The sequence below is a fragment of the Natrinema sp. LJW11 genome, assembly GCF_056135975.1.
This window is the reverse complement of the sequence record NZ_JBWBDM010000011.1, coordinates 1-113,718: the sequence shown is the minus strand read 5'-3', so window position 1 is coordinate 113,718 and position 113,718 is coordinate 1. Positions and strand designations below refer to the sequence as shown.

Sequence of the window (113,718 nt, the reverse complement as noted above, 5' to 3'; positions counted from 1 at the left end):
CGATCGATCGGGTCGCCGCGGAGACGGCGGCGGACGCCTACGCCATCACGGGCGTAACCGGCCCGGTCGACCGCCTCCTCGTGACGCTGACGGGCGACGTCGCGACCGAACGGATCTGCACGTTCGTCGCCGAACTGATCGACGACCGCGAAATCGGCGTCACGCTCTTTCTCGCGACCGACGACGAAGCGAGCGGCCGGGAATCGCTCGAGGCGGCCGCCGGGATCCTCTCCGAGCGCGGCATCGACGTCGCGACCGAACTCGCGGTCGACGAGCCGCCGTTCGAGGCGCTCATCGATGCCGCGGCCGGCCACGATGCCATCGTCATGGGCGAACGGGCACCGTCGCTCCGCTCGCTCATCTTCGGCGAAGAAGCCGAACGCGTCGCGTCCGGATCGGTCGGGCCGGTGCTCGTCGTCCGACGCTTCGAGGAACGTGACGACGCGGTGGAACGTGATGATCGACCGTCGGACGCCACCTGAGAACCGAGGTTCGCAGTTCGGAAACCGGATCCGGGGCGTCGGCGAGCGCTGGTCGCACGCTCGAGACGCGCCTACCGCCCGACTGCGAACGAACGACCCGCGTTCGGCTCCCCCGCGGCAGTGACCTCCCGCTTTTGTAGCTCGGGTACTTAAAACAGCACTGTGACCGCGCGAGAAAACGGTCGGACCGCGAGCGGTGAGGAGGCCACGGCGTCGGTCGGTGAGGGGCCAGCTGTGGATTCCGTCGACAGCGTCGCAGCCTCGGCTACCGATCGCGACGAAGGGACCACGGCCGCCGACACTCGCCCGGACAGCCTCGAGTCGTCGGCGACGGACGACCGCGATATCGCCGTTTCGGTGACCGGTCTGTCCAAGCGGTTCGGTGAGGGAGACGCGGCAGTTACCGCCGTGAACGACGTCAGCGTCGACGTCGAGACCGGATCGATCGTGGGGCTGCTGGGACCGAACGGCGCCGGGAAGACGACGCTCATCAAATCGATTCTCGGCATGATCGTCCCGGACGCCGGAACCGTCCGCATCCGTGGCGTCGACCTCTACGAGCGGCCGCGGGAGGCGTACGGCTCCGTCGACGCGATGCTGGAGGGGGCGCGCAACGATTACTGGCGACTGACGGTCCGCGAGAACCTCCGATACTTCGCCACGATCAGCGGCGTCGACCCGAACTCGGTCCGCGACCGCCACGACCGGCTGCTGGCGAAGCTCGGTCTCTCGGAGAAAGCGGACGTTCCCGTCCGCGAACTGTCCCGCGGGATGAAACAGAAAGTGTCGCTGGCGAGCGTCCTCGCCGGCGGCGCGTCGGTCGTCTTTCTCGACGAACCCACGCTGGGGCTGGACGTCGAGAGTTCGCGGACGCTCCAGCGGGAACTGCGGCGTCTCGCCGAGGAGGAAGCCCTCACCGTCGTCCTCAGCAGCCACGACATGGACGTCGTCGAGACGGTCTGTGACCGCGTCCTCATCATGTCCGAGGGTGAGATCATCGCGGACGACACGGTCGAGGCGCTCCTCTCCGACGCGGATCGACACCGCGTTCGGATCACGAGCGGTGATCTCGACGCCGCAGTCGTGTCGACCCTGCGACGACGGTTCGACGCGATGAGCGTCGAGTCTGACGGTCCCAGCCCTCGGATCGAGGTCGCGACCGACAGCGACGGCCTGTACGAGCTGCTGGCGCTCCTCCGGCGCAACGACGTAACGCTCGAGCGCGTCCGGACGGTCGAACCGGACCTCGAGGACGTCTTCGTCGACCTGACGACGGCCGACCGGGGTGTCCGATGATCGGGGACGGGCCCGACGCCGTCGAGACGCCGCGGCCGGCCGGCTACCGGCACCTCGCGCGGGCCGTGCTCTACCGCGAGTACCTGATCTTCGTCCGCTATCCCGCGAACGCCGTCGGCGGGCTCGTCATCTCGGTGTTCTTCTTCGGGCTGCTGTTCTACGGTGGACGGATGGTCGCCGGGCAGGCGCTCACCGACTCGATCGAGGGGATCATCGTCGGCTACTTCCTGTGGTCGCTGTCCGTCGGCGCGTACTCCTCGATATCGAACGACATCGGGAGCGAAGTGCAGTGGGGGACCCTCGAGCGACACGTGATGTCGCCGTTCGGGTTCGCACCCGTCGCGCTGTTGAAAGGCCTCGCGAAGATCGTCCGGTCGTTCGTCACCGCGACGATACTGCTCGCGGTGATGCTCGTCGTCACCGGGACGGGCCTCGAGTTGAACCTGGGAACGATCGTCGTCGTCGCGACGCTCAGCATCGTCTCGGTGCTCGGTCTCGGGCTCGCGGCCGGCGGGGTCACCGTCCTCTACAAACAGATCGGTAACTGGCTCAACCTGCTCCAGTTCGGCTTTATCGTCCTGATCTCCGCACCCGCGTTCGACCTGGGCTGGCTGCGATGGCTCCCGCTCGCCCAGGGCAGCGCGCTCCTCCAGCGGACGATGATCGACGGCGTCCGGCTCTGGGAGTTCCCGCCGGCCGACCTCGCGATTCTGCTCGGGGTCGCCGTCGGCTACTTCGCGTTCGGCTACGCGGTCTTCCAGTACGCGACCCGCCGGGCGAGACGCCTCGGCGTGCTCGGGGACTACTGACGGCCCCAACTGCACCGGATCGACTGCCGGCCCGCCACACTCACCGTCGCGGCGCGCCTTCACTCTCGTATGCCCCACGACAGGATCCACGCACGACGGCCGACTCACGACCTCGAGCGGTGGTCCGTCGGGACCATCGAGGCTATCGACGAGCGGGACGGCCGCTGCGTCTTCGAGGTGGCGACAGACGATGGGGACGTGATCGAACTCGTCGTGACGGTCGCGATCCGGGATCTGGTCCTGCGCAGACTGGACCCCGCGGCGGACGAGTCTCCGATCGGCGCCCGCGTCTGGTACCGAAAACGCGGCGGGTGACGCCCGTTCGGTGACTTCTCAGCCGTCGGCCTCGCCGTTCGCCGTCTCCTCGTCGCTCTCCGACTCGAGGTACTCCCCCCGAATGACGAGGACCGGATCGACCGTCCGCCGGGCCAACCGTTCGGCACGGTCCCGAAAGACGAACCGACGGATCGACGGTCGACTCTCGCCCGCGACGATGAGGTCGTGATCGGCCGCGGCCTCGAGGATGGCCGCCGTCGGCGAGTCGTCGACGACGACCGTGCTGTCGATCCGGTCCTCGTCGATCCCGGTAGCTAGCAGTTCCGAACGCGCCGTCTCGAGCAGTTCCACGCCCTCGTCTCGCCTCGCTTCGTCCGAGACGACGTGAAAGAGCGTTAGCTCGAGGTCCGTTCCCTCGAGAATCGTCTCGAGCAGTCGGGCGATGTGTTCGACGTTGACGTCGCTTCGAATCGCGACGAGCATCGTCTCGAGGATCGGTGCCGGGTTGAGCACCAGGACGGCGTCACACGACTCGTCGACGGCGACGCGTTCGAACGTTTGCAATCGATCGTGGGTGAACGCCAACCGGGTCGTGACGTCGCAGCCGGCATCCTCGAACACCGTCCTGCGCTCCGCGAGTTCGGCCCGCATGCGGTCACCGTACTGGTCGCGCGCCTGATCCGGTCCGGTCTGGTCGGGGATTTCGCGATAGCCGAGCAGAACGACCGGGATCGACGCGAACGCGTCGACGATCGTCGCCGGAACGGTCTGGCCCTCGAGGACATCAATCGGGACCAGCACGCGATGTGCGCGAGGTGTTATCATGACCAGAGGTGCCATCACGCTACCACGGAGCGCGTCATATACCCCGTGCCGGCGGAGTCGACTCGAGACCGGTACCTAATTTTCGGTGGCACCGCTACCACTGCCCATGGTCGAGAGTCCATTCGACGTCGACATCGAAGTCGGCGAGGTGATCGAGGCCGAACCGTTCCCCGAAGCCGAGAAGCCGAAGATGACCAAACTCCGGATCGACCTCGGCGAGAGGGAGATCCAGTCCGCCGGCCAACTGGACCACCACTACGACGCCGCGGACCTCGTCGGTCGACGAGTGCTCTGTGCGACGAACCTCGGTTCGGTCCGGATCGCGGGCTTCAAATCCGAGGCGCTGACCGTCGGCGTCCCCAGCGAGGAGGGGTATCCCGTACTGGTGTCGCCGGACGACGACGTTCCCCTCGGCGGGACGTTGTACTGACCCGTCTCGTCGTCGGACCGAGCGTGTGGACCGTCCCTTCGAGTGCACCGGTGTCGTCCGCAGATAGATCGTCGCTGCACGCGGCCGAGCGACCCGGGCCGACGCACCCGTTGTACCCGCCGGTATCGCTTTAACTGCCTAATAAGTATACACAGCAGCCCCGAAGAGCCTGTGTGGCGAGGCGGAGCGGATCCAGTCGTTGCCAGCCGAACCGTCCGAACTTCCCGAGACATCACCGCCCCCTCGCTACGGATCGGATATCGTCTCACCGTGACAGCATCCATCCGACGATTCCGATCACCCACCTACCACGTCCACCACACCGGATGGATTCGGCGTCGGCCTCCGGCCGACGTTTCCGAGACACTGATTCGGCGTATTTCGGTGAGCCGCTGGTTCTCGAGGTCACTCGGTCTCTAGGAGACGGTGTAATCGGTCGCGACCCGACCACTTTCACCGCGGATCCCGCAGGGTTTTTGCGATGGAAGGACAGTCTCCGGATATGACCGAGGCGACGGGGATCGTCGGAGAGTTCTTCTCGTTGAAAGAGGAGACCGACGCCGAACTACTGACGATGCAGTGTGGCGATTTCTACGAGTTCTTCGGCGAGGACGCCGAGATCGTCAGCGAAGAACTCGACCTCAAAGTCTCCCAGAAGTCCTCCCACGGCTCGTCGTACCCCATGGCCGGCGTGCCGATCGACGATCTCACCCCCTACCTCAAGGCCCTCGTCGAACGCGGCTACCGCGTCGCCGTCGCCGACCAGTACGAGACCGACTCCGGCCACGCGCGCGAAGTCGTTCGCGTCGTGACGCCCGGCACCCTGCTCGAGACCAGCGACGCCGACGCCCAGTATCTCGCGGCGGTCGTCGACGGCAGCGGGAGCGCCGGCGGCTCGAGCGGCGGTTCGACGACCGATTCGAGCTACGGCCTCGCTTTCGCCGACGTGACGACCGGACGATTCCTCGTCGCCGACGCCGCCGACATCGACGACGCGCTGACGGAGCTGTACCGTTTCGATCCGGTCGAAGTACTGCCGGGACCCGAGGCGCGAGCCGACGACGACCTGCTGAACGCCGTCAGCGACCGGACCGACGCGACGCTGACCCTCCACGAAACCGAAGCGTTCGCGCCGAAGCGGGCGGATCACGCGGTTCGCGAGCAGTTCGGCGCCGAAACCGTCGACCGGCTGTCGGTCGCGGATCCGACCGTCGCGGCCGCCGGTGCGATCCTCTCCTACGTCGAGGAGACCGGCGCGGGCGTGCTCGCCTCGATGACCCGGATCCAGGCCCACCACGGCGACGATCACGTCACGCTCGACGCGACCACGCAGCGCAACCTCGAGCTGACCGAGACCATGTCTCGAAGTCCCGATGGGACTTCGACGAGTCATCGAAGTGGCTCCGCCACTTCGAGACAAGGGAAGCGTGACGGGTCGCTGTTCGCGACGATCGATCACACCGAGACCAGCGCCGGCGGCCGCCTGCTCAAGGAGTGGCTCCAGCGGCCCCGGCGCTCGCTCGAGACCCTCGAGCGACGACAGGAGAGCGTGGCCGCGCTCTCGACGGCGGCGCTGGCCCGCGACGAATTGCAGGACACGCTGAGTGAGGCATACGATCTTGCCCGCCTCGCCTCGAAGGCGACCCACGGCAGTGCGGACGCGCGGGACCTCCTCGCGGTCCGGGAGACGCTCGCGGTCCTGCCCGCGCTGGCCGACGCCGTCGCGTCGAACCCGGATCTGGCCGACTCACCCCTCTCGGAGATCGTCGACCGGCCGGATCGCGACGCCGCCCGCGAGTTGCGCGAAACGCTTGCGGAGGCCATCGCCGACGAGCCGCCGTCGACGGTGACGCAGGGCGAACTCCTCCGGCGTGGGTACGACGACGAACTCGACGAGGTGATCGAACGCCACGAGGCGATCAAGGAGTGGCTCGACACGCTCGCCGACCGCGAGAAGCGTCAGTACGGCCTGAGTCACGTGACCGTCGACCGGAACAGGACCGACGGCTACTACATCCAGGTCGGCAAGTCCGCCGCCGACGGCGTCCCGGATCACTACGAGGAGATCAAGACGCTCAAGAACTCGAAGCGCTTTACGACCGACGAACTCGAGGAAAAGGAGCGCGAGATCCTCCGACTCGAGGAGCGACGCGGCGACCTCGAGTACGAACTCTTCGAGGAACTCCGCGACGAGGTCGCCACGCGGGCCGAACTGCTGCAGGACGTGGGGCGGGCGCTGGCGACGGTCGACGCGCTCGCGAGTCTGGCGACCCACGCGGCGGAGAACCGCTGGGTTCAGCCGGAGTTGCACCAGGGTGACCGACTCGAGATCGAGCAGGGCCGTCATCCCGTCGTCGAGCAGACGACGGAGTTCGTTCCCAATAACGTGCACCTGGACGAGGAGCGGGGGTTTCTCGTGGTGACCGGACCCAACATGTCGGGAAAATCGACGTACATGCGTCAGGTCGCCTGTATCGTCTTGCTGGCCCAGATCGGGAGCTTCGTTCCGGCGAAGGAGGCCGAGATCGGGCTGGTCGACGGCATCTTCACCCGCGTCGGCGCGCTGGACGAACTCGCGCAGGGCCGCTCGACGTTCATGGTCGAGATGAGCGAGCTCTCGAACATCCTCCACACGGCGACCGAGGAGTCGCTGGTCATTTTAGACGAGGTCGGACGGGGCACCGCGACCTACGACGGCATCTCGATCGCGTGGGCGGCGACTGAGTACCTGCACAACGAGGTGCAGGCCAAGACCCTCTTTGCGACCCACTACCACGAACTGACCGGACTCGCCGAGAACCTTCCCCGCGTCGCCAACGTTCACGTCGCGGCGGACGAACGCGACGGCGAGGTGACCTTCCTCCGGACCGTCCGCGACGGCCCGACCGACCGCTCCTACGGGATTCACGTCGCCGACCTCGCCGGCGTCCCCGACCCCGTCGTCGACCGCTCGAGGGACGTCCTCGAGCGACTGCGCGAGGAGAAGGCCATCGAGGCGAAAGGCGGCCCCTCGAGCGACTCCGTCCAAGCGGTCTTCGATCTGGGGAGCGGAACGATGCAAACGCAGGGAGAGCAGGGCCGGGCGCAGGCACAGGCGGCATCGACCGACGGCGGTCCGATGGAGACCGATTCTGACACCGAATCGTTGGCAGGCGACTCCGACACCCGACCGATCGATCCCGACACCGAAGCCGTCCTCGAGGACCTCGAGTCGATCGACGTGAACACGACGCCGCCGATCGAACTCGTCTCGAAAGTCCAGGAGTTACAGGAGCGACTCGAGGAGTGAGCGGTCTCGAGTCAGTGCCCGCCGGAGACGAGGTGAAGACCGACGATCCCGACGACGATGACGCCGATGAACGCGATCCGAGCGAGGGTGGCCGGCTCGTCGAACAGGGCGATTCCGAGCGAGGCCGTTCCGACGGCCCCGATACCGGTCCAGACCGCGTAGGCCGTGCCCACGGGGAGGTCTTCGACGGCCCGCGCCAGTAACACCATACTAATGACGAGGGCGACGACGGTGGCGGCCGTCGGAATCGGCTTCGAGAGTCCGTCGGAGTACTGGAGGCCGATCGCCCAGCAGATTTCGAACAGGCCCGCGACGAGGAGGAGATACCACGACATTTTCGATTCGAACTCTCGGCGCAGGATGGCTATAGATTCCGACATCCATCGGGCCGACCGGGTTCCGGTCTCCGACCGACGACGTTTGGAGTGTGGAAGGGGGTCGCCGCTCTCGTCGTCGGCTACCCGCGGACGGAGCCGGCCGCGTCCCGCCCGTCGCTGGGACTGGCGCTTCCGTCCGGGTGGGACTCGCCGATCACGACGTTCACCGCCGCGCCGACCAGCAGAACGAACGCGGTGCCGTAGAGCCAGACGAGCAGGAGGATGACCGCGCCGAACGTGTCGTAGGTTCCGACGGTGTTGACGAAGTCCGCGTAGATCCCGAAGACGATCTCGAGGACGACCCAGCCCGCGGCGGCGATGACGGTTCCGGGCATGGCCTCACGTGCCGAGACGTCCAGATCCGGGAAGACGTAGTAAATGGGAAAGAACGCGACGACGAGTCCCCCGAACAACACGATCGGAGTCAGTCCGACCACGACGGGGTGGTCGACCGCCGCCAGCGTGGCCGTCGCGAGACTGGTCCCGACCGTGGCGATCACGACGACGACGGCGACGACGAGACCGTCGACGAGTTGCTCGCGGAGCGAACTCTCGGTCTTCCCGTACAGTTCGTCGAACGCGGTATCCAGTCCGCGAAAGATGCGCACCATGCCCCACAGCAGCGAGGCGACCCCGATGAGGGACGCGCCCGCGCGCTCCGAGGCGTGGGTCAGCGCCTCGTAGACGATCCCCCGTCCGGCGGGGCTGAGGTGATCGCGGGCCATCCGCACGACCTGGTCGGTCAGATACTCGTTGCCCACCGCACCCACGACGATCAACAGGAGGAGCAAGAGCGGGAGCAGGGAGAGGAACGCCGCGTGGGCGATACTGCCCGCCATGAACGCCACGTTTTGCTCGCGGACCACGACGACCACGTCTCGAGCGACGGAGCGGATCCGTCGCGTGTCCATATCGGACGGAGGACTGTGGTCACGAAAAGCGCGGCGCCGGCACTCGCCGTCCGCCGGCGACCCGACGGGTGTCGATCGATTGCGGAAACGCCGCTACTCGAGCGCCATCGGAACCGTTTTGAGCCGATAGGACAGTCGTTAGCACGATGCACGAAGCAGACTTCGACGTGGCAGGGAAGACCGCCATCGTCACCGGCGCGAGCCAGGGAATCGGGCAGTCGATCGCGGAGACGCTCGCGGCCGGCGGCGCGAACGTCTCGATCTGCTCGCGGTCGATGGACCGCGTGGGGCCGGTTGCAGATGGAATTAACGAGGCCGACGACGCGGGCGAGGCGCTCGCCGTCGAGTGTAACGTCCGCGAGCGCGACCAGGTCCAGAATCTCGTCGACGAAACGGTCGAGGAGTTCGGCGATATCGATATCCTCGTCAACAACGCCGGCGGCGAGTTCGTCGCGGCGTTCGAGGACATCTCGGCCAACGGCTGGCAGACCATCGTCGACCTCAACCTCAACAGCACGGTCCACTGTACGCAGCTCGCGGGGGAAGTCATGCGAGAGGGCGACGGCGGCGTCATCATCAACCTCTCGAGCGTGAACGGCCAGCACGCGGCCCCCGGAGAGAGCCACTACGGCGCGTCGAAGGCGGCGATCATCCGGCTGACCGAGACGCTCGCCGTCGAGTGGGCCGAGGACGGCATCCGCGTCAACTGTATCGCCCCGGGACTCATCCAGACGCCCGGCGTCGCCGAGACGCTGGGGATCGACAGCGAGGACATGCCGCCCCGCGAAGAGACCGACCGCCGCATCGGCTACGGGGAGGACATCGCCGACGTCGCCCAGTTCCTCTCGAGTCCCGCCGCCTCGTTCATGAACGGCGAAACCGTGACGGTCAAGGGCGTGCCGCGGGCGGGGAATTCGATGTCGCAGGACCTCGGGCTCGAGGACTGACGGCGCCCCGCGGGACGGAAGACCTAACCAGCCGCCGTCACTACCTGTATCCAACACAGCGGACGCGTCGGAACCGATCGCCGCGCCGACGCCACATCAACATGAGTGACGAGAGTACCCACCCCCAGGACGACACGGATATCCACCAGTTAGACGAGGACACCGTCGCCCGCATCGCCGCCGGCGAGGTCGTCGAGCGCCCCGCCAGCGCCGTCAAGGAACTCGTGGAGAACAGCCTCGACGCCGACGCCTCGAGCGTCGACGTCACCGTCGAGGAGGGCGGCACGGAGCTGATTCGCGTCGCCGACGACGGAGCGGGGATGTCCGAGGCGGACGTCCGCGCGGCCGTCCGCGAGCACACGACGAGCAAGATCGACGGGCTCGAGGACCTCGAGTCGGGCGTCGCCACGCTCGGCTTCCGCGGTGAAGCGTTGCACACGATCGGGTCGGTGTCGCGACTGACTATCCGCTCGCGACCCCGCGGGGCGAACGGCGCGGGAACGGAACTCGTCTCCGAGGGCGGCGACGTGGTCTCGGTCGAGCCGACGGGCTGTCCCGAGGGAACGACGGTCGAAATCGCGGACCTGTTTTACAACACGCCGGCCCGCCGGAAGTTCCTCAAGACGACGGCGACGGAGTTCGCCCACGTCAACCGCGTCGTCACGCGCTACGCGCTCGCGAACCCGGGCGTGGCGGTCACGCTGACCCACGACGGCCGCGAGGTGTTCTCGACGACCGGGCAGGGTGACCTGCAGGCCACCGTCCTCTCGGTTTACGGTCGCGAAGTCGCCTCGTCGATGATCCCCGTCGAGGCCGGCGGCGACGAGCTTCCGCCGGGCCCCCTGGAATCGGTCTCCGGCCTCGTTTCCCATCCCGAAACGAACCGCTCGAGTCGGGATTACCTCGCGACGTACGTCAACGGCCGGGCGGTGACCGCCGACGCCGTCCGCGAGGGGATCATGGGTGCCTACGGCACGCAACTGGGCGGCGACCGCTACCCCTTCGTCACCCTCTTTCTGGCGGTGCCCGGCGACGCGGTCGACGTGAACGTCCACCCCAGAAAGCGGGAGGTGCGCTTCGACGACGACGACGCGGTCCGCCGGCAGGTCGACGCCGCCGTGGAGTCGGCGCTGCTCGAGCACGGCCTGCTCCGGTCGGGCGCGCCCCGCGGTCGGTCGGCCCCGGGCGAGGCGCGGGTCGAACCCGGCAGCGATCGCGGAACCGAACCCGACCCGGACGGCCACGAGACCGCGACGCTCGAGCGCACCACGGAGGCCGCGAAGCCGTCCGACGGATCGGGCGACGGCGGGAACGAACCGGGGAATTCGGCTGCCGACGGGGCGGACGCTGCGACGGGCGATGCGCCGTCGACCGACGCGTCCGCGACTTCGAGCGCGGATTCGGGGACTGATTCGCAGTCACCGACCGAGGAGGGCTCGGCGGCGGCCAATCGGCCGACGGCGACGCCGCGGAACGACCCAGCGACGGATGCGACGGACGTGAGGGAATCGAGCGCGGATCCGGTCTCCGACGCGGACGGTGACGGTGCGGCCGGCTCGACGGAGACGGAAAGCGGCTCGAGCACGGAACGAGGCCGCCGCGCCGATTCCGACGCCGGACGCAAATTCGACGCCGCGACCGAACAGCGGACGCTGGCCGGCGAGGCCGCGACGGGGGAACGATCCGAGTTCGATTCGCTGCCGTCGCTGCGACTGCTCGGCCAGCTCCGCGACACCTACCTGGTCTGCGAGACGGCCGACGGACTCGTCTTGATCGACCAGCACGCCGCCGACGAGCGGGTCAACTACGAGCGCCTGCAGGCGGCCTTCGCCGACGACCCGACCGCGCAGGCGCTCGCGGAGCCCGCGGAACTCGAGCTGACGGCCGCCGAGGCCGAGGCGTTCGAACACTACCGAGAGGCCCTCTCTCGCCTGGGCTTTTACGCGGACCGAGTCGACGAACGGACGGTCGCGGTGACGACCGTCCCCGCGGTGCTCGAGGAGACGCTCGAGCCGGATCGGTTGCGGGACGTCCTCGCGTCGTTCGTCGCGGGCGACCGCGAGGCGGGCGCCGAGACCGTCGACGCGCTGGCCGACGAGTTCCTCGGGGATCTGGCGTGTTATCCGTCGATCACGGGGAACACCTCGCTGACGGAGGGCTCGGTCGTCGATCTGCTGTCCGCGCTCGACGACTGCGAGAATCCCTACTCCTGTCCGCACGGTCGACCGGTGATCGTGCAGTTCGACGAGGCGGAAATCGAGGACCGGTTCGAGCGGGACTATCCCGGCCACGGGGGGTGAGATTGGACCGCGACTCCCTCGTCCGAGCGTTTCCTTCGTCTGACAGCCGATCTCGAATCGTCGTTCCGGAGAGGGGACGTCTCCTTCGTCGGCAAAAGTATCGATCTGTTTAATATATACGTAGATTTAAGAGTGCGGTGCACCTCCTCAGCATACGGAACAACGATTCAGCACGTGTGTTCGCGTCCCGACGGTGACGGTGCCGCTCGAACCGGACTTTCGGTCTCTCGCGGAACGTACCGCCATCTCTCACCGTCGCGGTCACGCGGAACGCATCGCAGTGGATCCGTGCTTCCCACCGCTGAGACAGATGATCGAAGATAACACACCCACGACAAACGGAACCGAGCCGTCGCTCCGAGCGAGACACGACCAGCAGGACGAATCAGCAGAGATCTGCGTATAATGGCCCCCGAGCAAAACGTACGGACCGTTCGTATCGTGTGTGACGAGTGCAACTTCTCGACGGAAGTAACGAGGGACGGGGAAAAATCCGCGGAAGTGATTCGGGAACACGGTCGAGAAACGGGCCACAAACTCTCCGTCGACGAACCTGACGACGACGCGTAGGGACGGGGGACGGATCGGTCACCGTCGAACGGCGACTCGCTCTCCGTCGAACGACCCGTGCTACTCCGTCGAAACGCGCCGAGAAACGGAGGAACACCCTTACGCGTCGCCACTAGACGTTCTGTTATGATCCCGCCCATCGCGAACCGATTCGTCGCGGGGGAGTCTCCTGCGGAAGCGCTCGAGCACGTCCGTCAACTCAACGAGCGCGACGTGAAGGCCGTCGTCAATCTGCTGGGCGAACACTACGACGAGCGCGATCCCGTCGCGGCCGACGCCGCCGAGTACCGCCGACTCGTCGCCGACATCGCCGGCTCGAGGCTCGAGGCCTGCATTTCGGTCAAGCCATCGCAACTCGGATTGGATATCGGCGAGGACGTCTTCCGCACCGAGCTAACGGCGATCGTCGACGCGGCGGCCGAACGCGGCGTCTTCGTCTGGATCGACATGGAGGACCACACGACGACCGACGCGACGCTGGACGCCTTCGAGACGGTCGCTCGCGAGCGGGGAGGTGGCGTCGGCGTCTGCGTCCAGGCGAACCTCAAGCGGACTCGAGCGGACGCGCGGCGCCTCGCAGACGTTCCCGGGAAGGTGAGGTTCGTCAAGGGCGCGTACGATCCGCCGGCCGACGTCGCGTACGCGGACGGAGAGCGAATCGATCGGGAGTACCGAGACCTGCTCGAGTACGCGTTCGAACGCTACGACGGCGGGATCGCGGTGGGGAGCCACGATCCGGCGATGCTCGAGTACGCGACGGCGCTCCACGAGCGCTACGGTACCGCGTTCGAGGTACAGATGCTGATGGGCGTCCGCGAGGACGCCCAGTACGAGTTGGCCGACGAGTACGAGGTCTGGCAGTACGTCCCCTACGGCGAGCGCTGGAAGTCCTACTTCTACCGTCGGGTGATGGAACGGCGGGAGAACCTCCGGTTCGCGCTCCGGGCCGTCCTCACCGGGTGATCGTCGCTCGAGATCAAAGGATAGGCTAAAGGCGAACGGATCCATCGTGAGGAACATATGACGACGACGCTCGGAACCGCGAGCGCGGGGCCCGGCGAGATGGATACGGGCCGTCTCGAGGTCGGCGAGACGCGAGACGGGAGCCCGTTCGGGCTCCCGGTCGCCGTAATCAACGGCGCGGCGTCCGGAGACACGCTCTACGTACAGGCGGTCAGTGACGGCGACGAACTCAACGGCGTCGGCGTGATCCAGCGCCTCGTGCCCCGGCTCGATCCCGCCGAGCTCTCGGGCACGATCTTGATCGTCGGGATCGTCAACTACCACGCGTTTCAGGTGGCCGAACACCGCAACCCGATCGACGATACGAAGATGAACCGGGCCTATCCCGGCAACGAGAACGGGACCTCGAGCGAGCGGATCGCCGCCGCGACGTTCGACGTCGCGACCCGAGCCGACGTGATCCTCGATCTCCACCAGGGGTCGACCAGCCGGATGCTCGACGAGGTCCGGGTCCGATGCGGAACGCGCCACCGCCTCTACGACGAGTGTCTCGAACTCGCGAGAGTCTTCGGATGCGGGCACATCCTCGACCAGAAGGGGCCGGACGGCCAGTTGGCCCGCGCCGCGCCGAACGAGGGGGTCCCGACCGTCGACCCCGAACTCGGCGGGGCCGTCGGCTGGGACGAGGAGAGCATTCGGAAGGGGGTCGACGGCGTCTTCAACGTCCTTCGGTACTACGGCTACCTCGATGAGGACGCGGACGTGGAGCGCCAGGTACGGGCCAGCGGCTTCGAGCAATACGGCGCTCCCAGCGGCGGCCTCGTGGACCTCCAAAAGGAGTTGGGAGAGCGGGTCGCGAGCGGCGAGACGCTGTTCGAGGTGACGACGCCGTTCGGCGAGCCGAAGTCGACCGTCACCGCCAACGGCAACGGCATCCTCTGGCGGATCCGTCGACTCCCGCAGGTCGCGACCGGCGAATACGTCTGCTCGGTCGGAACCGACATCGACACCGTCTGACCATGCCGGCCGATCTCACGTGTCCCGACTGTGGCACCCGCTACGACGCCGGTCCCGACGAACCGTGGCGCTGTGCGTGCGGCCGCGGTCTGGAGTTTACGGAGCGACCTCACCCGGAAGGCGATCCGCTCCCGCTGCACAGTCTGGACACGAGCGAGGGGCTGTGGACCTTCTTCGAGTTCCTCCCGATCGAACAACACGTCACGTTCTACGAGGGGTTTACGCCGATGGTCGAGGCTCCCGAGTGGGACGCGCAGTTCAAACTCGAGTACGTGTTTCCGACGGGGTCGTTCAAGGACCGCGGCGCGACGACGACCCTCTCGCGGGCGGTCGAACTCGGCGTCGAGAAGGTCATCGATGACTCCTCCGGGAACGCGGGTGCATCGATCGCGACCTACGCGGCCCGCGCGGGGCTCGAGGCGGACATCTACGTGCCGGCGGACGTCAAACAGTCGAAGCTGATGGCGATCCAGCGGGCCGACGCGCGCCCCGTTCGCATCGAGGGGACTCGAGAAGACGTCACCGCGGCCTGCCTCAGGGCCGTCGAAGGGCGCTCGAACGGTGATTCCGTCTCGGCCGGCGACAGCGATGCGCCCCGCCAGACGGGCGAGGGGTGGTACGCCAGCCACGCGTGGAACCCCGCGTTCTACGCCGGGACCATGACGTTCGCATTCGAGGTGGCCGCCCAGCAGGGGTGGACCGTTCCCGACGCCGTCGTCCTCCCCGTGGGTCACGGGACGCTCTTCCTCGGCGCGTACCGGGGATTCTCCCTGTTGAACGAGGCGGGAATCGTCGACGGAATGCCGCGCCTACTCGGGGCGCAGGCGGCCGGCTACGCGCCCATCGTCGCGGCAATCGGCGGCGAGACGACCGACGAAGACGGCGACGGGACGGCCATCGCCGACGGGATACGGATCACCGAACCGGCCCGCGGTACCGAGATCCTCGAGGCGATCGAGGAAACCGGCGGCGACGCGATCGCGATCGGTGGGGACCCGATCGAGACCGCGCTGGACCGACTCCACCGCAACGGATTCTACGTGGAGCCGACCTGTGCGGTCGCCCCGGCGGCCCTCGAGCGGTACCGCGAGGAGGGTGTCGTCGCCGACGACGACGACGTCGTCGTGCCGCTGACGGGAAGCGGATTCAAAACGCTTTGAACGGTCCGGTCCGAAAACCCGGATAGATGGTCAGTCGACCGCCGACGTTCTGCCCCGACTGTGGCACCCGACTCGAGTCGATCACGTTCGACGGCCGCGAGCGCGTGCGGTGTCCGAACTGCGCGTCGATCGTCTGGCACAACCCGGTACCCTGCGCCGGCGTCGCCGTGATCGACCGATCCGGTCGGGAGCACGCCGTGCTCTGCGTCGAGCGCGGCGTCCCCCCGGGCGTCGGCGAGTGGACGATCCCCGGCGGCCACGTGGAGACTGGCGAGGAGCCCGCGGCGGCGGCCGCCCGCGAACTCGAAGAGGAGACGGGCATCGTCGTCGGTACCGACGACCTCGAGCTCCTCGCCGCGTCGGCGATGCCGCCCCGAGAGGGCAAACACGTCGTGACGGTCCACTACGTCGCCGATCGGGTCGACGCTGAAGGGGTGCCGACGGCCGGCAGCGACGCCACGGACGCCCGGTTCTGGACGCCGAGCGAGTTCGACGCCTCGAGCGAGACCTTTCGCCCGGTCCACGAGGAGCGGTTCCGCGAGGCCGCCGCCCCGTTCGAGTGAGCGGTGGCACTCGAGGAGCGAAACGGATCGTCGAATCGAGTCGACGCGGGATCAGGGGATTCATTAGCGACCCGACCCAGATTCGGACGATGAGCACACCGTCGTTCGCCATGGGAATCGCCGGCGGCACGGGAGCCGGGAAAACGACGGTCGCACGCACGGTCGCGGAGACCGTCGGCGAGGCGGTCACGCGGATTCCGATCGACAACTACTACGAGGAGCTCTCGCACCTCGCGTTCGAGGAACGCCAGGCGGTCAATTACGATCACCCGTCCGCGTTCGAGTGGGAACTGCTCCGGGAACAACTCGAGACCCTGTTGTCAGGCCAGCCGATCGAGATGCCCCAGTACGACTTCGAGGCGCACAACCGTACCGACGAGCGCGTCACCGTCGAGCCCTCTGAGATCATCGTCCTCGAGGGAATTCTTGCCTTACACGACGAGGAAATCCGAGAGCTCCTCGACCTGCGGGTGTACGTCATGACCGACGCGGACGTCCGCATTCTCCGCCGGATCGAACGCGACGTCATCGAGCGCGGGCGCGACCTCGAGGGCGTCATCGATCAGTACCTCGAGACGGTCAAACCGATGCACGAGCGCTTCGTCGCGCCGACGAAGAAGCGGGCCGACGTGATCATTCCCGAGGGGGCAAACCGGATGGCGATCGACCTCCTGATCGAGAAGGTCCAGGCCGAACTCCCGGAGGGGTCGGAACGACTCGACGTCTCCGACCGCGAGTTGGCGTTCACTGATCGGACGACGGACTGACCGCGTTCCCGTTGCAGTTTCGGTTCCGAGTCGGCTCGGCGAGACGACGCGCCGAGACGAAACCCGACATTCCTTTACTCGAGCCCTGAATACGGGCGGGTATGTTCCTCTCCCTACGCGCGGAGGTCGAAGACGCCCTCGAGGGGGCGCTCTCGACGCTGGACTTTCCCACGGACGATCTGGGGATCGAAGAGCCGCCGGACGACGTCGAGAGCGTCCTGGCCTCGAGCGTGGCGTTCCGACTGGCCGGCGAGGCCGGCGCACCGCCGCCACAGGTCGCCGGACGGGTCGCCGACGAGATCGACGCCGACGACCTGACCTACGTGTCGGACGTGCAAACGCAGGGTCCCTACCTCAACTTCCTGCCGAGCGACGCCTACTTCGCCGAGACGCTCGAGGCGGCGACCGGCGATACCTACGGCGCTCTGCCGGATCGCGAGGAGTCGGTCGTCGTCGAGCACACGAGCGCGAACCCCACGGGACCGGTCCACGTCGGCCGAGCCCGGAACCCGATCATCGGCGACGCCGTCTGCAATCTGCTCGAGTACGCCGGCTACGACGTCGACCGCCACTACTACGTCAACGACGCCGGCCGGCAGATGGCCGTCTTCGCCTGGGCCTACGAGACGTTCGACGAGGACGACCTCGAGGACGAGCCCGAACGCGACCGCATCGAGTACGACCTCGTGCGCTACTACCGCAAGGGGAACGCCTACCTCGAGAACGCCGCCGAGGACGAGGTCGAAGCCGCCGAGGCCGAGATCGAGTCGATCATGCAGGGCCTCGAGGCGGGCGACGACGAGGCCTACGAACGGGTCAGCGAAGTCGTCGATCAGGTGCTGGGCGGCATGACGGAGTGTCTCGCGCGCCTGCCCGCCGAGTTCGACGAGTTCGTCAAGGAGACGCGGTTCATGCGCTCGGGTGCGACCGACGACCTCGTCGCACGACTCAAGGAACTCGACGAATCGGTCTACGAGGAAGACGCCTGGCAGCTCGAGCTCGAGGACCACGGCATCGATAAGAACCTCGTCTTCCTGCGGGCGGACGACACCTCGCTGTACGCCACCCGCGATCTGGCCCACCACGAGTGGAAGTTCGACGAGTACGACCGCGCGGTGACGGTGCTGGGCGAGGACCACAAGCTACAGGCGAAACAGGTCCGGACGACCCTCGAGTTGCTCGGCAACGAGACCGACCAGCTCCGACAGGTGCTCTACTCGTACGTCAACCTCCCCGAGGGGAAGATGAGCACGCGACGGGGAACCGGCGTCGATCTGGACGACCTGCTCGACGAGGCGATCGACCGCGCTCGCGACGAGGTTGAGGACCGACTGGACGACCGCATCCGCGACGACGAGCTAGCGGAGGCCGACATCGAGCGCATCGCCCATCAGGTCGGAATCGGCGCGGTCCGCTACGATATCGTCTCCAAACAGCCCACGAAGGCGATCACCTTCGAGTGGGACCGCGCGCTGGACTTCGAGGCACAGTCCGCGCCCTACGTCCAGTACGTCCACGCGCGCTGTTGTGGAATCCTGGAAGCAGCCGGGCTCGACCCCGAGACCGACCTCGCGGCGCAGGAAGTGACCCTCGACGCCCTCGACGCCGACCTGCTCGAGACCGAGGCCGAACGTGACTTGCTCGAGACGATCGCGCGGTTCCCGGCGGTCGTCGACGAGGCCGCCGACGACCTCGAGCCCCACCAGATCGCGACCTACACCCGCGAGTTCGCCGACCGGTTCAACGGCTTCTACCGGGAGTGTCCGGTGCTCGCCGACGACGTCGATCCCGACGTCCGCGACGCGCGACTCGCACTGGTCGCCGCCTCGAAACACGCGGTCGCCAACGCGCTGTCGATTCTCGGCGTGGCCGCACCGCGCTCGATGTAGGATCGCGGTTCGGTGAGACGCACGGCTACGCGATCAGTCGGGTTCCGAAAGAACGGGAGGTCACCGGGCGACCGCAACGGGACCGCTACGACGTCTCGTCGACGGTATCGAGAACGCGATCGACGAACTCGTCCTCGTCCATCTCGTCGTTGATGAACGCGAGCGCCCACTGGACGTCGACGTAGAACGACATCACCTTGGCCCCGTCCTTCTCGAGCACCCAGGTGACGCTCTTGACCGCGGCCACGAACGCCTCGGGGTCGGTGATCGCCGATTCGATGTCGCTCGCGAGCGACTCGAGTTCGGCCATCAGCGTGTCGGGGTCGGTGGTCGTCGTCGTCGCGACGATATCGACTTCGTCACCGTCTTTGTTGACGTCCTTGATCGAGATCTTCTCGCTGTCGATCTTCAGTTTGTCTGGATCGAGACCGGGGACATCGGGTTTGTCGGTGCCGTCAGACCCGTCGGTTCCGTCGCTTCCATCGTTCCCGTCGTTTCCGAGCGACTCATCGTCGTCGTCGTTCGGGTCCGAGTCGTCGCCGGTTTCGTCGCTCGAACAACCCGCGAGCATGGTTGCGAGTGCTGCGCCACTGCCGAGGAGGATTTTTCGTCGCTCCATGGGCGAGGCATCGAGAACGGCAGTGATTAGTAATCAGTTCGTTACTATCTCGGACGCTGAAACGCACTCGTTTCGACTCGAGAACGGACGGAAGGGGGCTCGTAGCGTGTCTCTACACCGATACAGACGACGGTACCGACCGATCAAACGCCGCATAATTCGTTGCGCGCTGTCGGACTACTACTGTGCCACCCCCGCAGAATGAATCCCCGCGCGATCGCCAAAACGACGGGACGAACGGCGGGTGCGTGCAGGAATCGACGGATCAGGTGGTTCCTACCACCGGTAATCGTGGGCACGACGGGGACGATCGCTCGTCAGGGATCCGATTCGGCTTCCGTGATCGCGCTCGAGACGTCGTCGTGTGCCGCCTCGCGCTCGTCGGTATCGGCCGCATCGTCACCGCCGGTCGCATCGTCACTATCGGTCGCATCGACCTCGTCACCGCCGTCCGCGTTCGGTTCGGCCGCCGGTCGTTCGGCGTCGGCGGACGCGGTATCCCCGTCACCGGCGCGGTCGGGCTCCGGAACGTCGATCTCGGTCCCGGTCAGATCGGCCGCGAGGCGGCGGTAAGCGACGGCGGCGGGTCCGTCGGGCTCGAAGACGACCAGCGGCGTCCCGGCGTAGACGCTGTCACGAGCCGCGGGATCCTCGGGAATCGTCCCGAGGAGGGGCACCTCGAGACGGTCGGCGAGTTCGTCGTGGGAGACGTCGCCGTCCGGCCGGGTGCGGGTGAGGACGAGACCAGCGACTTCGCCGCCCGCGCGGTCGGTCAGTTCGATCGTCTTTTTCGTGTCGTGGATGGCCGCGGGTTCGGGCGTCGAGACGAGGACGACGGCGTCGGCCAGTCCCAGGGGGAGAACGGTCTCGTGGCTGATACCGGCGCCGACGTCGAGGAAGACGTAGTCGAAGCGCGATCGCAGTTCTTCGACGACATCGCGCAGCCCCTCGGGAGAGGTTTCGGCGTACTCGTCGAGGTTGGTTCCGCTCGGGACGGCGACGATGTCGTCCGCGAGTCGGTAGGTGGCGTCGTCGATCGATGCATCTCCGGCTAACACGTCGTGAAGGGTGGTCGAGTCGGGGGTGAGGCTGACGAACCCGGCGAGGTTCGCCATGCCGAGATCGACGTCGACGATGGCGACGCGCTCGCCGGCCTCTGCGAGGGCCGTGCCGAGGTTGACCGTCGTCGTCGTCTTCCCGACGCCGCCTTTCCCGCTCGCGATGGCGTAGACCGTCTCGTGAGACATACTCGGATACTGTCCGGACCCTAGAACGGCACCACCTTAAATCGTGACCACACCTCCCTCGTCGTTACAGGGGAGTTCACGTCGGCGACGGCGCCCCGCGCGTTTCGCGTACGACTGGGGACTGTCACGCGTCGGCGGGGACTGTGACGACCACTCGCCGGCAGCCAGCACTATCGACGTCGATCGGCCCGCGCTCCCGCGTCGGCAGGTGTGTCAAAGGATTCTTACCCACAGCCGCGTTTTATACGGCTAATGAGCCAGGAGGGCGAGCAGGAGCACTCGGACCGGAAAAAGTACGAGTTCCGGAAGGTCATCGAGGACCTCAAGGACTACGACGGCTCCGGAACGCAGCTCGTGACGATCTACATTCCCGACGACAGACAGATCAGTGACGTCGTCCAGCACGTCACGCAAGAACACAGCGAAGCGGCCAACATCAAGTCCAAACAGACCAGAACTGCCGTCCAGGACGCGCTGACGAGTATCAAAGACCGACTCCGCTACTTCGATACCTTTCCGCCGGACAACGGCATCGTGCTCTTCTCCGGTGCCGTCGACTCCGGCGGCGGCCGCACCGACATGGTCACCAAAGTCCTCGAGAGCCCGCCCCAGCCGATCGAGTCCTTCCGCTATCACTGCGACTCGGACTTCCTGACCGAACCCTTAGAGGAGATGCTCGCCGACAAGGGCCTCTACGGTCTGATCGTCCTCGACCGGCGCGAGGCCAACGTCGGCTGGCTGAAGGGCAAGCGCATCGAACCGGTCAAATCCGCCTCCTCGCTGGTTCCCGGCAAGCAGCGAAAAGGTGGCCAGTCCGCCCAGCGATTCGCCCGGCTTCGACTCGAGGCCATCGACAACTTCTACCAGGAGGTCGCGGGGATGGCGAACGACCTGTTCGTGCCGCGACGCCACGAACTCGACGGCATCCTCGTCGGCGGTCCCTCGCCGACCAAAGACGAGTTCCTCGACGGCGACTACCTCCACCACGAACTGCAGGACACCGTCCTGGGCAAGTTCGACGTGGCCTACACCGACGAATCCGGCCTAAAGGACCTCGTCGACAACGCCGAAGACGCGCTCGCCGACGCCGAGGTGATGAAGGACAAGAAGGTGATGGAGGAGTTCTTCGAGGAACTCAACGCCGGCGACCTCGCGACCTACGGCTTCGAGCCGACCCGCCGGAACCTGATGATGGGGTCGGTCGACCGCCTCCTGATCAGCGAGGACCTTCGAAAGGACGTGATCACCTACGACTGTCCCGACTGCGGCACCACCGAGCGCGAGGTCGTCGACCGCCGGAAGTCGACCCCGACACACTCCTGTACCGAGTGTGGCACCGACGTCGAGGCGACCGAGGAGGACCGCGAGGACGCCATCGACCACCTCATCGATATCGCCGAACAGCGCGGCACCGAGACCAAGTTCATCTCGACGGACTTCGAGAAGGGCGAACAGCTCCTCAACGCCTTCGGCGGCTTCGCGGGAATTCTGCGGTACTCGACCGGCGTCTAAGGTCTCTAGTCGCACAGTCTCCGATGGCTGTTCACCTTGCTGTACTTCCCACCGAAGCGATCAGTAACGGGTAGCGATGTGTCATCGACCCAGACCAACTGGTATGCGGTGGCGCGCGCTGTCGGTCAGCCGAGTGCTAGCGAGGCTGGCCGACGTCATTGCGCGAGGGATGAGCGAGGGAAGAATGACCGAGCGAATCGGCTGGGGAGGGTGTGGCCATTCCCTGCCGCCACGATAGTAGAACGCTTGTTTCACTCATCCTCGTCCACGGACTCCGTATGATGAATTTCTCGTTCCGACGATCGACGCGTCCGTCCGTCGATGACGCCGAAACCCAACTACTTACCACCCCGTCAGCAAACCACTAACCATGTCCATCTCGAGCCGACACGTACTCGTCACGGGCGGAGCCGGCTTCATCGGCTCCCACCTCACCGAGCGCCTGCTCGCCGACGGCACCGACGTCACCGTCGTCGACGACTGCTCGAACGGCGACCGCGACCGCGTCCCCGACGACGCCGAGTTCCTCGAGGCCGATCTCACCGACCCCGACGCGCTCGCGGGGCACCTCGAGAACGTCGACCTCGTCTTCCACCTCGCGGCGTCGAAACACGTCGACACGGACCGCCCCCACGGCCAGTTCGACGACAACACGCGGATGACGCGCAACATCCTCGAGGCGATGGCCGACGCCGGCGTGACCGAGATCGCCTACACCTCCTCCTCGACGGTCTACGGCGAGGCCCCGCGACCGACGCCGGAGGACTACGCGCCCCTCGAGCCGATCAGCGCCTACGGAGCGAGCAAGCTGGCCGACGAAGGGTTGCTCTCGGCGCGGGCCCACAGTCACGACCTCACCGTCTGGAACTTCCGATTCGCGAACGTCGTCGGGCCGCGCCTCCGCGGGGCGGTGATCCCGGATTTCATCGAGAAGCTGCAGGACGACCCCGAGCACCTGACGATTCTCGGCGACGGCCGACAGGAGAAGTCCTACCTCCACCTCGAGGACTGTCTCGACGCCATCTTGCACGTCGTCGAGCACGCCGACGACGCGATGAACACCTACAACCTCGGCACGCGCACGACGACGTCGGTCGACCGGATCGCGACCATCGTCGCCGAGGAACTGAACGTCGATCCCGAGCGCGAGTACACCGGCGGCGAGCGGGGCTGGACCGGCGACGTGCCGAAGATGCGCCTCTCGATCGAGAAGCTCTCGGCGCTGGGCTGGGAGCCCCGCCTCTCGAGCGACGAGGCGGTCCGACGGTCGACGCGCGAGATCATCGACGAACTGCGTTGAACCGGTCGGCTGCGGTGCTCCTTTCGCGGCGAACGTGCTCGAGCGGCGGGTATTTCAGGCACCAGCGGTAAGAGCGGTCTTCCCGCAGCACGTCTATGAGCGAGGAGCGATGCGGCCACATAACGAGCAGCAGCGGGGTCGAGGACGCCGGAGCGGTCTGTTGCTGGCGATCGACGTGGGAGGGAGCGGACCGCTGTCTCTGGCACGCCGACGTCGTCGTTCCGACGCAGGCATACGAGCGCCACGCACCGGAGGCGGGAAAGCGTCTCGACGGCGCGAATTTCGAGGGTGCGAAGCTGGGCGGCACGTCGTTCCTCGCGGGGCGTTCGCTCGTCGACGCCGACTTCACGAACGCGGTCCTCGACGGCGCCGATCTCTCCGGGGCGGATCTCCGGCGAGCCACGTTTCGGGACATCGACGCCCACGGCGCGTCGTTTCGAGACGCCAACCTCCACGACGCGGTGTTCGTCTTCGCCGACCTCCGCGGTGCTGACTTTCGCGGCGCGCGGCTCTACCGCGCGGGACTGACCGACGTCCGACTCAACCTCGAGACGTCGTTCGGGGAGCGACCGGTGTACGAGACCGAGCTCGGGGGAGGGGTGGCTCCCGACGGGTTGACGGGGCAAATCGAATCCACACAGTGGGTATACCGGGAGCTACAGCGGGTTTACGACGAGAACGCGTTCCCGAATCGGGTCAACGCGTATTACCTGCGTGAGATGCACTTCCGACGACGACAGGCCTGGCGGACCGGAGAGTACCGGCGCGCGATCACGCTCGCCGGCTCGCGCTGGATCATGCACTACGGGACGAGTCCCTGGCGCGTCGTGGGGACCTCGCTGCTCTTGATACTCGTCTGTGCGATACTGTACCCGTTGACCGGCGGCATTCAGGAGATCGGAGCCGAAACCGCGGTCACCTATCAGATCGAAAACCCCACCGAGACGCGCGGATGGGTCCTCGTGCAGGCGTTCCTGAAGAGCCTCTACTTCAGCGTGATCACGTTCGCGACGCTCGGCTACGGTGACATCCAGCCGGTGGAGGGGCTGGCTCGAACCATCGCCGCCATCGAAACGCTGCTCGGCTCGCTGCTGATGGCGCTTTTGGTCTTCGTCCTCACGCGAAGCGTTCGATACTGATCACCGGCGAACGCGGCGATCGACCCCCTCTCGGCTGACAACGGGTCTGCGGGGCGGTGACGGCGTTCCGCTCGTTCGCCCATCGACATCTCACCGTTCCGCGATTGTCCAGCGGAGCGCTCGTATGGCCGCCGGTCAGCCGCCCTCGAGCGGGTCGACTAGCGACGGCTCGTCCGTCGACGGATCGTTCACCGCCGTCGACACCGGGTACGCACGCATCTCGTCGGCCGGATACGGCTCGAGCAGTTCCCGCGGATCCTCGCCGGACAGCCACCGCCGCTCGGCGTCGGGCTCGAGGATCACCGCCATTCGGTGGTGCAGATCCGCGACGAGGTCGTTCGGCTCGGTCGTGATGATGGTAAACGTCTCGAGCGGACCGGGGTCGGGTTGCTCGTCGACGCCGCCGCCGAACGCGCCGAGTCCCGTCTGGGTCGTCTCCGGTTCCCAGCGCTCCCAGAGGCCGGCCATCGCGAACACCCGGTCGTCCGCGAACGTGACTCGATGCGGCCGCTTCCCGTCGTCCGTCTCGACCCACTCGTAGAAGCCGTCCGCAGGAACGAGACACCGACCCGCCGAAGGCATGTCGAGCTCTCGCTCGCTCGACTCGCGAGAACACCGCCGTCGCTCGTACGCCGCCTGGAAACTCGGTTTCTCGTCGACGGACTCCGCCCGCGCGTTGATCAGTCCGCCGCTGTCGTCGTCGGCCCACGAGGGAACCAGCCCCCACTCGAGGCGCTGGACCGTCTCCGGTTCCTCGCCGGTGATCACCGGCAACTCCTGACCGGGGGCCATGTTGTACCGGGGGGTGAACCCCGATCCCGGTTCCGAATCGGGTTCGGACGCATCGTCCCGAAAGCGGGCGTCGAATCGGGTCTCGAGGTCGTCTTGCTCGACGACGAGCGTGTAGCGACCGCACATACTCGATCATCGGGTCGCCAAGCCAAAGAGTTGTCCAGTCACCGCCGCCGTGATAGTTCAGTAGCGACCGGACCCGCCGTTCACTGCCGCCTGACGCTGCGAAATATCAGTTCGGAATACGCCCGTTCACAGTAGTATGAAGCGCTTACCCCGATTCGGGAGAGCGGTACGGGCCCCGTTACGATATCCGATCCCGATGGAGTCGACAGCGGGGTCAGCATGACGGATCAATACGAAATGGTGGTGTGTCAAAGCGGCAATCTGGAACTCAGAGATCCGGATGACCCCGACTGCTGGATCGCGACCGATTCGCCGATCGAACTCGAGCGGTAACGCGCTCTCCCCGTACCCCTCCCCTTCCGACCGTCCGCAGTCGATCAGTAGCGACGTTGATAGCCACCGCTATCAGGTGTGAAAACCGCGAAAGCGCCAGAGCAGGGGATTCGAGCTACGGTCGGCCGTGCTCGCGTTGCTCGTCGATCGATTCCGGTAGAAACGCCAGGACAGGGATTTGAACCCTGAATCCCAAAGGGAACACGCTTTCCAGGCGTGCGCCTTACCATTCGGCCATCCTGGCTCAGATCATCCTAACCGCGTGCGTTGTTTAACTGTTACGAGATGTGCTCACTCCTGCTCGCGATTCGCCGCTCGCGCAGCGAGTCGCGGCTCGAGCAGGAACGCGCCGACCCCCGCTCCGAGACCGACCAGCGAGCCGAGCGCCAGCGCCTGGGCGATCGTCACGATCGGCTCGGCGAGCAGGGTGTAGCCCTGGATGAGCACCAGAAACGAGAGGAACCCAACCACACCCCACAGGAACGCGGATTTTGCCCGCGGATCGATTCCCATCCTCCCGGGCGGATAGCCACTCACGCCGGATTCACTCGGCTTCGTCGACGGACGCGATGGCTTCGATTTCGACGCCGACGCCCTTCGGAAGCGCGGCGACCTCGACGGCGCTGCGGGCCGGCGGCTGGTCGTCGAAGTAGTCGGCGTAGGCCTCGTTCATCGCCTCGAAGTCGTCGATGTCCTCGAGGAAGACGGTCGCTTTGAGGATGTCCTCGGAGGACGCACCCGCTTCGTCGAGGACGGCGTCGAGGTTGTAGAGGGCCTGATCGGTCTGGTTCTCGATGGACTCGTCGTCGAGGAGGTCACCGTCCGCCGTCATGGGAATCTGACCGGCGGTGAACACCAGCGAGCCGTTGCTGGTCGCCTGGCTGTAGGCACCGACCGCGGCCGGCGCGTCGTCGGTTTCGATGATTCGTTTCACGCTCGATCCCTCGCCCCGCGTCGGCTTAAAAGCGGGCGAAGTCGAGTTCGCGCTTCCGAGAGCGGATACTGCAATCCGTCGAACGGAGAGAACGGTCGGGACAGGAGTTCGATGTCACTCGAATCCGAAAGTCGTCACGTTCACTCTCTCCCGGTCCCACAGCCACCGAGGGGGCCGTCCAGAATGGGTCCGGATAGCGATCTTCCGCGTCAGGCGAGCACGTCGACCTCGTAGCCCGCGTCCCGGAGCGCCGTCAGGAACTCGTCGACGTGGTCGGGGCCGCGCATCTCGAGTTCGAGTTCGACCTCGGTATCGCTCATCTCGACGTCGCGGGAGGTGTGATCGTGATGGATGGCGTAGATGTTCGCGCGGTGTTCGGTGAAGATGTCCAGGAGGTCGTCGAGCGCGCCGGGGCGGTCTTTCAGGACGGTCCTGATCTTCAGATAGCGGCCGGTCTCGACCAGTCCGCGGACGATGACGTTAGCGAGCGTGTTGAGATCGATGTTCCCGCCGCAGAGCGCGGGGACGATGACCTCGTCTTCGGCGTAGTCGAACTTCTCGAACAGCACGGCGGCGAGGGGCACCGCGCCCGCGCCCTCGACGAGGGTCTTCGAGCGCTCGAGCAGGTAGACCAGCGCGACGGCGATCTCGGGATCGGAGACGGTGACGACCTCGTCGACGTACTCCCGGATGTAGGGGAACGTCCGCTCGCCGATACTCCGGGTCGCGATCCCGTCCGCGATCGTGTCGACCTCGTCGATCGAGACGCGCTCGCCCTTCGCGAGGGACGCGGCGGCGCTCGAGGCGCCGTCGGCTTGCACCCCGATCACGCGAACGTCGGGACGTTGCTCCTTGATCGCGACCGCGATGCCGCTGATGAGACCGCCGCCGCCGATCGGGGCGACGACCGTTTCGACGTCGGGGCAGTCCTCGAGGATCTCGAGGCCGATCGTCCCCTGGCCGGCCATGATGTACTCGTCGTCGAACGCGTGGACGTAGGTTCGGTCCTCCTCGCGCTCGAGTTCGTGGGCGCGCTCGGCGGCCTCGTTGTAGTCCCGCCCGGAGAGGACGACCTCCGCGCCGTAACTCTTGGTCGCTTTGACCTTCGAGATCGGCGCGTGCTCGGGCATGACGATCTTCGAATCGACGCCCGATCGCGTGGCCGCGAGCGCGACCCCCTGCGCGTGGTTGCCCGCGCTGGCCGTCACGACGCCCGCCTCCTTCTGGGCCGCCGAGAGCGTCGCGATTCGGTTCGTCGCGCCGCGAATCTTGAACGCGCCCGTCCGCTGGAAGTTCTCCAGTTTCAGGCGGATATCGGCCCCGGTCATCGACGAATAGGTGTGCGAGTGCTCGAGGGGCGTGTGTCGAGATGTCTCTCGTACTCGCTCGCGCGCCTCGAGAATATCCGAGTGTTCGAGCATACGCCCGTCTACTCGGGACGAGGTGTAAGGATTACTGTCGGGGACCGGGAGAGCCGTGTCAGGCCCGCCACCGTCCCCCTAACAGCGATGTGCTGCGACAGGGCAGCACGACAGGGAATACAGGGAATGCACGGCGTGTGACGTGCGACTGGAAAAGGGGACCCGGAGTATATAAATCTCATGCACCCGCGGCGAAAGTGAAACCGCCGGACGAGAGCCGGATAGACGGGTCGTCAGACGGAGGACAGACGGGCGTCATTCGTGATTCCGTACCACAACGTCGTTCCGTGAAACGAGCGTTCGGACGCGCTCGCGGAGCGACCCGTCCCCCGGCCACGTCGCGTCGATGCCGAGCCGAGCCGGCTCGCCGACGTACGCCCAGCACTGCTCCTCGTCGGTGCCGGCCACACCGGTCACCGGCACCGCGACGCGGACGTACAGTCCGGTCTCGACGCCCTCGTACCGATCGAGTCGCTCGAGGCCCGCATCGTCGACCGCGAGCAATCGTCCGTCGACGCTGCCGCCGGGCGCGAGCGTCGGATACCGACCGTCGACCCGGTGGAGCCCCTCGAGCGTCGCGCGGCCGGAAAATTCGTAGTGGGCGTCGTCCCCGAGGACGGTCGCGACCCGCTCCCGTTCGGTCAGCGTTCCGTAGACGAAAACGGCCATATCGGGTGTCGTGGCTCGAGGGACTTGCGCGTATCGGCGTTCGATCGATTCCGACACCACCGCCTCGGAGGCGAGTACACCGCAGCAAAGCGAGCCCCGCAGACGGCGCGGGGGGAACAGTACGGACGGTCGAACGCTATCTATTTTGAATTCGGTTTCCCCTCGGCAGAGAAAGCCCACCGATTCGAACGGGCCGCAGTTTCGAAACGGCAATGTAGAGTAGCAAGGCTCCGAAGAAGGTTGCAGGCGTCAACACGAGGTGCCAGATGATCGTCTGTTGTACCTCGTACCCGCTCGCGGTGAGCGCTTCAGCTCCCTTCTCGAGAACGTATAACACGGGCGGATGTGCAACGTAAATACCGACGGCATAATTCCGTCCCCACGATGGTACCGCGGTGGACGCTCCGAGAGCCGGTCGTGAGAGGAGGAAGACGAACAGCGAGAGGGTAACCAGCGCCGTTCCGACCGTATAACTCGACCAGTAGACGCCCTGCGCAACGGTGCTTTCCGTGATGACGTAGCCCAGGACGTATCGTTCACCGAGATGGAGCGCGCCGAAGAGGACGGTCGCTCCGAGATAGAGCGCGCTTCGATCGGCGTCCGGCTGCCAGTCCGACGAGTAGATGGCGTAGCCGAGGCTCGTGTAGAAGAACCCGAAGAACAGTCCGTCTCTGACCGCGAACGGAATATCCACGACCATCGGATAGCTCGAGCCGAGCAGTCCGACGAGGTGAAATCCGAGCGAAATCGGCAACAGATACCCACTCAGACCGTGATTCGTACCGAGATAGATGAACAGGTACGAAAAGAGGAGCGCCGGGAAGAACCACAGAATCTCGGAGACCGACGTCCCGTAGTAAATCAGTTCGATCGGCGACACGAACGCGGCCAGCTCGTGTACGACGCTGGTCACGACATCGCGGTTTTCAACACCGGCCTGTACGGCCGTTCCCGCGAGGTAAACCGGGACTGCGAGCAGTAATCCGAACAGATAGAGCGAAGAGATACTGGAGACGCGTTTGCGGAACTGGGTAGTCGAATCGCTGTGAGCGATTGTGAGGGCGAAAAAGTACCCGGACGTCATGAAAAAGAACGGAACTGCGAACCGCGCAGTGGATTCGAGCAGGAAGTTTGCGAGATTACCGTACAGCCCGAGTCCCTCGAACGGATCCGTGTGTATAACGACGACGCCGACCATCGCAACGATTCGCGTCGCGTCGATACTGGAGATGCGCTCGGACATTATTCGGGCTCGAACCCGTTTCGTCCGCGGTTTCTCGCTTCCGGTGAACGACTCTCTGGCCCACAGAAGTGCCCGGTACGCGCGCTGGTCTGTCGCAGTCTCGCATATGTGCGTCCGAGTATACCGCGACTCCGCCGGACACGATCCGGGAGAGACGGGTTCGCCCTCTCAGTTCGTCCGATCATACGGCTCCTCAGACCGTGTGCAAGCTGAATAAGGACAGTCACCGTTTACACGCTACCTACGGATTTGCCCGAATTACAATCAGTTAGACAGTGTTTAGCGTCTGACTATCACCCTTCCCGATCGAAATGACGACGTCTCGAGATCGGTTCCACCCGGCTATCGATGTTCGAGAGGAGAGCAGCGGATTCGTCTGCAGTGACCGAGACGCATCTGGGCGGTTCGGGTGACTGTGATCGAAGCTGGCCTCGAGTGAAGGTACGAAGATGAGCGCCAAGAGACGGGGCTGTCGGCTCGAGGAGAACGGTACCGAACGGCGCCCGAGAACCGCGAGTCGCGAGTTATCGCTCTTCGAGCGGGACGAACTCCTGATCTTGTGGCCCGGTGTAGCGGGCGCGCGGGCGAATAAGTCGGTTGTCCTCCTGGTACTCGAGGACGTGAGCGATCCAGCCGCCGGCGCGGCTCATGGCGAAGATGGGGGTGTACATATCGATCGGGATGCCGAGCTGGTAGTAGACGGAACCGGAGTAGAAGTCGACGTTCGGGGCGATCCCCTTCTCGCCGAGGCCCTTCTCGTCGGTGAGGTACTGCTCGATGGTGGTGGTGTAGTTGTACCACTTGTCCTCGCCGTTTTCGGCGAGTTCCTTGCTTCGTTCCTGGAGAATCTTCGCGCGGGGGTCCTTGACGTTGTAGACGCGATGGCCGAAGCCGGGAATGCGCCGGCCCTGCTCGGTCGCCTGTTCGACCCACTCGCGGTGGTCGAGGTCGCTCTCGTCGATCTCGATGAGGACTTCCATGACGTCCTGATTCGCGCCGCCGTGGAGCGGCCCGGAGAGGGCGCTGATACCGCCGGTGACGGCGCTGTAGATGTCGGCCATCGTCGAGCCGATGACCATCGAGGTGAACGTCGAGGCGTTCAGCCCGTGGTCCGCGTGGAGGATGAGCGCCTGATCGAAGGTCTCGGCGGCGATGTCGTCGGGCTCCTCGCCGGTCAGCATGTAGAGGAAGTTCGCGGCGAGACCCAGATCGGGGTCGGGATCGATAGGATCCTCGCCGAGGCGGTAGCGCTCGAAGGCCGCGAGCGCGGTCGGGATCTTGGCGGTGATGCGACGCCCCTTCCGAAGCGTCGCTTCGAGATCGTCGGGGTCGGCCTCGTCTTCGGGTTCGTAGGCCGAGAACATCGAAACCGCAGTCCGCAGCGCAGCCATCGGCTGCTCGTCGGCCGCGGCGAGCTTCTCCATCATCACGAGGACGTCGTCGTCGACCTCGCGTTCATCCGTGAGCGCGGCCGTAAACGGCTCGAGTTCGTCCTCGGACGGCAGGTGACCGTTCCAGAGCAGGTAGAGAACTTCCTCGTAGCTCGCGCCGCGAGCGAGGTCCTCGATCGTGTAGCCGCGGTAGATCAGCCGACCGGCGTCGCCGTCGATCGAACTGAGTCCCGATTCGGCGACCAACACACCCTCGAGCCCTTTCTTGAGGTCGTCAGACATACTCAGGGATTTCGGACCCCAATGGAAAAGTATTATCGTTTATCGGGTGACGGCGGTCGACGCATCGATTGTTCGTATTTTGCCGGTTTTACGACTACAGACGAATGCTTGTTTCGTGATCGAACGAACGGACAGTCAGTCGCTTCCCGGGCAGATTACTATAATCGACTTTCGTGATAGGCAGTCACGAGTCCGAATCGGTTACGACGGCGGATATTCATCGGGGATCGGCCGGATTCGGCCGGGAGAATAGTTCTCTTTGACACGGTGGAGAAGCGCTCGAGGGCGACCGTCGTCGTGACGGCGTGACTCGGGGCGATCGCCGGGACTCGAGCCGATCGAAATCGTCGTCCCGCGTCGTCACCCTTTTTGAAGCGCTTTTCGAACAACGACCGGTAATGGATCGGTCGTACTGGCGAACGGTGTCGCTCGTGACGCTGTGGCAGGTTTCGGCGAGCATCTGCTACTACACGATCTTCGCCGCGACGCCGTTGTTCCGGGACGAGTTCGGACTGTCCCGGTTCGCGGTCGGACTGGTGGTGACGACGCTCACGCTCGGCTACGCCGTCTTCCTGTTGCCGCTGGGTGCGCTGACCGATCGCTTCGGCGAACGGCTGACGCTGACGCTCGGCCTCCTCGGTCTCGCGACGGGTAGTCTCCTGGTCGCGGGCGCGCCGACGTACGCCCTGTTGCTCGCGGCGGTATTCGTCCTCGGGTCGCTGTACGGGACCGCGATCCCGGGGACGAATAAGGCGGTCTTCGACCGGATCGAGCCGGGCCGCCAGAACCTCGCGATGGGGATCAAGCAGGTCGGCGTCACCGGGGGGAGCGGTATCAGCGCGCTCCTGGTCACCGGTCTCGCGGGAGCGCTCTTCCCCCGAGCCGGTTTTCTCGTCGCCGCGGGAGTCGGCGCGGTCGTCGCCGTCGTGTTTTACGTCGGCTACTCGAGCGATGGCGGTGGCGGGACGGCCGACTATCCCGACTTCGGCGCGTTGCTCTCGAACCGGCCGTACGTCGTGTTGACGACCGCCGGCCTCTTTCTGGGTGCGGCCCTCTTCACGACCACCGGCTACACGGTCCTTTACGTCGAGGAGTCCATCGGCGCGTCCGTCGCGTTCGGGGGGGTCGTCCTCGCGCTTGTCCAACTGTTCGGGAGCGTCGGCCGCGTGCTGACCGGCTGGCTGAGCGACGTCTTACCGGGAGAGCCCCGCGTCAGGATCGGATCGCTGCTCGTCGCCCAGACGATCGGCAGCGCCGTCATGTTCGTTGTCGTCGCGTCGACGACGACCGAACGCGGCGTCGCGGTCGCGTTCGCCGTCCTCGGCTTCTTCGTGCTCGGCTACACCGGCGTCTACTACTCCGTCATGGCGACGCTGGTCAGCGCCGAAGAGATGGGGGCCGCAACCGCGGGCGGCCAGCTCGCGCTCACCAGCGGCGCGCTCGTCGCACCGCCGGCCTTCGGCTATCTCGCCGATACGGTCGGCTACCGAGCGTCGTGGCTCTTTCTGGCCGCGCTCGTCACCGTCGCGGCCGGCCTCCTCGTGCAGGTCGTCCGCACGGAGCCGTCGATTACGGCTCCCGCCGCGGCAGACGTCTCCGAGAAGTAGTCGCTCGAGCGGAACGCGGCCAGTCCGGCGCGCCAGCCTACTCGAGTTCTTCGACGAGTTCGACGACGTAGCCGTCCGGATCCTCGATAAACGCGACGCGGACGCCGATCTCGTCCATCGTCGTCGGCTCCGTCCGGATCGGCGGCTCCTCTCGTTCGACCAATCGCTCGAACGTCTCGTCGGTGCTGTCGACGCCGACCGCGACGTGGGCCATCGTCCCCGAATCGATCTTCGGCCCGCCCGCGGGATCGTACTTGAACTGGAACTCCCCGTTCTCGCCGCCGATATAAACGTTTTCGACGCCGTCGTCGGCGGTAAACGACCAGTTCTCCTCGAGTCCGAGCCCGTCGACGTAGAACTCGCGCGTTCGCTCGAGATTCGATACCCACAGCGCGGTATGAATGACGTCCATATCCGGGCACACGCGGCCGGTATTCAAAGAGATACTGGGACCGAGGCGACGCGAGCGGAGACCGCCGACGGAGTAGCTCGGACGAGGCTCACTGCCGGTCGCGGTCCGCCTCGAGGATCGCGTCCATCAGTTTCGTCTGGGCCGCCGCGAGGTGTTCGGTGAAGGTCGACCGGGCGACGCCGAGTTCCTCGGCCACGTCGGTCGCGTTCGCGCCCTTGGGATAGTCGAAGTAGCCCATCTCGTGGGCCGTATCCAGAATCTCCCGCTGGCGAGCCGTGAGTTCGTCTCGGTTGACGACGACCGGATCGGCGGAGAGTTCCTCGTGGTCCTGGGAGAGTTCCTCGACGACGACGCCGTCGAAATACGCCCGCAACTCGTCGACGATCTCGGCGACCTCGGTGAGTTCGAGCGTGCGAAACGAGATCAGTAGTGCACCGTCCTGGGCGCGGACCGACGAGACCGGCGTTCCCGTCGTCTCGACGATTTCGCAGGCGCAGTCGGCGGCCTCGTCGCGTTCGAATCGGTAGATCGCCTCTCGATCGTTTGATTGGATCGGCGTTACCTCGACGTCGGACTCCCCGTCGACCGAGGCCTCCGGCGCGACGCCGAACTCTTCGACGATCGTCCCCTCGGCCGTCGGCTGCGACGACCTGGAGACGGAATCGACCGACTCGTCAGTAGACGCGGAAACGGCAGCGACCGGACAGTCCGCCGGTTCGTGGACGACGACCGTCGCTCGAAAGCCAGTCATACGTCGTGGTACGTCCGCACGCGAGATAACCGGAACCGGGAATTCCCACCGTGTGGAAATACCGCGGTCGTCTCCACGGCCCTCTCGGGACCCTCGCGGACGATCGCAGACGAACGGAACCGATCCGCGGGCCGTTTCAACGGTCGTGGTACCACGACTCTCGGAAGTGTTATCCCCGGGCCGGTCCTACGTTGATTCGTAATGGCAGAAGGTAAGGTTGATTTCTTCAACGACACAGGCGGCTACGGTTTCATTGAGACGGACGACGAGGACGACGACGTTTTCTTCCACATGGAGGATGTTGGCGGTCCGGATCTCGAAGAAGGCACGGAGATCGAATTCGATATCGAACAGGCCCCCAAGGGCCCCCGCGCGACGAACGTCACGCGCAAGTAACCGACGTCGCGCCGGGCGACGCTGAACGACCATTTTTTTATAGACGACCCGAACCGGTAGTGCGATCGGTGTCCGCACGGCACAACGAGTATACGGTACAGAAACGTCATTGAGCCGCGGCGACCACGAAGAAAGCGAAGAAACGGCCCCGACTTGAGGTCGGCCGCCGGTGTCGGAACCGGTTTCGAGACACCCCGTCCAGTTCTAGAGGTTCTGGCCCAGTTTTTCGCGGCTGATGTGAATGCCCGTCGGCGTGATGATCATCTGATCCTCTCCCTTCCGGACGATGTCGCCGTCGACCTCCTGGGCGACCTGGCGCAGTTCGTCCACGATGTGTTCGACGGTGCTGTCCTCGGTCCGCAGACGCGTGATATCCGCGATGACGATATCGCCGTCGTAGACGGCGTCTTTGATATCGATCGCGTCGGCCTTCGTGCCGACCTCCGCGATGTGTACCTGCATCGTCGCCTCGGCCGACCCCATGGAGGCGTCCTCGAGGTCCAATTCGGCGTAGTCCTCGACGGTTCGGGACTGGTTCCCGCCGAGAATTTTGCTCATCAATCCCATACCGGAGAGAGTCCGTCGCCGTCTGTATAGTTCTTACGTCAGACGTGACCGTTCGCCCGCCGGAAACGCGCCGCCGGTGTCGTTGGGCTCACAGTAACCCTTTTATTTCCCGGCGTAACGCATGTAACCGATGACGTTCAGCATCTGCGTCTCCGAAGCCTACGAAACCGACGACGGGGAGCGCCACCGCCGATTCGGCGTCGCGGTCACGACGCGGCTCCCGGGCGTGGGAACGCTCTGTCCGTTCGTAAGCGAACGCGCCGCCGTCGCGACCCAGAGCCTGGTCAACGTCGAGCTCGGCGAACGCGGGATCGACTACGTCGACGACGGCCTCGCCGTCGACGATGCGCTCGAGGCCCTGCTCGACGCCGACGACGGCGCGCCACAGCGACAGGTACACGGCGTCGACGGCGAGACGACGTTCGCCTTCTCGGGGGAGGAGTGCGTCGAGTGGTACGGCCACCGCGAGGGCGACCGCTACACCGTCGCTGGGAACATGCTGACCGGAGAAGACGTCCTCGAGGCGGCCGCCGACGCCTACGAGGCGACCGCGGTCCACGACACCGTGGACCCGTCGACCGGTCCGACGGCCGTCACCGAGGATGTCGACGCCGATCCCCTCGCGAAGCGGTTGACCGACGCGCTGGCAGCCGGCGACCGCGAAGGCGGGGATAAACGCGAGGACCTGCCGGTCCAGAGCGCGGCGGTCGTCGTCGAGACGACCGAGGACCACGTCCTCGAGCCGCCGTACAACGACCTGCGGATCGACGCGACCGAGACGCCGATCGCGGACCTCCGCGAGACGTACGAGCTCGCCCAACGGGGCTACCGGGACACCCTCGCGCAGTACGAGGGGGCGTTCGAAGCGGATTCGCTGGAGGCCGCGGAGTGATGGGGGAGAGCGATTCGCTCAGTTCGCTTCGTCCCAGCGCGGAGAACTGAGCGTGCGCGGTCCGTTCAGAACCGAGTGAGCTGCCCGCGTTGAGCGGACTACCCGGTGAACTCGTAGAGTTCGTCGCCGACGTGGTGGAGCGAGTCCACCACTTTTCCGTCGTCGCCGACCATGTCCGCGCCGTCGACGCGGGCGCGGCCGACCGCGAGCACCTTCCCGTGGGACTCCTCGGCGATGACGACCAGATCGTCCGGCGAGATGTCGTCGGTCGCGTCCGTGATCCCGGGTCGCATCACGTCCGCGCCGTCGCTGACGAACGAGACGGCACCCGCGTCGACGGTCACCAGTCGCTTCTCGGGCTCGTAGGCGTTGGCCCCCCTGACCGTCAGGAACGGCTCCGCGTCGAAGTACGCGACCCGCGGTTCGCCGTCGATGAGGACGACCTCCCAGTCGGTTTCCTCGAACTCCACGCGTTCGTATGCGTCACCCTCGGGCGAGACGCCGAGTTGGTCCTCGAGCGTCTCCTCGAGATCGGACACCGCGTCGCTTCGGAGGTGGTGTCGAGACTTGACCTGCATACCGGTGCTACCGCCCGTACGCATTTAATAGATAAGATTCGGAGTCGTATCAGGACCCGCGGCCGCGCGGCGATCGGTCGGGCCACTCCGTCGCGATTGCGGCGCTTCACCGCGAGCGACTCGAGGCGGAGCACTGTCGACTATCAGTACGCGTGAGGGTGATTCGCCGACCGATCTCGACTATTTCACGACCGGTGACAGCTGACAGCCTATTCACCGCCTCGAGTGGATGCGGTGGTATGGTTCAGACGATCGGCGGTGCCGACACGGAGCGGATGGAGGCGCTGAGTGACGGCGTGTTCGCGATCGTCCTCACGCTACTGGTGTTGCAGTTCGAGGTGCCGGACGTCGACGCCGCGTCCCTGCCGAAAGCGGTGGCCGCCCAGGAGACGCTGTTGGTCAGTTATCTCCTGAGCTTCGCCGTCGTCGGGATCTACTGGATCATCCACCACAATCTCTTTCGGTCCATCACGGGCCACGATCGGATCCTGCTGTGGCTGAACCTGCTGTTTCTGCTCTCGATTTCGTTTCTCCCCTACCCCACGGAACTGATGGGAATCTACGGAACGCGGTTCACCTGGACGCTGTATAGCGTAAACTTCGCGCTGGTCGGCGTTCTCATGACCGCCGTCTGGGCCTACGCCGTTCGATCCGGGTTCGTGGACGAAACGATCGACGCGAGATCCGCGCGACTGATCACGATCCGCGGCCTGGTCACTCCCGCCGTCTTCGTTCTCTCGATCGTCGTCGCCGCCGTCGATCTCTCCGCGGCGTTTTTCGTCCCGTTGCTGATCGTCCCGTTACAGGTGATCTGGGTCAGATACTATCTGCGAGTGACCGACGCGGCGCCCGAGGATCGGTCGGCGGAATCGAAGTAGTCGAATCGCGGACGGGAGCGACCGCGACCAACGGCCGATCGCTGGACGGCCGTCGGCCCGCGTCGCGGGGAAACCGCTTTCCCGGTCTCTCTGGTAGTACGCCGGACCGCACCCAATGACCAGCGAGTACGTCTTCATCAGCGACCTCCACATGGGCGGCGACGAACAGCTGACGGCGCTGGATTTCGAGGCGGAACTCCTCGATTTTCTCGCGGACCTCGAGGACAGCGACGACGTCGAACTGATCATCAACGGCGACGCGTTCGGGCTGTGGGAGTACGCCGAAGTGACGGGACCGGCGAAACTCGAGCGGGTCATCGACGACCACCCGCGCGTCTTCGAGCAGCTCCGCGCGACCGGTGCGGAGATCGACATCACGCTCATCCCGGGCAACCACGATTACGATCTCGCCTGCCGCGACTCTTACGTCGATCGCCTCGCGGAGTTCAACGTCACCCTCGAGCAGGAGATCGCGATCACCCGCGAGGTCGGTGACGGGGAGATCTGGATCGAGCACGGGCAGCAACGCGACGCGAACAACCGGATGCCGGACTGGGGGAATCCCGACGCGCTTCCGGTCGGCTACTTCGTCGTCCAGCGGATCGTCGCCGCCGCCGGCCGTTACTCCGGACGGGCGAGAGGCGACTGGCTGCGCGACATCCAGTCGGTCGCCCCGATGGAAGAGATCCCGCGCTGGCTCCTGTCGAACTACTTCTACCGAGAGATGAGCCCGCTCCTGCGGGCGATCGTCGTCCCGCTGTTGGTGTTTTTCAACCTCACGCTCCTCTACCTGTTCGGCACCGTCCTCGAGACGGTCGGTCTCCTTCCGGCGCGGTTTTTCACCGACAATCCCGTCGTTCAGGCGCTCGGCGTCGCCGCGATCGTCCTCGAACTCATTGTCGCCGTCAACCTCGTGATCATCGCCATCCTGTTGCTGGTCGCGATTCCCCTGTGGCTGTTCAGACGGGATCTCAGGCGCACCCTCGAGCGCTTCGACGTCGTCCTCTCGGGCGTTCGCGTCGGGCAGGGCGACGCGCCCTTTCTGAACGGGGCCAGGGAGGTCTTCGAGGCGAACCCCGACGTCACCGTCTTCGTCTACGGACACACCCACCGCGCGTCGGTCACCGAGTGGGGCGATCGGGTCGTCGTCAACACGGGCACCTGGCTGAAGAAACTCCAGCACGTCGAGACCCGGTTCTCGCGGCTTCCGGGGGTGTACTACCCCTCGTTCCGATTGAATTACGTCCGCATCTTCGCCGAGGGGGATCGCGTCGTCGTCGAGTACGAGGAGATCGAGACCGACCAGTCGGTCGATCTCACTCGCTTTCAGCGGCTGGTCGCCCGCCGTCCGCCGCGACCGGATCCGATCCCCGCGCGGACGGTGGTCGATCCCGACGGACGGCTCGAGCCTCCCGAGACGGCGTCGGACTCTGACCCCGTCTTCGGCCGCGACCGCGAACTCGATTTCGGCTCCGAGCGGCGTTCCGCGCCCGTCGACGGAGACGACCGTGCGGCGGAGGGCGGCCGCGCCGACGAGGGGCGCGATCGGTCCCGGTAGATCGGCTGCCCCGACCGTCCGGTCGGGTACAACGTGTGCCAATCGCTAAGTGAACCCGCGCCGTCGGGGCGACCATGTGGCCCTCTCGGACCCGGACGGAGACGGTGACCTGTCTCGCCTGTGGCACCGAGCGCCCGCGCGACGAGGCCCGCGAGTACGACAAACACGGCGACCGCTGGGACCGCGACGACAAGACGTTCGAACACCTCTGTAAACCCTGTCACAGCGACCTCTGTCACCACCCGCGCGACGAACTCGAGGGGCTGTTAGTCGATCTCGAGGCCGGAGCAACCGACGGGGAGCGCTTCCTCTCGCGGTATCTGCGGACCGTCGAGGAGCGATACGGCGCGCTCGAGGAAGAGTCGTAGGCCGGCGATGGTCCTCACCGGCCACCGAGTTCCTCGTCGACCGCGTCTCGGTCCGCCGCGGCCGACCAGGACGCGCCGTCGGTGTCGAACTCGAACCGAGCACCGCCGTCGGCGCTCTCGGTGATCCGAATCTCCCAGCCGTGGCCGTCGGCGATCTGTGCGACGATCGCGAGACCGAAGCCGGATCCCGACGCGGACGTGGTGTGGCCGTACTCGAGGACGGACTCTCGCTCGTCGCTGGGTATTCCCGGCCCGTCGTCTTCGACGAAGAATCCGTCGGAGGTCGTGCCGACCCGGACGTTGACGGCGCTGCCGCCGTGTTCCGCGGCATCCCGCTGAGTGTGCGAAGCGGGGTTCGTGGAACCGTGTTCCACGGCATTTCGGAACAGGTTTTCGAACAGGTGGAGCACCCGGTCGCCGTCGGCGACGATCACGCGATCGTCGGCGACCGAAAGCGTCGCCGCCGCGGTATCGACGTTCACCCACGCGCGGTCGACGAGACGCTCGAGGTGGAGCCGTTCGGTCTCACCGATCGTTTGCCCGGCACGGGCCAGCAGCAACACCTCTTCGATGATCGTCTCCATCCGGTCGTGGGCGATCGCGATCTCGTCGTGGGACGGGCAGTCGACGGACTCCCTGGCGACCTCGAGGTACCCCTGCGCGACGTTCAGCGGATTGCGGAGGTCGTGACTGACGACGCTCGCGAACTGCTCCAGTTGCTCGTTCGCTCGGCGGATCTCGCGTTCGCGTTTCTTGCGTTCGGTGATATCGCGCGTGTTCAGGACGACGCCGTCGACGAAGGGGTCGTCGAGCAGGTTACTGCCGACCGTCTCGACGTCTCGCCACTCGCCGTCGGCGGTCCGAAGGCGGTACTCCGCCCGATCGACGGCTATCGATGCGTCGAGCCCGCTCCGAAACTGCTCGAGGAGTCGCTCTCGATCGTCCGGATGGACGAACTCGAACGCCGACTCTCCCACCATCGCCGACGGTTCGATTCCGAGAACGTTCCGACTCGAAGGACTCTGGTAGCGGATTATCCCGCGGTCGTCGATCAGCGTGATGAGGTCGGACGCGTTTTCGATGAAGGATTGGTACCGCTGTTCGACGGCGTGTTGCTGGGTGACGTCTCGCAGGAGGAGCAACCGAATCCCGTCGGCGTTCGAGAGACGTTGCACCTGCACGTCGAAGAACCGGCGGCCGTCGTCGGCGTCGACGACGATCTCGGTCCGCCCCGTCGACGCCTCGGTACCGACGATGTGTGCGATCTCGGGGAAGACGTCGATCACGTCCCGGCCGACGAGGGAGGTGGCCCCGTCGGTCGAGAGGGAACGCCGAGCGGCCTCGTTTCCGTCTCGAATGCGGTTAGTTTCGTCGATCACGAGGAAGCCGTCGCGCATATCCTCGACGACGGCGGTGCGGGCGACGGGGGCGATATCCAGCAGGTGGTGGCGATAGATCGCGACGGCGAACGCGAGCCCGGAGACGGTGAACGCGATCGGCGTCAGATCGAGGTCGCCGATCGGTCCCAGACCGAGGAACCACACGACATTGGCGACCAGCGGCACGAGAATGGCGAACAACACCGCGAGCGCCTGCTCCCGGTAGACGTGTTGTGATTCGTACACCGTCTTGAGCAGGAATCCGGCGCCGACGGCGAGGAGACCGTACAGGAACAGGACGTGAATGATCGCCACCGGTCCGAACGTTCGATCCAGAACGACGAGGTCTCCGGCGACGGCGGTCTCGAGCGGTTGCTCGTACAGGTGCCGGTACTGTGTCACGTACAGGACGAACGCGACGGCGGGTTCGATCGCGAGAACGAGAAGCATCCGCCGGGAGAGCCACTCCTCGTTGCCCGAGTACGCGACGGCGAAGGAAAAACAGGAGAGCGAGACCAGCACGGCACCGACGAAGGCGACGCCCAACCAGACCCGTTTCGTCGGGACGTCGACGCTCAGCAACTGCAGCGCGTACGCGCCCGACCAGAGCGAACACCCGACGTTCAGGCCGACGAACGCACGGACGCTCGGCTCGTCCAGCGCATCCGTCCGCTCGACGACGGTATAGACGGCCAGTGCGGCCGAAATGATCATCGCCGAAAAGAGAACTCCGATGAACGGAAGGAGTTGGGAGGTGTACTGCCAGGCCATAGCGTCGAACTATCCGTCTATTTCACTCGACCAATATACCGGTTCTGGCTGGAGTACACAGCAGACTCCTGCGGTCAGGTCGCGATCGAGGGGGTTCGGGAATGCACTCCGGCCCGTCGTCGAGGTCTTCCTGCGATCGAACGAGCGTCCACCGTCACCGTTCCCATCCCGACACGACTTTCACCCTCACGTCCGTAGCCCACGTCATGAGTGACGACGCACAAGCCGAGGCCGGAACGGTGGAAGGCCAGGGCCCCGTCGAGGTCTCGGAGGAGCTCGCGCGCCATCTCGAGAACAAGCGCGAGGAGCTCTTCGAGAAGTTCGAACTCCGCGACGAGTTCCCGCCCGAGGTCCTCGAGGAGGCCGAGGCCCGAACGGAGGGCGTGACGGCGGAGATCGAAGACGAGATCGACGAGCGGCGGGATCTGCGCGATCTGACGACCTGGACGACGGACCCGATCGACGCCCAGGACTTCGACGACGCCATCTCGATCGCGGAGCGCGACGACGAGTACGTCCTCTGGGTTCACATCGCCGACGTGACCCACTACGTCAACCCCGAGACGGCCATGTGGGACGAGGCCGTCGAACGCGGCAACACGGTCTATCTCCCCGGCTACACGGTCCACATGCTGCCGCCGGTGCTGGCCGAGACGGTCTGCTCGCTGGTGCCGAACGAGGATCGACTGGCCCACACCGTCGAGATGCACCTCGACAAGGAGAACCTGACCTACGAGAACATCGAGATCTACAAGTCGGTCATCGAGTCCGACGAGCGACTCACCTACGCGGAAGCCGAGAGTCGACTCGAGGAGCCCGACGCGCCGCTGCACGAGGAGAACGCGCTGGTCTACGACCTCGCCGAGCAGATGCACGAACAGCGCAAGGAGGACGGCTCGCTCGTCCTGAATCCGGCCCGGGACCGCGCCCACACCATCATCGAGGAGTGCATGCTGAAGGCCAACAAGGCCGTCACGCACGAGCTCATGTGGAATCGCGGCGTCTCGGCCATGTACCGGGTCCACCCCCAGCCCAGCCCCGACGAGTGGTCCGAAGCCCTCCGGGAGATTCAGGACTTAGACGGCGTTTCGATCCCCGGGAGCACCTGGGACGACCCGCGAAAGGCCGTTAACGCGACGCTCGAGGATGCCCCCGACCGCCAGCTGGACAAGATCCAGTGGGCGGTGATGAAGGTGATGCCGCGCGCGCGGTACATGAACGATCCCTTCGGCGGCCACCACGCGCTGAACTTCGAGATCTACGGCCACTTCACGAGTCCGATCCGCCGGCTCTCCGACCTGATCAACCACTGGATCGTCTACCAGAACGACGTCCCGGAGAACCTCGTCGAACTCTGCGATCGGGCCAGCGACAAGCAAAAAGACGCCGAGCAGTGCGAGCGGGAGTACAAGACCTTCCTCCAGGAGGTCGGCCTCGATCCGATGGCGGTCAACAACCGCGGGATCGAGGTCGTAGACGACGAAGAGGCCGAGAAGACGCTGTAACCCCGTCAATCGACCGTTTTTCTGCTGCTCGACAACCACTGTTGTGGCGCGCGCTGGATCACGGTGACCGTGGAGGGAACCGTGATCCGAAGCCGTGCGAGGGATGAGCGAACGGAGTGAGCGAATCGGTTGGGGAGGGCGTGGCAACTCCTTGTTGCCACGGGAGTAGCACACTCGTCATCGAAAACCGACCCCGAGAAACCGGTAACCGCTGCAAAAGCGAGTCCTGTGGCCGCCGATAGTGGGAGAACGAATAGAACTCCGTCTAGCTACAACCCCTCCCGCTCGAGGAAGTCCAGTACCGCCTCGGTAAACCGCTCGTCCGGAACGGTCGTCAGGTGGTCTTTCCCGGCGATGACGACGGCCTCGCCGTCGGGAAACCCCTCCGCGAGCGGTTCGGGGTCGCCCGTGATATCGTCGTGCTCGCCGGCCACGATCACCACCGGATGCTCGACCTGCGCGATCTCGTCCCAGTCCGCGGGTGCCGTTCGCGTCCGGGCGCAGGCCGCGAGCGCCTCGAGATCGTTGTCCGTCGTCTCCGCGAAGAGCCGAAATCGCTTGCCGATCGGATCCGTCACCTCCTCGGCGTCGTCGGCCAGTAGCCCGTCGGCGATCCGGTCGCCGGCGCCGCTCGGTTCGATGGTCGTCGCGCCGATACCGGCCAGAACGCCGGCGTTAAACCGCTTCGGATGACGGTACAGCGCTTCTGTGCCGATCCGGCCGCCCATCGAGTAGCCGAAGAAGTCGGCCCGCTCGATCTCGAGGTGGTCGAGCAGACGGACCACGTCAGCCGCCATGATGTCCGTCTCGTAGGCCGCCGAGTCGTGCGGTTTCTCGCTCTCCCCGTGGCCCCGACAGTCCAGTGCGATCACGCGACGCCCCGCCTCGAGCAACGTGTCGTCCCACTCTCGATCCCGCCAGTTCTCGTGCCGGCTCGAGGCGAAGCCGTGGACGAGAACGATCGGTGTGGCGTCCCCGTCGTCTCCCTCGGGAAGCAGGTCATCGTACGCGAGACGAACGCCGTCGGAATCGAACGTCGCACCAGTTGGCATGGGATGTCACTACACACATCGGACACGTAACCGTTTGGACCGGTTCCCGGGAACGCCGATCGCGTCAATCGAGCGTCTGCGGCCCGCTCGGCGACGGTGACGCGTTCACTCCTCCCCGATCGATAGCTGCCGTTCGTAGACGTGCTCCTCGAGTCCCGTCGCCAGATCGGACGGGCGGGTCGCGACGCGGTCGAAGCCGCGGGATTCGTAGAACGAGATGCCGACCTCGTTGGCGGTGAGAACGGCCAACCGAATCCGATCGAACGCGGGCGAGAGAACGGCCTCGAGACGCTCGAGCAACGCGGTTCCGATCCCTTCGTTCCAGTCGTCCGGTCGGACGTACAGGCGCGCGAGAAACGCCACGGCGGTGTCTTCCGGCCACGGAACGGCGTGAGCGAAGCCGCGAGGCGCGGATCCGGGATCGGCCCCGGTAACGGACGACCGTCCCGGCGCTCGTTCGGCGACGAGAAACGCGGCGTCCTCGCGGCCGCTGCTGTCCGTGATCGCGGACTCGAGATCGCCGATCGCGTACCAGTCGTCGACGACCTCGTCGACCGTTACTGGGCCGAGAACGTCGTCGTAGGCAGCGTGCCAGCTCTCTCGCGCGATCTCGTGTACCGCCCAGACGTCGTCGATGGTCGCCCGGCGAACGACTCGAGTCACGGTGGTGGCTAGTACGGCGGCCGGTAAAAAGCGGTACCCGACCGCCATCGATACGATACCGTCGCTATACGCGACGAATCCGAGGGGACGACCCGATCGGAGACGGATTCGGTTCGAACGAAACGAACACGACGGCGACGACGAACTAGTGTGCCGGGGAGTACGTTTCCGAGAGCGCGTTGAGACAGATGACGCCGCCGATGATGAGCGCAATCCCGATCAGACCGGCGATATCGACGGTTTCGTCGAAGAGCGCGACGCCGATGAGAACGGCTGCGACGATGCCGAGCGCGGACCACGTCGCGTACACGAGTCCGATGGGGAACGCCCGGAGCGTGAGGCTCAGGAAATAAAAGGAGCCGATGTATCCCGCGACGACGACGAGAGTGGGGACGACGTTGGTAAACCCGTCCGAGAATTTGAGCGCCGTCGTGCCGGTCACTTCAGCCGTGATCGCGATCCCCAAGTAGAGATACTCTCTCATGTGCAGATCTTGTTAACAAATTAATATAAATAGTTCTGTTCTCCCATCGAGTCTCGTTGCCATCACTCGAGTCAGCGACGAAGCGGAACGTCCACGTTCTCGAGCGGTTCGGTTGCGGACGGTGGTGTGACTAGGGGATCGTATCCTGCGACTCGGGCTCCGCCGCGCAGTCCTCGCGCTCCGCCAGTTCCGTACACGCCGCTCGGAAGAGCCCGTCGAGGATTTCGGGCGTCGTCGGGTGGTAGGCCCGCTTGGGTACCTCGCGGACGTCCAGTCCCATCTCGACGATGACTTGCATCGTCTTGGCCATCACGTCGGCGTGACGGTGCAGCCCTTGAAATCCCAGCACGGTGCCGTCGTCGGCGCTGACGATAAGCGTCGCCCGACCCTCGGAGTGGCCTTTCGTCTCGAAGACCCCGTCCGACGACGCCTCGCGGGTGACGACGATCTCGTCCATGTGCGTCGCCGCGGCGGTCGCCGGCGTGTGCCCGATGCGGGCGAACGGGTAGACGCCTAGCCCCGAGAAAATCACGTGATGGGGAACGTTCGCGTACGGTTCGCATTCCGCCTCCCGCCGGTGATTGACGATGTTCTCGCCGGCCGCAAAGCCCTGTTCCTTGGCGACGTGCAAGATCGGCTCGCGGCCGTTAGCGTCACCGACGACGAACACGCGCTCGTCGTCGCGGGCCTGCATCGTCGACGTGACCCAGCCCTCCCCGGGCTCGAGTCGGGTGTTCTCGAGTCCCAGCCCGTCGAGGTTCGGCCGACGGCCGGTGAAGCAGTAGAGTTCGTCGGCTTCGACGGTCAGCTCCTCGCGATCGCCCGCCCGCTCGCCATCGGCGTCACGCTCGCCGCCGTCCGCCCGTTCGCCGTCGCCCGTTCGTTCGGCGATCAGCCGGACGCCGCCGTCGGCGGTCGACTCGAGTCGTCTCTCGTCCGCGTTCGTCAGGACCTCGATCCCGAACTGATCGCGATAGATGTCGAGGAGGGTATCGCCGTAGCCGTCTTCCATTCCCTCGAGCGGTCGCTCGTCGTGCTCGATCACGGTGAGGTCGACGTCGCCGATCTCGCTGAGGTAGGGGCCGAGTTCGAGGCTGATGTAGCCGTTGCCCAGCACGATCCCCGAGTCCGGAAACGCGGTCGCGTCGAGGACGTCCGTACTGGTCCGAGTGGGGACCTCGTCGATCCCCGGCAGATCGGGGATGTTCGGCACGGAACCGGTCGCGACAGCGACGTAGTCGGGCTCGAGTCGACGGTCGCCGACAGCGAGGACCCGATCGTCGACGAAGCGAGCGGTATCGCGGACGAGTTCGACGCCGTCTCGATCGGCCAGGTCGTGGACGTGGCTGCGGCGGTGTTCGGCGAAGTTCGAGACGTGCTCGTCCTTGCGGGCGACGATTCGCTCGGGATCGGCCTCGGGGACGCCCTCGAGTCGGTCGTCGTGACGCGCCAGATACCGGTGTTCGCCGGCCGAGAGGACGTCCTTCGACGGCATGCAGCCGCGCAGAATACAGAGTCCGCCGCCGGGCTCGCCGTCGTCGATCAGCGTCAACTCGAGATCGTCGGTGAATTCGTCGCGTCGCTCGCAGAGTTCGTCGGCGACGGCGACGCCAGCGCTGCCGTATGCACCGACGATCGCAACGTGTACCATAGCGGTCGTTCGGGGCCGACGCAAAAAGACGTTCGTTCGGAGTGTCCGTTCTGGCGGATCGAAAACGCGGCTGAAAGATCCAAAACGCGGGAGGTCGGGGCCGGTTCGTTACCGTCGGATCCGGGCGGCGGTCCCGGTCAGCAGGGCGACCAGCGCGGCTCCGGCACCGAATCCGGGGACGCTGTCGTCGCCATTGGCGGCGTCGTCATCGTCGGAATCGGTATCGTCGGAACCATCACCGTCGGAACCGTCTCCGTCCGAATCGTCACCGTCGGCGCTCTGGATCACCACATCTCGCTCCGAGAAGTGGTTGACCGCCACGAGCACGTCGGCCGTCGCCGAGGCGTCGCCGGACTGGGTCACCATGTAGCGGGACTGGTCGCTCCCGATGCCGCCCGCGAGTTCGCCGTACGAGGAGGCCTGCGCGGCGGCCTCGCCGTCGACGGTCACCGCGAGGTCGTCGGCGCTCTCGGCCCCCGCGACGGCGGCCTCGGAGACGCTCGTGATGACGACCGTTCCGTCGTGCTGCGCGCGTTCAACGGTCATCTCGAGGCGCTCTTGGCTTTCGGCGGCGGTCTCGACGGTGATGTCCTGGCCATAGGTCGCGACGTCCGCAACGCGCTCGCCGTCGCGTTTCTCGGCGTAGACCTCGGCCGTCGCCGTGCCGTCGGCGATCAGCGATTCCTGTTCTTTCGCGGACTCGTCGCGCTCGCCCTCGGCGTACGAGCGGAAGACGAGCGTCGAGTCGCTCTCGAGGTCGGCGAGGACGTTCCCCTCCTCGTTGACGGTCACGTCGCCGTCGCCGACGACGACGAACGCGCCGGTGCGCTCGCCGCTATCGACGACGACGCGATCGTCGCTCTCGGCCTCGGCCGTCGCGTCGGCCGCGAGGTCAGCTTCGACGTACTGGGCCTCGCCGCCGGCATCGACGGTCAGAATGCCGCGATCGCTGTCGTGGGCCGACAGCGACGCGGAGCCGTCGGTCGCGATCTCGGCGCGCGTCTCGGACTGGGCCGCGAGCTCGAGGCCGAGTCCGGAGAGGTTCACCACGGCGTCGAGCTCGGCGTTCGAGCCGAACCCGGTTCGACTCTGGTGGTCGCTCTGAGAGGCGACGCTCACGTTCTCGAACACGCGCTCGCCGTCGATGCTGTAGTCGACGACGGCGTTGCTCGAGGTGTCGAAGGTAACGTGCGTGCCGGCGTAGGCGCTCGCGTCGGTACCGTCGTTCTGTTGGGAGGACGATGCTGTGCCCGCGTTCACGCCGACGACGGCGAGCGGGAGAGCCGCCGTCGTGACGAGGAGTGCGAGTACGACGACCGTGATTCGATTCATGCACTCGACGGATCGGAGCGGTGTATAAAGGCGCTTCTGACAGAACCGTCCAACTGTCGGCGATCGTCGGTCGGTTCTCATCGCGACTGCACGGTCGCTTGGGCACGGTCGTCCAGCGGCCGACGCAAATCGTTTTTGAGATCGATGAATACGTCCGAACCGGGATGTCGCTGCAGGTGCTTCCCGACGACGCCGATCGCCTCACGCGGCCCGCGACGGTAATCGGATTCGTCCTCGCACTGTTCGTCCCGCCGTTGCTCTCGACGTCGGGAACCGTTACCCGCCCGCTCGTCGGCGACGCGATCAAGTGGGGAATCGTCGCGACCTTGCTCGTCATCGTCGTTCGCTTCGAGTCGGACTCGCTGACGTCGATCGGAGTCGTTCGGCCACGGCTGCGCGACATCGGTTGGGCACTGTTCCTCATCGCCGCCGTCGTCGGCGTGTTCGCCCTCACCGATCCGCTCGTCACCGCGCTGGGTCTGCCGACCGAACAGGGGCTCGCACAGCCGTCGCTCGCCGTCGGGATCGTCAGCGCTATCACCGCCGGAATCACCGAGGAGATCATGTACCGCGGCTATCCGATCGAACGGTTGATCGACGCCGGCTACGGGCCATTGGCAGCCGGCGGGCTCACGTGGGCGCTCTTTACCGTCGCCCACGTCGGTTCGGGATATCCGTCCGGAAACCTGCTTCAGATCGCGGTCGCGGCCCTCTTCATTACCGCGGTCTACGTCCGCGTCCGCTCGCTCGTTCCCGTCGTCTCGGGACACGTCGTCATCGATCTCGTCGGCGTACTCGCGTACTTCTTCAGTTGAGAATTCGCGCCCGTCCGTCGATAGTCCGAAACGGCGCGGGGAAACGCCGGGAGCCGAGACCCATCCGCAGCCCTCAACCGCGGCGCCTCGCTATCGCGAGATCGCTTCGCCGCCGTCTTTGACGAGTCGCTCGACCTCGTCGGCCGTGACGAGCGCGACGTCGCCGGGGATCGTCCGCTTGAGCGCCGCCGTCGCCGCGGCGTACTCGAGGGCGTCCGGAACGTCGTCACCCTCGAGCCGGCGGGCGATGAACGCCCCCGTGAATGCGTCCCCGGTGCCGATCGGGTCGACGGTGTCGGTCTCGTAGGCGTCGTGGTCGTGGACGACGCTGTCGTGCCAGCCGACCGCGCCCTCGGCGCCGCGAGTGACGACGACGGTGGTGAAGTCGTACTGCGAGCCGAGCTTGTGCGCGAGCTGGCGCGGGTCGCCCTCGAACCCGAGGACGGTCCGCGCGTCCCGGGCGGCGATCACGAGAACGTCGATTCCCGGGAACAGCTTCGTCAGCGTCTCCCTGGCCTCGTCGGGCGACCAGAGTTTGCGTCGGTAGTTGAAGTCGAACGCGGTCGTCGTCCCGCCTTTGCGGGCCGCTTTGAGTAGATTCAGCGTCGTGTCCCGGAGGGTCGTGGAAAGCGCGGGCGTGATCCCGGTCGTAAAGAAGACCCGGGCGTCCTGAATCCGGTCGATGTCGAATTCGCGGGCCTCCGCCGTCGCGACCGCGGTGTTCTCCCGGTCGTAGATCACGTTCGTCCCGCGCGGTTTGCCCGCCTGCTCGAGGTAGTACGTCCCCTGTCGACCGCGGTGGCTCCAGACGACGTCCGTTTCGATCCCGTGGCCTCGGAGTTCGGTGACGACGCGCCGACCGAGCGCCGTCTCGGGGACCTTGGAGAGCCAGGTCGCGTCGGCTCCCAACCGGTCGGCCGCGATGGCCACGTTGCTCTCGGCGCCGGCGGCTCGAACCTCGAACTCGTCGGCGTTCTCGAGGCGCTCGTGCCCCGGCGGCGACAGCCGGAGCATCGTCTCCCCGAAGGTGACGATGTCGCTCACCGGTCGGCCCCCCGGATCGTTCGGGTGGGAACTGCGGTGTGTCCCTCGGTCATACCCCACTCAAGGGACGGCGTTGCTATAAGTTATGGCGGTCTGCCAACGCAAAAGTACGCTCGAGCGGGCACGTTTCAGTTCCCGTCGGCCAGCCGGTAGCGGTGGCGTGCGCTGGGCGACGGTTCGCCGACGGCGAACCGTCTGCTCGACGACGCGCGAGGTCTTCGTGAATAGTGCGGGACCGACGGTCCCGCATACCATGCGAACGGGTGCTTTGCACCCGTGAGCAGACGCAGTGAACGAAGGCTTGGAAGACGCGAAGCGTCTTCATGTGGATGAGCGAAGGAGCAAAGCGACTGAGCGTTAGCGCGGAACCGACGGTCCCGCGAACCATACGAACGGGCCTTCGGCCCGTGAGTAGCAATCGGCTGGGGAGGGCGTGGCGATTCCCTGTCGCCACGGTCGCAGGAACTCGTCGATCCACTCCAAATAGGGAACGAGAAGCACTCGAGGCCGCCGTTTCCGAGCCGACCGGCTGACCGCCGGGGCTCGAGCCGGGCCCCCGAGTTAGTCGCCGCGCAACTCCGGAAACAGCTCCGGTGGCACCGAACAGCCGCAGGGACCGACGGAGCCGGTGTGCGGACCACGCGCGACCGAGATCAACACCGGCTCGCCACAGCGCGGGCAGTCGGGAAACGACGACTCCTCGTCGTCCCGCTCCCGGTCGCCGCTCCTCGTCTCGTCGCTCGCCTCGCCGTCGCGGCTCATCCCCCGCGACCTCCGATCCGTCTCGAGGATGATACCGAACTCGAGGCTACTCGTATCGGGCGATTCCGCGGTCGTGCGGGACGTTTATATCCCGGTAGAATCAACGCAAACATGGCTTCGAAGCGTCCGCTTGGAAGCCGCGTCTCGGGTGCTGGTATCACCCGGGGCATTTCGATGCAGCCCCCTCCGCTCGCGCGTTTGGAGAGTCGGCTTCCGGTTGGATTGTTGACTCGTCGTTATTTATATCTACTGCAAGGGTCGTATTATTTAACTGTGCTCGAGTCGGCGATTCGCGCGGACGGATGCCGAACCGACCGAACAGCTATATCGTCGCTGTCCCAACACGTTCCCAGATGGTGTCATCGGACGGACTCAAAACGTGGTTCGACTACCAGCTCCTCTTCGCGGGGCTCGCTATCGCGTTCATCGGCCTCACCGTCGCGAGCACCGAAATCGTAGCGTATCTGGGAACGCTTCCGCTCGCGGGCCTGAACGTCGAGCCCGCAGACCCGATGTTCGCGCTCGCAGTCATAGGGGGCGGTCTCCTCGTGATTCTCCTGCTGGTCGTGCTGGCGGGGCTGCTGAACCGAGACCGGCAGTAACCCCAGAAGCGACGACCTACTGACCCTCGTCCAGCGGCGACTCGACCGACACCACCGCCGTTTCAGTCTCCCGCTCGAGCCCCGCGTCGACTCCGAACGCCTCGAGTAACGCACACCCCGCCTCGAGATGATCGGTCACGGCCGGTACCCGGACTCGCCCACCAGCAACCGCTAGCAAGACGAGCAACTGATCGGCCATGTGCCGATCGACCGGCGCGGAGCCCTCGAGGAAGCGATTCGCGGCGTCGGCGGCGTCCTCGCCCACGCGCTCGGCCGGTTTACCGCGCTCGCCGAGAGCCGTAAACCCGGCGACGCCGGTCCCGTGATCGACTCGGAGCACCAGCGCGGAGCCGGGCGAGGGACTCGCCGCGGTCGTCTCACGGCGCTCGAGTACCTCGAGATCGGACTCGCCTTCCAGCCGCTCGAGCGCTCCCTCGGCCTGCCGGTGGGCAACGTCGCGGTCCGCCAGCGATTCCGACTCGGTCGAATAGATGCGGAGCCCCTCGAGTGACCCCCGCTCGAGGAGGTCGATCCGCTCGAGGCTCGAGGGCGCGAGCCGGAGCGTTACCGCGCCGCCGCCGTCGGGGTAGAACCCCCGACGATCGACCTCGCAGGCGGCCTCGAGACCGAATCGGCGGACCAGCGGGAGTTTGACGTGCCGGAAGTAGTCCAGCGGCGGCGACCACGCCACGTCCGTCCCGCCGGTGACCGTCACCGACAGCGGCGACTCGAGGACCGTCGCCAGGGGCAACAGGGCGTTGCACAGCAGCGTGACGCTGCCCGCAGTGCCGATGTCGACGGCGTAGCTGCCGCCCTCGAGTCTAGTCCCGACCGCCGTGTTCGCGTCGCCGCCCGCGAGCCCCGGCTCGAACTCGACCGTCTCCGCGCCCAGCTCCGCACCCGAGACGTCGGCGTCGCACAGTTCGGCCATCGTCTCGAGCACCGCCAGATGCTGGTGGCGGAGTCCGGGCGTCGACCGGTCGCCGCGGACGCTCTCGAGGCGGACCGGCTCGTTTTCGAGCACTGACAGCGCGAGCGCCGTTCGGAGGAACTGGCCGCCGGCGCTCGAGCCGTCCAGCGTCAGAGGCGCGCTCATGCTCGGCGGTACGACCTCGAGTCACCTACCAGTGCCGACACCGGTTCGTCCCGCTCATCTCGGTTTCGACCGAACTATGGCGAACTGACCGTTCAATAGACGCGCATACTGTTGTCAGATTTATATAAACTAGCATCGGTTTCGTGGCAGCGTCCAAGAGAGAGCGCGCGTCTGTTACGGATCGGATAAACCTGAAACCGGCAGTATCTCTATCGATCTATCCAGCCAGTTGGCTGCTCATCCAAAGGTTGAAGCGGATCTCCTTTGACGATACAGTAATGTGTCCAGAAAGAGCCACTGAAACCGGGAGTACGTTCCGCGTGTTACCGGCCCTGGCGATGCTCGTTGGAGCAACAGTTGTCGCGTTAGGAGTTTTGTTCCTACAGGATTCGTTATTTGCCGGTATTCATATTGGAGCGATCGGTGCGTCACTCTTCCTTGCGGGGATGGTATCGACGAGATGGGCTGCTAACCGCTGGAACATGTCTCCGAGGGATCAACGAAACTGGACCGTCGCGTTCACCGTCCTGGCCGGGATACTTATCATGCTGTTCCTCATCCTCGGCTACGCCAGTTTTGAAGGACCAGTGACGGTAGAAGAGGTGAATTGAGGAATACTGTGGACTGAACTGAACCGTCTCTACGCGACTCTACATACTGCGCCAGTGAACTCATCCACTACACGTTTCGCGGCTATAGTAACAGACTTCAACAGTATTGACGGGCGCACGAGTCAGTACTTGTCCCGTCTGAGCAAAAGGACGGATCGAACTGCTGGGGCATCAGTACGTCGGGCGGTACCAGTACCAGTAGAGTACCACCGCGAGCAAAACGACGAGCCCGCCGAGGAAGAAGAGTAATCCCGGCGGAACGGTTTGGAACACCGCCTCCGCCGCCTCCACGCCGCCGTCGGACGCGTTCTGGGCCGTCTCGTTGCCGCTATCGAGCGCCGAGCCGGACGTGCCCGCATCGCCGCTACTCGACCCCTCAGTTCCGTTCACGTCGGAGATTCCGACGTCTCCGCCGCTCGAGCCGTTTTCCGCTCCGCCAGTTGTCCCCCCGCCACCCGTCGGCTGAGATCCGGCGTCACTCGCCGGCTGCGATCCGCCGTCGTCCGCTCCCGTCGGCGCGAGCCAGCGCGTAAGCGCGTGCTGAACCAGCAGACTCCCGCCCGCGAGCACGGCGACGCCACCGATCAGCCGGGAGAGCGCCTCCTTGAGCTTCGTCGCCGTCGACTCGTCGCTCGTCACGATCAGCGGCCCGTCCGTCGTCGCGTAGACGCTCATCTCGTTGCCCCGCGATGAGTACCAGGTGTCGACTACCTCGACGAGACCCGCGCCCTCGAGGTTCTCGAGGTGGTAGCGAACGTTCTGGATCGACGAGTCGACCGCGTCGGCGACGTCGCTCGGCGTCCCGGGGTCCTCGTCGAGACGCGCGTAGATCCGTCGGGCCGTCGTCGAGGAGAGGGCGCTGAAGACCGCGTCGGCGTCCTCGCCCTCGAGGTCGACGACGCGGGGTTGGCCCTCTTGGGCGGCCGTCTCGGAGCGAAAGGGGAACAACCGAGCCATATAGAGTTCAGTAGCTACTTGCTGTCAAACTCATATACCCTTTTTCCTCGGTGAAAAATCGATTGTAGCTAGGTGAAATCGACGGACGTGACCGCTGTTCGGAACCGATGAACAATTCTCTTCGATGTCGGAGATCGAACAGTAAGAACTACCCACGTTGGGACGAACCCTCGCGTATGCGCCGAACCGAACTGGGGAGCTGGATCGCGGTCGCGGTCGTCCTCGCCGGACTGGCGGTGCCGTGGTTCCTGTGGGGGTCGGCGACCGTCGTCGCCGGCCTGCCGGTGTGGCTCTGGTGGCACGTCGGCTGGATGGGAGTCACGTCGATCGTCTTCTGGGTATTCACTCAGCGCGCGTGGGGAATCGGTATCGAAACGGCGGGCGACTCGAGCGAGCCGCCGGAACGGGCCGATCCCGAGCAGCGGACGGGCCTCGGAGGTGACTCGCCGTGAGGGCGGTCACGATCCAACTGACGATCATCGTGGGCTACCTCCTGATCGCGCTCGCGGTCGGATTGGTCGCCTACCGGCTGACCGATCGCACCGCCGAGGACTTCTACCTCGCGAGCAGAACGCTCGGGACGGTCGTCCTGCTGTTTACGACGTTCGCGACGCTGCTGTCGGCGTTTACCTTCTTCGCCGGGCCGAACATCGCCTACGCGCAGGGGCCCGAGTGGATCCTGGTCATGGGGCTGATGGACGGCATCATCTTCGCCGTTCTCTGGTACGTGATCGGCTACAAGCAGTGGCTGCTCGGCCGGCGCTACGGCTACGTCACGCTCGGCGAGATGCTCGGCGATCGCTTCGGATCGCGGTGGCTCCGCGGCCTCGTCGCCGGCGTCAGCCTCCTCTGGCTCTTTCCGTACGTCATGCTCCAGCAGGTCGGAGCGGGCACCGCGCTCGAGGCGCTGACCGAGGGCGCGGTCCCCTACGCCGCGGGAGCCGGGCTGATCACGGCGTTCATGATCCTCTACGTCGTCGCCGCCGGAATGCGCGGGATCGCCTGGACCGACACGCTGCAGGGCGCGTTCATGCTGATCACGACCTGGGTCGCGTTGCTGTGGGTTCTCGCGGCCGTCGGCGGCCCCAGCGCTGCGACCGAGGCCCTCGCGTCGAACCCGGAGACCGGCGAGTTCCTCTCGCTGGGCAGCGGCTACTACACGCCCCAGATGATCCTCTCGACGGCGATCACGATCGGCTTCGGCGTCGCGATGTTCCCGCAGGTCAACCAGCGCTTCTTCGCCGCGGGCTCGAAAACGGTGCTCAAGCGCTCCTTCGCCCTCTGGCCGATCCTCTGCGTCCTCCTCTTCGTCCCCTCGTTCATGCTCGGCGCGTGGGCCGCCGGCCTCGAGGTCGCGGTTCCGGAAGGTGCGAACGTCCTGCCGCTGGTCCTCGCGGAGTACACCCCGACCTGGTTCGCCGCGCTCGTCATCGCCGGCGCGATGGCCGCGATGATGTCGTCCTCGGACTCGATGTTGTTGTCGGGGTCGTCGTACTTCACGCGGGACCTCTACCGGCCGTTCGTCGAGCGGGATCTCTCAGATCGCCGAGAGGATCTGCTGGCTCGCGGCGGGGTCGTCGTCTTCGCGAGCGCGGCGTTCGTCGGCAGTCTGTTCCAGCCGGCTGGGCTGTTCGAACTCGGCGAGGCGGCCTTCAGCGGCTTCGCCCAGCTCGCGCTGCCGGTCTTGCTTGCACTCTACTGGCGGACGGTTACGCGAACCGGCATCACCGCCGGCATCGTCGTTAGTCAGCTCTTCTACATCTCGAGTCTCTTCTTCGCGTTCGTCCCGGGTACCTACGCGGGCTGGACGGCCGGCATCGTCGGGATGGGACTCGGATTGGTCGTTACGGTCCTCGTCTCGCTTCTCACGTCGCCGGCGGCCGACGAGCGGCGCGCGATCTACTTCGACGGGTTGGGCGCGGACTGATCGGGACCGGAACCGCCACGCCGAAAGGCCCGGCCGGCGTACGCGTCGGCAATGGCTATCGACCTGCCGCCCGCCGTCGCCGACGACTGGCGTCGCCTCGGCGACCGAACCGACGAACGCAGTCTCTCGCTGGCAACGGTCACCGCCGAGACGACAGTCTTCGAACACCGGCCGACCGCCGACGCCCTCGAGCGGCTCCGTTCCGGCGGCGAGATCCCGGCTCGATCGCTGTTCACCGTCGATCTGCAGATCAGCCCCTCTTTATCCGCTATCGGGCTCTCCTCGGCCGACGCCCTCGAGATGGCGGCCCCGAAAGCCCGCGACCAGTTCGTCGACACGATCGAAGACGACGGGATCGCGGTCGGCGCGGAACGCGCGAACGAATACATCGATCGACCGGACGGGGCCATCGGCCATCTCACCGTGCTCGAGGTCGCGTATCCGACTGATTCGGGCGCGGCGACCGACGGCGGAGAAGGAAACCCCGAAACGACACCGCTCAACGCCGAGGCCCACGTCGCCGTCTGGCCCGCCGCCGACGCGTACGTGATGGCCGGCGGCCTACTGCCGCTCGAGGCCCCCGACGGTGCGGAATTGCTCGCGGCCGCCCTCGACGTCGATCCCGCCCGCGATCGGGAGGCGATCGTGGACCTGTTCCGGGGACTCGAACTCGAGGCCGCGACCGACGACTGATTGTCCTCGTGTCGAAGGAATTAACTAATTGAGCGTCGATCCGCCGATATGGCACACTACAGCGGCCGTGATTACCCGGAACTGGCGAAGACGGGTTTCTTTCTCGGGCTCGCCCTCTTCGTGATCGGCACGGGCAGCGAACTAGTCGGGCACGCGATGTTCGGCTCCCTTCCCCAGTGGGAGAACACGCTGTTTTTCGCACTGACGATCATCGGCTTCGCCATCGGGTTCGCCTCGCCGTTCGTGTTCGGCATCATCATGCCGCTGACCGAGTAGCCGGACGACGACTCGGTGGTTTTGTAACCGCCCCTGCCTCACTGTCGACCATGCAAACCCACATCGTTCCGGTCGGCTTCGACTACGACCGGCTGATCGCGCCGCTGGTGCGCGATCAGATCGACGTCGACAGCGTCATCCTGCTCGAGGGGGCCGTCGGCAGCGAGGCCAACGTCGAGTACTCGCGGCACCTCTCGGAGAAACTCGAGACGGACTTCGAGAACCTGCTGGGTGCCCGGACGGAGCGGTTCGTCCTCGAGGACGTGTACAACTATGACGACGCCTTCGAGCAGGCCTACGAGCTCATCACGGCGGAGCTCGATGACGGCAACGAGGTCTGGGTCAACGTCGCCGCGATGCCCCGGACCGTGAGCTTCGCGTTCGCCAACGCGGCCCACTCGCTGATGGTCGAACGGCAGGAGGACCGCGAGGGGATCCACACCTACTACACCGCTCCCGAGAAGTACCTCGAGACCGAACTCGCCGAGGAGCTTCGCGAACAGATCGCGCTGCTCGAGGCGCTCCGATCGGACGGCGAGGAGCTCGAAGACGACCGGATCGCGACGCGCCTCGAGAGCGCTCGCGATCTGTTAGCCGAGTTCGACGAGCGCGGAACGACGATCGGCGCGAAGGAGATCGACGGCAAGCACATCGTCGAGTTACCGGTCGCCTCCTTTTCGAACGTCAAGCCCTTCGAGGAACTCATTCTGTACAAGCTCGGCGAGGACGGCGAGTTCGACTCCGTCTCGGAACTCGCCGAGTCGCTGGCCCGCGAGTTGAACGAGGAGTACACCGACAGCTTCCGATCGAAGGTCATCTACAACGTCGACCGGCTGGGCCCCGGCGGCAAGGGGTACATCGAACGCGAAGAACACGGCAAATCCTACCGGACGCGGCTGTCGCGAATCGGCCAGTTGTGGGTGCGGGCACACTCCGACGATACCGACGAGTGACGACACCGTCACTCGATTCGCTCTGCGAATCCGAGGTCAGGCCCGCCGCTCGAGCAGCCGCTCACGGAGCACGAGCAGACAGGGTAAGACGGTGAGGCAGGCGACGAACGCGAAGACGATGCTCAGCCCCGTCACCAGTCCGAACCGCTGAAGCGGCGGCGAAAGCGCCAGTGCGAGGACCCCGAAGCCGGCCGCCGTCGTCGCCGCGCTGCCGAGCAGCGCCCCGCCAGTGCCGGTGATCGTCGCGGCGAGCGCGTCGTCGAGCGACTCTCGCTCGTCTCGCTCCGCGACGAAGCGCTCTCCCACGTGGATGCTGTAATCGACCCCCAGTCCGATCGCGAGACTGGTGATGACGGCGGTCTCGCTGTTGAACGGCAGCTCCAGTACCGCCATCGCTCCGAGCAACCACGCGAGCGCGATGACGACGGGCGCAAGCGTGACCGCACCCAGCGAGAGGGTCCCGTGGCGGACCCAGTACAGCAGCGTCAGGAAGACGAAGATCACGACCAGCGTGACCGCGAACGCCTGGATCAGCGTCTCGAGCAGCGCGTCCTGGATCACGGCCGTCGTGACGGGACCGCCGGTCGCGACCGCCGTGACGGGACCGTTCGATTCGATTTCGGCTGCCAGGCTCCGCGTGTCGTCGGCGACCGTCTGGGCGGCGGCGTCGCCCCGAACGCTCACGAGGAGCCGCGCGGACTCGTACGATCCGTCGTCCGTCCGATACAGGACGTCCCCGGCGCGATTCGGATCGACGTCGAAGAGCACGTCGTAAAAGCCGACGACGTCTTCGTCCGGGAGTCCGTCACCGTCCGTGTCTCGCGCCTCGAGGGCGGCGGCGACGGTCTCGTTTTCGGCGGCCAGTTCGCGAATGACCGACGGCGGCCCCCCGATCGCGGCCTCGCCGTTCGACCGGACGACGATCGTCCCGTCGTCGTCGATCGCAGCGGTCGCACCGTCGACGGCCCTGAGCGTCTCGGGATCGGTCACGGTTCCGCGTATCAGTACCTGTGTCCGACTCCCCTCGCCGCGTTCGGCGAAGTTGTCGCCGAGGTAGGCGGCGTCGTCGCTGATCGTGTACGTGTCGGGTGCGAGCGGGCCGGGCAGGGACTTCGCCCACGCCGGCGCATCCTCGGGGAGGAAATCCGCCTGATTGAACTCCGTGTCGATGCCCGTCGCGCCGTAGGCCCCGCCGGCGGCGAGGAGGAAGGCGACGAGGACGATCGCGATCGGTGCCCGCCGGACCGCCCCCACCACTCTCGACAGGCCGCGATTGACGAGTCCCGCTCCCGTTCCGAACGGCGGCAGCGCCCGGTCTCGACCGAATCGGTTCTCGAGGACGTCGTCGAGTTCGACCTTGAGCGCCGGCACGAAAACCGCGAAGGCGACGAACGTCGCGAGGATCCCCCCGGCGCTCAACACGGCGAAATCCTGAATCGCCGGGAGCGGGCTGACAACGTTCGAGAGGAAGCCGACGGCCGTCGAAACCGTCGCCGCTCCGAGCGCGAGGACGACGCTCGCGAGTCCGAGACGCATCCCGCCCCGCGGTCCTCGCGACCCACCGTCGGCGTATTCGGTCGCGCGTTTCGCCTCGCCCTCGACCGATCCCCCTTCCTCGTCCGGTCCCGCCCTCGCCTCACGGTAGCGCATCACGACGTGCAGCGAGTAGTCGATCCCCAGTCCGATCAGGAGGAAGGGGACGGCGATGAGCAGTTGACTCGTCGGGATCTCGAGCCAGCCGATGATCCCCGCGAGCCAGGCCATCACGACCGCGATCCCGACGAGGCCGAGGAGCACGTCGACGACGTCGCGGTAGGTGACCCCGAGGACGACCAGCACGAGCACGAGCGCGACCGGCGTGATGATCGCGAAGCTGTCGCCGACGGCGTTCGACGACGCCTCGTCCGTGATCCCTTGGCCGAAGACGAACGCGTCGTCGAACCGCTCGTCGACGCGGTCCGCGATCTCGACCTGGGCGTCGTAGGCGGCCTGCGGGTCCTCGCCGGTCCCGCTGTCGTCAGCCTGGAAAAGGAACGTGATACGCGCGTCCGCGGTGGTCGTCCCCGGATCGTAGTCTGCGGGGAGGAATTCGTACGGATCCGCGGCTTGGTTCCGTTCGGGACGGTCGCCACCGTCGGAGTCGGAATCCGGCTCGAGCACGCGGGCGAGTAGCGCCTCGACCTCCTCGTCCGAGCGGGACTCGAGGGCCGTGATCCCCTCCTCGAGCGTGGGCTCGCCCGCGCTCGACCGACCGTCGGTCGCGTCCGCTCGGTCTTCGTATGCGGCAGCCGTCGCGACGACGTTCTCGAGGCCGACGAACCCGCGCTCCTCGAGCGTCGCGTTCAGGGCGCCGTCCTCGCGGACGGCGCGCTGTAGGTAGAGTCCCTCGAGCAGCGACTCGCGCGTGAGCACGTCGCCACCCTCGTCGCGGATGACCACTTGCGAGACGATCGCGTCGTCGGTGCCGTACGTGGCTTCGATCTCCTCGAGCGCGTCGGTCTCGGCGGATTCGGTCTCGAACTGACCGATCTCGCCGTCTTCGGGCTCCCCGATCGCCGCGCCGCCGGCGACGACGGCGGTCAGCACCAGAACGAGGACGACGACCAGCCGGCTGTGTGAGACGATCGCGTCCGCGTACCGGTCTCCCAGGGATCCGCTCATCCGTCACTCACGCTCGATCACTGTCCGGTATCGGACCGGGATCTTCATAGTGTTTCGGATAGAATCCGGTTTTATATAATCGGTTTCCGATTATGAATACGGATACCAACCGCGAACGCGGCGTGCTCAGTCCCGCCGACCGCGGCTACCTGCTCGGCGAGCGCGAGATGAGCCACGAGCAATCGAAGCGGAACGCGGAGGCGCGGATCCGCCGTCGAATACACGCTGCGGCCCTCGACTTCGACCTCCTCTTGCACACGCTCCCCGAGAAGGACCGCCGACAGGTGTTCGAACGAACCGCGACCGACGAGGAATTCCTCGACGGGCTCCGCGCGGCGATCGCCTTCGTCTACCTGGGACTCGATCGCTACGGCGTCGACTTCGAGGAGGTCCTCGAGCCGGCCGTTCGGAGCTCCGAGGAGTACCTCGCGGCGACCGACGAGAACGCGACCGTCTCAGTGGACGTCACGTTCGACGTCGAGACGAGCGTCGGATCGTCGCTCGCAGAGACCGTTTCGCGGCTCGAGGCCGGCGATCCGGTCACCCCGCGGGAGCTGTTCTCCCTCGTCATGCAGGGCGAGTACGACCCGACCGCGCTGGATCGAATCTCGCTCGTCAGGGCGGACGATGCAGCGGACGAGTTCCTCGAGCGGCTGGCGGCGTATCTCGAGGGCGAACTGACCGCCGTGACCGACGCGAAGGCGGTGATCCGGCTCGCGGGGAGCGAAGAACGGGCGGACGAAGAATGACGACAACCGCTCGAGGACCCGCCAGCGACGCGACGGCGAAAGTGCTATCACGCTCGCCGAGCCACGTACCCGATATGCCAGTCACCGTCTCGCTCGAGCGGAACGACGGCCCGCGAGACGCGGTCTTCGTAGGGGCTCCGTAGCCCCGATCCCCACCCCGTTTCGACGGATGTATTGTCGCCGACCGGCATTTACCGAGCAACGACCGCGCTATGGACGATAGTCAACCCCGCGTTCGGCCGACGACGCGCCGACGACGCCCGCGACGGGCGGTGAGAACATGAGCACGGATTCCCCCGAACAGGACGACGAGCCGAGCCTCGAGGGCGGCTACGATCCCGACGTAGTCGAATCCCGCTGGCAACGGCGCTGGATCGACGAGGACGTCTACGCCTACGAGGCCGACGAGGAGCGGGACCCGAACACGGTCTACGCGATCGACACGCCGCCGCCGACGGTCTCGGGCAGCCTGCACATGGGACACCTCTACGGCTCGACGCTGCAGGACTTCGCCGCGCGATTCCAGCGGATGCACGACGGCGACGTGCTCTTTCCCTTCGGCTACGACGACAACGGAATCGCGAGCGAGCGGCTGACCGAATCCGAACTGGACATCCGCCACCAGGACTACGAGCGCCGCGAGTTTCAGGAACTTTGCCGCGAAGTCTGTGCGGAGTACGAGGCCGAGTTCACGGAGAAGATGCAGGATCTCGGGACCTCGATCGACTGGAACAACACCTACAAGACGATCGAACCGCGCGTCCAACGTATCTCGCAACTGTCCTTCCTCGACCTCTACGAGAAGGACCGCGAGTACCGCAAGAAGGCGCCCGCGATCTGGTGTCCGGAGTGCGAGACGGCCATCTCGCAGGTCGAGATGGAAGACGAGGAGCGCGCCTCGCACTTCAACGACATCGCGTTCGAACTAGTTGGAGACGACGCGCCGCGCGAGGAGTTCGTCATCTCGACGACGCGACCGGAGCTCATCCCGGCCTGCGTCTCCGTCTTCGTCCACCCGGACGACGAGGAGAATCGGGATCTCATCGGCGAGACCGCTCGCATTCCCCTCTTCGGTCACGAGGTACCGATCATCGAGGACGAGCGCGTCGACATGGAGAAGGGCAGCGGCGTCGTGATGTGCTGTACCTTCGGCGACCAGAACGACATCGAGTGGTACCAGGCCCACGACCTGCCGCTGCGCGTGGCCATCGACGAGTCCGCGACGATGACCGAACTCGCCGGTCCCTACGAGGGGATGTCCACCGAGGAGGCCCGCGAGGCCATCGTCGAGGACCTCGAGGACGAGGGCACCCTGCGCGACCGCTGGGAGATCTCCCACGCGGTCCAGGTCCACGAGCGCTGTGACACAGCCGTCGAGTACCGCGTCTCAAAGCAGTGGTACGTCGAGATCTTGGACCACAAGGAGGAGTACCTCGAGGCCGGCCGGGAGATGGACTGGTACCCCGAGAAGATGTTTACCCGCTACAAGCACTGGATCGAGGGCCTCGAGTGGGACTGGCTGATCTCGCGCCAGCGCGACTCGGGTATCCCGTTCCCGGTCTGGTACTGCGCGGCGTGCGACCGCGAGATTATGGCCGATCGCGAGGAGTTGCCGGTCGATCCGCTCTCGGACGATCCCCCGGTCGGGAGCTGTCCCGACTGCGGTGGCGACGAGTTCGAGGCCGAAGACGACGTCTTCGACACCTGGGCGACCTCCTCGCTGACGCCGCTGATCAACGCCGGCTGGGACTGGGACGCGGAGTCCGAGGCGTTCACGATGGACAACCCGGAACTCTACCCGTTCGATCTCCGCCCGCAGGGCCACGACATCATCTCCTTCTGGCTGTTCCACACCGTCGTCAAGTGCTACGAGCACACCGGCGAGGTGCCCTTCGACGCGACGATGATCAACGGCCACGTCTTGGACGAGAACCGAGAGAAGATGTCCAAATCGCGGGGGAACGTCGTCGAACCCGATACGGTGCTCTCGGAGTACCCCGTCGACGCCGTCCGGTTCTGGGCGGCCAGCGCCGCCGTCGGCGACGACTTCCCGTATCAGGAGAAGGATCTCACGGCCGGCGAGAAGCTGCTTCGCAAGCTCTGGAACGCCTCGAAGCTCGTGGACACCCTCGCACCGCGCGAGCCCGAGGAACCCGCCGACCTCGAGGCGATCGATCGCTGGCTCCTCGCGGAACTCGACGACGCCGTCGCGGATCTGACCGGCCACCTCGAAGAGTACGAGTTCGCGAAGGCCCGCGACCGCCTGCGGACGTTCTTCTGGAACACCTTCTGCGACGACTACCTCGAGATCGCCAAGACGCGGGAAGACAATCCGTCCACGCAGTACGCGCTCCGGACCGCCCATCGAACGTTCCTCGAGCTCTGGGCTCCGTTCTTGCCCCACGCGACGGAGGAGATCTGGCAGGCCGTCTACGCGGACGGTGGCGAGGATCTCGGCACGAACAGCATCCACGTCCGCGAGTGGCCCGACCCGCAGGGGTACGAGGCCGACCTCGCGGCCGGCGAGACCGCCATGGAGGTCATCTCCGCGCTTCGACGATACAAGAGCGAGCACCAGCTGCCGCTGAACAGCGACCTCGAGTCCGTTTCCGTCTATGGGGCTATCGACGGCTTCGAGGACGCGATCCAGCACGTGATGCACGTCCGGGAGCTCGCGGTTCTCGAGGAGCCGCCGGAGATCACGACCGAGGTCGCGTCGATCGATCTCGACTACTCGTCGGTCGGCCCGAAGTTCGGGTCGAAGGTCGGCGAGATCGACGCCGGGATCGAGAGCGGCGAGTACGAGATCGACGACGATGCGGGCGTTCTCCGGGTCGCCGGCGAGGAACTCGAGGACGACCTCTTCGACGTCGAACTTGAGCGCACCTACTCGGGCGAGGGCGAGATGATCGAGACCGAGTCAGCGGTCCTCATCCTCGAGTAGGAAGTCGCCGCTCGACCGTCACCGTCGAATCGTCTCACACTCGAAACGGTAGTGTTTCTGGATACTCGTGAGACGTTCACGGTATTCGGTCTCTCTTTTCATCCTGTCAGAAGAGTTATCGCGTGATGACCCAATCAGGTGGCGTGCTCTGCTGAAGTCGATCGGAGCCGATGCGTCGTCCGCCGTCGCGTAAGCCGAGTACAGAGCACCGCATGAAGACAGACATCTCAGACGTCAACAGTTCCGGAACCGATGCCTCGCTCCCCTCGGACACGGTATTCGAGCTCTTGCTCGACGACCAGCGACGGTACGCGTTGTATTACCTGTCGCGGAAAGTCGGGGCCGTGAGCGTCGAGGAACTCGTCGATCGGATCGCCCACCGAGAGGGCGATCCGACCGGCGACCGCCTCGAGCAGATCGCCGTCGAGTTCCACCACAACCACCTTCGAAAGCTCGTCGACTCGAAGGTGCTGCGGTACGATGCGAACGCGGGGACGGTCGAGCGCCGGGCCGCAGCCCGCTCGCTCGATCCCTACCTCGAGCTCGCGTTCACGACCGACCTCTAGGGCCCGCGCCGCCTGTTACGGCCGACACCGGGCGGCTTCGCACTTTTTGACTCGGATCGCGAGCGCGAGAAACAGCGCCAGGAGGACGAACGTGACCTCGCCGGCGGCGATCACGCCCAGCGCGTCGGCCTCGAGAAACATCGCTGCGTCGCGCTCGACGGGGATGATCGTGTGGTGGGGCTCGCCGACGACGGGAACGAAGTAGTCGACGAGCAGGTTGCTCCAGTACCAGACGGCTGCGACGGCGACGGCCCACACCGGAAAGTCGCTGATCCGGTAGAGGACGAAGGCCTGCACGACCATCGCGAGGTGACTCCAGAAGAGGAACTGGTACATCACCGGGGAGAGGTACGCGTAGGAGTCGGCGAACGCGAGCAGCGTGTAGGGCGTCCACAGTCCAAGCACGATATTACCGAAGAAGGCCAGCGCGGTGAGCCACGGCTGTTCGCGACCCAGCTTCCAGCAGGCGACCGCCAGCGCGATGAACAGCGTCGCGAGCGGACTGTCCGGCACCCAGGGCCAGAGCGCGGTCGCGGTCCCGGCGAACTGCCCCGAGTAGTACCAGAAGCCGAAGGCCGTTCCCGCGAGGTTGATCGCCACGACGAGCCAGGCGAATCGCAGTCCCAGCTCCTCGAGCGTGCGCGGAACGGGCGCGAGATATCCCGGAAGGGACGTGTCGTCGCGCTCGCGATTCGACAGCCGCCCGCTCGAGGTCGACGCGGTCATTGTCCGGCGCGACGGACGGAATCCGCAAAACAGTAGCGGTTGCCTCGCGGTCGGCCGCGATCCGTACTACTACGACCGGTCCCGTCGTACCGTCGGCCATGACTACCGGCCACGAACGGACGCGACGACGGCTTTCGACCGGCCACGTGGTTGCACTCCCGCTCGACCTCGAGTTCGCGATGGGCGGCGTTACCGTTCCCGCGCGTCGCAGCCGGCTCGAGGCGGTCCTCCCGGAGCGGCTCTCGTCGCTGGCGATCGCACCCGGCGTCGGCTGCGTCGCACTCATCGGGATTCAGTACCACCGGGTGGGTGACAGGGATCGAGACGGGACGGGACTCGAGCCCTACGACGAGTTCGCCGTCATCATTCCGGCCGTCCGCGGGAGTCGAACGAGCCTCCCGTTCGCACAGCTCGCGGACGGCGAGATCGGCGGCTACGTGCACTGGCTCCCGGTCACGACCGATCCCTCGGTCGCGCTCGGCCGCGAGTGCTGGGGCTATCCCAAGGAACGGGCCGACATCACGGTGACCGACGGCCCGGACGGGATTCGAGCCGTCGTCGACGGCGACCGCTACGGCGGGCGCGAGAGCGTCCGACTCGAGGTCTCCCGTCCCCGCCTCACTCCTCGAGCGCGCGACTGGACCATGGCCAGTTTCACGCGGAAAGACGGCGCTCTCCTGCGGACGACGGCGCGGATCGAGGGCGAGGTGGCGGTCGGGATCGGGCCGTCGGTCGGGACGCGTCTCGAGATCGCGGCGGAGCTGGCACAAGAACTCGGTCTGTGGCCGCGACCGCTCACCAGACTGTACGGCTCGGACGTTCGAGCGCGGCTGTTCGAGGGCGAACGGGTCGTCGAGTGACGCGCTCGATCGGGATCCGTTCAAGTCGGTCGGGCCGTCATCCGGCGATCGCTTTCGGGTCCAGCAGCCGAACCGATCCCAACGAACACGCGTAAGTGCGGTGACTTCGAACCGGGTAGTATGGCCGAGGAAACCGATCTCGAGGAACTCAGACGCGGCACCGATCTCGTCAAGCGCGGCTTCGCACGGATGCAGAAAGGCGGCGTCATCATGGACGTCGTCGATCCCGAACAGGCCCGCATCGCCGAGGAGGCCGGCGCGGTCGCGGTGATGGCGCTGGAAGCCGTCCCCGCGGACATCCGCAAGCGCGGCGGCGTCGCGCGGATGGCCGATCCCGGTGACGTCGAGGAGATCGTCGACTCCGTTTCGATCCCCGTCATGGGGAAGGCCCGCATCGGTCACACGAAGGAGGCCCAGATCCTCGAGGCCGTCGGCGTGGACATGATCGACGAGAGCGAGGTACTCACCCCGGCGGACGACGCCTACCACATCGACAAGCGCGACTTCACCGCGCCGTTCGTCTGCGGGGCGCGCGACCTCGGCGAAGCCCTGCGCCGGATCGACGAGGGCGCGGCGATGATCCGAACGAAGGGCGAGGCCGGCACCGGCGACGTGAATCAGGCCGTCCACCACCAGCGGACGATCAAGGGCGCGATCCGCGAGTTGGAGGGCTTAACCCACGAGGAACGGGAAGCCTACGCGCGCGAGATCGAAGCGCCGGCGGAACTGGTCCACGAGACGGCCGAGATGGGGCGACTGCCGGTCGTCAACTTCGCGGCGGGCGGGATCGCGACGCCCGCCGACGCCGCGCTCATGATGCACCACGAGTGCGACGGTATCTTCGTGGGCAGCGGTATCTTCGGTGCGGAGAATCCGCCCGAGATGGCCGACGCGATCGTCCAGGCGACGAACAACTGGGACGAGCCAGAGACGCTCGCCGAGATCTCGAAACACCTCGGCAAGGGGATGAAGGGGGATGCGAACGTCGATCTCCCCGAGGAAGAGAAGATGCAGGGCCGGGGCGTCTAGGCTGACTGACGACTGATCCGTGTTCGCACACTGACGTTCCGGAACCGGAACTGGAACCGATCAGCAAGCACGCTCGTTTTATCCGTCTCCCGCGTCCCGACTGCATGAGCCAGACAACGTCCCCGACCGACGTCGAGCGACTCGCCGAGCGAATCACGGCTGGAGCCGAGCGATTACTCCGGGAAACCGCAACCGACGGTTCGGACGACGCGCTGGCGGCGACGGCGGCCGAACTCCGGGACGTCGTCGCGGAAGTCGACGACCTCCTCGAGACGATCGATTTCGAGAGTCTGCCAGATGCCGTCGACGCGTCGGCGCTGCCGGGTCTCGTCGAGTTGGAGCAACTCCCGAACGCGATCCGCGAGAAGGATCTGGACCGGACGCTCGATCTCAGTACGATTCGGGACGCTATCGAACTGCGCGAACTCTGGAATACCGTCGATCTGGTCGATTTCCAGCGAGAGCTGCGAGAGCTCCAGAGGGAACTCGAGGACGTGGTCGGCTCCGACGCGCTCGAGGCGTCGGGCGACTCCGAGGCGGGGACCGAGATCCGCGATTTCGTCGACGACGTGAAACCCGACGCGACGAACGCGGCCTTGCAACAAGAGGCGAAGAAGGCCGCGAAGGCGGCTCGCACCGGCGTCGTCGACGCCCATTCGAAATTCGAGGAGATCTACGAGTCGACGCAGCGGGGCCCCGGCTACGCCGGCCGAAAACCGGTCTCGAACAACCCGACTGCGGTCTCGTCGGTACCGTACGGTCCGCTCCCGGCGAGCGTTTCCACGAGGGTTTCGACCGTGCCGACGAACGTCCGACAGGCACCCGTCGACGCCTTACCCCGTCTCTACGGTCGCCGCTGGAAGACGGCCGCTCGCCCGAGGTGAGCCGCCACCGTCACGTGTCCGACTCCCACCACGTCTCCAACGGCGGGAGAACCCCCATCCGGAGGAGCGTTAGAAAGACGAGATAGGTTACCGTCGCGCCACAGCACAGCGAGAGCGCTATGTCCGGTGCGATTCGAGCACCGATGGCGGCCCCGCCGATCGCCACCGCGAGCGACGCGAGTTGGACCGATCGGCGTTCCCAGTAGTCGCGGACGAGCGCGGGATCTCGAGCGGCGAGCAGTTCGAAGCAAATAGTCGCGGAACCGCCGACGAGCAGGAAGGGTACTGAGAGCGACGCATCGACGAGGACGACGAGGCCCGCGAACGCGGCGAGGGCGACCAGTGCGAGCGCTCCGTCGGTTCTCGTCCCCATCCGTGCCTACGAGCCGTCCCGGTACAGCGTCGCCCCCTCGCTGATCGCGGTCTGATAGGCCCGACTCTCGACGCCGGCCGCGTCGAAGGCGTCGACCATCGCCGACGCGATCGCGCGCCGGTCCCGGCGGCGACAGACCGCCAGAATCCCGGGGCCGGCACCGCTGACCGTCACGCCGGTGGCGCCCGCCTCGAGGGCGGCCTCGCGAACGTCCCCGTAGCCCGTGATGAGCTTGGTCCGTTCGGGCGTGACGATATCGTCGTTCATCCCCCGACCGACGAGTTCGGGATCGTCTCGCGTCATGCCGACGGTCAGCGTGGCCGCGTTGCCGACCGTGGTGACCACCTCGTCCATGGTCGCCGACTCGGGGACGACGCCGCGCGCGTCACGCGTCGAGACGGATATCTCGGGGAGACAGGCGACGACGGGGACGGACGCGTCGACCTGCGTGACGCCGTCGTCGGTGACGACGGTGAAGCCGCCGAGCAGGGAGGGCGCGACGTTGTCCGCGTGCGCTTCGCCGGAGACGACCGCCTCGCCTTTGGCGGCGACGCTGACGAGGTCCTTGCGGGAGCGGCCGCGGTCGTAGAGTGCATTGAGCGCGACGGCGGCGGCGGCCGCGCTCGCGGCCGACGAGCCCAACCCCGAGGAGGGGCGGACGCCCTTGTCGATTCGAATGCGGGCCGGGGCGTCCAGGGCCTCGGCGACCGCACCGACGGTGTTGTTGGCCGGGTCTTCGGGGATGTACTCGCTTCCCGCCCCGGTAACCGTAATCGTCGTCTTCGGGGCGCGCTCGACCCGAACGATGTCCGCGGGCGTTCCGAGAGCGAGGCCGAAGACGTCGAAGCCACTCCCGAGGTTCGCACTCGTCGCCGGTGCCCGCACGGTGAGCATGCCGATTCCTTCCGAGACGGCAGTCAAAAAGGTAGCGAACGAGACCGACGACGATTACTCGTCGTCTTCGTCACTCGCCGTGCCGAACGTGAACACGTCGTCGCTTTCGGTCGCCTCGTCATCGTCATCCGCGTTCTCGGTCGCGTCGTCGTCGGCCGTCGATTCGTCCGGTTCGGCGTCACCGTCGTCGGCCGTCGATCCCTGCTCGAGGTCGGTAGCCGAGTCGCCTGCCGGTTCGAATCCGGCGCTCGTGTCGACATCGTCATGTCCGGACTCCGTCGTCGTGTCGCGCTCGTCCGCGAGCGACGCACTGGCGTTACTATCCTCCGCGAGTGGATCCGCCGTCTCCGTCTCTTCCGCAAGTGGATCCGCCGTCTCCGTCTCTTCCGCAAGTGGATCCGCCGTCTCCGTCTCCTCCGCGAGCGGATCCGCCTCCGTCTCTTCCGAGAGCGGATCGGTCGAGCCGAGCGATCCATCGGTCGTGTCCGCCGAGCCGATCTCGGTCGCACCGTCGTCACGCTCTCCGATCCCGAGGATCTCTTCCGCACCGATCTCGCCGGCATCGCCGTCGCGTTGCCCGTCCGCGGCTGACTCATCGCCGCCCGCCCGCTCGGGCCCGCTACCCGCTGGCTCGACGGGGTCGTCGACCGAATCGCCCTCGAGTGCGTCCGCGGCCGACTGGTCTACACCGGTCGTCTCGGCGGGCGACTCGGTCGGCTCGGTCTCGAGCGTCTCGTCCGCACCATCGTCGAACGTGAGGGGGTCGTCCGAGTCGGGGTCGCTCGGATCGTCGGCCGCTTCGAACGTGATCCCCCGGTTCTCGTCGTCCGGTCCGTCGGTCGCCTCGGTGTCGACCGCGAACGTCGACTCGGTCGCCGCCAGCTCCGCGTCGGTCTCGATCATCGACTCGAGGTCCACGTCGTCGCGGTCGACCTCGGTGTCGAACCGGTCGAGCGCTTCGGAGAGCTGTGCGGCCTGCTGGGAGAGGTTCGAGGCGGACTGCGTGACCTCGGTCAGTGCCGTCGTCTGCTCTTCGGCTGCGGCGGCGACGTTTTCGGCTTCGGAGGTGGTCTCCTCCGAAATCGTCGCGGCGTCGTCGACCATCGCGACGACCTCCTGGGTCGAAGCGGCCTGCTCTTCGGTCGCCGCGGAGATCTCCTGGACCCCCACGTTGGTCTGCTGTGCGAGGTCGGCGATCTCCTCGAGCGCGTGAACGGCCTCTTCGACCTGCTCGCTTGCGTCCTCGATGTCGTCGCTCGTGCCTTCGACCTCGGCGGCGGAGCGCTCGGTGCGTTCTCGAATCGCCTCGAGTCGGTCTTCGGCCTCGTCGGCCGCCTCGGCGACGTCCTCGGAGAGCGCCTTGACCTCCTTCGCGACGACGGAGAACCCTTCGTCGTCGCTGCCGCCCGCGGATCGGGAGGCCTCGATGTTGGCGTTCAGCGCCAGCATGTTCGTCTGGCGGGCGATCTCCGAAATCGTGTTGATGAGTTCGTCGATCTGCTGGACTTCCTCCTCGAGTCGGCGGATCTCGGCGACCGCGCTGCCGGCTTCGCCCTCGATCTCGTCCATCGCGGTGATCGCCGCCTGTGCGGCTTCCTGTCCGTCTCGGCCGGTGTCGACGGTCCGTTCGGCGATATCGGCCACTTCGTTCGAGGAGGCGGCGATCTCTTCGGTCGTCGTCGAGAGCCCGCTCATCTCCTGGTTGACCGACTGTAACGACTCGTTCTGTCGATCCGCGCCGTCGGAAATCTCCTGAATCGAACCGGTAACCTGTTGGGACGCGGAGCGAACCTCCTCGCTCGAGGCGGTCACCTGCTCGGAGGCGGTCGCGACGTCGGTCGCGAACCGGTTGAGCTCGGCGATGGTCCGCTCGATCTCGTCGAGCATCTCGTTGAAGTCCTCGGCGATCTCGGCCATCGCCTCGTTCTCGCCGTCGGCTTCCATCCGGGCGGTCAGGTCGCCGGCGGCGGCCGCTTCCATCACGTCGCTGTATTCGGCGGCCTTCTCCTCGAGGTGCCCGTTGATCTGCTCGACGCGTTCGCGCTCGCGTTCGGCCTCCTGACGGGCGGCTTCGGCTTCCTCGATCTGTTCGCGCAAGGCGGCGCGCATCGAGTCGAAGCCGTCGTAGAGCCGGCCGATGTTGTCGATCCGCTTGGTCTCGAGGTCGACGTCGAGATTGCCCTGCTCCATCTGACCGGCCTTGTCGGTGAGGCGGTCGATCGAAACGGCGGTGTTCCGACCGAGGACGGCACCGACCATGCCGATCATGAGGACGCCGAGGATCGTCGCGTAGACACCGTACTGGTTAATCGAGGTCACGTATCCGAGCGCTTGGCTGGACGGTTCGTGGGTCACGACGACCCAGTCCGTCCCGAACACGCGGGCCGAACTGGTGACGTACTCGTTCTCGTCGAAGTCGTAGGCGGTGGTCTCGAGCGAGCCGAAGTCGAAGTCGGCGCCCGAAACCTGTCGCGTGGACGCGCCTTCCGTTCGCGCATCGCTCAGAACGGCGCTGTCGCCGCCGTACGCGAGCCCGAGCGTTTCGTGGTTTTCGCCGTACCCCTGATTGTCGAGCATGATCTCGTCGTCGCCGTCGACGACCATCGTCGTGACGCCCTCGTCCTGTTGCAACTGGTTCGCGTACGCCTCGATGTTGGCCGTGTAGACGACCGAGCGGTTCTCGCGTTCGGCGGAGTGTTGCACGTAGGTGATGACGGCGGTCGTCTGGTCGAACTCTCCGCCGGCGGTGTAGGTGTCAGAGACCCACGGGACGCTCTCCGTCGCGCTCTCGTAGGCCTCGGCGGGTACGTGTTCGAACTGACTCACCGACATGTCGCCGCTCCCGTCGGTACTCGCGTTCACCGAATCGCTGGTCGATGCGAGCACCGTGTCGTTGGCGGTGTCGACGTAGGAAATCTCGAACGTGTCGGTGTCGAGGTGTTCCTTCCAGTCGAGGAATCGGTTTTCGATCGCCGCCGGATCGTCGCTGGCGACGACGTCCGATCGGGTGATCGTTTCGACCGTGTGTTCGTTCTGTTCGTTCCACATCTGCAGGCTCTGTGCCTCCTGACTGGCGGATGCCGCGTGATCAGTCTGGACGCGGTCTTCCACCTGGTTCGTGATCCCTGCGGTCGCACCGTATCCGATCAGGCCGACCGACAGCCCGAGAATGAGCAACGCGATCCCGAACTTGACCGCGTACCTGCGTCGGATAGCTTTCGGCACCAGCCGTCGAGCGAAATCCATGGATAGGACAGGCGTGAGTTCGTCAGTACATAAATTGTGATCCACGGTTATCGGAGGTGATAATCGGTGCCAGACGGGCCAACGCTCCCCACACCACTTCCTTTCTGGAAAACCATCCCGAATGCTGCAAGATAGTATCAATATATCCAATATATTCCGCGCGGACCGTTGGTACGGGTATTTTACGCCGAAACAAACTCGCCGTGCGACAGAAATGATTGATTTTATTATAAATAAAAGATGATAGTCTTCGAAATTGTTAAGAAACAGAGGTCGAAACGACTGGTCAGAATGGACGACTTTATCCGCGACGGTGGGTCGGCGGGGCCACCCACTACGCGACGCGGCGGTCTCGACCGCCGACGGGTGCTCAAAACGACGGCTGCCGGCGCAACGACGCTATCGTTTGCAGGATGCCTCGGGACGGTGGGATCGATTACCGGTGGGAGCGGCGGTGAGAACCCAATCACGATCGGAACGCTGGCACCGAATCCGGAAGGCGATTACATCGGTCGAGGAATAGCCCGCGGCGCGCAGGTCGCAGTTGACGAAATCAACGAGGACGGGGGACTGCTCGGTCGCGACGTCGAACTGGCCGTCGGCGACACGAACTCGAGTCCGCTCGAGGCTCGTCGCCAGTACCAGCGGCTCATTCTCGAGGAAGAAGCCGACATCACTGTCGGCGTCTTCGATAGTCCGTCCCTCGAGACGATCATCGAGGATATCGCCGAACAGGAGACGATCCACCTGACGAGCGGGGCGTCGACCCCCGCGGTCAGTCGGAAGGTCAACGAAAACTACGACCGGTACAAGTACCACTTCCGCGTCGGCCCGACCAACTCGTACGACCTCGGCAAAGACCTGGTCAACTTTCTGGACGACAACGCCGCAAACATCGGCTGGGAGTCCATCGCCGTGCTGGTCGAAGATTACCCGTGGTCGCAGGGTCCCTGGGAGATCCTGCAGGACCAACTCGGCGACGTCGGCGTCGAGGTGACGATGAAGCGGCGCTATCCGCCGGCGTCCAACGACTTCACGTCGCTCTACGACGAGGCCGAAGCGGCTGGCGCGGACGCGGCGTTTATCGGGACCGCACACACGGGGACGGACGCCCTCCTCGACTGGGCGTATCCGAACCGTCCGGAGGTGCCGCCCGAGCCGCGACCGTTCGCGTTCGGCGGCATTCACGTGCCGATGCAGTTGCCAACCTACTACGAACAGACTGGCGGCCTGTGTCGCTACGGTGTCGCACAGGTCAGTGCGACCGCAAATAGCGACGCCGGTCCCCTGACACAGCGGTTCGTGAGTCGGTATCGGGATACGTACGACGCGACTCCCGTCTACACCGGGTACACGGCGTACGAGGCGGTCATGCTCTACAAGCACGTCATCGAACAGGCTGACACGTTGGATACCGAGACGCTGATCGGCGCGCTCGAAAACGCCAGCTTCGGCGGCGCGACGGGGACTATCGAATTCTACGACAAGGATCACGAGTACGCCCACGACCTCAAGCCAAGCGACGACGGTGCCATCTATATGCAGTGGCAGGAAAACGACGACGGCGAGGGGGTTCAGGAGGTTATCTGGCCCGAGAACCACCAGACCGCGGAGTACCAGACGCCTCACTGGCTCTAGCGGCCCGTCTCGCCTTTCGATCTCGTTTCTCGAGAGTTACAGCGACGGTGAGAGCGATCTCACTCGTCATCACTCGTTTGCGTTTGCCTCGTGGGCGTTGTCGGTCGTTACGAACGGACCGCTGCCGACCAGCAACGCGACCGCGAACAGGCCGCCGATAGCCGCGAACGCGGCGATCATCGCGAAAAACGCCGTCCGAGAGAACTCGCCGAGGACGAACCCGCCGAGTGCGATGCTCACCGACCCGAACCCGAACTCGCCGAGATAGGTGTAGCCGTAGGAGAGCCCGCGGGCGTCCGGCGGCGTGAAGACCGCGACGGCGTTCTGGTAGAACGGCTGAATGGCGAAGAGGAAAAAGCCCAGCAGCCCGCAGAGCGCGACGATCGGAGCGAGTCCGACCCCCGACGCCGTCACTGGCACGAACGCGAGCGCGAGGACCACGAGGACGCCGAAAATCGCCGCGAGTCCCCGCGCCGGTGCGACGCGGTTCGTCAGTTTCCCGCCGGCGTACTGCCCCGCCATCCCGACGACCAGCAGACCGACGTAGATGTAGTCGGCCGGCTGGATCCCCTCGAGGCCGGCCGGCAGCGTCAGGGACTCGATCGCCGGCAGGCCGTGGAGGATCTCGGGGAGATACGTGAGGGTGCCGCGGTAGTAGAGCCCCTCGAACGTGACGAGGACGAAGACGACGGCGAAGGCGCTGGCGAACAGCGTCCGCGAGTCGCTGAAGAGGGCCGCCGGCGACAGCGCCTCGTCGGGGCCGGCGTCGGCGTCGTCCGCGACGGCCGCGGTCGGATCGAACTCCGCGCCGAGGCCGTAGAGAACCGCGAGGACGCCCGGGACGGCGAGCACCGCCGCGACGACGGACCACTCGAGGAAGATCAGCAGGGTGGCGGCGACGAACGGGCCGAGCGCGATGCCCGCGTTGCCGGCGATCCCGTGCCAGGCGAAGACGGTGCCCCGATCCTCGACGCCGGTGCTGATGAGCGCGAGCCCGGCGGGGTGGTAGACGCTGGCGGCGATCCCCCACAGGATCAGGCCGGCCGCGATGGCGTAGATCGAACTCGCGACGGCGAGGACGAGAAAGGCGAGGCTCATCCCGCCGAGACACGCCAACACGATGGGACGAGTCCCGTAGCGATCCGCGAGGATTCCGCCCGGGAGCGCCCCCAGCCCGAACGGCGCGTAGCCGAGCGCGACGACGATGCCGAACAGGGCGACGCCCACGTCGAACTCGGCGAGCCAGACGACCAGAAAGATCGGGATCGAGGTTTCGAACCAGTGGACGAGGGCGTGGCCCGCCATCGTAAACGCCGCGATCGACCGGTCGTTCGCGCTCAGCGCCATCAATCGTTGCTCGAACCGGCGTGCTCCGCACACTTAGCGCCTTGGGAATCGGCGGCAATCAGCCGTCAGCGGAAGACCTAGACGAGGAACTCCCGTTCGAGATCCGCCGGCAGGATCACGTCGACTTCGCCGGCGGACTCGTGCTCGTGGATCGTTTCGATCGTCGCCTCGAAGGTTTCGAGGTGGTCGCCCTCGAGTCGGTGGAAGAACAGCGACGTAATCCCGGGCACGGACGCCGCGCGTTCGATCGCCGCTCGAGCCTGGTCGGCGCTCGGGTTCCCGATCCGCGGTGCCTGTGTGCGGTTCGTCAGGTATCCCTGCGCTGGGGGTCCACCAGCCCAGGCGAGATCGTGGTGGTCCGCGACGACCTCGAGCGTCGTCGCGTCGTAGGCCCCGAACGGGTAGGCGAAGTAGTCGGCCCCGTCGTCGAGGTCTCGCTCGCGCAACCACTGCTGTCCGCCGCGGATCTCGGCGGCCTGCTCGTCGCGGCTGAGCGACGGCAGCTCAGGGTGGCTGACGGTGTGGTTAGCGATGCACCAGCCAGCGTCGTGGAGTTCGCGGACCTGGCCCGTCGAGAGCCGTGGATCACCGCCGACGGTGCCGCCGTCGACGTAGCCGGTCGTAACGAACGAGACCGCGGGGTAGCCGTACTCCTCGAGGATCGGTAGCGCTTCCGTGTAGTCGGTGACGTGGGCGTCGTCGAACTGGATCATCACCTTCCCCCGTTCCGGTCGCGGGACGACGTGGAGATCGTCGAACCAGACGGTCCCCGACGTTCCCTCGCCCGTCCAGACGAGCAGGTGAACCGTCTCGACCGCGCTCGGATCGAACCCGTCCGAGAGCTCCTTGACGCCGAAGTTGTACCGCACGAGCGGCAGGCCGCCCTTGATCCCCCGCCGGAAGTCGGCCCAGTTGCCGTCGACGTCGACCAGCCGCAGCCAGGGGACGACGAGGTCGTCCGATGCGACGGCGACGCCGGGTGCGGCGGTCGACCAGTCGAACGGCGACGAGAACTCCCGGGTGAGCCTGGAACTGGACTCGCTCGCCGGAATATCGAAGCGAGCGCTCTGCGAGCCGACGACGGCGCGGTCGGAGGCCGGCGAGAGGGTTCCGCCGACGGCGTTCCAGGCGGCTAGCTCCTCGAAGTCGTCGACGGTTTCGGCCGGCGTCGGCTCGTCGGTCACGCCGTCGTCCGAACCGTCGGGGTGCGGATCGGTGTTCGGCGAACTGCTCGTCGGCTCGTCCGTCGAAGCACCCGTCTCCGTCTCGGCACAGCCCGCGAGCGGCAGCGTCGCGGCTGCTGCGAGATAGGTTCGTCGTCGCATTACCGACGAAAAACATCAGATCGAATTATTGTTATGAACGAGTTACTGTATCCGCGTCGTGAAGACGGGCGACCGTTCACGGCGGTAACTGGTCCGTACCGTGCGGATTCAGGCGGACCGGTGACGAGTCGGCGTGCGTAGTCCCCTCGTCTCAGTCGTCCTCGCTCTCGACGGCCTGCGAAACGTCCACGTCTTCGAGTTCCTCCTGTCCACCGACGACGAGCTCGCCGTCGTCCGTCTCGACGTAGACGTCGTCGGCGAAGCCGCCCTCGGCGTGGGGGTGCTCGGGGTCCTCGAGTCGCTCGGGCGTCGAGGGCGCTTCGGGAAGGCCCTCGGGCGGGGCGAACTGGCCGAGGGGGTCGTCGATCGTCACGTCCCACCGGTCGAAGAACTCGCGGTAGCGGTCGTAGTGGGCCTCGAGTTCGTCGCTGGGAAACTCCATCATCTCGGTCCAGCCGTGGTTGTAAAAGTCGAAGTTGGCCTGAATGTGCGTGATCTCGCGGGCCTCGGCCTCGGAGTAGCCCTCCTGGAGCGCCCGTAGGTAGGCGTCCATCGTCGCGTCGAAGAGCCCCTCGAGGTGCGCCCGTCGTTCCTCGGCGCGGTCGGGATCGGCTTTGCCGGTGAAGATCCTGGTGTGGAGTTTGACGAGCCCCGCGTTCGCGACCGAGCGGATCCCCGGCGTCTCGAGGGATTTCCGATAGGCGAAGTGTTTCGCGTTCTGGCGGAGTTTCATATCGTCCCGTTCGGACGGGACCGTAAAGAACAGTTCGAACGACGATGTTCGGGACGCCTCCGGGAAGAGTCGCCACTCGAGGTCGCCTCCGTTCCCCGATTCGGTCGCTCGGCGGGACGGACGTGTTCGTCAGAGATACCAGCAATCCTTGCTCTTCAAACTATGGTGTCCGAACAGGGGCCGAGGCGTTATTCTGGTAGTGAAATTCGTCACGGAGTTTACGACCGTTGGGTCCTGCCGGCCGGTCTGGCAAAATAGACGAGATAGCAACCCACTTTAACCCGCATTACGAACGTTCGGGATATGACTCAGTACGTCATCATCGGTGACGGGATCTCGGGTAGTTCGGCCGCCGAGACCCTCCGGGAGGAAGACCCGGATGCGAAGATTACCGTCATCACCGATGAGGGGGAGCCGCTGTATAATCGGATTCTCATCAAAGAACACGCGAAAGGCAAACTCCCCGAAGCCCCCATCTCGATCCACGACGAAGAGTGGTACGAGGACCGCGATATCGAACTCTCGCTGAACACGTACGTGACGAGCGTCGACACGGACGCGAACGTCGTTCATACGCACGACAGCGGGGAACTCTCCTATGATAAGCTGCTCGTCGCGACCGGCGGGACGCCGACCCAGTTGCCCGTCGAAAACAGCGATGCCGACGGCGTCCATCACTTCTGGACGTTTCAGGACGCCCGCGCCATCCGCGAGCACGCCGAACGGGCGGACACGGGCGTCATCGTCGGTGCCGGTCTGCTCGGTATCGACTTCGCGGCCGTCTGCGGGGCGCAGGGAATCGACGCCGACTTCCTGATGCGCGGCGACCGCTGGTGGCGGTACGCGCTCTCGGCCGACGGGGCCGAGATCATGCACGAGGGCATGCGCGGAGTCGGCGTCGACCCCGTCTTCGACAGCGGCGTCGATCGCTTCGAGACGGACGACGACGGCCGCGTCACCGCAGCCGTCGATCCCAACGGCGACCGCTACGAGTGCGACTTCGTCGGGGCCGCCATCGGGCTGACCTTCAACACCGAGTTCCTCCGCGGGGCCGGCCTCGAGGAGGACAACGGGATCGTCGTCGACGAGTACATGCAGACGTCCGTCGACGACATCTACGCGGCCGGCGACCTCACTCGCTTCCACGACGTCCTGCTGGGCGAGCGGGCCCAGAACGGTTCGTGGGGCTCGGCCAAGGAACAAGGGCGAGTCGCGGCGATCAACATGGCCGCCGACGAGGAGTCCGAGGAGTTCCAGTGGGTCTCTTCGTACTCCATCACGCACTTCGACTTCCCGTTCCTCTCCTTCGGTCACCCGACGCTGGGCGACGAACACGCCGAACGACGCTACAGCGACACCGAGTGGCGACGCGTCGCCTTCAAGGACGGCAAGATCGTCGGCGGGGTCCTCATCGGCGATCTCTCGCCCCAGAGCAAGTTCAAACAACTGATGCGCGAACAGCGCGTCGTCGCCGATCAGGCCGACGTGCTCATGGAACCGTCCGTCGACCTCGACGACCTCGCACCGGCACAGGAGCAGTAACCCCTCGTCCCGAGGCCTCGTTTTCGTCGCACTCCGTATTCGTCGCAATCGCCGCTTTCGTCGGTCTCGTCGAAGCTTCGTCGAGAGGGGGAAACGGTTAAGTCGTAGAATGGTATTTGGTACCAATAGACATGGCAGCCAGTACACTCCGGTCTCGTTCACTGACGCTCGAGCGCGTCGAGTCCGTCGAACGGAACGCGACCGTTCGACACGTCGACCAACTCAGTTCGGAGACGCTGGCCGCGTTTTACGGGGCCGTCACGGGCGATCGGGTCGTTCCGATCACAGCGACGGACCTCGAGCCGGGTGAGATTATCGTCTTCACGGACTACTACCGCGTCGAACGCGTTTGAACGGCCCAACCGTACGGGTCCGCCGAGTGTAGCGCCACACGTATCGAAGTCGTTTTCCCGCGTGCCGGCGTTCGATGACGCATGAACGGCGACAGCGACATGACCCTGGCCTTCGAACTCGAGGCGCTCAAAGAGGTCGCCTCGCCCGAGCGCGTGTTCGAAGACGCCAGAGGCTGGACCGAATACATCGGCGTCGTCTCGGAGAAGCCGACCTACGTCGTGACGAACTTCACGCGGAAGAACCGCATCCGGCAGGACTTCTTCTCCGGCCCCCGCGGGAAAGCGGAGAGTCTCGAGGGCGTCAAAGATCAGTTCGACACCGACCGCTACGTCTACGTCGGTGCCGACGAGGCGGACGAACGGTTGGCCGACGAGGTCGGCTGGGAGTACCTCGCCGTCGAGGACGCCGCCGAGGCGGCCGACTGGGTTCTGGCGACCCACGCCGAAGACGAGGAAGACGACGCGGAGCAGGTCCGCGACGACTGGCCCTGAAACGCAGCGCGATGCATCCGCGGCGAATCAATCGTCGAACGTGACCGTTTTCGCGGGGTCGAGAATCTCCCCCGTTGCTCGATACAGGGAAACCACGTCTCACTCCAGACTGGCCACCCGGCGTGCGGTGGCGCGCACTGTCGACCGGCCGAACGAGAGTGAGGCCGGTCGATACCACTGTGCGAGGGATGAGCGAGAGAACGAAGTGAACGAGCGAATCGGCTGGGGAGGGCGTGGCGATTCCGTGTTGCCACGATAGCAGGACACTTCTCTCACCGTCTATCCATCAGAACTCCCTGCTCCATTCACAGTTCTACCGAACACGGATTTCATCCGAATGCCGCCTGGGGAACAGATGTCGGGCGGAGCCTCCGAACGAATCGACCATCGAGGCTCGAGCAGTGGGAACGAGATACATCAGGCGACGTGCTGCCACCGACCAGCGTCTCCCACCCTCCGTATTCGAGCAATAACCCGAGTCGTCGCCCTTATGCCCGCCCCACACGAAGCGGCGGCAATGGCAGACGCCCCCGTTCCGGGTGCCGGCGGCGACGGGCTCGAGCTTCCCTGCGGGGAACTCGTCGACCCCCACGAGATCGACCTGGGAATGCGCGAGTACGCATGTCCCTGCGGCGATACCCACGCCGTCGTGACGGACGTCCATCCGCCCTCGCGCTTTTTCCCCGAATCGCTCGTGGCCGTGCTCGAGGAGACGATCGACACCGACGACGAGTTCGAGTCGTTCGGGACGCCCCACCTGCTGGGGATCGTCCTCGAGGAGTTTCCCGAGAGCGTGGCCGTCCACGACGCGAGCGACGACGGTGCGGTCGGCTACACGCTGTTGTGGATGACCGACTTCGACGCCCGGCGGCTCCACGAGGTCGTCGTCGAACTCGTCGTCGAACTCATGGAACACGCGGTCAGTCACGCCGAGGACGACGCCGCGATCACCGAGTTCGAGTCCCAGATGCTCGAGTTCGACGTGAGCGAGTTCGTCGATCAGTACCGGCGACAGCGGAACTTCGAGAGCGAACACGATAGACCGATCTGAGGGCGAGTGGCCGTCGCTTTACCGGACAGTCACCGATTTGAGTATCATACCGCTTCGGACTCGGGGCGGACGCACGCAGCTGATAGCCGCGCCAGGCCGTCATTCCGCGTTGCCCATCGATGCGGTCGGCACGCTCGAGTCGTCTCGGTCCCCGATACCGATCTCGAATCGGAGCCCGCCGTCTTCGCTCTCCTCGACCGCAATCGACCAGCCGTGTGCGTCGACGACCTCGGCGACGATCGCTAGGCCGAAGCCGGTCCCCTCCGCGGCGGTGCTGTACCCCGATTCGAGAATGTCGTCGCGCTCGTCCGGCGGGACGCCGGGACCGTCGTCGGCGATCGCGAACCCGCCGTCGATGGCCTCGATCGTGAGCGTTACGTCGGTGCCGGCGTGCTCGCGGGCGTTTCGGAAGACGTTCTCGAAGCAGACGAGCAGCCGATCCGCGTCGGCCTCTATCGTCGGTAACGGCTCGTCGCGGACGAGTTCGAGCGTCGGGTCGACGGTGCGGTGGGCCTGGTCGACGACCGTATCGAGAGCGACCGGTGCCGTGTCGGTCAATTGCTGCCCGCTACGGGCGAGCGCGAGGACGCTCTCGATGAGGTCGTTCATCCGATCGAGCGCCCACGCGGTCTCCTCGTGGTAGCGCTCGCCGTCGTCGTCGACGTGCGGTTCGAGGTTCTCGAGGTGGCCCGCGGCGAGGGTCAGCGGATTCCGCAGATCGTGGGAAACGGTGCTGGCGAAGGCGTCGAGGCGGTCGTTCTGGCGCTCGAGTTCGGCCGTCCGAGCGGCGAGTTCGTCCTCGCGGCGGGCGCGCTGGAGGGCGGCCTCGACGTTGGCGACGAGGATCTTCGCGAGCGCGAGGGCCTCCTCGTCGAAGTCGTTGCGCTCGGTCGAGCTGACGATGAACAGCCCCGAATCGCCGATCGGGATGTGCGCCTCGCTGCGGATCGGCGTCTCGGGATTTCTCACGTTCGGATCGTGGCGCACGTCGCCGTGGGCGATCGCCTCGCCGGCCTCGTAGGCGTCCCAGGCGAGTCCGCCGTCGCGTTCGATCGCGGGAACGTCGCCGAGCAACTCCGCGGTTCCGTCGGTGACGGCGACGGGGACGAGCGCGTCGTCGGCCTCGTCGTAGAGGTGGACGGCGTTGACCGGCAACTCGAGCGCGTCGCGGGCGACCTCGCTCGCGACGCGAGCGACCTCTTCGGCACCTTCCGCCGCCATCAGTCTGCGCGTTCCGTCGTGGAGCCGCCGAATCTGTCGTTCGCGTTCCTTCCGATCGGCGATATCCCTGATGGCGCCGACGCTGCCGGCCAGCTCTCCGTCTTCGACCAGCGGTGCGACGTTGTCCTCCGCCATGTACGGCTCGCCGTCGACGGGCTCGAATCGCATCTCGAAGGTTCCCGAGCGTCGCTCATCGTCTTCGAGAATCTCGAGCAGCGTCTCGGTCCCCTGCTCGACGTCGTCGGTGGACATATAGTCCGACGGATACGTTCCGATGAGGTTCGCGCGCGATTCGCTGAGTCTGTCGGCCATCGCGTCGTTGACCATCTCGATCTTCCCGTCCGCATCGAGGACGTACATCGAATCGCCGACCGTCTCGACGAGGGTTCGGTATCGGTCGAGTTCCCGTTCCCGTCGCTTCCGGTCGCTAACGTCGGTATAGATCGCGTACTCGTGGACCTCGTCGTCGATCTCGGTCGCAAAGCCCACGAGGCGGAACGCGCCCCGACCGTCCGCCGTCAGTCGCTCCACGTGGGCCGTGACGACCGACTCGAGACCCACCGCGTCGGCGATGGCCACTGGATCGCCGTCGTCCGGAACGAGCACGTCGTCGATCGCGCCGCCGGTGACGTCCGATTTCGCGTAGCCGAAGGTCTCCTCGAACGCCGGATTGACGTCGACGATCCGTTTCGCCCCGTCGTCACGCAACACGATGATCGGATCGGGACTGTGCTCGAACACCGCGGCGAATCGGTCGCGTTCGGTTCGGGAGGGGCGCCGTTCTCGCGCCGATCCGGGTCGGCCATCGGTTCCAGGTTCGTCGCCGTCAGGAGCCGCGTCGACGACCGTCTCGAGTTGAGCGAGCAGCCGCTCGATCGAATCCTCGCGATCTTTCGGGACGTACCCCGACAGGCCCGCCGTGATGGCGTCGCTGGCGAGCGTCTCGTCGCCGTCAGCGGTGTAGAGGACGAACGGCACGTCCGCGAGACCGTCGGCGCGGAGGCGCTCGTACAGCGAGAGCGCGTCCGTCCCCTCGAGTCGGGACTCGGTGATGACGCACGCACACCCGTCGGCGAGTGCGTCTCGGAGGCCAGTCACCGTCGCGACGGATTCGACCGCGAGGTCGGCGGTCGCATCGAGTTCCCGGGCGAGCCGCCGCCGGGCCTCTGGGTCCGGATCCGCGTAGACAACGGGAGGGCAGCGCTGAAAACCGCTGGTGCCGAACGCAGCCATCTAGTCGACTCGAAGGAGGGAACGAGGTGTCATAAGCGGTACGGCCCGGCTGCGGTTATCACCGCTCGAAACAGCGACCGCGATCGAGACAGAATCGAGGGAGTGGTTCACACCCATCCCGAAGATATCGGCCGCGCGTGCGGGAAACCGGCGATCCCGGAAAATCCCGCACTCGGGTTCGAATTTCGAAAAGCCGTTTCGAGATTCGTACTGTATCGTGGGGCTTATTACGATGTACGAACTCCACTCCGACAAGACAAATGAGTACGGACACCGCCGCAGACGACGAGACGGGGGACGGGCGCACGATCCTGTTGATCGGGAGCGGCCCGATCCAGATCGGACAGGCCGCCGAGTTCGACTACTCCGGCGCACAGGCCTGCCGAGCACTTCGGGAGGAAGGTGCCCGCGTCGTCCTCGTCAACTCGAACCCCGCGACGATCATGACGGATCCGGAGATGGCCGACGAGGTCTACATCGAGCCGATCACGACCGACGCTATCGCCGAGATCATCCGTAAGGAGCGACCCGACGGCGTCATCGCCGGCCTGGGCGGCCAGACCGGCCTGAACGTCACCGCCGAACTCGCCGAGGAGGGCGTCCTCGAGGAGTACGACGTTGAGATCATGGGCACGCCCCTGGACACGATCTACGCGACGGAGGACCGCGACCTCTTCCGCCAGCGCATGGAGAAGATCGGCCAGCCGGTTCCCGCCTCGACCACGATTTCGCTCGAGGAGGACGAGCAGGTCTCGGAGCTGACCGAGGAAGACCTGAAAGAGCGCGTACAGGACGCAGTCGACGAGGTCGGCGGACTCCCGGTCATCGCCCGCACGACCTACACGCTCGGCGGGTCCGGCTCCGGCGTCGTCGGCGAGATGGACGAACTGCTGCGTCGCGTCCGCAAGGGCCTTCGCCTCTCGCGCAACAGCGAGGTCCTCATCACCGAGTCCATCGCCGGCTGGGTCGAGTACGAGTACGAAGTGATGCGCGACGCCGACGACTCCTGTATCATCATCTGCAACATGGAGAACATCGACCCCATGGGGATCCACACGGGCGAGTCGACGGTCGTCACGCCCTCCCAGATCGTCCCCGACGAGGGTCACCAGGAGATGCGCACCGCCGCGCTCGACGTCATCCGCGAACTCGGTATCCAGGGCGGCTGTAACATCCAGTTCGCCTGGCGCGACGACGGCACTCCCGGCGGCGAGTACAGAGTGGTGGAGGTCAACCCGCGCGTCTCGCGCTCCTCCGCGCTCGCCTCCAAGGCGACCGGGTATCCGATCGCCCGCGTGACCGCGAAGGTCGCACTCGGCAAGCGCCTCCACGAGATCACGAACGAGATCACCGGCGAGACCACCGCCGCCTTCGAGCCCGCGATCGACTACGTGGTTACCAAAGTTCCGCGGTGGCCCAAAGACAAGTTCGACGACGTCGACTTCGAGCTGACGACGGCCATGAAGTCGACCGGCGAGGCGATGGCCATCGGCCGCACCTTCGAGGAGAGCCTGTTGAAGGCGCTGCGCTCTTCCGAGTACGAACCCGATGCCGACTGGGCCGAGGTCAGCGACGAGGAACTCGAGGAGCGATACCTCACCCGTCCCTCCCCCGACAGGCCGTACGCGATGTTCGAGGCGTTCGAACGCGGCTACACCGTCGAGGAAGTCCAGGAACTCACCGGTATCTTCGAGTGGTACACCGAGCGCCTGAAGCGCATCGCCGACTCCACGCTCGCCGCCCAAGAGGGCGACTTCACCGAGGCCGCGATCGCCGGCCACACCAACGCGACGATCGCCTCGGCCGCCGGCGCGGACGTCGACACCGTCGAAACCGAAGTGCCGGGCCGCACCTACAAACAGGTCGATACCTGCGCCGGCGAGTTCGAGGCCGAGACGCCGTACTACTACTCCGCGCGCAAGTCCGAGTTCGAGTCCGGTCCGCTGCTCGGCGACGCCGCGGCGGGCGAGCTCGAGGTCGACCGCGACATCGAGAGCGTGATCGTCGTCGGCGGCGGCCCGATCCGCATCGGACAGGGCGTCGAGTTCGACTACTGTTCGGTTCACGCGGTCCGCGCCCTGCGCGAACTCGGCATCGACGCCTACGTCGTCAACAACAACCCCGAGACGGTCTCGACCGACTACGACACCTCCGACGGCCTGTTCTTCGAGCCCATTACGGCCGAAGAGGTCGCCGACGTCGCCGAAGCGACCGGTGCCGACGGCGTGATGGTCCAGTTCGGCGGCCAGACCTCCGTCAACATCGGCGAACCGCTCGAGGACGAACTGAAGCGCCGCGGCCTCGACTGCGAGGTCATGGGGACGAGCGTCGAAGCGATGGACCTCGCGGAGGACCGCGACCGCTTCAACGCGCTGATGGACGAACTGGGCATCGCCCAGCCCGAGGGTGGCACCGCCTTCTCGAAGGCGGAGGCACTCGAGCTCGCCCACGGCATCGGCTACCCCGTCCTCGTTCGTCCGTCCTACGTGCTGGGCGGTCGCGCGATGGACGTCGTCTACGACGACGACGAACTCGAGACCTACATCGAGGAGGCCGTCCGCGTCAGCCCCGAGAAGCCGATCCTGGTCGACGACTTCCTCGAGGACGCGATCGAACTCGACGTGGACGCGGTCTCGGACGGCCGCAACGTCGTCATCGGCGGCATCATGGAACACGTCGAAACGGCGGGCGTCCACTCGGGCGACTCCGCCTGCATGATCCCGCCGCGCTCGCTCGACGAGGAGACGCTCGAGCGCGTCCGCGAGGTCACCGAGGACATCGCCGCGGCGCTCAAGACCAAGGGCCTGCTGAACGTTCAGCTGGCCGTTCGTGACGGAGAGGTCTACGTCCTCGAGGCGAACCCCCGCTCCTCGCGAACCGTCCCGTTCGTCTCGAAGGCGACCGGCGTCCCGATCGCCAAACTCGCCGCGAAGGTCATGGCCGGCGAGACCCTCGAGAGCCTCGAGACCGACGAGCAGATCCCCGAACACACCTCGGTCAAGGAGGTCGTCCTGCCCTTCGACCGCCTGCCGGGCTCGGACCCGCGTCTCGGGCCGGAGATGAAATCCACCGGCGAGGTCATGGGCACGGCCAGTGGCTTCGGGACGGCCTACTGGAAGGCCCAGCAGGCGGCCGGCAACGCCGTCAGCGAGGGGACCGCCGTGGTCGACCTCGACGTCGACGGCTTCGAGAACCACTTCGAGGTGGCCGAGTTCGACGACGTGCCACAGGCCATCCGCGAGAGCGAGGTCGACTTCGTCGTCAGCCGCGACCGCGACTCCCTCGAGATGGCCGTCGAGGAGGAGATCCCCTACCTCTCGACGGTCGCCAGCGCCGAGGCCTACGTCGAAGCGCTCGATGAGTTCGACGGGGAACTCGAGGTCGAATCGGTCTCCGACCGTCCGAAGCGCGCGGCCGACTGGGGCGACGCGGAGTAAGTCGGCCCGAGACGCCCACTCGTCGGTCGTTTCTACCGACATTTCGATCAGCGGACGGCCGTCGTCCGTTCGCTCGAGGCGGCGACCCGGTAACGCCGGTGTCACGTAGTGATTCCGCCGTCCGCAAAGAAGGATATAGCGCTCTCTCGAAAATAACACGAAACGATGACTGAACGCTCTCTCCTCCCGGATACGGCTCGGATCGGTCGTACCGCGTTGCTCGTGACCGATCTCGACGGGATGATCGACTTCTATCGAGACGTCGTCGGCCTCTCGCTTCTCACGCGGCGTGAAACGACGGCGACGCTCGGCGTCGGCGAAACGCCGTTGCTCGTCTTGCGTCGAGACGAGAGCGCATCGCCCAGGGGTCGCGATCAGGCGGGACTCTTTCACAACGCGTTCAAGGTCCCGACGCGGACCGCCTTCGGTGCCGCACTCGAGCGGATCCGCGAGCGGTGGCACCTCGACGGCGCGTCCGATCACTACGTGAGCGAAGCGCTGTACTGCACCGATCCCGAGGACAACGGCGTCGAAATCTATACCGACCGGCCGCGAGCGGAGTGGCCGCGTGCGAGCGACGGGACGATACGGATCGGAACGGCCCCGCTCGATCTCGACGACGTTGCCGCCCGGTCGGACGGAAGCGCGGCCGCTCCCGCCGGAACGACCGTCGGACACGTCCACCTGGAAGTGTCCTCGATCGACGCGACGCGGGAGTTCTACGTCGAGACGCTGGGGTTAACCGTGCAGACGGAGGCGCAATCGGCGCTGTTCCTCGCGGCCGGTGAGTACCACCACCACCTCGGGACGAACGCGTGGAACGGCCGGTCGCAGCCGGTGGGCGGTCGCGGACTCGAGTGGTTCGAGTTCGTCGTCCCGGACGAGGAGACGCTCGCGACCGTTCGCCGCCGCCTCGACGACGCCGACGTCGCGGTCGCCGACCGGACCGACGGCCTCGAACTCACGGATCCGGACGGAATTTCGATCCGAATCCGGGCGGCGTAGCGTCCGACGAGCGGATCGATCCAGCGGGTCGCGTCCGAGACGGTGCGCTCACTCGAGGGCGTACCACTCGAAGCGCTCGACCGCGTAGTGATAAGCGACGACCGGCGCGATCAGTCCCGCGATCAGGACGATCCAAGAACCGACGGTGATGGCGCGGGCGGAGATCGAAACGTCGGGGAGCGGCGTCCACGCGGAAACCGACGAGACGACGCCGGCGATCAGGTCGGGGGCCTCGAGGTACAACACGACGGCGGCGACCGTCGGGAGCGCGATCGAGAGCGTGTAGACGACGAACGCCGTCTTGCTCGGCATCACCGCCTCGCGTTTGTTGGTGAGCTTGACGCTGCCAAAGCGGGGGAACGCCGAGCCGATCCCGGCGGCCAGCGCCGGCGTGACGAGCGCGCCGACGACGGTGCCGGCGACTAACGCCGCGGTGTGCTCGAGCGAGAGCGGGCTGACGAGTCCGAAGGCGAGCGACACGAGGAGGGCGAGCGGAACGGCGACGAGCGCACCGGCGAGCATGCGGCCGCGGATCGCCTGCCGGCCGGTGAGCGTCGACGTGACGACGGCGGGCAGGGCCGGTCCGAGGTCGCCGAGCGGGTTGAGCGTGAACAGGACGCCGGCCGCCCAGACCACGTACAGACAGAACGTGACGGCCATGAACGAGGGGACCGTGCCGCTCTCGACGATCTGCTGGATGAAGCCGAGCGCGCCGAGCAGCGGGTAGCCGGCGTACGCCAATCGGATCGGCGCTCGCTTCGTCCGACGAACCGCCGTCACCGCTACCGTCCGGACCGGTCGCGAGACGGTTCCCGGGAGGAGGTCGGCGAGTCGGTCGGACGACGTCTCTTCGTCGACCTCCTCGTCGTCGGTGCGAGCCGGATCCGCGAACCAGTGGCGCTGTGCGGAGGGGACGCCGGCGACGAAGGCGACGCCGACGAGGAGGGCGGATCCGGCGACCGCACCGACGATGCCGATCGTCGACGGGTCGATGCCGGGGACCCCGACCAGCAGCAGGTGACCGGGCCACCCGAGCGGGCTGGTCTGCAACGTCGTGAACAGCGACCACATGACCGCGTTCAGTCCGCCGGTCGCGATCGCGCCGAAGTAGACGAGCCAGAACGCGGCGAACAGCAGCGTTCGATACCGGGCGACCGGCTCGTAGACCGTGATCAGGTGACGGACCCAGATGCCGACGACGAATCCGACGGGGATGGCGGTGAGCAAGAGGAGGGCGACGAGCAACGGCGCGACGAGTACCGGCAGCACCGTCCCCGCGCCGTACGCGAACGCGGCGGCGAAAAGCGCCGTGAAGGGTATCAGAACGCCCGCGTAGAGCGCGGTTTCGGCGGCGACGATACCGACGACGGCGTTCCGAACCGCCGTCGATAACAGGAGAAAGGCCGGTTTGTCCACGTCGGCGACGGTCGTCACGGTCCGCATGATCGACATCACCACCAGGAACACCCACAGTACCGCGACGCCGCCCGTCACATACTCGGTCACCGTGACGGCGGTGTCCGCGGTGAGGGACGCGGCGGCGGCCTGCTCGCCCAGTTCCGGCAACAGGAGCAGTCCGACGGCCGTGACCGGGCCGAGCGCGACCAGGGCGACCACCGCTATCATGAGCAGTTTCGTCCGACTACCGACGACCGCTCGGATGGTCCGTCGGAGCTCGGTTCCGGCGACGATAACGGACGCGTGAGCCATCAGGGTCCACCTCGACTCGAGCGGTCGACAGACGATATGGCAGCGTGCATAGTCGAATCCGGGTCGTGCTGCCAGTAAACCCTTTGGATTTCTGTCATCAGATCCCGTCGGTCGGCCGTCGGGTCGGACGCTCTCCCGCCCGCCACAGCGGTCGCCGGCGGCGATCGAACATGACATACCTTTAATTATACGCCGGCAAAAGGACGCGTATGAGCCCTGTCGACGCCGCCGCCATCGAAACCGACGGACTGACGAAGCGGTACGGCGAGACGACCGCCGTCTCCGACCTGACGATGGACGTCGAGCGGGGAACCGTCTACGGCTTTCTCGGGCCGAACGGCGCGGGGAAGACGACAACGATGCGCATGCTGACGACGCTTACCAAACCGACCGCGGGAACGGCCCGCGTCGCCGGCCACTCGATCGGAGAGCGCGAGTCCGTCACCCCCCACATCGGCTACCTCCCCGAAGAACCGCCGGTCTACGACGAACTCACCGGCCGGGAGCAACTCGAATACGCCGCCGGCCTCCGCGATATGCCCGACGCGGAGGCGAGCGAGCGCATCGAATCGCTGCTCGAGCGATTCGACCTGCTGGGGGACGCGAACAAACGCATCGAGGACTATTCGAAGGGGATGCGCCAGAAGGTCGGCGTCATCCAGGCGGTGTTGCACGAACCCGACGTCGCCTTCCTCGACGAACCGACGAGCGGGCTCGACCCCCGCGCGGCACGGACCATGCGAGACACGATCGCCGATCTCGCCGATCGAGAGATGACGATCTTCCTCTCGACGCACATCCTTCCCGTCGTCGACGAACTGGCCGACGAGATCGGCGTCCTCCACGACGGGAAACTCGTCGCCGAGGGCGAACCGGAGACGCTCAAGACCCGCGCCGAGACCGGCGACGCCCGAAGTCTCGAGGACGCCTTCCTCGAGATCACGCGCGAGCACGGCGACGCGGGGCTGGCGGCGGAGCCGCCTGCCGAGTGACGCGCAACGACGAGACCGTGCGAAACGGATGTAGCGGTCCGTAGCTCCACTCTGTGCCGTTCGATTTCCCGTACGTTTTAGTGGATGGCTATCGTACGTTCGCCCGGTGGTGAGAATAGATGACGCAGAGAGACATCGCTGGAATCGATGGGATCCCTCGATTCGCCGATCGCGTCTCGACGATCGACCGGTACGATCTCCTGCTCGGCCTGGTTCCGGCCGCGTTCGGAGTCGCGTTCCTCGCCGGTCGCGTCTTCGATCTCCCTTTCGAGGCGACCCTGCTCGGCGGCGTCGCCATCGCCTCGATCGCCCTGTTCGACGGGCTGTTCTTCCGGCCGCCGAACGGGCTGCAGGACGCGTGAGTCTCGCAGTGGCGTCCGGATGGCTCGCGACCGAGCGGTCGGTGACTCTCGGGTGACTGACTCGCCGCTCCCGAACGTCCGATAGCGACGCGTACTTCGGTTCGACGAATTACGGATCGAAGACGCCGCGCTCGAGCCCCTCCCGGACGGGCTCGTGCTCGGCGTCGGTCGGCGGCGGGCTCGTGACGAGCAGGGCCTCGAGTCGGCCGTCCTCGTCGGCTCGGACGCCCCGGTCGACGTTCGCCTCGACGACGACCACGTCGTCGGGGCCGACGAGGTGTTCCGTCTCGCCCTCGCGGACGACGCCGGTACCGGATCGAACGCAGATCGTCACGTCGCTGCCGGGGGCGTGAACCGGGATGAACTGTCCCGGTTCGAAGTAGCCGAGGACGACTTTCGTCCGGTCGCTCCGGAAAACGGGCCGGGTGCTGAATCGGTGCTCGTCGTACGTCCGTGCGGTGTCGAAGTCGGTTGCTGGCATTGGGTATCTCCGCCGGGTGGCGGTCGGGGGACACGTCCGTCCGTATCCGAGACGACGCGTTCGGCCGGGGTCGGTCTTCCCCCGAACATATCGGTCCACCGACGGCCGTCGACGTGAGCCCACAGGAGGCGACCAGCCCGCTACTGGAACGGAATACTCTAAAACGATCGGGCTCTCTGGTCCGGTATGGAGTATCACGAGGCGGCGGACTTCCTTTTCGATCTGCGGCGGTTCCGCCCGAAGCCGGGCACCGAGTCGACCGCTCGGCTGCTGTCCCACCTCGAGGACCCCCACGAAACCGTCGATTTCGTTCAGATCGCCGGCTCCAACGGCAAGGGGAGCACGGCTCGAATGCTCGAGCGGACACTGCGGGAGGCCGGCCACTCCGTCGGCCTCTACACCTCGCCACACCTCGAGGACCTCCGCGAGCGGGTCCGCGTCGACGGGCGGAAGATCCCCCGGTCGGCCGTCTGCGAGTACGTCGAGGCGGTTCGAGAGTACGCCACCGAACGAGCCGCCGACGGCGAGTCGCCCACCTTCTTCGAGGCGATGACCGCGATGGCGCTGTGGCACTTCGGCCGCGAAGACGTCGATATCGCCGTCCTCGAGGTCGGCATCGGCGGCAAGTACGACGCTACCAGCGTCGTCGACCCCGTCGCGAGTGCAGTTACGAGCGTCACCTTGGAGCACACGGGAATCCTCGGCGACACCGTCGAGGAGATCGCCCGCGACAAGGCCCACGTCGCCCCCGAAAACGCACCGCTCGTGACGGGCGTCACCGGGAGCGCGCTCGAGGCGGTCCGTGACGTCGCCGGCGACGTCGTGACCGTCGGTACGGAGTCGTCGGACGACACGAGCGACGGCGACGATTTCCGACCGGATATCCGCGTCGCGTACGGCGGTCGAACGAACCACACCGAAGCCGCGGTCTCGATCGCAGCCGGCGACTGGGACCTCGAGACGCGAATCCCGCTGCTGGGCGAACACCAGGCCAAAAACGCCGGTATCGCCGCCGCCCTCGCCCGTCAGGTCGGCGACGTCTCCGACGCCGACCTCGAGCGCGGGCTGCGAAGCGCCCACTGGCCGGGCCGGTTCGAGGTGATGGACACCGGACCGCTGGTCGTTCTGGACGGTGCGCACAATCCGGGGGCCTGCGAGGGACTCGCGAAGACGCTCGAGACGTACGAGTACGACGACCTCCACGTCGTCTTCGGTGCGATGCACGACAAGGACCACCGCGCGATGGCCGCCGCGCTGCCGACGCCCGACACCGTCGTCGCGACCGAACCGATGCTCGATCGCGCCGAAGACCGGGCGGTCCTCGCGGAGGTCTTCGCCGACGCCGGTGCCCGAACGGTCGGAACCGAGACGGCGGTTCAGGACGCCCTCGCGACCGCCCTCGAGGCCGCCGGACCCGACGACTGCGTGCTCGTCACCGGCTCGCTGTTCGCCGTCGCGGAGGCCCGTTCCCGGTGGACCCGGACCGACGTTCCCAAACGCGTCCGGACCCTCGCCGACGCCCGCGACGCGCTCGAGGGGGCGAACGTCACACCGGGCGAGGTCGAGCGACTGGACGGCGACGCCGTCCACCGGGTCGTCAGGACGGCGCTGCGGGACGGACAGGCGACCGTCCTCAAGGAGGAGCTGCTCCGTCTCGGCGGGGAGTGTGCCCTCTCCGGGCTCGAGCGGGACGACGGGGCCGTCGACGCCGTTTTGATGGGGACGCTCGCTCAGTTCGAGGCGCTCGTCGAAGCGCTCGAGGAGCGCTCCCGACCGCACGGGCTGGCCGACGTCGTGCGGGAACTGCGGGACACCCTCGCGCTCGAGGCCGACGCCGATACCGGTGCCGAGGGCGGGGCACCCGACGCCGAGAAGGAGCCGCCGCAGCCGGCGAGTCGGACGGCGGGGCGGTCCCGCTCGTCCGTCGACTCGGCCGCCGACGCTGGCGAGTATCCCTGGGCCGACCGGACGGCCGTGATGGGTATCCTGAACGTCACCCCCGACAGCTTTCACGACGGCGGGGAGTACGACGCCCTCGAGGACGCCGTCGATCGGGCCGAAGCGATGATCGAGGCCGACGCGGACGTGATCGACGTCGGCGGGGAGTCCACCCGACCGGGTGCGGACCCCGTCTCGGTCGAGGAGGAACTGGACCGTGTCGTCCCCGTCGTCGAGCGGATCGCCGACCTCGACGCGCACGTCTCGGTCGACACCCGACGGGCCGCGGTCGCCGACGCGGCGCTCGAGGCCGGCGCGGACATCGTCAACGACGTCTCGGGGCTCGAAGATCCCGAGATGCGCTTCGTCGCCGCCGAGCACGACGCGGGGCTCGTGGTGATGCACAGCATCGACGCGCCGGTCGTGCCCGACCGCGACATCGAGTACGACGACGTGGTCGCGGACGTGATCGATCACCTCTCCGAACGGGTGTTGCTGGCCGAGAAAGCGGGGCTCGATCGAGAGCAGATCATCGTCGATCCCGGCATCGGCTTCGGCAAGTCCGCCGCCGAGAACTTCGAACTCCTCGACCGGATCGACGAGTTCCACGCGCTGGGCTGTCCGGTGTTGTTCGGCCACTCCCACAAGTCCATGTTCGCACGGATCGGCCGCGACCGCGACGAGCGACTCGAGGCGACCGTCGCTGCCACGGCCCTCGCAACCGATCGCGGGGCCGACATCGTTCGCGTCCACGACGTCCGCGAGAACGTCGCCGCCGTCCGGACGGCGCTGGCTACACGCGACCCGCAGCGATTCGAGTGGGAATCGTAATCGGTGCGCCGCGAGTTGTACCCGGCTATCGGCCACCAGCGACGGCCCGACCGTGTCGGTGAGGGGACGGAAATCGGTCGAACCGTCGATACAAGTTATCAGAGAGGAAACTCGAGACGAGACTATGAGTCTGGGCCAGACCGTCTGGGACGAACTGGAGGAACGCTACGGCTCCGATCTGCGCGTCGTGATCCGGTATCACCCGTCGGAGTTCGAAACGTGCATGCGGGACGATATTCGGGGGCGGTACACCGAGACGGAACTACGGGAAATCGTCGACGACGCCATCATCGAACAGTTGAGTCTCGACCGGAAGGAAAAGGCGATCAAGACCGGGGACCTCCACGGCGTCGTCCAGATTTTCGATACCGCGTGGGTTCTGTTCTGGCCCGACGGTCTCCACACCAAATCGGGATTTATCGTCTCGCTTCAGCGAACGAAGTCGTCGGTCCAGATGGACAGTATCGACGACGTCGATCGGTTCCTGAACGAGGAGATCTCCCCGTCGATATCGTGAGTCCGCCCGCGGGCCCGACAGCGCTCGTTTCTGCGGTTCCGAGTCCGACTCAGTCGTCCCCTCCCCCATCGATCTCGAGGGCGTACTCGTCCGGCCCACAGCCCAGCGATCGGTGCGGACAGTGTCGACAGTGCTCGCCGGGCGTCGTCTCCGCGAACGACGGCTCGTCGACCGTCTCGAGCGTCTCCCGGACCGCCTCCCACGGCGGGAGATCGGCGGGCTCGAGGAGATCCACGCGAGGATCGTCGTCTCCGTCGAGGTCGCCGACGTACACGTAGCCGACTGCCGCGATCGGTTCGTCGAACCGGCCCTCGCAGGCCCGGCGGTAGAGCGACAGTTGAACGGCGTCGTCGGGCGCGATCCGCTCGGCGGTGGCCTTGTAGTCGAGGATTGCGAGGTCGCCGTCGGGGAGCCGCCGCACCGAATCGACGTAGCCGACCACGTCGCCCGTCACGCCGTCGACGTCCTCGAGCGAGAAGGGGAGTTCCGCTGCCAGCGGTTCCCACTCGGCGATCGGCCGATCGAAGGCCGGTGCGCTCGCCGCGAAATAACGGTCGACGCAGGCGAGGACGGCCTCGCGGTGTGCGAGCAGGTTCCGCGCGGTGAGCTGTCTGACGGCGGCGTCGCGCCACGCCTCGCGGGTTCGGTGCTCGCGGTGGAAGGCCTCCTCCGCGACGTCGTGGAAAACGGTACCGACGAGCCGCGACGCCGAACCTTCGGTCGCTGCGGGCGTTCCGCCGTTCGCCTCGGTCGGCGAGGTGACCTCGCCGACCGCCTCCAGCGAACCCGCATCACTGCGACCGGCCGCCGCGAGCGGATCGTCGAACGCACGAACCGCGTGATCGAGGTAGTGTTTCCGGGGGCAGGTCTCGTGAGCGTCCATCGCGGAGTAGCTGTGTCGCATCGCGACCGGCAGCTCGGTCGCCGACGCGAGCGTCTCGACCGGGAAGCGGACGGTATCGGTCGTCAGCGCTGATGGCCGCCGACCGCTGGGCGCGCGGTGCTGTGGCTCCCCGGCTGATCGATTCTCGCGGAGATCGCCGTGGCTCGCCGCGTCCGCGGCCGGCAGCAGCGTGCCGTCGCGGAGCTGCCGGCCCAATCGATGGACGGTCTCGATTGCCGCTCCCGTCTCGAGCGGTTCGACGGGTCGGTCGTCGTAGTCGGCGTAGTAGGTGATCGTCCCGGGGCTCTCGCCGGCCGAAGCGGCGATCTCGTCGGTGCGATCGACCACGGTTTCGGGGTAGGTCTCCCGGACCCGCTCGAAGCTCTCGGTCAGCGACGACCAGAGGTCCATCCGCTGGCCGGTCACCGACCACTCGATATCGCTCGCCAGGCAGGCCTCGGCCGTCGAGGCGGCGAGCTCGTCCGCGTCGCCGTCGTACTCGTACTCGGAGCCGAACAGGAACAGGTGGTTCTCGGCCCGCGTGAGCGCGACGTGGAGCACCCGCCACTCCTCGCCGACCCGCTCGGCGGCGAGATCCGCGAGCAGGGGCGACTCGACGTCGGCGTCGAGCGCAGCGGCCAGCAGCCGGTATCGGGCCCGCTCGACGTAGTCGCCGTCGACGCACCACTCCTCGTCCGTGAGGTACGGGACGAGAACCGTGTCGAACTCGAGGCCCTTGGCCTGATGGACTGTCATCACGTCGACGCTGTCGGCGGATCTCGTCCCGCGGGTTCGATCGTTCCCGCCGCCGCGGAGCGTCGCCGCGAGCGCGTCGACGAAGTCGGTCGACAGCGACTGGACGACCCCGTCGGAGTCGTAGGCCTCGACGAATCGCTCGAGGCGGTCGAACGCCGCTCGCTCCTCGCTCGTACAGAACCACTCGATTCGAGTGCGCTCCCGGAACCGGCGGACGAATCCCGAGAGCGGGTAGACGTCACGGTACCGCTCGAGTTCCTCGAGATGGTTTCGTACCCGCTCGATTCGGTCGGGATCCTCGAGATCGAGCGCGTCAATATCGACGTCCATCACGGCGTCGTACAGCGACCCGTCGCGCCGTTGCAGCGTCGCGAGATCCCCTTCCGTGAGCCGGTACCGGTAGAGGAGCACGCGCCGGAGGTGGGCGTCCGCGTCCGGCTCGACGAGGACTCGGAAGTACGACAGCACCGTCTCGATGCCGGGCGAGACCTCGCCGCGGGGCGAGCCGGAGATTTCGTAGGGGATCCGCAGCTCCCGAAGCTCGTCCGCGACCGCCTGCGCGTGGCGGTTGGTCCGGACGATGACCGCGAGATCGCCCAGCGATCGCCGGGGGACGTTCGCGGCCTCGCCGTTGAGCAGCCGCGAGACCGTCGTCGCGACCTGTTCGGGCGTCGACCCCGGCACGTCGTCGCTCTCGACTTTGACGACCCGGTCCGGCGGCTCGTCCTCGTCGTAAGTGCCGGGCGTCCGGCCGTCCTCCCGGAGCGTCTTCGAGGACTGCGGCCCGTACTCGCAGGCGTTGGTCAGGTCGAGGATCTCCTGTCTCGAGCGGAAGTTGAGCTCGAGTTCGATCGCCTCGTGGTCGTCGTAGGCGTCGGCCAGCCGGTCGAGTCCCTCGCGGTCGGTGCCGCGCCAGCCGTAGATCGCCTGGTCCTTGTCGCCGATCGCGAGCAGCTCCGGCCGGTCCGGACCGTCCGTGAGTTCGGTGAGCAGCGAGAACTGGGTCGCGTCGGTGTCCTGGAACTCGTCGCAGTAGACCTGCGTCCACTGGTCGGTGATCTCGTCGGCGATCGTCTCACCGGCCGTTGGCCCGTTCGACTCGTCCGCGGAACCGCGTTCCGCGCGTTCATCGTCCAGTAAGCCGGTCGCCGTCCGAACCAACTCGTCGAAGTCCAGCGCCCGCTCGGCCTCGAGGGCGTCGTGGTACTCCGCGTAGACGTCGGCGTAGTGGCGGGCCAGCCGGAGGAACTCGACGTGGTGTTTCAGCCGACCGAAGGGCGTCTGTTCGATGCGGCTCGTGGCCGTCCCCCAGATCCGATTGCCGAACAGCGCCCGCGGCAGGTGTTTCGTCGTCGCGTCGGCCAGCGAGAGCGCCTCGATCGTGTTCGTCACGCACTGCTGGAGCACCCGGAGATAGCGATCGACGTCGCGAACGAAGTCGTCGTCGCGGAAGGCCGCCGGCGCTTCCGCGATCTTCTCTCGGCAGTACGAGACGAGTTTGCCGTAGTCGATCAGCGACTCCCGGGCCGCCTCGAGGTGCTCGTCCCGATTGAAGTAACGCAGCGCCTCGTTGTCGAAGGACAGCTCCTCGCCGGCGGTTCGCTCGAGCCAGAGGACGAACTCGTTGCACAGCTCGAGGGTCCGCACCGGCGGCAGTCCCGACTGCAACTGGTCCGGCGTGATGTTCTCCCGGCTCATGGACTGGACGAACCGGTCGACCGCGTCCGTGAGGTCGGTCGGCGAGCCGTCGTTGCGTCTCGAGGCGGCCGCGAAGCCGTAGTCGTTTTCGGCGAGCAGCCGCCCGATGAGCCGCCGTCGCGTGCGCTCGGTGACGACGTCGAACTCGGGCGAGTAGCCCAGGTAGTAGGCGTACTCGCGAACGAGTCGGTAACAAAAGGAGTGGTAGGTGTAGACGTCGATCGCCGCCGCCGCATCGGGTTCGAGCCGCTCGGAGACCGCCGCGCGGATGCTCGCGGCGGCCTCGTTCGCGAAGGTCAACACGAGCACGTCGTCGGGATCGACGTCGCCCCGTTCGATAGCGCGCTCGATCCGGACGAGCATCGTCGTCGTCTTCCCGGTGCCGGCCCCCGCGTCGACGGAGGTACAGGCCGCGCGACTGTCGATGACCGCCTCCTGGTTACCCCTGGGCTCGACGTCTGCGGCGGACGCGAGGCCGGAGAGTTCCGCAGTCTCGAGATCGTCGTCGGTCGGGCCGACTTTCGGATCGACGGTCCGTTCTTCTCCGCCGTCCTGCGGTGGTTCGTTATCCATCGAAGCGTACCTCCTCGGCGATGTACTCCTGACAGCAGACGGTGTACTCGCAATCGGGACAGGAGTTGTCCGCGATCCGGTCCCATCGATCGGACGGGTCAAACGATCCCGACAGCAGGCTCGCAGCGACCGCCGCGAGTCGATCGTCGACGGTCTCGTTTCGGTGCTCGTGGGTCATCCCGAAGGTGTGGTGGTCGACGTAGACATCGGTCAGATCGACGATCTCGAGGCTCGTTTCGACGGTGTCCCGGATCCAGTTCACCGCCGTTCCCGACCGATCGGCCAGCGGGATCTGGACGTATCGGCAGGTCCGCTCCCCGAGTTCGAGTCGATCGCGGAGGTCGCGGAGCCCGTCGAGGACGACCGCGGTCTCGAGGAGCGCGCCGACGGGATCCGGTTCGAACGTCGTCGAATCGGCGTCGAAGTGCTCGGTGAAGCGGTCCTCGACGTCACCCGCCCAGTCGGATCGGTAGCGCAGGAGACCCAGGGGTGCGAGCGTCGGGACGAACCGGACGCCGACGACCGACGAGCCGTCGCCGTAGACGTAGTCCACCGTCGCGTCGACCGTCACCGCGTCCGAGTCGGCCGTCTGCGTCGATAGGTCGATCGTACTCGAGAGCGGCAGCCCCGGCCCGATCAGTTCACCGCGGGCAGCTTCGGCGTCCAGTCGGGCGATCCCCGCGGCGTGGTCGACCCCGACGCGCTCGAGGTACGCCGACAGCGTCGCCTCGAGCACTCGGCGTTCGTGGCGACGCTGCGTCCTCGAGTGAAACGGCTCGTCGTGGTCGTTCCACAGCGTCGAGAGTCGATCGCGGGCCGCGGCCTCGAGCGCCTCCTGCTCCGTCTCGCCGCTCCGAAGTGCCTCGCAGAGAGCGCGCCGCAGGAGGGCCGCGCGGTCCTCGACGGTGCGGTCGTCGTCGCTCCCCTCGAGGCCATGCACGTGGGCGAACTCGTACCGGCGGGGACAGTGTAAGGCCGTCCGGAGGCCGTCGACCGACAGCGAGGGCGGGGCTGTCGCGGCGTCGTCGGCATTGGCCGCGGCGTTGGCGTCATCGGCGTCGTCGGCAGTAGCGTCGATCTCAGTCATTTCGGACCACCTCGCCCGCGGCGAACTCGAACTGCGAGCGGACCGCTTCGGCGAGTTCGGGGTCGACATCTCCCTCTTCGAGCACCACCGCGATCTCCTCGAACAGCGCCTCGGTCTCGCCGAGGTCGGCCTCGCCGCCGGTGCTCGCCTCCCGGAGCACCCGCTCGAGTTCGCCGCGGGGCTGGGCGAGCAGCGCCTCGAGGGCGTTCGTCTCGCCGTGGATCGCCGCGTCGGCGGCGGCGTCGACGTCCTCGAGTGCGAGTCCGGGCGTGGCGTCGATCAGTTGCAGGTAGCGCGACTCGTCGTAGCTTCGGCGCAGGCCGCCGGCCCCCCGTTCGTACGAACAGCAGTAGAGGGCGCGCTCGGCGGCGCGCGCACCGAGCGCGAGTCGCCGCCGGGACCGCTGGGCGTGGTAGGTCTCGAAGGGGTCGCCGACGTCGGCCGCGTCCGCAGAACGCTTTGCGTTCTGCTGGGCTGCGGAAGACGACCCCGTCGTCTTCCGACCGTCGACCGTCGCGAACGTCTCCTCGATCGACTCGAGCGTCGGATCCGTCACCGCGGGATAGGCCGGCATTTTCCGGAGCCACGCCGTCGGGAAGAGCTGCGTGAGGAACTGCTCGCCCGGGTACGTTTCGTCGATCAGGTCGAGCAGGAAGACCGCCTCGCGCGAGTCGTACTTCAGGTCGCCGACGGCGCAGACGGTCACGCCGCCGGTCGGCGGCCGCGTCTCGACCGCGTGGACGTAGGGCGCGTCGTACTGGATCGTTCGCCGGAGCATCCGGCGCAGGCCCTGCCAGTCCGGCCCGACGAGGTCAGTCTCCTCGACGAAGTCGGCGATCTCGAGCACTCGACGGACGCCCTCGTACTGCTCGCGGGCGTCGACCCACGCCTCCTCGCGGGCGATCCGCCCCTTGAGGTCGGTGCGGCGAATCCAGCGCTCGAGCGAGCGACGGACGCTCGAACCGCCGGTTTCCGCGAGCAGTTCGGGCGAAAACTCGGGCACCCGAGCCCGGAGGCGGTCCAGCGAGACCGCTCGCGGATCGCTCGAGTCTCGCGCCGGATCGGCGGGATCCAGCCGCTCGAGTCCGTTACCGTCGCGCTCCCGTTCGCACTGGCACGTGACGACCGCGTAGAGTTCGTTCACCGCGGGATCCTCCGCGAGCGAGGGGGTGCCGATCGTCGCGGTCGGGACGCCGGCGTCGCGGAGCCGACGTCTGGTCTCGGGAACCCGTTCGATCCGCGGAACGGCGACGGCGAACTCGTCGTACGACCAGTCGTGGCGGTCGCGCAGCGACTGGATCTCGGTCGCGACCGCCCGGAGCTGCTCGCGGGCGGTTCCGGTACGGATGCGTCGCGCTCGCCCCCTCGAGTCCGTCTCCGACGAGTGCGCGCCCGCCGGGTCCGCGTCCGTCGAGTCCGCGTTCGGCGACCCCGCCCTGTCGCCGATATCTGTCGGTCGATCCGGGGCCTCGTCCGTGGCGAGAAACCGAGCGATCGGCTGGTGTGGCGGCTCGGCGTCGGTATCCCCGTCACGGATGGCTTCGGACTCGAGCGTCTCGACAGCGAGTCCCGCGTCGGTCGCGATATCGTCGATACGGCCCGGCTCGACGCGCGTCCGTTCGACGCTGGCGTGTCGTTCGCCGACGCAGACGAGATCCGCACCGCGTGTAAGCGCCGCGAGGTACCGCCGGTCGAGTCGGCGATACTCCTCGAACTCGACGGCGAGAACGGCGCCGAACGAGCCGGTGACCCGCGTCCGGAGTCCGTCCGCGTTCGCCTCAAGTCGCTCGACGGCCTGCGGGATCACGTCGGCCCGTTCGACGTACCCCCGGTCGTCGAGTTCGGCGTGGAATCGGTCGTTCATCGCGTACAGAAAGGCGAGACAGTCGTGGGGATCGTCGAGGCCGTCGAGTCGGACGCGCTGGCGAGTCGCCTCGAGCAGCAGTTGCCCGACGTCGCGGGCGAAGCTCTCGTGGGCGGCGGCGCGCTGGAGGTAGTCGGGAACCGATCGGCTCGCGCCGTCGATCACCAGCGAGATGAGTTCGATCCGCTCCTCGTACTCGAGGCGGGACAGCGTCGGGTCGTACTCCTCGATGGTCTTCGAAGCGTGTTCGGGGAGCGAATCGACGCGGGGAGAACGGGGACCGCCGCCTGCCCCCCGAAGGTCGACATCGGCGAGCGCCTCGTTCAGGGACTCGAGCCCCGCCGGGTGCCGTTTCAGGACCAGGACGTTCCGAGGCCCGTACTCGTCGGCGAGCGTCGCGTACTCCCCAGCGATCGCCGCGAGCACGTCGGTACTGGGCGCAGGCGCGGAGAGGAGCGTGCACGATCCGTCGAGGGCGGGCGGTGCGGGGGCCATCGGTCGGTACGTCACCGAGTATGACGGAGTTCCTATTTAAATTACGGCATCGGCGCAGCGGGGACTTCGCTGCGGCGTCGCGACGCCGCCGCTCACCCGCCCGTTCGACCGAGCCGGACGCGCGATCGCTGCGGGTACCGCCGCGATTCCGATCGTCGTCCGCCGCGCCGGGTTCGCTCGAATCCGCTCCGACAATCATTATAGTGAGTACCGAGTACTGTTCCGCATGGACGATATTTTCGTCGCTCGAGTCATGTCCACGTCGGTGCGGACGGTGACCCCGGACACGCTCGTCGAGGACGCCGCCAACACGATGCTCGACAACGGAATCGGGTCGGTCGTCGTCGTCGACGACGAGAATCAACTCGAGGGGATCCTCACGACCACGGACTTCGTGCGAATCGTCGCCGAGCGCCAGCCGAAAGATCGGACGCCGGTCTCGGAGTACATGAGCACGGACGTCGTCGCGGCATCGGCCCAGGACAGTATCCGCGACGCCGCGGACGTGATGGTCGAGCACGACTTCCACCACATCCCCGTCGTCGACGAGGACGAAGGCGTCATCGGCATGGTCACGACGACGGACCTGGCGGGGTACATCTCGCGCGTGCGGTCGCCCAGTCCGGAGTGATCGGTCGCCCCGTTCCGAACGGATGGGTTCGATATCGGTGGCTCGAGGGATCGAGATCCCGAGACCGACGTGAGTCGCCGGCAGCAGGTGATCAGCGCTCACCAGTGGCCGTCTCGTCGGCCGTCTCGAGGTCGGCGTCGGACGAACTGTCGTCTTCGGCGATCCAGCGGACGATCTCGTCGAGGCGGTCCCGGAGCGTCCGGGCTTCCGTCGGCGTCAGTTCGACGTCCGCGTGCCCCGTCCCGTGGTCGCCCGCCATCGCGTCGATACTGAGAACGACGCGGTTCCCGTCCGTCGATTCGGGCCGTACCGACACGTCGGCTCGGTCCGGATAGTCCCGCGGCGGGCCGATCTCGAGATCGGTCTCCCCGCGCGTAACGCCCACTCGAACGCGCTCGGACTGCTCGAGGTCGAACGAATCCGTCCGAGCCTCTTCGGTCGCCGTCGGCTCCTCGCGAGGTGTGGTTTCCTCTGGCATACGTGACGGTTGTCCGGCGGTCACCTTGGTTGTACTCCCGGCCAGTTTTATCGGGGCACGGTATCAGACGGACGACTCTCCGTCAGTTCCGGCGCACCCGCGACCCGCCAGACGGGTGCGCCGATACACCGGTACAGTAGGCCGTCTCAGTCGACGACGAACGTCTCGTCGTCGATGTACGAGCCGCCGACCCAGCACTCGCGGGCGAACCACGCGAAGTAACCGACCACGCCGACCGTGAGAACTGCCTCGAGCGGGCCGAGGCCGGTGATGCTCTCGCCCGCGAGGAGGCCCGCGACGCTGACCGCGGCCCACCCGATCGCCAGCAGCGCGATGGCGATCGCGGCGACGCGGGGCCAGCCGAGGGCGATCGATCCGATCGACACCCGTTCCCGGCGTCCGGCGACGACCATCGCGCTCCCGACGACGCCGAGCCACGAGACGAGCAAGAGCAGCGAGGGGGTCGTCGGTACGCCCAACACGGCGACGAAACTGGCGGCCAAGAGGAGCGTCGCAGCGCCGCCGCCGGTGAGCCCGCGGCGGATAATCGCCTTTCGCCTGTTCATACGGCGATAGTCGCTTGCTCCCGCCGTTAACGGTTCGGATCGCGGACGGTACCGGCCGACGGATTTCGCCGTCGCCGCGAGACGCGATTCGGCCCGCCGATCAGTCGTCGTCCATCGGCGCGCTCACGGGCTCGACGCGTTCGCCGCGCGGGCCGTCGAGGTCCACTTTCGGCAGCAGGTCCCGCAGGTAGCGACCGGTGTGGGAGTCCTCGACGCGAGCCACGTCCTCCGGCGTGCCGGTCGCGACGATTTCGCCGCCGTTCTCGCCGCCCTCGGGGCCGAGATCGATGACGTGGTCCGCGTTCTTCACGAGGTCGAGCTCGTGCTCGATGACGGCGATGGTGTTGCCGTTGTCGGTCAGCCGGTGGAGCACGTCGATGAGTTTGCGCTCGTCCGCCGAGTGGAGGCCGGTCGTCGGCTCGTCCAGCAGGTACAGGGTTTCGCCAGAGTCCTTCTTCCCTAACTCTTCGGCGAGTTTGACCCGCTGGGCCTCGCCGCCCGAGAGGGTGGTGGAGGGCTGGCCGAGCGTCATGTAGCCGAGGCCCACGTCCTGCAGCAGTTCGAGCCGCCGGCGGATCTGGGAGTTGGACTCGAAGAAGTCGGCGGCCTCCTCGACTTCCATCTCGAGGACGTCGGCGATGGTCTTGCCCTTGTAGGTGACGTCCAGCGTGGCGTCGTTGTAGCGCGCGCCGTCGCACTCCTCGCAGGGGACGTAGACGTCGCTCAGGAAGTTCATCTCGATTTTCACCGTCCCTTGTCCGCCACACTCCTCGCAGCGGCCGCCCTTGACGTTGAAGGAGAAGCGCCCCTTCTCGTAGCCCCGCTGTTTCGAGAGCGACGTCGAGGCGAACAGCTCTCGGACGTAGTCGAAGACGCCGGTGTACGTCGCGGGATTGGAACGGGGCGTGCGGCCGATCGGCGACTGGTCGATCAGGCGCACGGTTTCGATCTCCTCGAGCCCCTCGAGGGCGTCGTGCTCCCCGGGAATCACGCTCGTGTTGTCGTTCATCCGGCGAGCGAGCCCCTTGTAGAACACGTCGTGCATCAGTGTGGACTTCCCGGAGCCCGAAACGCCCGTAATGGCGGTAAAGCAACCGATCGGGATGTCCACGTCGAGATCCTTGAGATTGTGCTGGCGCGCGCCGCGGATAGTCAGTGCGCCGTCAGGACCCCGACGCTCGTCCGGGACCGGGATCTGCTCGCGGCCGGAGAGGTAGTCGCCGGTCACGGAGCCGTCGGTGGCTTTGACTTCCTCGACGGAACCGTTAGCGACGACCTCGCCGCCGCGCTTGCCGGGGCCGGGCCCCATGTCGATGACGGCGTCCGCCCGTCGCATCGTCTCCTCGTCGTGTTCGACCACGAGCAGGGTGTTGCCGAGGTCGCGCAGTTCCTCCAGGGTGTCCAGCAGCCGGTCGTTGTCCCGCTGGTGGAGCCCGATCGAGGGCTCGTCGAGCACGTAGAGAACGCCGACGAGGCCGGAACCGATCTGCGTGGCCAGCCGGATGCGCTGGCTCTCACCGCCGGAGAGCGTCGAGGCCTCGCGGTCGAGCGTGATGTAGTCGAGGCCGACCTCGCACATGAATCCGAGCCGCGCCCGGATCTCCTTCAAGATCTCCTCGGCGATCACCTTCTCGCGCTCGGTGAGGTCGGCTTCCATCGACTCGAAGTGCTCGCGGGCGTCGCCGATGCTCATCGCGTTGATCTCGGTGATCGAACCGTCGTCGACCAGCACGGCGCGGCTCGCGGGCTTCAGCCGGGTGCCGTCGCAGGCCGGACACGCCGTGGCCGACATGTAGTCCTCGATGTGCTCTCGCGTCGAATCGGAGTCGGTCTCGAGGTACCGGCGCTCGAGGTTGGGGATGACGCCCTCGAAGCGCTTTTTCTTCCGACGAGTGCCGTTCTTGGTGCGCCGTTTGAACAGGACCTCGCCGTCCGTCCCGTAGAGGAACGCCTGCTGGATATCCGCCTCGAGATCCTCGAAGGGCGTCGACAGCGAGACGTCGAAGTGCTCCGCGACGGCGTCGAGGCGGGTCTGGTAGTACGACCGGTTGTAGCTCCAGGGCTCGAAAACGTGCTTGAGCGGCTTGGATTCGTCCTGCAAGACGAGGTCCTCGTCGATCTCCTTGGTTTCGCCCAAGCCCTCGCACTCGGGGCAGGCGCCGTGGGGCGAGTTGAACGAGAACGAACGGGTCTCGATCTCGGGGATGTCGATCCCGCAGTGCGTGCAGGCGAGGTCCTTCGAGAACTCGACGACGAAGCGGTCGTTCTCCTCGGTCTCCTCGCCGAGCGCACCGGTCCGACGGGCTTCCTCGCCGAGATCGGCGGCGACTTCCGCGGACGCGTCCGGCAGGATCACTTTCAGGACCCCCTCGGCCTCGTCGAGCGCCGTCTCGACGCTGTCGATGATCCGCGGGCGATCCTCGGCGCTGACCTTCACGCGGTCGACGATCACGTCGACGGTGTGATCGAAGTTCTCGTCCAGATCGGGGTCGTCCGTCGTCAGGTCGTACTCCTCGCCGTCGATCTCGACGCGGGCGTACCCCTCCGAGACGAGTTCCTCGAAGAGGTCCTCGAACGCGCCCTTCTGGTCGCGAACGACCGGCGCCGCGAGTTTGAGCCTGGTCCCCTCGGGGAGCTCGAGGATGCGCTCGACCATGTTCTGGGCCGACTGCTCGCCGACTTCGCGACCGCAGTCGGGACAGTGGGGCGTGCCGACGCGGGCGTAGAGCAGTCGCAGGTAGTCGTGTAGCTCCGTGACCGTCCCGACGGTCGAGCGGGGGTTGTTCGCGGCGTTTTTCTGGTCGATCGAGATGGCGGGCGAGAGCCCCTCGACGGTCTCGACTTGGGGCTTGTCCATCTGGCCGAGGAAATTTCGAGCGTAGGCCGACAGGCTCTCGATGTATCGGCGCTGCCCTTCGGCGTAAACCGTCTGGAACGCGAGCGAGGACTTCCCCGAGCCCGAGAGGCCGGTGACGACGGTAAAGGCCTCGCGCGGGATCGTGACGTCGATGTCCTTGAGGTTGTGTTCCTCCGCACCGCGTACTTCGATGGTGTCCTTGCTCATCGTTCGATCGCAAAGCGGGACTGTCCGTCCTGTCGATACGGTTCCAGATTCATTGTACCTGAGTCAGTAGCCGGAGGGCCTTAACGAGTCTGAAAGTCCGCTGCCAAGCTATGCGTTCACATTCGACACACGCGACGGAGACGGCGGCGAAATCGCCCCGAAACGACCGCCGTTCCGCGTTGAGACGCCCCGACCCGCGCCGCTCGAGACGAGAAACGCCGTCAATCGCTCCGTCGATCCGACGGCGTTTCGTCGGGAGGATCGGTGGCCGTCCCGTCCCGCTGTTCGATCCGCGACGCGTTCGTCCACTCCAGTTCCGTCTCCCTGATGACGTCGACGATGCTCTTTATCATCACGAGGTCGTTGAACTGTTTGAAACCGAGGACGAACAGCGGCGCGTAGCCGAGATACCAGTAGCTCTCCCCCTCGATGCCGAGCGCGAGCGCGTTCAGGAGAACGACGAGCGCGGTGTACGCCGCGAACAGTAGTAGGATCTCCGTGACGGCATTCGTCAGGACGACGGCGGCGATGACGCCCAGAATCACCCAGCCCGCGATCGGCGCGAAGAGCATCAACACGAGGGCGAGCGGGATGTGGATCCGGCAGACGTAGTGATTCTCCGGCGGAACGGTACCGAAGAGGTGCTTCTTCAGGGTCATGACGTTTCCGCGGTACCACCGGAGGCGTTGCCGGTACAGGTCCCGCCACGTGTCCGGCGCTTCGGTGTAGACGACCGCGTCGCTGAACCGGACCGTATACCCGCGGTTGAGTATCTTCATCGTCGTATCGAAGTCCTCCGTCAGCGTGTGCGGATCGAACGCGTGTACTTCGTCGAGGGCGGACCGTCGGTACGCTCCCAGACAGCCGGGAACGATCGAGACGGCGGCGAGCTGGTCGTATACCCGTCGAAACAGGTTGATACTGACGACGTATTCGATCGACTGGCACTTCGTCACGAACGAATCCCGGTTGAATATTTTGACGTTGCTGGCGACCGCGCCGACCTCGGGATCCGCCGCGAGCGGGGCGACGAGATCGCGGAGGGCGTCCGTTTCGACGATGCTGTCCGCATCGACCGTGACGATGATCTCGGTCTCCGTAAACAGGAGGCCGTAGTTGAGCGCGGAGTACTTCCCGCCGTTTTCCTTCGAGACGACCGTAACGGTATCCGACTCGTAGCGCCGGGCCTCTTCGTAGGTGTCGTCGGTACTGCCGTCATCGACGACGACGATCTCTTTCTTTCCGGCCGGATATTCCGCCTCGAGCAGGCTCGTGATGGTCCGGCCGACGTATCCTTCCTCGTTGTACGCCGGGACGAGGACGGTGACCGCCGGAAACTCGGAGACGTCGTCGAATTCGCCCCGCGATGTTATCGCCTGATAGAGCGCGGTAAACGGGATCACCCAGTAGCCGAAGACGACGACGAGCGCGCCCAGGTGAACGAATCCGACGACGGTGAGCGGGATCCACCCGAGGAGTACTACGCCGACGGTACAACACGCGAGGACGACAGCGAGAGTCGCCGGTGAGAAGTGCCGTCGGTACGCGGGTCGATGCGCCACGACGTAGTAGGTCCAGCCGAGATACGCCGCGAGCACGGCCGCGTAGATCCCGATCGTCACGCGAATCTCGGGGGCCAGGTTCCACGCGATCACTCCGTAGGGGATACTCGTCGCGAAACAGACGAGACCCAGACCGAGATCGCGCCACGAGAGGGTCCTACTCATCGTGAGTCGGCTGCGAGTGACACTGCCGCCCGCGATCCGGTTCGGTCTCTGGACCGCGACAGTCCGGTTCCGTTTCGGTTTCATCCGGCTGTTCTTTGACTCGCCACCCGGTCTCGGTCCGCTCGAGGAGTCCGTACCTTTGCTTGTGAGCGAACTCCCCCACGGTCATGAACGCGACGTCGTCCCTGGATTTCATGTGTTCGATGAGACCGCGAAGCGTCTCCAGTTCGGCGTCGGCGGTGAACTCCTGGTAGTGCAGCATCTGTACGTACAGGTCCCCGTTCCGGTAGGCGTCGTCGAACTGCCCCTCGAGGGCGGACTGGGAGTAGAACTCGTTCGTCGTCCAGTTCCGGACGAACGAGTTGGTGTTCGGGACGTGGACCGTCCCGTTCGCGGTGAACGGATCGGTCTCGTTGTAATACTCCGCCGTGAACCAGCCGCCACCGGAGACGGCGGTGTACCCCTCGTCAGCGAGCGCACGGGCGGTCGCGTTGTCGTAGGTGTTAAACGGCGGAACGAACGTCGTCGGCGTCGTATCGACGCAGTCCCGAATCGCAGCCGTTCCCTCTCTGATCAGCGCCGTCTGTCGGTCCGGTGGAAGCCCGCCGAACTCGCTGCCGCCGTTAAATTCCGTCCGTCGTTCGTGCGTGTATCCGTGCAGCGCGTATTCGAACGTCTCCGGATGCGTCCGCTGCTGTTGCCGGAGATACCGACAGAGCTCCCCGTCCAGTTCGCCGTCCGATCCGGCCGGAATAACGCCCTGCGTCACGGGAACGCCTTCGTCGATGAATACCCGATCGACGTCGCGCATGACGTCGGCCCGGTAGTTCGGTTGAATATCGTCGTTTCGAAAGATGACGATCGACCGGTACGAAGACCAAGTCAACTCCACAGGAGCGGCCGGGTCGGACGCGTTTATCGACTCGAGTGAGTCGGGCCCAGTTACCGTTCCGACTGGTGCGGGATCCTCCTCGGTTGCGACCTGATCGGGTTGAAACACCGATGGACCGACCGTGGCGATGGCCGCCGCGGAGAAGAACGCGACGAGGACGAGAACGAGCCCGACGCGCCGTCCCCATCGGTGCCGGGACGACGACGTCGCCGTGAGTCGCGAGCGAACGCTCTCGAGGACGGCGGTGGCTTCCTGCTGTCGATCATCGTCGACGGGAGACGCGCCACGTCGGGACTCTCCGAAATTGCAACCGCAGTCGTCGCACGTATACAGCGTGCTGCCGGCGACGTCTTCGACATCGTCGTCGCACGCCACCCCGCAGTCCGGACAGGTGATGTCCTCGCCCGTGTGGAAGTCGGCCCGCGGCTTGATCGCCCCACACGACTTGTGTTCCATGACCCGAAGCCGCAGTACCGCCGACGACCCACAGCGTGGACACGTCTGACGCGGCTCTTCCCCTTTCCCCTTACCCATAGTCAGATCAACCAGAAAGGCTACCCTTGTAATATCCTGGATACTCCGTCAAAAAGCGGAGTTGGACGGCTGTCACAGGACCCTCGTCTCATTCAGGTGGTTGAAATATTATATTTACGTACATAGAATGTTTCTGATAGTGATTGCCGTTGGAAGGCGAGATAGGAGCCGCATACACGACAAACGCCGCCCGAACCCGATCGGCCAACGTGCCTATCGAATCTCGCGCCGACAGAACGAAACATGCCCAAATTCCGGCCGTAACCGCCGTTATCAGCAGTTAGGGATCCGTTTCCGAGAGGTCGTCTCCCGAGGAACGACACGCTGTGAGATCGAGCCACCGAAGTGGGTTCGCACCGACCGATCGGTCGATCCGTTCGACGACGGGCCGGGCGGCCTCGACGGCCGACGCTGTCCCAAAGTATCTTCGGCCGGAGTCCCCAAGGGGACCTATGAGCGACGACGCCGCGGACGCGCTCGCGGTCGGCGAGTTCGTCGAGTACTGTCGGACCCAGGCCGGCCTGCTCTCGGGACGCGTCGAGACGATGGGCGAAGAGGCCGACGAACTGCTCGACGAGATCGACCGCGAAATGGCCGAAATCCGATCCCGGCTCGAGACCCTCCCGGACGAAGTACCCGCGACCGAAACGCCGTCGACCGCGGACGTCCCGGCCACGAGCGAGGTCGACGTCGCGGCGATCGAGGAGTTACAGGAAGAACTCGAGGAGAAGCAACTCCTCGTCGAGGCCAAACAGGCCCGAATGCAGGCGTTCCAGGAGTTGGCCGCCGGCTACACCGAGTTGGCCGAGGAGCTCCCGTCGACGGCGGACGACGGACGGGACGCGCTGACCAGCGTCGTCGAGTTCGAGGCCGACGCCGACGCCCCAGCGTACTTCGACGAGCGGGAAACGATGGTCGAAGCCGCCGCCTCGTCGGCCGACGCAGATTCGGAGTGAGCCGTCCGCGATCAGTACTCGGCTTCGAGCGCCTCGAGCAGCGCGTCCACGTCGGCTCGGCTGTTGAACGCGTGGATTGACGCGCGAATCGCGTCCGGTTTCGGGAGGGACCTGACGACGAGTTCTCGCTCGGCGAGTCGCTCGACGGTCCGCTCGGGGTCGTCGACGGCGATCGTCACCAGTCCGGACTCGTAGGAGCGGGGACTCAGCAGTCGGTCGTTCGGAACGCCCGCTTTGAGTCGACCGGTGAGGCGTTCGATTCGCCGCTGGATCGTCTCGAGTCCGATATCCTGCAAGATCGTGATCGCCTCCGTCAGTCCAGCGTACGGTGCGGGGCTCGCAGTGCCGACCTCGAAGCGCCGCGCCCCCGCCGCGTACTGATACTCACCGGCGTTCTCGTCGTCGACGCTCCGGTAGCCGATCGCCGCGGGGACGCAGTCCCGTTCGACGCCGTCGCGGACGAAGAGAAAGCCGGCACCGAAGGGGGCGAGCAGCCACTTGTGGCCCGCCCCGACGACGAAGTCTGCACCCCACTTGCGGACGTCGACCGGACCCTGCCCGGGCGACTGAACGGCGTCGACCAGCACCAGCGCGCCGGCGTCGTGAGCGGTTTCGACGATCGCTTCGATCGGGAGCCGCGTCCCGTGAGTCCAGGTGAGCGAACTCACGCAGAACAGCGTCGCGTCGTCGGCCGCTGCCCTCACCGCCTCGAGGCCGCCGTCGAGCCGTCCGCCCTCCGTCTCGAGCACGCGAACCTCGACGCCGTACTCGCGTTCGAGGCGCTGCCAGGGCAGGATCCCCGCGGAGTGCTCGAGATCGGTTCGAACGACGACGTCGTCCTCGTTCCAGTTCAACGCGCCCGCGACGCGGTTGATCCCGTCGGTCGTGCTCTGCGTGAGCGCGATCTCGCTCGGTTCGGCACCGAGCAGGTCGGCGACGGCCGCTCGCGCCTCGTCGTAGACCGCGAACGCCGCGGGATACATCCCCTCCGCTGTCGGGGCCTCGTACTCGTGGTGCTCGAGCGCCGATTGGGCCGCCTCGACGACTCGACGGGGGCTCGGCCCGCCGGCACCCCAGTTACAGTAGACGCCCGACTCGAGGGCCGGCATCGTCTCGCGCAGATCGGTCGGTTCCATAGGTCGACTGTGGATCGGCGTCGGGTTCGTTCTGACGGTCGCACTCGAGTCGCGGACAGCGATCCGGCGTCGAACGAGGACCGAGCGGTCGGAACCCGCTTTTACAGCACCGCTCGGTGAGAGGGGTACTTAACTGCCCACGATATGCGGGGTTTCCGCGCTCAGATTACTATTCGTCGGGAACCGTCGTGATGGTTGATCATATGTCCACCACTATCTGTAGATAGGACGATGACCACAACTCAACTCAACCGACGGCAGATGGTACAGGCAATCGGAGCGACCGGCGCGCTGGCAGTGGCCGGCTGTCTCGGTGGCGACACGGAGGGTGACGGTGCGGAAACCGACGAGCCTGCGGACGAGGGCGGACTGGAGGCGGCGAAAGCGGTCGACGTCGACCGGATCGCGCGAGATCCGACGGACGTTCCGCCACCGGTCGACTGGAGCGAGCCCCGCACGCACGACGTGACGCTCGAGACCGAGCGGGTGACCGCGGAGATCGAACCGGGCGTCACGTTCGACTACATGACGTTCGGGGGGCAGGTGCCGGGGCCGATGATCCGGGTCCGCCAGGGCGACACAGTCAACCTCACCTTCGACGTCCCGGATGATATGAACATGGTGATGCACAACGTCGACTTCCACGCGGTCTACGGCCCCGGCGGCGGTGCCGACGCGACCAGCATCGGCCCCGGCGACGATCCGACCCAGATCGAGTTCCGCGCGGAGTACCCCGGCGTGTTCATCTACCACTGTGCGGTCCCCGCGATGGACTACCA

Annotated in this window: 99 protein-coding genes and 1 tRNA gene (1 of these 100 only partly in view); 52 read left to right on the top strand and 48 right to left on the bottom strand. The window is 66.2% G+C overall.

Annotated features, from left to right (window positions below):
• The 4 genes from AC0QDI_RS22905 to AC0QDI_RS22890 all read left to right on the top strand — a co-directional run.
• A protein-coding gene (locus AC0QDI_RS22905) for a universal stress protein (RefSeq protein ID WP_474672182.1) crosses the window boundary here: on the top strand, positions 1–482 show its 3' portion. Its footprint begins 253 nt before the window's first position; the window shows 482 of its 735 coding nt (coding positions 254–735); the start codon falls outside the window, past its left edge; the stop codon is at positions 480–482.
• A 234-nt stretch (positions 483–716) separates the two neighbouring features.
• On the top strand, positions 717–1,778 hold the full coding sequence (locus AC0QDI_RS22900) for an ABC transporter ATP-binding protein (protein ID WP_474672239.1): 1,062 nt from the start codon (positions 717–719) through the stop codon (positions 1,776–1,778).
• Positions 1,775–2,587 (top strand): ABC transporter permease, encoded by an 813-nt coding sequence (locus AC0QDI_RS22895; protein WP_474672180.1) that lies wholly within the window; start codon positions 1,775–1,777, stop codon positions 2,585–2,587. The genes AC0QDI_RS22900 and AC0QDI_RS22895 overlap by 4 nt, the downstream gene beginning before the upstream one ends.
• Positions 2,588–2,656: 69 nt before the next feature.
• The gene (locus tag AC0QDI_RS22890) at positions 2,657–2,902 is read left to right on the top strand and encodes a DUF7861 family protein (RefSeq protein ID WP_474672178.1); all 246 of its coding nucleotides are present in this window, start codon (positions 2,657–2,659) and stop codon (positions 2,900–2,902) included.
• A gap of 18 nt (positions 2,903–2,920) precedes the next feature.
• Here AC0QDI_RS22890 and AC0QDI_RS22885 read toward each other — a convergent pair whose 3' ends face one another.
• Positions 2,921–3,688, bottom strand: coding sequence for a universal stress protein (locus AC0QDI_RS22885; RefSeq protein ID WP_474672237.1), 768 nt, complete (start codon positions 3,686–3,688; stop codon positions 2,921–2,923).
• Between the two features lie 106 nt (positions 3,689–3,794).
• On the opposite strand from AC0QDI_RS22885, the gene AC0QDI_RS22880 reads away from it, so the two are divergent.
• The gene (locus AC0QDI_RS22880; protein ID WP_474672176.1) at positions 3,795–4,118 is read left to right on the top strand and encodes a tRNA-binding protein; all 324 of its coding nucleotides are present in this window, start codon (positions 3,795–3,797) and stop codon (positions 4,116–4,118) included.
• Between the two features lie 502 nt (positions 4,119–4,620).
• Complete coding sequence (gene mutS / locus AC0QDI_RS22875; RefSeq protein ID WP_474672174.1) at positions 4,621–7,407, top strand: DNA mismatch repair protein MutS; 2,787 nt, start codon at positions 4,621–4,623, stop codon at positions 7,405–7,407.
• An 11-nt stretch (positions 7,408–7,418) separates the two neighbouring features.
• Here the strand turns inward: mutS and sugE are convergent, their stop codons facing one another.
• Positions 7,419–7,742 (bottom strand): quaternary ammonium compound efflux SMR transporter SugE, encoded by a 324-nt coding sequence (gene sugE, locus AC0QDI_RS22870; RefSeq protein ID WP_474672235.1) that lies wholly within the window; start codon positions 7,740–7,742, stop codon positions 7,419–7,421.
• Positions 7,743–7,864: 122 nt separating this feature from the next.
• Positions 7,865–8,695 carry a YihY/virulence factor BrkB family protein gene (locus AC0QDI_RS22865; protein WP_474672172.1) on the bottom strand — a complete coding sequence of 277 codons (831 nt, stop codon included), beginning with the start codon at positions 8,693–8,695 and terminating at the stop codon, positions 7,865–7,867.
• Positions 8,696–8,841: 146 nt separating this feature from the next.
• Here AC0QDI_RS22865 and AC0QDI_RS22860 point away from each other — a divergent pair, with 146 nt between their 5' ends.
• The 8 genes from AC0QDI_RS22860 (at position 8,842) to argS (ending at position 18,871) form a co-directional block, all read left to right on the top strand.
• Positions 8,842–9,642, top strand: a complete 801-nt coding sequence (locus tag AC0QDI_RS22860; protein WP_474672170.1) for an SDR family NAD(P)-dependent oxidoreductase — start codon at positions 8,842–8,844, stop codon at positions 9,640–9,642.
• A gap of 101 nt (positions 9,643–9,743) precedes the next feature.
• Positions 9,744–11,942: a DNA mismatch repair endonuclease MutL gene (gene mutL, locus AC0QDI_RS22855; RefSeq protein WP_474672168.1), complete on the top strand. Its 2,199-nt coding sequence runs from the start codon at positions 9,744–9,746 to the stop codon at positions 11,940–11,942.
• Between the two features lie 696 nt (positions 11,943–12,638).
• Positions 12,639–13,475, top strand: coding sequence for a proline dehydrogenase family protein (locus tag AC0QDI_RS22850; RefSeq protein ID WP_474672166.1), 837 nt, complete (start codon positions 12,639–12,641; stop codon positions 13,473–13,475).
• Between the two features lie 57 nt (positions 13,476–13,532).
• On the top strand, positions 13,533–14,492 hold the full coding sequence (locus AC0QDI_RS22845) for a succinylglutamate desuccinylase/aspartoacylase family protein (protein WP_474672164.1): 960 nt from the start codon (positions 13,533–13,535) through the stop codon (positions 14,490–14,492).
• Between the two features lie 2 nt (positions 14,493–14,494).
• Positions 14,495–15,652 (top strand): pyridoxal-phosphate dependent enzyme, encoded by a 1,158-nt coding sequence (locus AC0QDI_RS22840; RefSeq protein WP_474672162.1) that lies wholly within the window; start codon positions 14,495–14,497, stop codon positions 15,650–15,652.
• A gap of 26 nt (positions 15,653–15,678) precedes the next feature.
• Complete coding sequence (locus tag AC0QDI_RS22835; protein WP_474672160.1) at positions 15,679–16,215, top strand: NUDIX domain-containing protein; 537 nt, start codon at positions 15,679–15,681, stop codon at positions 16,213–16,215.
• An 89-nt stretch (positions 16,216–16,304) separates the two neighbouring features.
• Positions 16,305–16,982 carry a uridine kinase gene (udk, locus tag AC0QDI_RS22830; RefSeq protein WP_474672158.1) on the top strand — a complete coding sequence of 226 codons (678 nt, stop codon included), beginning with the start codon at positions 16,305–16,307 and terminating at the stop codon, positions 16,980–16,982.
• 101 nt (positions 16,983–17,083) lie between these two features.
• Positions 17,084–18,871 carry an arginine--tRNA ligase gene (gene argS, locus AC0QDI_RS22825; protein WP_474672156.1) on the top strand — a complete coding sequence of 596 codons (1,788 nt, stop codon included), beginning with the start codon at positions 17,084–17,086 and terminating at the stop codon, positions 18,869–18,871.
• A gap of 85 nt (positions 18,872–18,956) precedes the next feature.
• On the opposite strand, the gene AC0QDI_RS22820 is transcribed toward argS, so the two are convergent.
• Both AC0QDI_RS22820 and minD read right to left on the bottom strand, forming a co-directional pair.
• Positions 18,957–19,490: a DUF8159 domain-containing protein gene (locus tag AC0QDI_RS22820; RefSeq protein WP_474672154.1), complete on the bottom strand. Its 534-nt coding sequence runs from the start codon at positions 19,488–19,490 to the stop codon at positions 18,957–18,959.
• Between the two features lie 317 nt (positions 19,491–19,807).
• Positions 19,808–20,737, bottom strand: coding sequence for a cell division ATPase MinD (minD, locus tag AC0QDI_RS22815; RefSeq protein ID WP_474672152.1), 930 nt, complete (start codon positions 20,735–20,737; stop codon positions 19,808–19,810).
• A 252-nt stretch (positions 20,738–20,989) separates the two neighbouring features.
• Between minD and prf1 the strand changes: the two genes are divergently transcribed.
• From prf1 to AC0QDI_RS22800, 3 genes are all read left to right on the top strand, one after another.
• Complete coding sequence (gene prf1, locus AC0QDI_RS22810) at positions 20,990–22,249, top strand: peptide chain release factor aRF-1 (protein ID WP_474672150.1); 1,260 nt, start codon at positions 20,990–20,992, stop codon at positions 22,247–22,249.
• A gap of 370 nt (positions 22,250–22,619) precedes the next feature.
• Positions 22,620–23,549, top strand: coding sequence for an NAD-dependent epimerase/dehydratase family protein (locus AC0QDI_RS22805; protein WP_474672148.1), 930 nt, complete (start codon positions 22,620–22,622; stop codon positions 23,547–23,549).
• Between the two features lie 95 nt (positions 23,550–23,644).
• On the top strand, positions 23,645–24,688 hold the full coding sequence (locus tag AC0QDI_RS22800; RefSeq protein WP_474672146.1) for a pentapeptide repeat-containing protein: 1,044 nt from the start codon (positions 23,645–23,647) through the stop codon (positions 24,686–24,688).
• A gap of 135 nt (positions 24,689–24,823) precedes the next feature.
• Here the strand turns inward: AC0QDI_RS22800 and AC0QDI_RS22795 are convergent, their stop codons facing one another.
• The 8 genes from AC0QDI_RS22795 to citZ form a co-directional block, all read right to left on the bottom strand.
• Positions 24,824–25,606 (bottom strand): SOS response-associated peptidase, encoded by a 783-nt coding sequence (locus tag AC0QDI_RS22795; RefSeq protein WP_474672144.1) that lies wholly within the window; start codon positions 25,604–25,606, stop codon positions 24,824–24,826.
• Positions 25,607–26,102: 496 nt separating this feature from the next.
• Positions 26,103–26,183 (bottom strand) — tRNA-Ser (locus AC0QDI_RS22790).
• Positions 26,184–26,230: 47 nt separating this feature from the next.
• A complete protein-coding gene (locus AC0QDI_RS22785) occupies positions 26,231–26,476 on the bottom strand; it encodes a DUF7981 family protein (protein WP_474672142.1) in 246 nt (81 codons plus the stop codon).
• A gap of 7 nt (positions 26,477–26,483) precedes the next feature.
• Positions 26,484–26,873 (bottom strand): Rid family detoxifying hydrolase, encoded by a 390-nt coding sequence (locus AC0QDI_RS22780; protein WP_474672140.1) that lies wholly within the window; start codon positions 26,871–26,873, stop codon positions 26,484–26,486.
• 209 nt (positions 26,874–27,082) lie between these two features.
• Positions 27,083–28,294 (bottom strand): threonine ammonia-lyase, encoded by a 1,212-nt coding sequence (gene ilvA, locus AC0QDI_RS22775; RefSeq protein ID WP_474672138.1) that lies wholly within the window; start codon positions 28,292–28,294, stop codon positions 27,083–27,085.
• Between the two features lie 255 nt (positions 28,295–28,549).
• Entirely contained in the window at positions 28,550–28,963 is a 414-nt protein-coding gene (locus AC0QDI_RS22770; protein WP_474672136.1) for a gamma-glutamylcyclotransferase family protein, read from the bottom strand.
• Between the two features lie 136 nt (positions 28,964–29,099).
• Positions 29,100–30,206: an acyltransferase gene (locus AC0QDI_RS22765; protein ID WP_474672134.1), complete on the bottom strand. Its 1,107-nt coding sequence runs from the start codon at positions 30,204–30,206 to the stop codon at positions 29,100–29,102.
• A gap of 524 nt (positions 30,207–30,730) precedes the next feature.
• Positions 30,731–31,879: a citrate synthase gene (gene citZ / locus AC0QDI_RS22760; RefSeq protein ID WP_474672132.1), complete on the bottom strand. Its 1,149-nt coding sequence runs from the start codon at positions 31,877–31,879 to the stop codon at positions 30,731–30,733.
• A 398-nt stretch (positions 31,880–32,277) separates the two neighbouring features.
• Here citZ and AC0QDI_RS22755 point away from each other — a divergent pair, with 398 nt between their 5' ends.
• Positions 32,278–33,486, top strand: coding sequence for an MFS transporter (locus AC0QDI_RS22755; RefSeq protein WP_474672130.1), 1,209 nt, complete (start codon positions 32,278–32,280; stop codon positions 33,484–33,486).
• 37 nt (positions 33,487–33,523) lie between these two features.
• Here AC0QDI_RS22755 and AC0QDI_RS22750 read toward each other — a convergent pair whose 3' ends face one another.
• Together AC0QDI_RS22750 and AC0QDI_RS22745 are read right to left on the bottom strand one after the other, a co-directional pair.
• A complete protein-coding gene (locus AC0QDI_RS22750; protein WP_474672128.1) occupies positions 33,524–33,898 on the bottom strand; it encodes a VOC family protein in 375 nt (124 codons plus the stop codon).
• A gap of 88 nt (positions 33,899–33,986) precedes the next feature.
• Positions 33,987–34,649, bottom strand: coding sequence for a helix-turn-helix domain-containing protein (locus tag AC0QDI_RS22745; protein WP_474672126.1), 663 nt, complete (start codon positions 34,647–34,649; stop codon positions 33,987–33,989).
• Positions 34,650–34,850: 201 nt separating this feature from the next.
• On the opposite strand from AC0QDI_RS22745, the gene AC0QDI_RS22740 reads away from it, so the two are divergent.
• Positions 34,851–35,045, top strand: a complete 195-nt coding sequence (locus AC0QDI_RS22740; RefSeq protein ID WP_098725595.1) for a cold-shock protein — start codon at positions 34,851–34,853, stop codon at positions 35,043–35,045.
• A gap of 204 nt (positions 35,046–35,249) precedes the next feature.
• Here the strand turns inward: AC0QDI_RS22740 and AC0QDI_RS22735 are convergent, their stop codons facing one another.
• On the bottom strand, positions 35,250–35,612 hold the full coding sequence (locus AC0QDI_RS22735) for a cell division protein SepF (protein WP_474672124.1): 363 nt from the start codon (positions 35,610–35,612) through the stop codon (positions 35,250–35,252).
• A gap of 130 nt (positions 35,613–35,742) precedes the next feature.
• On the opposite strand from AC0QDI_RS22735, the gene AC0QDI_RS22730 reads away from it, so the two are divergent.
• The gene (locus AC0QDI_RS22730; RefSeq protein ID WP_474672123.1) at positions 35,743–36,504 is read left to right on the top strand and encodes a DUF1028 domain-containing protein; all 762 of its coding nucleotides are present in this window, start codon (positions 35,743–35,745) and stop codon (positions 36,502–36,504) included.
• A gap of 98 nt (positions 36,505–36,602) precedes the next feature.
• Here AC0QDI_RS22730 and AC0QDI_RS22725 read toward each other — a convergent pair whose 3' ends face one another.
• The gene (locus AC0QDI_RS22725; protein WP_474672121.1) at positions 36,603–37,082 is read right to left on the bottom strand and encodes an RNA-binding protein; all 480 of its coding nucleotides are present in this window, start codon (positions 37,080–37,082) and stop codon (positions 36,603–36,605) included.
• Positions 37,083–37,321: 239 nt separating this feature from the next.
• Between AC0QDI_RS22725 and AC0QDI_RS22720 the strand changes: the two genes are divergently transcribed.
• From AC0QDI_RS22720 to AC0QDI_RS22710, 3 genes are all read left to right on the top strand, one after another.
• Positions 37,322–37,960, top strand: a complete 639-nt coding sequence (locus AC0QDI_RS22720) for a TMEM175 family protein (RefSeq protein WP_474672119.1) — start codon at positions 37,322–37,324, stop codon at positions 37,958–37,960.
• Between the two features lie 115 nt (positions 37,961–38,075).
• Entirely contained in the window at positions 38,076–39,518 is a 1,443-nt protein-coding gene (locus AC0QDI_RS22715; RefSeq protein ID WP_474672117.1) for a metallophosphoesterase, read from the top strand.
• Between the two features lie 74 nt (positions 39,519–39,592).
• Positions 39,593–39,886 (top strand): DUF7562 family protein, encoded by a 294-nt coding sequence (locus AC0QDI_RS22710; RefSeq protein ID WP_474672115.1) that lies wholly within the window; start codon positions 39,593–39,595, stop codon positions 39,884–39,886.
• A gap of 14 nt (positions 39,887–39,900) precedes the next feature.
• On the opposite strand, the gene AC0QDI_RS22705 is transcribed toward AC0QDI_RS22710, so the two are convergent.
• Positions 39,901–42,036 (bottom strand): sensor histidine kinase, encoded by a 2,136-nt coding sequence (locus AC0QDI_RS22705; RefSeq protein ID WP_474672113.1) that lies wholly within the window; start codon positions 42,034–42,036, stop codon positions 39,901–39,903.
• A gap of 206 nt (positions 42,037–42,242) precedes the next feature.
• Here AC0QDI_RS22705 and AC0QDI_RS22700 point away from each other — a divergent pair, with 206 nt between their 5' ends.
• Positions 42,243–43,541 (top strand): RNB domain-containing ribonuclease, encoded by a 1,299-nt coding sequence (locus AC0QDI_RS22700; RefSeq protein ID WP_474672111.1) that lies wholly within the window; start codon positions 42,243–42,245, stop codon positions 43,539–43,541.
• Positions 43,542–43,810: 269 nt separating this feature from the next.
• On the opposite strand, the gene AC0QDI_RS22695 is transcribed toward AC0QDI_RS22700, so the two are convergent.
• From AC0QDI_RS22695 to AC0QDI_RS22675, 5 genes are all read right to left on the bottom strand, one after another.
• Entirely contained in the window at positions 43,811–44,593 is a 783-nt protein-coding gene (locus tag AC0QDI_RS22695) for an alpha/beta fold hydrolase (protein ID WP_474672109.1), read from the bottom strand.
• 105 nt (positions 44,594–44,698) lie between these two features.
• Positions 44,699–45,256, bottom strand: coding sequence for an N-acetyltransferase family protein (locus AC0QDI_RS22690; RefSeq protein ID WP_474672107.1), 558 nt, complete (start codon positions 45,254–45,256; stop codon positions 44,699–44,701).
• 145 nt (positions 45,257–45,401) lie between these two features.
• Positions 45,402–45,740, bottom strand: coding sequence for a DMT family transporter (locus tag AC0QDI_RS22685; RefSeq protein ID WP_474672105.1), 339 nt, complete (start codon positions 45,738–45,740; stop codon positions 45,402–45,404).
• 130 nt (positions 45,741–45,870) lie between these two features.
• Positions 45,871–47,391 carry a dihydrolipoyl dehydrogenase family protein gene (locus AC0QDI_RS22680; protein ID WP_474672103.1) on the bottom strand — a complete coding sequence of 507 codons (1,521 nt, stop codon included), beginning with the start codon at positions 47,389–47,391 and terminating at the stop codon, positions 45,871–45,873.
• Positions 47,392–47,499: 108 nt separating this feature from the next.
• A complete protein-coding gene (locus tag AC0QDI_RS22675) occupies positions 47,500–48,723 on the bottom strand; it encodes a hypothetical protein (RefSeq protein WP_474672101.1) in 1,224 nt (407 codons plus the stop codon).
• A 164-nt stretch (positions 48,724–48,887) separates the two neighbouring features.
• Here AC0QDI_RS22675 and AC0QDI_RS22670 point away from each other — a divergent pair, with 164 nt between their 5' ends.
• A complete protein-coding gene (locus tag AC0QDI_RS22670; RefSeq protein ID WP_474672099.1) occupies positions 48,888–49,538 on the top strand; it encodes a CPBP family intramembrane glutamic endopeptidase in 651 nt (216 codons plus the stop codon).
• Positions 49,539–49,628: 90 nt separating this feature from the next.
• Here AC0QDI_RS22670 and kdgK1 read toward each other — a convergent pair whose 3' ends face one another.
• Together kdgK1 and AC0QDI_RS22660 are read right to left on the bottom strand one after the other, a co-directional pair.
• On the bottom strand, positions 49,629–50,582 hold the full coding sequence (gene kdgK1, locus AC0QDI_RS22665) for a bifunctional 2-dehydro-3-deoxygluconokinase/2-dehydro-3-deoxygalactonokinase (protein WP_474672097.1): 954 nt from the start codon (positions 50,580–50,582) through the stop codon (positions 49,629–49,631).
• Between the two features lie 561 nt (positions 50,583–51,143).
• Positions 51,144–51,344 carry a hypothetical protein gene (locus AC0QDI_RS22660; RefSeq protein ID WP_474672095.1) on the bottom strand — a complete coding sequence of 67 codons (201 nt, stop codon included), beginning with the start codon at positions 51,342–51,344 and terminating at the stop codon, positions 51,144–51,146.
• Positions 51,345–51,697: 353 nt separating this feature from the next.
• Between AC0QDI_RS22660 and AC0QDI_RS22655 the strand changes: the two genes are divergently transcribed.
• Complete coding sequence (locus tag AC0QDI_RS22655) at positions 51,698–51,946, top strand: hypothetical protein (protein ID WP_474672094.1); 249 nt, start codon at positions 51,698–51,700, stop codon at positions 51,944–51,946.
• Between the two features lie 16 nt (positions 51,947–51,962).
• Here the strand turns inward: AC0QDI_RS22655 and rtcA are convergent, their stop codons facing one another.
• A complete protein-coding gene (gene rtcA / locus AC0QDI_RS22650) occupies positions 51,963–53,042 on the bottom strand; it encodes an RNA 3'-terminal phosphate cyclase (RefSeq protein ID WP_474672092.1) in 1,080 nt (359 codons plus the stop codon).
• Positions 53,043–53,320: 278 nt separating this feature from the next.
• On the opposite strand from rtcA, the gene AC0QDI_RS22645 reads away from it, so the two are divergent.
• The gene (locus AC0QDI_RS22645; RefSeq protein WP_474672090.1) at positions 53,321–53,653 is read left to right on the top strand and encodes a hypothetical protein; all 333 of its coding nucleotides are present in this window, start codon (positions 53,321–53,323) and stop codon (positions 53,651–53,653) included.
• Positions 53,654–53,824: 171 nt separating this feature from the next.
• Here the strand turns inward: AC0QDI_RS22645 and AC0QDI_RS22640 are convergent, their stop codons facing one another.
• Positions 53,825–54,610 (bottom strand): ArsR/SmtB family transcription factor, encoded by a 786-nt coding sequence (locus tag AC0QDI_RS22640; RefSeq protein WP_474672088.1) that lies wholly within the window; start codon positions 54,608–54,610, stop codon positions 53,825–53,827.
• A 176-nt stretch (positions 54,611–54,786) separates the two neighbouring features.
• Between AC0QDI_RS22640 and AC0QDI_RS22635 the strand changes: the two genes are divergently transcribed.
• From AC0QDI_RS22635 to AC0QDI_RS22615, 5 genes are read left to right on the top strand one after another with little or no spacing between them, the layout of a single operon-like run.
• On the top strand, positions 54,787–55,062 hold the full coding sequence (locus AC0QDI_RS22635) for a DUF3311 domain-containing protein (RefSeq protein ID WP_474672086.1): 276 nt from the start codon (positions 54,787–54,789) through the stop codon (positions 55,060–55,062).
• Complete coding sequence (locus AC0QDI_RS22630; RefSeq protein ID WP_474672084.1) at positions 55,059–56,537, top strand: sodium:solute symporter family protein; 1,479 nt, start codon at positions 55,059–55,061, stop codon at positions 56,535–56,537. Before AC0QDI_RS22635 ends, AC0QDI_RS22630 begins: the two co-directional genes overlap by 4 nt.
• 51 nt (positions 56,538–56,588) lie before the next feature.
• A complete protein-coding gene (locus AC0QDI_RS22625; RefSeq protein ID WP_474672082.1) occupies positions 56,589–57,230 on the top strand; it encodes a DUF6517 family protein in 642 nt (213 codons plus the stop codon).
• Between the two features lie 48 nt (positions 57,231–57,278).
• On the top strand, positions 57,279–57,506 hold the full coding sequence (locus AC0QDI_RS22620; protein ID WP_474672080.1) for a DUF7860 family protein: 228 nt from the start codon (positions 57,279–57,281) through the stop codon (positions 57,504–57,506).
• Between the two features lie 50 nt (positions 57,507–57,556).
• On the top strand, positions 57,557–58,459 hold the full coding sequence (locus AC0QDI_RS22615; RefSeq protein WP_474672078.1) for an HFX_2341 family transcriptional regulator: 903 nt from the start codon (positions 57,557–57,559) through the stop codon (positions 58,457–58,459).
• Positions 58,460–58,495: 36 nt separating this feature from the next.
• Here the strand turns inward: AC0QDI_RS22615 and AC0QDI_RS22610 are convergent, their stop codons facing one another.
• The gene (locus AC0QDI_RS22610) at positions 58,496–61,120 is read right to left on the bottom strand and encodes an efflux RND transporter permease subunit (protein ID WP_474672076.1); all 2,625 of its coding nucleotides are present in this window, start codon (positions 61,118–61,120) and stop codon (positions 58,496–58,498) included.
• Between the two features lie 92 nt (positions 61,121–61,212).
• On the opposite strand from AC0QDI_RS22610, the gene AC0QDI_RS22605 reads away from it, so the two are divergent.
• Positions 61,213–61,869, top strand: a complete 657-nt coding sequence (locus tag AC0QDI_RS22605; RefSeq protein ID WP_474672074.1) for a DUF8102 family protein — start codon at positions 61,213–61,215, stop codon at positions 61,867–61,869.
• 47 nt (positions 61,870–61,916) lie between these two features.
• Here the strand turns inward: AC0QDI_RS22605 and AC0QDI_RS22600 are convergent, their stop codons facing one another.
• A complete protein-coding gene (locus AC0QDI_RS22600) occupies positions 61,917–62,060 on the bottom strand; it encodes a hypothetical protein (RefSeq protein WP_474672072.1) in 144 nt (47 codons plus the stop codon).
• Between the two features lie 89 nt (positions 62,061–62,149).
• Here AC0QDI_RS22600 and AC0QDI_RS22595 point away from each other — a divergent pair, with 89 nt between their 5' ends.
• Entirely contained in the window at positions 62,150–64,813 is a 2,664-nt protein-coding gene (locus AC0QDI_RS22595; RefSeq protein WP_474672070.1) for a valine--tRNA ligase, read from the top strand.
• 212 nt (positions 64,814–65,025) lie between these two features.
• The gene (locus tag AC0QDI_RS22590) at positions 65,026–65,379 is read left to right on the top strand and encodes a DUF7344 domain-containing protein (RefSeq protein ID WP_474672068.1); all 354 of its coding nucleotides are present in this window, start codon (positions 65,026–65,028) and stop codon (positions 65,377–65,379) included.
• A gap of 15 nt (positions 65,380–65,394) precedes the next feature.
• Here AC0QDI_RS22590 and AC0QDI_RS22585 read toward each other — a convergent pair whose 3' ends face one another.
• Complete coding sequence (locus AC0QDI_RS22585; protein WP_474672066.1) at positions 65,395–66,105, bottom strand: DUF1405 domain-containing protein; 711 nt, start codon at positions 66,103–66,105, stop codon at positions 65,395–65,397.
• Between the two features lie 98 nt (positions 66,106–66,203).
• On the opposite strand from AC0QDI_RS22585, the gene AC0QDI_RS22580 reads away from it, so the two are divergent.
• The 3 genes from AC0QDI_RS22580 (at position 66,204) to AC0QDI_RS22570 (ending at position 68,878) form a co-directional block, all read left to right on the top strand.
• The gene (locus AC0QDI_RS22580) at positions 66,204–66,965 is read left to right on the top strand and encodes an acetoacetate decarboxylase family protein (RefSeq protein ID WP_474672064.1); all 762 of its coding nucleotides are present in this window, start codon (positions 66,204–66,206) and stop codon (positions 66,963–66,965) included.
• A 120-nt stretch (positions 66,966–67,085) separates the two neighbouring features.
• Positions 67,086–67,994, top strand: coding sequence for a pyridoxal 5'-phosphate synthase lyase subunit PdxS (pdxS, locus tag AC0QDI_RS22575; protein ID WP_474672062.1), 909 nt, complete (start codon positions 67,086–67,088; stop codon positions 67,992–67,994).
• A gap of 104 nt (positions 67,995–68,098) precedes the next feature.
• Positions 68,099–68,878 (top strand): hypothetical protein, encoded by a 780-nt coding sequence (locus AC0QDI_RS22570; protein ID WP_474672060.1) that lies wholly within the window; start codon positions 68,099–68,101, stop codon positions 68,876–68,878.
• A gap of 10 nt (positions 68,879–68,888) precedes the next feature.
• Here the strand turns inward: AC0QDI_RS22570 and AC0QDI_RS22565 are convergent, their stop codons facing one another.
• The 3 genes from AC0QDI_RS22565 to AC0QDI_RS22555 are packed head-to-tail and all read right to left on the bottom strand — an operon-like array spanning position 68,889 to position 73,391.
• Positions 68,889–69,251, bottom strand: a complete 363-nt coding sequence (locus AC0QDI_RS22565; protein WP_474672058.1) for a hypothetical protein — start codon at positions 69,249–69,251, stop codon at positions 68,889–68,891.
• A gap of 6 nt (positions 69,252–69,257) precedes the next feature.
• Positions 69,258–70,145 carry a homoserine kinase gene (locus AC0QDI_RS22560; RefSeq protein ID WP_474672056.1) on the bottom strand — a complete coding sequence of 296 codons (888 nt, stop codon included), beginning with the start codon at positions 70,143–70,145 and terminating at the stop codon, positions 69,258–69,260.
• Positions 70,146–70,199: 54 nt separating this feature from the next.
• Entirely contained in the window at positions 70,200–73,391 is a 3,192-nt protein-coding gene (locus AC0QDI_RS22555) for a methyl-accepting chemotaxis protein (RefSeq protein ID WP_474672054.1), read from the bottom strand.
• A 291-nt stretch (positions 73,392–73,682) separates the two neighbouring features.
• On the opposite strand from AC0QDI_RS22555, the gene AC0QDI_RS22550 reads away from it, so the two are divergent.
• Positions 73,683–75,029: an ABC transporter substrate-binding protein gene (locus tag AC0QDI_RS22550; RefSeq protein WP_474672052.1), complete on the top strand. Its 1,347-nt coding sequence runs from the start codon at positions 73,683–73,685 to the stop codon at positions 75,027–75,029.
• Between the two features lie 69 nt (positions 75,030–75,098).
• Here AC0QDI_RS22550 and AC0QDI_RS22545 read toward each other — a convergent pair whose 3' ends face one another.
• The 3 genes from AC0QDI_RS22545 to AC0QDI_RS22535 form a co-directional block, all read right to left on the bottom strand.
• Complete coding sequence (locus AC0QDI_RS22545; RefSeq protein ID WP_474672050.1) at positions 75,099–76,376, bottom strand: MFS transporter; 1,278 nt, start codon at positions 76,374–76,376, stop codon at positions 75,099–75,101.
• A 77-nt stretch (positions 76,377–76,453) separates the two neighbouring features.
• Complete coding sequence (locus AC0QDI_RS22540) at positions 76,454–77,701, bottom strand: polysaccharide deacetylase family protein (RefSeq protein WP_474672048.1); 1,248 nt, start codon at positions 77,699–77,701, stop codon at positions 76,454–76,456.
• A 151-nt stretch (positions 77,702–77,852) separates the two neighbouring features.
• Positions 77,853–78,434 (bottom strand): DUF6149 family protein, encoded by a 582-nt coding sequence (locus tag AC0QDI_RS22535; RefSeq protein ID WP_474672046.1) that lies wholly within the window; start codon positions 78,432–78,434, stop codon positions 77,853–77,855.
• Between the two features lie 303 nt (positions 78,435–78,737).
• On the opposite strand from AC0QDI_RS22535, the gene AC0QDI_RS22530 reads away from it, so the two are divergent.
• From AC0QDI_RS22530 to AC0QDI_RS22515, 4 genes are all read left to right on the top strand, one after another.
• A complete protein-coding gene (locus tag AC0QDI_RS22530; RefSeq protein WP_474672044.1) occupies positions 78,738–79,976 on the top strand; it encodes an NAD(P)/FAD-dependent oxidoreductase in 1,239 nt (412 codons plus the stop codon).
• 125 nt (positions 79,977–80,101) lie between these two features.
• The gene (locus AC0QDI_RS22525; protein ID WP_474672233.1) at positions 80,102–80,329 is read left to right on the top strand and encodes a DUF7979 domain-containing protein; all 228 of its coding nucleotides are present in this window, start codon (positions 80,102–80,104) and stop codon (positions 80,327–80,329) included.
• Positions 80,330–80,410: 81 nt separating this feature from the next.
• Complete coding sequence (locus AC0QDI_RS22520) at positions 80,411–80,821, top strand: DUF7124 domain-containing protein (protein ID WP_474672042.1); 411 nt, start codon at positions 80,411–80,413, stop codon at positions 80,819–80,821.
• 517 nt (positions 80,822–81,338) lie between these two features.
• Entirely contained in the window at positions 81,339–81,872 is a 534-nt protein-coding gene (locus tag AC0QDI_RS22515; RefSeq protein WP_474672040.1) for a DUF5815 family protein, read from the top strand.
• 99 nt (positions 81,873–81,971) lie between these two features.
• Here the strand turns inward: AC0QDI_RS22515 and AC0QDI_RS22510 are convergent, their stop codons facing one another.
• Positions 81,972–84,326, bottom strand: coding sequence for a PAS domain S-box protein (locus AC0QDI_RS22510; protein WP_474672038.1), 2,355 nt, complete (start codon positions 84,324–84,326; stop codon positions 81,972–81,974).
• Positions 84,327–84,586: 260 nt separating this feature from the next.
• On the opposite strand from AC0QDI_RS22510, the gene carB reads away from it, so the two are divergent.
• Together carB and AC0QDI_RS22500 are read left to right on the top strand one after the other, a co-directional pair.
• Positions 84,587–87,763: a carbamoyl-phosphate synthase large subunit gene (gene carB, locus AC0QDI_RS22505; RefSeq protein WP_474672036.1), complete on the top strand. Its 3,177-nt coding sequence runs from the start codon at positions 84,587–84,589 to the stop codon at positions 87,761–87,763.
• Between the two features lie 165 nt (positions 87,764–87,928).
• Positions 87,929–88,768 carry a VOC family protein gene (locus AC0QDI_RS22500; RefSeq protein ID WP_474672034.1) on the top strand — a complete coding sequence of 280 codons (840 nt, stop codon included), beginning with the start codon at positions 87,929–87,931 and terminating at the stop codon, positions 88,766–88,768.
• 48 nt (positions 88,769–88,816) lie between these two features.
• Here the strand turns inward: AC0QDI_RS22500 and AC0QDI_RS22495 are convergent, their stop codons facing one another.
• Positions 88,817–90,478: a hypothetical protein gene (locus AC0QDI_RS22495; RefSeq protein WP_474672032.1), complete on the bottom strand. Its 1,662-nt coding sequence runs from the start codon at positions 90,476–90,478 to the stop codon at positions 88,817–88,819.
• 209 nt (positions 90,479–90,687) lie between these two features.
• Between AC0QDI_RS22495 and AC0QDI_RS22490 the strand changes: the two genes are divergently transcribed.
• Together AC0QDI_RS22490 and AC0QDI_RS22485 are read left to right on the top strand one after the other, a co-directional pair.
• Positions 90,688–91,470, top strand: coding sequence for an ABC transporter ATP-binding protein (locus AC0QDI_RS22490; protein ID WP_474672030.1), 783 nt, complete (start codon positions 90,688–90,690; stop codon positions 91,468–91,470).
• A gap of 119 nt (positions 91,471–91,589) precedes the next feature.
• On the top strand, positions 91,590–91,832 hold the full coding sequence (locus tag AC0QDI_RS22485; protein ID WP_474672028.1) for a DUF8015 family protein: 243 nt from the start codon (positions 91,590–91,592) through the stop codon (positions 91,830–91,832).
• 109 nt (positions 91,833–91,941) lie between these two features.
• Here the strand turns inward: AC0QDI_RS22485 and AC0QDI_RS22480 are convergent, their stop codons facing one another.
• Positions 91,942–92,313: a cupin domain-containing protein gene (locus tag AC0QDI_RS22480; protein ID WP_474672026.1), complete on the bottom strand. Its 372-nt coding sequence runs from the start codon at positions 92,311–92,313 to the stop codon at positions 91,942–91,944.
• A gap of 186 nt (positions 92,314–92,499) precedes the next feature.
• Between AC0QDI_RS22480 and folP the strand changes: the two genes are divergently transcribed.
• Together folP and AC0QDI_RS22470 are read left to right on the top strand one after the other, a co-directional pair.
• Entirely contained in the window at positions 92,500–95,082 is a 2,583-nt protein-coding gene (folP, locus tag AC0QDI_RS22475; protein ID WP_474672024.1) for a dihydropteroate synthase, read from the top strand.
• Positions 95,083–95,206: 124 nt separating this feature from the next.
• Positions 95,207–95,599, top strand: coding sequence for a DUF7522 family protein (locus AC0QDI_RS22470; RefSeq protein ID WP_474672022.1), 393 nt, complete (start codon positions 95,207–95,209; stop codon positions 95,597–95,599).
• Between the two features lie 49 nt (positions 95,600–95,648).
• Here the strand turns inward: AC0QDI_RS22470 and AC0QDI_RS22465 are convergent, their stop codons facing one another.
• Genes AC0QDI_RS22465 through AC0QDI_RS22455 form a run of 3 tightly spaced genes read right to left on the bottom strand, consistent with a single transcriptional unit; the run spans position 95,649 to position 102,955 of the window.
• On the bottom strand, positions 95,649–99,509 hold the full coding sequence (locus AC0QDI_RS22465) for a UvrD-helicase domain-containing protein (RefSeq protein WP_474672020.1): 3,861 nt from the start codon (positions 99,507–99,509) through the stop codon (positions 95,649–95,651).
• On the bottom strand, positions 99,502–100,596 hold the full coding sequence (locus AC0QDI_RS22460; protein WP_474672018.1) for a PD-(D/E)XK nuclease family protein: 1,095 nt from the start codon (positions 100,594–100,596) through the stop codon (positions 99,502–99,504). The genes AC0QDI_RS22465 and AC0QDI_RS22460 overlap by 8 nt, the downstream gene beginning before the upstream one ends.
• Complete coding sequence (locus AC0QDI_RS22455) at positions 100,589–102,955, bottom strand: hypothetical protein (RefSeq protein ID WP_474672231.1); 2,367 nt, start codon at positions 102,953–102,955, stop codon at positions 100,589–100,591. Before AC0QDI_RS22455 ends, AC0QDI_RS22460 begins: the two co-directional genes overlap by 8 nt.
• Positions 102,956–103,181: 226 nt before the next feature.
• Between AC0QDI_RS22455 and AC0QDI_RS22450 the strand changes: the two genes are divergently transcribed.
• The gene (locus tag AC0QDI_RS22450) at positions 103,182–103,586 is read left to right on the top strand and encodes a CBS domain-containing protein (RefSeq protein WP_474672016.1); all 405 of its coding nucleotides are present in this window, start codon (positions 103,182–103,184) and stop codon (positions 103,584–103,586) included.
• 91 nt (positions 103,587–103,677) lie between these two features.
• On the opposite strand, the gene AC0QDI_RS22445 is transcribed toward AC0QDI_RS22450, so the two are convergent.
• From AC0QDI_RS22445 to AC0QDI_RS22425, 5 genes are all read right to left on the bottom strand, one after another.
• Positions 103,678–104,064, bottom strand: coding sequence for a hypothetical protein (locus tag AC0QDI_RS22445; protein WP_474672014.1), 387 nt, complete (start codon positions 104,062–104,064; stop codon positions 103,678–103,680).
• A 146-nt stretch (positions 104,065–104,210) separates the two neighbouring features.
• Entirely contained in the window at positions 104,211–104,630 is a 420-nt protein-coding gene (locus AC0QDI_RS22440; RefSeq protein WP_474672012.1) for a DUF7994 family protein, read from the bottom strand.
• A 100-nt stretch (positions 104,631–104,730) separates the two neighbouring features.
• On the bottom strand, positions 104,731–107,694 hold the full coding sequence (uvrA, locus tag AC0QDI_RS22435; protein ID WP_474672010.1) for an excinuclease ABC subunit UvrA: 2,964 nt from the start codon (positions 107,692–107,694) through the stop codon (positions 104,731–104,733).
• Positions 107,695–107,915: 221 nt separating this feature from the next.
• On the bottom strand, positions 107,916–109,421 hold the full coding sequence (locus tag AC0QDI_RS22430; RefSeq protein ID WP_474672008.1) for a glycosyltransferase family 2 protein: 1,506 nt from the start codon (positions 109,419–109,421) through the stop codon (positions 107,916–107,918).
• The gene (locus AC0QDI_RS22425) at positions 109,414–110,769 is read right to left on the bottom strand and encodes a DUF2334 domain-containing protein (protein WP_474672007.1); all 1,356 of its coding nucleotides are present in this window, start codon (positions 110,767–110,769) and stop codon (positions 109,414–109,416) included. The genes AC0QDI_RS22430 and AC0QDI_RS22425 overlap by 8 nt, the downstream gene beginning before the upstream one ends.
• A gap of 530 nt (positions 110,770–111,299) precedes the next feature.
• Between AC0QDI_RS22425 and AC0QDI_RS22420 the strand changes: the two genes are divergently transcribed.
• Positions 111,300–111,803, top strand: coding sequence for a hypothetical protein (locus tag AC0QDI_RS22420; protein ID WP_474672005.1), 504 nt, complete (start codon positions 111,300–111,302; stop codon positions 111,801–111,803).
• A gap of 11 nt (positions 111,804–111,814) precedes the next feature.
• On the opposite strand, the gene AC0QDI_RS22415 is transcribed toward AC0QDI_RS22420, so the two are convergent.
• Positions 111,815–112,939, bottom strand: coding sequence for an aminotransferase class V-fold PLP-dependent enzyme (locus tag AC0QDI_RS22415; protein WP_474672003.1), 1,125 nt, complete (start codon positions 112,937–112,939; stop codon positions 111,815–111,817).
• A gap of 231 nt (positions 112,940–113,170) precedes the next feature.
• On the opposite strand from AC0QDI_RS22415, the gene AC0QDI_RS22410 reads away from it, so the two are divergent.
• Positions 113,171–113,718 (top strand): multicopper oxidase domain-containing protein (locus AC0QDI_RS22410; RefSeq protein ID WP_474672001.1); only part of this gene is annotated, 548 nt, incomplete at its 3' end.

What these genes read in the sequence shown, in the direction of transcription:
- AC0QDI_RS22740 (WP_098725595.1), top strand. Translation starts at nt 34,851, where the DNA reads ATGGCAGAAGGTAAGGTTGATTTCTTCAACGACACAGGCGGCTACGGT.
- AC0QDI_RS22440 (WP_474672012.1), bottom strand. Translation starts at nt 104,630, where the DNA reads ATGAACAGGCGAAAGGCGATTATCCGCCGCGGGCTCACCGGCGGCGGC.
- AC0QDI_RS22710 (WP_474672115.1), top strand. Translation starts at nt 39,593, where the DNA reads ATGTGGCCCTCTCGGACCCGGACGGAGACGGTGACCTGTCTCGCCTGT.
- prf1 (WP_474672150.1), top strand. Translation starts at nt 20,990, where the DNA reads ATGAGCCAGGAGGGCGAGCAGGAGCACTCGGACCGGAAAAAGTACGAG.
- AC0QDI_RS22470 (WP_474672022.1), top strand. Translation starts at nt 95,207, where the DNA reads ATGAGTCTGGGCCAGACCGTCTGGGACGAACTGGAGGAACGCTACGGC.
- AC0QDI_RS22885 (WP_474672237.1), bottom strand. Translation starts at nt 3,688, where the DNA reads ATGATAACACCTCGCGCACATCGCGTGCTGGTCCCGATTGATGTCCTC.
- AC0QDI_RS22705 (WP_474672113.1), bottom strand. Translation starts at nt 42,036, where the DNA reads ATGGCCTGGCAGTACACCTCCCAACTCCTTCCGTTCATCGGAGTTCTC.
- AC0QDI_RS22515 (WP_474672040.1), top strand. Translation starts at nt 81,339, where the DNA reads ATGGCAGACGCCCCCGTTCCGGGTGCCGGCGGCGACGGGCTCGAGCTT.
- AC0QDI_RS22560 (WP_474672056.1), bottom strand. Translation starts at nt 70,145, where the DNA reads ATGCTCACCGTGCGGGCACCGGCGACGAGTGCGAACCTCGGGAGTGGC.
- AC0QDI_RS22415 (WP_474672003.1), bottom strand. Translation starts at nt 112,939, where the DNA reads ATGGAACCGACCGATCTGCGCGAGACGATGCCGGCCCTCGAGTCGGGC.
- pdxS (WP_474672062.1), top strand. Translation starts at nt 67,086, where the DNA reads ATGGCCGAGGAAACCGATCTCGAGGAACTCAGACGCGGCACCGATCTC.
- AC0QDI_RS22550 (WP_474672052.1), top strand. Translation starts at nt 73,683, where the DNA reads ATGGACGACTTTATCCGCGACGGTGGGTCGGCGGGGCCACCCACTACG.
- AC0QDI_RS22840 (WP_474672162.1), top strand. Translation starts at nt 14,495, where the DNA reads ATGCCGGCCGATCTCACGTGTCCCGACTGTGGCACCCGCTACGACGCC.
- argS (WP_474672156.1), top strand. Translation starts at nt 17,084, where the DNA reads ATGTTCCTCTCCCTACGCGCGGAGGTCGAAGACGCCCTCGAGGGGGCG.
- AC0QDI_RS22590 (WP_474672068.1), top strand. Translation starts at nt 65,026, where the DNA reads ATGAAGACAGACATCTCAGACGTCAACAGTTCCGGAACCGATGCCTCG.
- AC0QDI_RS22620 (WP_474672080.1), top strand. Translation starts at nt 57,279, where the DNA reads ATGGCACACTACAGCGGCCGTGATTACCCGGAACTGGCGAAGACGGGT.
- AC0QDI_RS22570 (WP_474672060.1), top strand. Translation starts at nt 68,099, where the DNA reads ATGAGCCAGACAACGTCCCCGACCGACGTCGAGCGACTCGCCGAGCGA.
- AC0QDI_RS22865 (WP_474672172.1), bottom strand. Translation starts at nt 8,695, where the DNA reads ATGGACACGCGACGGATCCGCTCCGTCGCTCGAGACGTGGTCGTCGTG.
- AC0QDI_RS22450 (WP_474672016.1), top strand. Translation starts at nt 103,182, where the DNA reads ATGGACGATATTTTCGTCGCTCGAGTCATGTCCACGTCGGTGCGGACG.
- AC0QDI_RS22770 (WP_474672136.1), bottom strand. Translation starts at nt 28,963, where the DNA reads ATGGCCGTTTTCGTCTACGGAACGCTGACCGAACGGGAGCGGGTCGCG.
- AC0QDI_RS22720 (WP_474672119.1), top strand. Translation starts at nt 37,322, where the DNA reads ATGGTTCAGACGATCGGCGGTGCCGACACGGAGCGGATGGAGGCGCTG.
- AC0QDI_RS22680 (WP_474672103.1), bottom strand. Translation starts at nt 47,391, where the DNA reads ATGGTACACGTTGCGATCGTCGGTGCATACGGCAGCGCTGGCGTCGCC.
- AC0QDI_RS22600 (WP_474672072.1), bottom strand. Translation starts at nt 62,060, where the DNA reads ATGCCGGTCGGCGACAATACATCCGTCGAAACGGGGTGGGGATCGGGG.
- AC0QDI_RS22430 (WP_474672008.1), bottom strand. Translation starts at nt 109,421, where the DNA reads ATGAGTAGGACCCTCTCGTGGCGCGATCTCGGTCTGGGTCTCGTCTGT.
- AC0QDI_RS22425 (WP_474672007.1), bottom strand. Translation starts at nt 110,769, where the DNA reads ATGGAACACAAGTCGTGTGGGGCGATCAAGCCGCGGGCCGACTTCCAC.
- AC0QDI_RS22585 (WP_474672066.1), bottom strand. Translation starts at nt 66,105, where the DNA reads ATGACCGCGTCGACCTCGAGCGGGCGGCTGTCGAATCGCGAGCGCGAC.
- AC0QDI_RS22520 (WP_474672042.1), top strand. Translation starts at nt 80,411, where the DNA reads ATGAACGGCGACAGCGACATGACCCTGGCCTTCGAACTCGAGGCGCTC.
- folP (WP_474672024.1), top strand. Translation starts at nt 92,500, where the DNA reads ATGGAGTATCACGAGGCGGCGGACTTCCTTTTCGATCTGCGGCGGTTC.
- AC0QDI_RS22635 (WP_474672086.1), top strand. Translation starts at nt 54,787, where the DNA reads ATGCGCCGAACCGAACTGGGGAGCTGGATCGCGGTCGCGGTCGTCCTC.
- AC0QDI_RS22490 (WP_474672030.1), top strand. Translation starts at nt 90,688, where the DNA reads ATGAGCCCTGTCGACGCCGCCGCCATCGAAACCGACGGACTGACGAAG.
- AC0QDI_RS22730 (WP_474672123.1), top strand. Translation starts at nt 35,743, where the DNA reads ATGACGTTCAGCATCTGCGTCTCCGAAGCCTACGAAACCGACGACGGG.
- AC0QDI_RS22660 (WP_474672095.1), bottom strand. Translation starts at nt 51,344, where the DNA reads ATGAGCCGCGACGGCGAGGCGAGCGACGAGACGAGGAGCGGCGACCGG.
- AC0QDI_RS22595 (WP_474672070.1), top strand. Translation starts at nt 62,150, where the DNA reads ATGAGCACGGATTCCCCCGAACAGGACGACGAGCCGAGCCTCGAGGGC.
- AC0QDI_RS22695 (WP_474672109.1), bottom strand. Translation starts at nt 44,593, where the DNA reads ATGCCAACTGGTGCGACGTTCGATTCCGACGGCGTTCGTCTCGCGTAC.
- uvrA (WP_474672010.1), bottom strand. Translation starts at nt 107,694, where the DNA reads ATGAGCAAGGACACCATCGAAGTACGCGGTGCGGAGGAACACAACCTC.
- AC0QDI_RS22500 (WP_474672034.1), top strand. Translation starts at nt 87,929, where the DNA reads ATGACTGAACGCTCTCTCCTCCCGGATACGGCTCGGATCGGTCGTACC.
- AC0QDI_RS22510 (WP_474672038.1), bottom strand. Translation starts at nt 84,326, where the DNA reads ATGGCTGCGTTCGGCACCAGCGGTTTTCAGCGCTGCCCTCCCGTTGTC.
- AC0QDI_RS22860 (WP_474672170.1), top strand. Translation starts at nt 8,842, where the DNA reads ATGCACGAAGCAGACTTCGACGTGGCAGGGAAGACCGCCATCGTCACC.
- AC0QDI_RS22615 (WP_474672078.1), top strand. Translation starts at nt 57,557, where the DNA reads ATGCAAACCCACATCGTTCCGGTCGGCTTCGACTACGACCGGCTGATC.
- AC0QDI_RS22645 (WP_474672090.1), top strand. Translation starts at nt 53,321, where the DNA reads ATGTGTCCAGAAAGAGCCACTGAAACCGGGAGTACGTTCCGCGTGTTA.
- carB (WP_474672036.1), top strand. Translation starts at nt 84,587, where the DNA reads ATGAGTACGGACACCGCCGCAGACGACGAGACGGGGGACGGGCGCACG.
- AC0QDI_RS22895 (WP_474672180.1), top strand. Translation starts at nt 1,775, where the DNA reads ATGATCGGGGACGGGCCCGACGCCGTCGAGACGCCGCGGCCGGCCGGC.
- AC0QDI_RS22495 (WP_474672032.1), bottom strand. Translation starts at nt 90,478, where the DNA reads ATGGCTCACGCGTCCGTTATCGTCGCCGGAACCGAGCTCCGACGGACC.
- AC0QDI_RS22655 (WP_474672094.1), top strand. Translation starts at nt 51,698, where the DNA reads ATGGTGTCATCGGACGGACTCAAAACGTGGTTCGACTACCAGCTCCTC.
- AC0QDI_RS22880 (WP_474672176.1), top strand. Translation starts at nt 3,795, where the DNA reads ATGGTCGAGAGTCCATTCGACGTCGACATCGAAGTCGGCGAGGTGATC.
- AC0QDI_RS22455 (WP_474672231.1), bottom strand. Translation starts at nt 102,955, where the DNA reads ATGGCCCCCGCACCGCCCGCCCTCGACGGATCGTGCACGCTCCTCTCC.
- AC0QDI_RS22715 (WP_474672117.1), top strand. Translation starts at nt 38,076, where the DNA reads ATGACCAGCGAGTACGTCTTCATCAGCGACCTCCACATGGGCGGCGAC.
- AC0QDI_RS22445 (WP_474672014.1), bottom strand. Translation starts at nt 104,064, where the DNA reads ATGCCAGAGGAAACCACACCTCGCGAGGAGCCGACGGCGACCGAAGAG.
- AC0QDI_RS22610 (WP_474672076.1), bottom strand. Translation starts at nt 61,120, where the DNA reads ATGAGCGGATCCCTGGGAGACCGGTACGCGGACGCGATCGTCTCACAC.
- AC0QDI_RS22735 (WP_474672124.1), bottom strand. Translation starts at nt 35,612, where the DNA reads ATGGGATTGATGAGCAAAATTCTCGGCGGGAACCAGTCCCGAACCGTC.
- AC0QDI_RS22745 (WP_474672126.1), bottom strand. Translation starts at nt 34,649, where the DNA reads ATGACTGGCTTTCGAGCGACGGTCGTCGTCCACGAACCGGCGGACTGT.
- AC0QDI_RS22565 (WP_474672058.1), bottom strand. Translation starts at nt 69,251, where the DNA reads ATGGGGACGAGAACCGACGGAGCGCTCGCACTGGTCGCCCTCGCCGCG.
- AC0QDI_RS22580 (WP_474672064.1), top strand. Translation starts at nt 66,204, where the DNA reads ATGACTACCGGCCACGAACGGACGCGACGACGGCTTTCGACCGGCCAC.
- AC0QDI_RS22420 (WP_474672005.1), top strand. Translation starts at nt 111,300, where the DNA reads ATGAGCGACGACGCCGCGGACGCGCTCGCGGTCGGCGAGTTCGTCGAG.
- AC0QDI_RS22755 (WP_474672130.1), top strand. Translation starts at nt 32,278, where the DNA reads ATGGATCGGTCGTACTGGCGAACGGTGTCGCTCGTGACGCTGTGGCAG.
- rtcA (WP_474672092.1), bottom strand. Translation starts at nt 53,042, where the DNA reads ATGAGCGCGCCTCTGACGCTGGACGGCTCGAGCGCCGGCGGCCAGTTC.
- AC0QDI_RS22545 (WP_474672050.1), bottom strand. Translation starts at nt 76,376, where the DNA reads ATGGCGCTGAGCGCGAACGACCGGTCGATCGCGGCGTTTACGATGGCG.
- AC0QDI_RS22675 (WP_474672101.1), bottom strand. Translation starts at nt 48,723, where the DNA reads ATGAATCGAATCACGGTCGTCGTACTCGCACTCCTCGTCACGACGGCG.
- AC0QDI_RS22845 (WP_474672164.1), top strand. Translation starts at nt 13,533, where the DNA reads ATGACGACGACGCTCGGAACCGCGAGCGCGGGGCCCGGCGAGATGGAT.
- AC0QDI_RS22850 (WP_474672166.1), top strand. Translation starts at nt 12,639, where the DNA reads ATGATCCCGCCCATCGCGAACCGATTCGTCGCGGGGGAGTCTCCTGCG.
- AC0QDI_RS22485 (WP_474672028.1), top strand. Translation starts at nt 91,590, where the DNA reads ATGACGCAGAGAGACATCGCTGGAATCGATGGGATCCCTCGATTCGCC.
- AC0QDI_RS22640 (WP_474672088.1), bottom strand. Translation starts at nt 54,610, where the DNA reads ATGGCTCGGTTGTTCCCCTTTCGCTCCGAGACGGCCGCCCAAGAGGGC.
- mutL (WP_474672168.1), top strand. Translation starts at nt 9,744, where the DNA reads ATGAGTGACGAGAGTACCCACCCCCAGGACGACACGGATATCCACCAG.
- AC0QDI_RS22480 (WP_474672026.1), bottom strand. Translation starts at nt 92,313, where the DNA reads ATGCCAGCAACCGACTTCGACACCGCACGGACGTACGACGAGCACCGA.
- AC0QDI_RS22670 (WP_474672099.1), top strand. Translation starts at nt 48,888, where the DNA reads ATGTCGCTGCAGGTGCTTCCCGACGACGCCGATCGCCTCACGCGGCCC.
- AC0QDI_RS22890 (WP_474672178.1), top strand. Translation starts at nt 2,657, where the DNA reads ATGCCCCACGACAGGATCCACGCACGACGGCCGACTCACGACCTCGAG.
- AC0QDI_RS22530 (WP_474672044.1), top strand. Translation starts at nt 78,738, where the DNA reads ATGACTCAGTACGTCATCATCGGTGACGGGATCTCGGGTAGTTCGGCC.
- AC0QDI_RS22540 (WP_474672048.1), bottom strand. Translation starts at nt 77,701, where the DNA reads ATGCGACGACGAACCTATCTCGCAGCAGCCGCGACGCTGCCGCTCGCG.
- citZ (WP_474672132.1), bottom strand. Translation starts at nt 31,879, where the DNA reads ATGTCTGACGACCTCAAGAAAGGGCTCGAGGGTGTGTTGGTCGCCGAA.
- AC0QDI_RS22835 (WP_474672160.1), top strand. Translation starts at nt 15,679, where the DNA reads ATGGTCAGTCGACCGCCGACGTTCTGCCCCGACTGTGGCACCCGACTC.
- AC0QDI_RS22625 (WP_474672082.1), top strand. Translation starts at nt 56,589, where the DNA reads ATGGCTATCGACCTGCCGCCCGCCGTCGCCGACGACTGGCGTCGCCTC.
- AC0QDI_RS22555 (WP_474672054.1), bottom strand. Translation starts at nt 73,391, where the DNA reads ATGGATTTCGCTCGACGGCTGGTGCCGAAAGCTATCCGACGCAGGTAC.
- AC0QDI_RS22465 (WP_474672020.1), bottom strand. Translation starts at nt 99,509, where the DNA reads ATGGATAACGAACCACCGCAGGACGGCGGAGAAGAACGGACCGTCGAT.
- ilvA (WP_474672138.1), bottom strand. Translation starts at nt 28,294, where the DNA reads ATGCTCGAACACTCGGATATTCTCGAGGCGCGCGAGCGAGTACGAGAG.
- AC0QDI_RS22700 (WP_474672111.1), top strand. Translation starts at nt 42,243, where the DNA reads ATGAGTGACGACGCACAAGCCGAGGCCGGAACGGTGGAAGGCCAGGGC.
- AC0QDI_RS22800 (WP_474672146.1), top strand. Translation starts at nt 23,645, where the DNA reads ATGAGCGAGGAGCGATGCGGCCACATAACGAGCAGCAGCGGGGTCGAG.
- AC0QDI_RS22805 (WP_474672148.1), top strand. Translation starts at nt 22,620, where the DNA reads ATGTCCATCTCGAGCCGACACGTACTCGTCACGGGCGGAGCCGGCTTC.
- AC0QDI_RS22795 (WP_474672144.1), bottom strand. Translation starts at nt 25,606, where the DNA reads ATGTGCGGTCGCTACACGCTCGTCGTCGAGCAAGACGACCTCGAGACC.
- mutS (WP_474672174.1), top strand. Translation starts at nt 4,621, where the DNA reads ATGACCGAGGCGACGGGGATCGTCGGAGAGTTCTTCTCGTTGAAAGAG.
- minD (WP_474672152.1), bottom strand. Translation starts at nt 20,737, where the DNA reads ATGTCTCACGAGACGGTCTACGCCATCGCGAGCGGGAAAGGCGGCGTC.
- AC0QDI_RS22820 (WP_474672154.1), bottom strand. Translation starts at nt 19,490, where the DNA reads ATGGAGCGACGAAAAATCCTCCTCGGCAGTGGCGCAGCACTCGCAACC.
- AC0QDI_RS22460 (WP_474672018.1), bottom strand. Translation starts at nt 100,596, where the DNA reads ATGACTGAGATCGACGCTACTGCCGACGACGCCGATGACGCCAACGCC.
- udk (WP_474672158.1), top strand. Translation starts at nt 16,305, where the DNA reads ATGAGCACACCGTCGTTCGCCATGGGAATCGCCGGCGGCACGGGAGCC.
- AC0QDI_RS22750 (WP_474672128.1), bottom strand. Translation starts at nt 33,898, where the DNA reads ATGGACGTCATTCATACCGCGCTGTGGGTATCGAATCTCGAGCGAACG.
- AC0QDI_RS22725 (WP_474672121.1), bottom strand. Translation starts at nt 37,082, where the DNA reads ATGCAGGTCAAGTCTCGACACCACCTCCGAAGCGACGCGGTGTCCGAT.
- AC0QDI_RS22765 (WP_474672134.1), bottom strand. Translation starts at nt 30,206, where the DNA reads ATGTCCGAGCGCATCTCCAGTATCGACGCGACGCGAATCGTTGCGATG.
- AC0QDI_RS22535 (WP_474672046.1), bottom strand. Translation starts at nt 78,434, where the DNA reads ATGAAACTCCGCCAGAACGCGAAACACTTCGCCTATCGGAAATCCCTC.
- AC0QDI_RS22685 (WP_474672105.1), bottom strand. Translation starts at nt 45,740, where the DNA reads ATGAGAGAGTATCTCTACTTGGGGATCGCGATCACGGCTGAAGTGACC.
- sugE (WP_474672235.1), bottom strand. Translation starts at nt 7,742, where the DNA reads ATGTCGTGGTATCTCCTCCTCGTCGCGGGCCTGTTCGAAATCTGCTGG.
- AC0QDI_RS22605 (WP_474672074.1), top strand. Translation starts at nt 61,213, where the DNA reads ATGAATACGGATACCAACCGCGAACGCGGCGTGCTCAGTCCCGCCGAC.